The organism is Nocardioides speluncae, from assembly GCF_003121585.1.
GTDB classification, from domain to species: domain Bacteria; phylum Actinomycetota; class Actinomycetes; order Propionibacteriales; family Nocardioidaceae; genus Nocardioides; species Nocardioides speluncae.
In genome coordinates this window covers 53,879-153,805 of sequence record NZ_QEOO01000005.1, presented here as the reverse complement: position 1 = coordinate 153,805, position 99,927 = coordinate 53,879, and the positions used below count along the sequence as shown (strand labels likewise).

Here is a 99,927-nt window from a genome sequence, read left to right as displayed (position 1 = left end):
CGATGGTACTGCAACCGAGAGGCTGTGGGAGAGTAGGACGCCGCCGAACAAACACCCCGTAGAGGCCACCCCACCAGGTGGCCTCTACGCTATTTCTGAGGCACTGCAAGGTCCCGCGCGACACGGTCGTCGGCCCACCAATCGTCCACAGTTTCAAACACGCCGACTTTTCCACAGGCCCATCCACGACCCCTCAGAACTGTCGGCGCCCACCTGGAGCGTTCAGCTCGGAGGTGGTTCAGATGGTCAAGGCGGCCGAGAACAACGAATACAGCGAAGCGCGCTCAGTGAATGAGGTGCGGCTCAGAGGGCGGGTGTCCCGGGTCCCGACGGAGGTGACTCTTCCCAGCGGCGACACGCTGTGGACCTTCCGCCTGATCGTGGACAGGCCGGCGTCGAAGCGAACACGGCGCGGCACTGCGGTCGACGCACTCGAATGCTCAGCGTGGACGGTTCGCGCCCAGCGCGCCGTCTCCCGTTGGATGCCCAGCGACGTGGTCGAGGTCGAGGGCGCTGTGCGGAGGCGCTTCTTCCGGGTTGGGAACGGCGTCAGCTCGCGCGTGGAGATCGAGGTCACCAGCGCCCGCGTCATTCGACGGGCAGGCTCCGCATGAGCACCCCGAGGCTGGGCTTCGGCTGGAACGAGGTGGCCTTCTGGGGGAGCAGCTCGTGGGCGGACGCCGCGTTGACGACCTCGTCGAAGGTCGGCGCCGGCATGAGGACCGCCGACCCTCGGCGTGCCGCCAAGGCCTTGAGCGTCTCGTCGAGGCTGTGGTGATAGCCGATCTCCTGGTCCGGCGCCACGCCCCACGACGGCAGCAGCCGGCGATGAAGGTGCTGGACCGGACTGGGGACCTCGCCGATCCTTACCGTCGCCCACGACGTCCCGTCGGTCAGGACGAGACAGTCGTGTCCGAGCGCCGACAGCGCGGTGGCTTCGTCGGTGAGATCGACGGCCGGACCGTCGGCGTGTGCCGTGGCGAGCCGGATCAGATCGAGCTTGGGGAGCGTGCGATGGATCGCGCCCAACCAGAGCGGTGTGTCGTCCTGGTCGACCAGCATGACCAGGCCGTGGTCCCACGGCGTGCCGGGCATCGAAGCCTGGAGCGCGAGGTAGGCCGCGTAGCGGTGGTGTCCGTCGGCGATCAGGGCGTGGGAGCCGGCGAGGCCGGTCGCGAGCTCTTCGAGCATTTCCGGCTCGCGGATCGCCCACATCCGGTGATACTGGCCGCTGCGATCTTCGAACTTGCGGTCGGGCGGCCGGCTGGCTACCTCGCGGACCGCGGCCCGGACCGAGGGCGGCCCGTGGTGGACGAGCAGGATGGGCGCGGGGTTCAGGCTCATTGCCTCCATCCGGTCGGCCAGATTGGTGACCTGCTCGGGAATCACTCCCTCGTGCGGGAAGATCGCCTGCTCGCCATCGGGACAGGTGACCGACGAGCGAGCGACCGACACCGTCCCGACCAGCCCACGGATCGTCACTCCGGACGCGGTGTACTCGTGCAGGTACAGCGCCGGCTCGTTCTCACGGACCAGCAGGCCCGACGCCTCCCAGCGAGCGAGCCGCCGAGGGACGGCTCGATAGGGTCGAGCCAGGGTCCGCGCCAAGGACGGGTCGCCCACCCGGGTCGGCGACAGAAGCAGTGCCCGGAATGGCTGCAAAGCGAAGGGCTTGACCACGTACGGCGGTGCAACCACGGGACTGGAGTCCATCGGAGCATCGTAGGCGGACCGACCATGACCGACCGACGGGGAGGGGCGCGAGTGCTCCGCGAGTCCACCAAGCCACTGACCGAGGCCTACGACCTCGCCATGCTCGATCTCGACGGTGTCGTCTACATCGGGCAGCACGCCGTACCTAGCGCAGCGCCGGCGATCGACCTCGCGCGGGCGGCCGGTATGCACGTCGCCTTCATCACCAACAACGCGTCACGGACCCCGGTCCAGGTCTCCGACCACCTGCGCAGACTGGGTGTGGACGCCGAGCCCGGCGACGTGGTCACGTCCGCCCAGGCGGCCGCACGCGTTCTCCGCGAGACCCTTCCAGACGGTGCTGGGGTGCTCCTCCTCGGTGGTCGCGGCCTGGAGGAGGCGATCGGTGAGCAGGGGCTCCGAGCCGTAGGCCCGGAGGAGGGTCCTCAGGCAGTGGTGACCGGCTACGGACCGGACGTGCTCTGGCGGGACCTGATGCGGGCCGCCGTACTCATCCGCGACGGACTGTGGTGGGTCGCCAGCAACACCGACCTGACCATCCCGACCGCCTACGGGCTCGGCCCCGGACACGGCGTCCAGGTCCGGATGCTGTCGGAGTTCTCAGGCGTCACTCCCGTGGTCGCCGGCAAGCCGAACCGTCCGCTGCTCGACGAGACGATGAGGCGTGTTGGCGGCGAGCGCCCGCTCATGGTCGGCGACCGCCTCGACACCGACATCGAAGGCGCCTACAACGCCGGCACGGACTCGCTCCTCGTGCTGACCGGCGTGACCGGACTTGCGGAGCTCGCGGCGGCACGACCCGAGGAGCGGCCGACCTACCTGGCAACCGATCTGAACGGCCTGAAGGAGACCCACCCCGAGGTTGGGCTCGACGGCGACCGGCGGGTGCTCGGCGGCTGGCGGGCATGGGTGGCCGACGGGGAGCTGACGGTCGACGGACACGGCGAGACCGAGGACTGGTGGCGGGCCGCCGCGGCGGCGTGCTGGGACCACCTGGACGCCACCGGCTCGCCGGCGGCCCTGTCCACAGCCCAGCCGCCGGTGCGCTCGAGCGATGAGAGCGGGAGGTAGCGTGTCGGCATGCAGATTCCGAGCGAGCACGACGACGGCGCCGAGGTCATCGACGAGCAGGTCGAGTCGACCGACGAGCTTGCTGATGAGGCCGTCGACCGCGCATCGGCCCAGACCGGAGTGGCGTCGGTCGACCAGGTGCTGGACTCGCTCGACGCGCTCGACGAGCAGCCGGTCGAGGAGCATGTGGCCGTCTTCGAGCAGGCCCACGAGCGGCTTCGCGGCGCCTTGGATGCCCCTGCGTCGTCGATCCCGGCAGCGCTTCGCCCGGACGCCTGACTTCGGGCATGCCCTAGTGCCTCCACGACGACTTCGCCTGGACGCCGAGCTGGTCCGCCGTGGCCTGGCTCGGTCTCGGGAGCACGCGAGCGAGCTGATCGCCGCGGGCCGGGTCAAGGTCGCCGGAGCGGTCGCGACCAAGCCGGCGACCGGAGTGACCACTGATGTTGCGCTCGTGGTCCTGGACGACCCCGGCGATCCCGACTATGTCTCGCGAGGTGGCCACAAGCTGGCGGGGGCACTGTCCGCCTTCGGGCCGCTCGGCCTGACGGTGTCCGGTCGCCGCTGCCTCGACGCGGGCGCCTCGACCGGTGGCTTCACCGACGTCCTGCTGCGCAACGACGCCGCGGAGGTGGTCGCGGTCGACGTGGGATACGGCCAGCTGGCCTGGCGGCTGCAGCAGGACGAGCGGGTCCACGTCCACGACCGGATGAACGTGCGCGAGCTCACCACCGAGGCGATCGGCGGTCCGGTCGATGTGGTCGTCGGCGACCTGTCGTTCATCTCACTGGTCCTGGTCCTCGACGCCCTGGTGGGCGTCACCCGCGACGACGGTGACCTGGCGCTCATGGTGAAGCCGCAGTTCGAGGTCGGCAAGGACAGAGTCGGCAAGGGCGGCGTGGTGCGAGACAGCGCGCTCCGCGCCGAAGCCGTCGAAGGCGTGGCCGACGCGGCCGCGGCGCGCGGCTGGGGCGCGCGGGCGGTCACCACCAGCCCGCTACCGGGGCCGTCCGGCAATGTCGAGTACTTCCTCTGGCTGCGCCGTGGCGCGGCCACGATCGGCCGGGCCGAGATCGACACGGAGGTCGCAGGCAGCGCGAATCCCGGTGCCGCTGGTGAGAGGGTGGAGCCGTGACCGCAAGCGATGCCCCGCCGGAGGTCCGCCGGGTGCTGCTGATCGCGCACACCGGGCGTGAGGACGCGCGTGAGGTGGCCCGCGCGTTCTGCAAGGCGCTGACCGGCCACGGCCTCGTGGTCCGCCTGCTGGCCGAGGAGGTCCGCGACCTCGCGGTCGACGTCGCGGCGTACGACCCGGCGATCGAGACGGCCGACAGCCACGACGACGCCCCGGTCGGCTGCGAGATCGTGGTGGTGATCGGCGGTGACGGCACCATCCTGCGCGCCGCCGAGATCACCCACCGCAGCGGTACGCCGCTACTTGGCGTGAACCTCGGTCACGTCGGGTTCCTGGCCGAAGCCGAGTACGACGATGTCGAGTCGACCATCGACGCGATCGTGCACCGTCGCTACACCGCCGAGGAGCGGCTCACTATCGACGTCTCGATCTACCGCGACAAGGAGCTCGTGACCAGCACCTTCGCGCTGAATGAGGCGAGCGTCGAGAAGGCCGCCCGGGAGCGGATGCTCGACGTGGTCGTGGAGGTCGACGGCCGGCCGCTGTCCCGCTGGGGCTGTGACGGCGTGGTGTGTGCGACGCCGACCGGCTCGACGGCGTACAACTTCAGCGCGGGCGGCCCCGTCGTCTGGCCGGGCGTCGAAGCGCTACTGATGGTGCCGATCAGCGCCCACGCTCTGTTCGCGCGGCCGATGGTGGTCGCGCCCTCCTCGGTGCTGGCGGTGGAGGTGCTCGCCGGGACCCAGGGGACCGGCGTGCTGTGGTGCGACGGCCGCCGCACGGTGGACCTGCCGCCGGGGGCGCGGATCGAGGTACGGCGTGGCTCGATGCCGGTGCGCCTGGTCCGGCTGCACCGAGCGCCGTTCACCGACCGGCTGGTGGCCAAGTTCGGGCTCCCGGTCGAGGGCTGGCGCGGCGCCGCCGAGCGCCGCCGCCGCAACAACGGGCAGGACAACGGAGCGGAGGGCACCGATGCTTGAGGAGATCCGGATCAGCTCGCTCGGCGTCATCGACTCATCGACGCTGGAGCTGGGGCCCGGCCTCACCGTGATCACCGGTGAGACCGGAGCCGGCAAGACCATGGTCGTGACCGCACTCGGGCTGCTGCTGGGCGGTCGCGCCGACTCGGGCGCGGTCCGGCTGGGAGCCAAGGCCGCGCGGGTCGAGGGCGTGGTCAACACCGCCTCGCTGCCGGAGTTCGCGGAGGCCGTCGAGGAGGCGGGTGGCGAGGCCGAGGACGGCCGGGTGCTGCTGGCCCGCAACATCTCGAGCGAGGGCCGCTCGCGCGCGTACGCCGGGGGAGCGTCGGTGCCGGCGTCCGCCCTGGCCGACCTGGCGGAGCCCCTGGTCGCCGTACACGGCCAGTCCGACCAGCACCGGCTGCTGCAGGCCCAGGCACAGCGGGACGCGCTCGACCGGTTCGGCGGCACGAAGGTGGACGACGCTGCCACCCGGTACGCCGAGCTGCATCGCGAGCTCGCCGGGATCGAGAAGGAGCTGACCGAGGTCGTGGCGAACGCTCGCGAGCGCGCTCGCGAGGCTGACCTGCTGCGGTTCGGGCTGAGTGAGATCGAGGCGGTGGCGCCGGAGCCGGGCGAGGACGTCTCGCTGGCGGCCGAGGAGACCCGGCTGGGGTTCGCCGACACGCTGCGCACCGCGGCCGAGCAGGCCCGCGAGGCGCTGTCCAGCGACTCGGGTGGACCGGACGCGCTCGCCCTGTCCTCGTCGGCCCGGTCTCTGCTGGACGGCGTCCGCGAGCACGACGCGGCGGCCGGCGAGCTGGCCGACCGGCTGGCCGAGGTGAGCTACCTGCTCAGCGATCTGGCGACCGACGTGTCGTCGTACGCGACCGGGGTCGAGACCGACCCGGCGCGGCTGGCCGCCGTGTCCGAGCGCCGGGCCGCGCTGACCGCGCTGACCCGCAAGTACGGCGAGACGGCCGCCGAGGTCCTGATTTGGGCCGAGGTGTCGAGCGCCCGGCTACTGGAGCTGGACGGCACCGACGAGCGGATCGAGACGCTCCGGGCAGCGCGGGAACGGCTGCGCAAGGAGCTGGCCGACGCAGCGGCGTCGCTGTCGGCAGCAAGGACGGCGGCCGCGGCCGAGCTGGCCGACGTCGTCACCGGCGAGCTGCGACTGCTCGCGATGCCGCACGCCGTACTCACCATCCAGGTCAGCCAGACCGAGGAGGCCGAGCCGGAGGACCCGGAGCGGAGCGGTACGCCGCTCGAGGTGGACGGGCGCTGGCTGCGCTACACCGCGACCGGTGTCGACGAGGTCGAGCTGCTGCTGGCGGCGAACACCGGCTCCGAACCACGCCCGCTGCACAAGGGTGCCTCCGGTGGCGAGCTGTCGCGAGTGATGCTGGCGCTGGAGGTTGCGCTGGCGGGGACCAGCCCGGTCCCCACGTTCGTCTTCGACGAGGTCGACGCCGGCGTCGGCGGCAAGGCCGCGGTCGAGGTCGGCCGGCGGTTGGCGGAGCTGGCCCGGACGGCGCAGGTGCTGGTGGTCACCCACCTGCCCCAGGTGGCGGCGTACGCCGACCGCCACGTCGTGGTCAAGAAGGCCAGCGACGGCACCGTCACCACCTCGGGACTGACCGTCCTGGGCGACAAAGACCGGGTGCGCGAGCTGTCCCGGATGCTCGCCGGCATGGAGGAGTCCTATACCGCGCTGGCCCACGCCCGCGAGCTGCTCGCGAGCGCTAAGGAGGCGCGGGCGGCTCGATGAGGTAGGCGGGTAGCCAGGCGACGCGCGGACGCGCGTGGGATACCGAAATCGGCCGTTCCCAACTGTCACTATGGCCGCGTCATGAAGCTCTCGACTCGCCAGCGTTCAGAGGCGCCGGCGCCGCTTCCCGGGCTGACCGGCCAAGCGCGCGTCGAGCGCCGTACTCACGTTCTCATCGGCCGGCTGCGCCCCGGCGACATCGCGGTCCTCGATCATCTCGACATGGACCAGTCGACCGCGCAGGACCTGGTCGACGCCGGCGTGGCGGCGGTGGTCAACGCGTCGCCGTTCATCTCCGGCCGCTACCCGAACCTGGGACCGGAGGTGCTGTCCGAGGCCGGCGTGGTGCTGGTCGACGGCATCGGTCCGGCAGGCCTGGCAGCGGTGCGCGACGGCGCCAAGGTGCGCGTGCACGAGGGCACGGTCTACGTCGGTGACAGCCCGCTTGCCAGTGGCCGCAGCGTCGACGGTGATGTCGTCCGGGCCGAGATGGGGAGTGCCCGGCTGGGGCTGGCCAGCCAGCTGGAGAGCTTCACCCACAACACCGCCGAGTTCCTGCGCCGCGAGCAGGACGTGCTGCTGCACGGTCAGGGCATCCCGCGTACGGCGACCACGATGGCCTGTCGGCCGGTCGTGGTGGTGGCGCGTGGCCCGGAGGCCGCCGAGCAGCTGAAGACGGCCAAGGCGTTCGCGCGCGAGCAGGGCGCGGTCCTGGTCGGCGTGGACCGTGGCGCCGACGCGCTGCTAGAGCAAGGGCTGAAGCCGGACGTGGTCGTGGTGACGGCGCGCCCGGGCGACCTCGACGAGGCCGACCGGCCAAGCCGCAAGGCGCTCAAGCAGGCCAAGGACGTGGTGGCGGTGGTTCCGCGTGGGTCCGGGCGGGCGGCGACCGAGCCCCTGGAGCGGCTCGGCCTGCGCCCGGTGCGGTTCGAGACCGGCGCCGCCGCCGGCGACGCGGCGCTGATCCTCGCCGACCACGGCGAGGCCTCGGTGATCGTCGGCGTGGGGCTGCGAGCGACGCTGGACGCCTTCTTGGACCGGCAGCGCGATGGCCACGCCTCGACGTACCTCACCCGGCTCAAGGTCGGTCCTCGACTGGTCGACGCGTCCACCGTCCAGGAGCTGTACGCCGGCCGGGTGCGCCCGTGGCACCTGTTCGTGGCCCTGGTCGCGGGACTGCTGGCCGTCGCGGTGGCGGTCGGTGTGACTCCGGTGGGCCAGGAGTGGACCGAGCAGCTCGGCCACGGTGTCCAGGATCTCGTCGACTACCTGCAAGGACTCCTCAAGTGATCTCGTTCCGGCACCACATCGTCACCTTGGTCGCGGTCTTCCTGGCGCTCGCCGCCGGCATCGTCCTCGGCGGCGGCCCGCTGTCCGAGGTCGGCCGCGGCTCCGAGCAGGACCTGAAGGACGCCGAGGCGCGCAACACAGCGCTGGAGGCGCGGTTGGCGACCGGCGACAAGAGCTCTACCTTCCAGGACGCGTTCGCGGGCACGGTCGGGGGACAGGCGCTGTCCGGCGGCCTCGACGATCGTTCGGTGGTGCTGGTGACGCTGCCGGGTGTCGATAACAAGGTGGTCCGCGGACTCACCGCGCAGGTCAAGCAGGCCGGCGGCACGGTCGCCGGGCACTACGGCTTCCAGCCGGCGATGGTCGACCCGTCGGAGAAGTCGCTGGTGGACACGCTCGGCAGCCAGCTGCGGACCCAGCACCCCGACGCCGAGATCCCGGCGGACGCGCCCACCTATGACCGGATGGGCCGCCTGGTCGGCCGCGCCATCGGCACCGGCTTCACGACCGACCAGGAGCTGGACGAGACCGCGAGCTCGATCGTGGAGAGCCTCAAGGGCGCCGAGCTGATGACCACCCAGGTGGAGCCGACGGTGCGCAGCCCGCTCGTGATCGTCGTACTCGGCGACGGGCAGCCGGCGGACGGTGCCGACGCCCTGGTCAGCGGTCTGCTGGCCGGCATGGCCGAGCCGATCAACGCGATGGTGGTCGCTGCTAGCACCGTCTCAGCTGACGGCGGGCTGTTGGCCGGCGTACGCGCGGACGGCAAGGTGGACGCGGCGGCGTCGACGGCGGACTCGGTGCAGACCGGCGCGGGACGGGTGGCGACGGTGCTGGCGCTGATCGACGCCGCCGAAGGCAAGCTTGGCTCCTACGGTGCGTCGGGAGCCGACGGTGCGGCTCCCCTGAGGTAGGCTAGAACCCCGTGAAGAACGGGACGCTAACCAAGCATGTGTTCGTGACTGGAGGCGTCGCCTCGTCACTCGGCAAGGGCCTCACCGCCTCGAGCCTCGGCAGCCTATTGAAGTCGCGTGGGCTCCGGGTGACCATGCAGAAGCTCGACCCGTACCTCAACGTCGACCCGGGGACGATGAACCCGTTCCAGCACGGTGAGGTCTTCGTGACCAACGACGGGGCCGAGACCGACCTCGACATCGGTCACTACGAGCGGTTTCTCGACACCGACCTGAACCAGATCGCCAACGTCACGACCGGCCAGGTCTACTCCAGCGTGATCGCCAAGGAGCGGCGCGGCGACTACCTGGGCGACACCGTCCAGGTGATCCCGCACATCACCAACGAGATCAAGGAACGCATCCGGGCGATGGGCGGTGACGACGTCGACGTCGTGATCACCGAGATCGGCGGCACCGTGGGCGACATCGAGTCGCTGCCGTTCCTGGAGGCCGCCCGCCAGGTCCGACACGACATCGGCCGTGACAACTGCTTCTTCCTGCACGTCTCACTGGTGCCCTACATCGGCCCGTCCGGCGAGCTCAAGACCAAGCCGACCCAGCACTCGGTGGCCGCGCTGCGCTCGATCGGTATCCAGCCGGACGCCGTGGTCTGCCGCGCCGACCGCGACATCCCGCAGTCGATCAAGAAGAAGATCTCGCTGATGTGTGACGTCGACGAGGAGGCCGTGGTGACCGCGGCCGACGCACCGTCGATCTACGACATCCCGAAGGTGCTGCACTCCGAGGGCCTGGACGCCTACGTCGTACGCCGCCTGGACCTGCCGTTCCGCGACGTCGACTGGACCGAGTGGGACGACCTGCTCCGCCGGGTGCATCACCCGAAGGAGGAGCTGACCGTCGCGCTGGTCGGCAAGTACGTCGACCTGCCGGACGCCTACCTGTCGGTGGTGGAGGCACTGCGCTCGGGCGGGTTCGCCCACGAGGCCAAGGTCGAGGTGCGGTGGGTCCCGTCCGACGAGTGCGAGAGCCCGGCCGGTGCGGCCCGGCACCTCGGTGACGTGGACGCGGTGTGCGTCCCCGGCGGCTTCGGGATCCGTGGCATCGAAGGCAAGGTCGGCGCGCTCAACTACGCCCGCAACCACGGCATCCCGGCGCTCGGGCTCTGCCTCGGCCTGCAGTGCATGGTGATCGAGTACGCCCGCAACGTGGCCGGCCTGGAGAAGGCGGGCTCGTCGGAGTTCGACCCCGACTCGCCGGAGCCGGTGATCGCGACCATGGCCGAGCAGAAGAGCTTCGTCGACGGAGCGGGGGATATGGGTGGCACCATGCGGCTCGGTCTCTACCCGGCGGCGCTCAAGGCCGGCAGCGTCGTGCGCAGCGCGTACGGCGCGGCCGAGATCCAGGAGCGGCACCGGCACCGCTACGAGGTCAACAACGGCTACCGCGCCCAGCTGGAGGCCGCCGGCCTGGTGTTCTCCGGGACCTCACCAGACAACAACCTGGTCGAGTTCGTGGAGCTGCCGCGCAACGTGCACCCGTACTACGTGTCCACCCAGGCGCACCCGGAGCTCCGGTCCCGCCCCACCCGGCCGCACCCGCTGTTCGCCGGCCTGATCGGCGCGGCCCTCGACCGGCAGCGCGAGCTGCGGTTCCCGATCGACGAGTCCGGGCTGCACCGCAAGGACGAGGACGACTGAGCGGCTGCCCGACGGCCTGCTGACGGCCCGCTGATGGCATTGCCGGGCGGCGGGCCGCGCGGCAGTATCGGGAGATGACCTCCGACAACCTTCCCGAAGGCGCCGACGACCCGCGGAGCGCCGCCGTCCGCGCGAACCCCGAGAACTACAAGAGGTCCGGCAAGCTGAAGGCCGAGGTCTACGACGCAGAGATGGCTCGGCTGCAGGAGCAGCTGGTGCTGCTCCAGTACTGGATCCAGTCGCAGGGGCTCAAGGTCCTGGTGATCTTCGAGGGTCGCGGCTCGGCCGGCAAGGGCGGGGTGATCAAGACCATTACCGAGCGGACCAGCCCGCGCACGGTCCGCGTGGTGGCGCTGCCGAAGCCGACCGAGCGGCAGCGCACCCAGTGGTACTTCCAGCGGTACGTCGAGCACCTCCCGGCCGCCGGCGAGATGATGCTGTTCGACCGCAGCTGGTACAACCGCTCGAACGTCGAGTGGGTGATGGACTTCTGCACCGAGGCCGAGCACCAGGAGTTCCTGCGCACCTGCCCGGAGTTCGAGCGGATGCTGGTCCGGTCCGGGATCGTGGTGCTGAAGTACTGGTTCTCGGTGAGCTACGAGGAGCAGCGCCGCCGGTTCGAGGCCCGCAACGCCGAGCCGCTGAAGCGCTGGAAGCTGTCCGACATGGACCTCGCCGAGCACGAGCGGTACATCAGGTACTCGATGGCCAAGGACACCACGTTCCAGCACACCGACATCAAGCAGGCCCCGTGGTACGTCGTACCGTCCGACGACAAGAAGGCGGCCCGCCTCAACTGCATCTCGCACCTGCTGGCGCAGTTCGACTACGAGAACGTGGCGCCGGACGTGGTGCGGCTCCCGGTGATGGAGCAGATCCCGTACGTGCGGCCGCCGATGCACGACCAGACCTTCGTTTCGCAGCAGTTCTGAATGCCCTGAAGCAGCCTCGTCGCGGTGTCTGATTTCCGCCAGTACGGGCGGCTCGGCCACGTCATCGTAGAGGCATGAAGACCACGACGATCGACCTCAAGGTCAAGTATTTCGGCACCCCGGTGGTGCTGATCAGCTCGCTCAACCCGGACGGTACGCCGAACCTGGCGCCGATGTCGTCGGCGTGGTGGCTCGGCGACTGCTGCATGCTCGGCCTGGGCAACTCCAGCCAGACGGCGGAGAACATCAGGCGCACCGGCGAGTGCGTGCTGAACCTGGCGTCGGCGGAGCTGGTGGACGTCGTGGACCGGCTGGAGGGGTGATAGCAGGTGTGTGGGCGGCCCGGCGCCCGTCCCGCTGGCGGGCGCTGCGGCGGCGCGTCGTGCGCATAGCCACCCTTTTGGTTGCGCGCCGTTGGCGCACGCCGCGGCCAAGCCGCGTGACGCTGCCCGCCACCGGGACCGGCACCAAACCGCCCACAGACGAGGGTGGGTGCGGGAGCGACCGAAACGCGGCGAGTACGTCGACCCGATCGGCTGGGACCCGCTGATCATGAAGTTCTGCGAGTTCTTCGGTGGTGGCGAGAACGTGTACCCGTCCCGGCTCGCCGAGGGCTGGCAGATGCCGCACGACGGGCGGCGGGCGGTCGCCTGAACCGAGAATGTAGCGTCGGCGACATGCTGCACAGCGAGCCGACCGTGACCGCGCTGGCCGGCGACGAGGCCGTGGCCTGGCCGGTCGAGTCGACCACCGACGTCCATCGCGACCACTGGGTGGTGGCACTGCGCGCGGACATGATCCGGCGCCCGGGCCACCCGGACGAGGAGCCGTTCCGGAGGCTGGTGCTGGAGCACCCGGGCGCTGCGGTGGCGCTGGCGATCGACGACGACGACCGGGTGTTCTGCCTGCGGCAGTACCGGCACCCGGCCCGGCGCCGCTTCGTGGAGCTGCCGGCGGGGATCTGCGACGTCCCCGGCGAGGACCCGCTGGAGGTCGCCAAGCGCGAGCTGCGCGAGGAGGCGGGGCTGCAGGCGAGCCAGTGGCAGCACCTGCTGTCGACGTACTCCTCGCCGGGGCTGAGCGCCGAGCAGATCCACCTGTACGCCGCGCGCGGGCTGGCGCCGGCGGACCGCGGCGACTTCGTGCTGCAGCACGAGGAGGCCGAGATGGAGCTGTTCTGGGTGCCGTTCGACGAGCTGCGGGCCGCCGTTCTCGACGGCCGGGTCACCGATGCGCCGGTCGCCCTCGCGGTGCTGGCGTACGACGCGCTGAAGGGCCGCAGTACGCTCGCGAGGTGACCCCGATCACGACGGAGTGGCGGGGGCGGAGATGAGGAGCGGAACGCGGTGAAGATCGGCGTACCCAAGGAAGTCAAGAACCACGAGTACCGGGTGGCGCTCACGCCAGTCGGGGCCCACGAGCTGACCCAGCACGGGCATGAGGTCTTCGTCGAGAAGAGTGCGGGCGTGGGCTCGCAGATCCCCGACGAGGAGTACGTCGCGGCCGGCGCCACGATGCTGGACAGCGCGGACGACGTGTGGGGGACCGCCGAGATGGTGCTCAAGGTCAAGGAGCCGGTGGCGGAGGAATACCACCGGATGCGCGAGGACCTGACCCTGTTCACCTACCTCCACCTGGCCGCGGACCAGCCGCTGACCCAGGAGCTGGTCAAGCGCCAGGTCACCGCGATCGCGTACGAGACGGTGCAGCTGCCGTCGGGCTCACTGCCGCTGCTCTACCCGATGTCCGAGGTGGCCGGCTGCCTGGCACCGCAGGTGGGCGCCTACTCGCTGATGCGGGCCCGCGGCGGTCGCGGCGTGCTGCTCGGCGGTGTCGGCGGCGTCGCCAACGCCCGTGTGGTCGTGATCGGCGCCGGCGTGGCTGGCCAGAACGCCGCCAACATCGCGCTCGGCATGGGCGCCAACGTCACCCTGCTCGACACCGATCTCGACAAGCTGCGGATGTCGTTCTGGCGCTACAACAACCGGGTGCACGGGCTGGCGTCGTCCGGGCTGGCGATCCGGCAGCAGGTGCTGGAGGCGGACCTGGTGATCGGCGCGGTGCTGATCCCGGGCACGAAGGCTCCGAAGCTGGTCAGCAACGAGCTGGTGTCGCAGATGAAGCCCGGCTCGGTGCTGGTCGACATCGCCGTCGACCAGGGCGGCTGCTTCGAGGACACCCGGCCGACCACCCACGCGGACCCGACGTACGAGGTGCACAACTCGATCTTCTACTGCGTCGCGAACATGCCCGGCGCGGTACCGAACACCTCGACGTACGCGCTCACCAACGCGACGCTGCCGTACGCCGTGGCGCTGGCCAACAAGGGCTGGCAGCAGGCCTGCCGCGACGACCACTCGCTGGCGCTCGGCCTCAACACGCACGCGGGCAACGTGACCTATGCTCCGGTTGCGGAGGCACACGGCCTGGAGTCGGTGTCCCTGGAAGGCGCGCTGAGCTAAGGAATGACGTGGAGGGAGGCCTGGTGACCGAGTCCGAGCCAGGCCGTGCGGTTCGCACGTACCTCGACCACCTCAGCGTCGAGCGCGGGCTGGCCGCCAACACCCTGTCGTCGTACCGGCGCGACCTGCGCAGGTACCTGGAGTACTTGCACGAGGTCGGCGTCGCGGCGCTGGACCAGGTGACCGAGGCGACGGTTGCCTCCTTCCTGGTCCGGCTCCGCGAGGGCGACGGCGAGCACCCGGCACTGAGCTCGTCATCGGCGGCACGGACGGTGGTCGCGGTGCGCGGCTTCCACAAGTTCGCGGTCCGAGACGGGCTGGCCACCCACGACCCGGCCGGCGCCGTGAAGCCGCCGTCGCCGGTGAAGCGGCTGCCGAAGGCGCTGCCGCTGACCGAGGTCGAGGCGATCCTGGATGCCGCCGGCGCGGCCGGTACCACCCTCGCGCTGCGGGACCGGGCGCTGCTGGAGATGCTCTACGGCACCGGCGCCCGGATCTCCGAGGCGGTCGGGCTGGACGTGGACGACCTCGACCTGACCGACGAGAGCCAGGGGACCGTGCTGCTGCGCGGCAAGGGCGGCAAGGAGCGGCTGGTGCCGGTGGGATCGTTCGCACGGGAGGCGGTGTCGGCGTACCTGGTCCGGGGCCGGCCGGCGCTGGCCTCTGTCGGGGTCTCGACAAGCTCGACCGCCAAGAGTATGGGCGGCGCGCTGTTCCTGAACGCGCGCGGCGGCCGGCTGTCGCGGCAGAGCGCGTGGGCGGTGCTGGTGAAGGCCGCGGACCGGGCCGGGATAACCGCCGACGTCTCGCCGCACACGATGCGGCACTCGTTCGCGACCCACCTGCTCGACGGCGGCGCCGACGTGCGCGTCGTACAAGAGCTGCTCGGGCACGCCTCGGTGACCACGACCCAGGTCTACACGCTGGTGACCGTCGACAACCTGCGCGAGGTCTTCGCGACCGCGCACCCGAGGGCGCGCGCGTGAGTCTCGACAAGCTCGACCACCGAGGGCTCACGGCCCGGATCCCCAAGAAAGCCGACGCGGACAGCGTGTACGACGCGTTCACCGGCTGGGTGGACGACGAGGGACTGAGCCTCTACCCGCACCAGGACGAGGCCACGATCGAGCTGCTCAGCGGCCACAACGTCATCCTGGCGACGCCGACCGGGTCGGGGAAGTCGATGGTGGCCACCGCGGCCCACTTCGCGGCGCTGGCCGAGGACCGGGTCAGCTTCTACACCGCGCCGATCAAGGCGCTGGTGAGCGAGAAGTTCTTCGCACTCTGCGAGGTCTTTGGCGCCGACAACGTCGGCATGCTGACCGGCGACGCTGCGGTCAATGCCGACGCCCCGATCATCTGCTGCACCGCTGAGGTGCTGGCCAACATCGCCCTCCGCGAGGGTTCCGAAGCCGACGTCGGCCTGGTGATCATGGACGAGTTCCACTTCTACGCCGAGCCGGACCGCGGCTGGGCCTGGCAGGTGCCGCTGCTGGAGCTGCCGCAGGCGCAGTTCCTGCTGATGTCGGCCACGCTCGGCGACGTGACGTTCTTCGTGGAAGACATCACCCGTCGCAACGGACGCGAGACCGTGGTCGTCGCCGACGCCGAGCGGCCGGTGCCGCTGACCTTCACCTGGGCGCTGGACCCGCTGGCCGAGACGCTCGAAGAGCTGGTCACCACCAACCAGGCCCCGGTGTACGTCGTGCACTTCACCCAGGCCGCGGCGGTCGAGCACGCCACAACGCTGCTCGGCTCGGTGGTCTCGAAGATCCCGGCCGAGCAGAAGGAGGCGATCGCCGCCAAGATCGGCGCGTTCCGGTTCGGCGCCGGCTTCGGGAAGACGCTGAGCAAGCTGCTGCGGAGCGGGATCGGCGTGCACCACGCCGGGATGCTGCCGAAGTACCGGCGGCTGGTCGAGCAGCTCGCGCAGAGCGGGCTGCTGCGGGTGGTCTGCGGGACCGACACCCTGGGCGTCGGCATCAACGTGCCGATCCGGACCGTGCTGTTCACCGGGTTGGCGAAGTTCGACGGGTCGCGGTCCCGGATCCTGCGGACGCGGGAGTTCCTGCAGATCGCGGGCCGCGCCGGTCGTGCCGGCTTCGATGTGGCCGGGTACGTCGTCGTACAGGCGCCCGAGCACGTCATCGAGAACGAGCGGGCCAAGGCGAAGGCCGAGGCGAAGAACGCGGCCAACCCGAAGAAGAAGTCGAAGGCGCAGCTGAAGAAGCCGCCCGAGGGCTCGGTGGTGTGGACCGAGCAGACCTTCGACAAGCTGGTCGCCGGCGTACCGGAGCAGCTGGTGTCGCGGATGAAGGTCGACAACTCGATGCTGCTCAACGTCGTGGCCCGGGAGGAGGACGCGTTCCCGGTGCTGCGCCGGCTGCTCACCGACAACCACGAACTGCCGCGAAACCGGCTGAAGCTCGCCAGGCGGGCGCTCCGGCTCGGCCGCAGCCTGGTCCACTCCGGCGTACTCACCCGGCTGGACGAGCTCGACCGGGACGGCCGGCGGTACGTCCTCACTGTGGACCTGCCCGTGGACTTCGCGCTCAACCAGCCGCTCGCGCACTTCGCGCTGGCGGCCCTGGACGTGCTCGACCGCGAGGAGCCGTCGTACCTGCTCGACGTGATCTCGGTGGTCGAGGCGGTGCTGGAGGCGCCGCGGCAGATCCTGTTCGCCCAGCAGTACGCCGCCCGCGGCGAGGCCGTCAACGAGATGAAGGCCGACGGCGTGGAGTACGACGAGCGGATGGCGCTGCTGGACCAGATCACCTGGCCGCAGCCGCTGGCCGAGCTGCTCGGCGCGCTCTACGAGACCTACCGGCAGAGCCACCCGTGGCTGCCCGAGGACGCGCTGTCGCCGAAGTCGATCGTGCGTGAGATGTACGAGCAGGGGATGACGTTCACCGAGTTCGTCGCCCGCTACCAGCTGGCCCGCTCCGAGGGGCTGGTGCTGCGGTACCTCACCGATGCCTACCGGACGCTGCGGCAGACGGTGCCGGAGACCCACAAGACGCCGGACTTCGAGGACCTGGTCGAGTGGCTGGGGGAGACAGTGCGGCAGACCGACTCCTCGCTGCTGGACGAGTGGGAGGCGCTCACCGACCCCGAGTCGATCCAGCGCGCCGCCGACGCCGACATCGAGCACCGGCCGCCGTCCACACCACGGCCGATCTCGCAGCAGGAGCGACCATTCACGGTGATGATCCGCAACCAGCTGTTCCGGCGCGTCGAGCTCTGCGCCCGCGACGACATCGACGCGCTGGTCAAGCTGGAACGGGCGAACGCGGACCGGGCCGAGCCGCCGCGCGAGGTGCAGATGACCCGGTCCCGCTGGGACGAGGCGCTGGAGGAGTACTACGCCGAGCACGACGAGATCGGCATCGGCGCGGACGCACGCAGTCCGAAACTGCTCGCAGTGACCGCGGAGACCGGCGTACCGCCGGGTGCTGGGGACGATGCGGAGCCCGCACGGCTCTGGACGATCCGGCAGACGCTGGACGACCCCGAGGGCGATCACGACTGGGTAATCGACGCCGTCGTCGACCTCGACGCGTCCGACGAGGCGGGCGAGCCCGTCGTACTCGGCACCGCGCTGCACCGGCTCGGGTGAGCTCAGCCCCGTCCGCGGCACGCGATGCAGTTGCGGTAGATCCGTTCGTAGCACCTTGCCATCTCGTCCAGGCCGAAGGTCGTCTCGGCGTGAGTCCGGCAGGCCAGCGGTTCGATCGTCGCTGCTTGTTGGATCGCCTGGGCCATGCCGCCGGGTGGGGTGAGGAATCCGGTGACATTGTTTCGAATCAGCTCAGGTGCCGCGCCGCGTGGCGTGGCGATGACCGGTGTGCCACACGCCATCGCCTCTGCCACGACCAGGCCGAACGGCTCCTCCCATTGGAAGGGGCAGAGAACCGCGCGGGCGGACGACAGGAGCTTGGTCTTGGCGGCGAAGTCGGCTGGGCCGAACCATTCGGCGTATCGGCCGAGGCGCGGGCGGATCTCGGCATCGAAGTAGGTCTGCTCTCGTGGGTCCTCGCACGGACCAGCGACGACGATCCGTACACGTGCCTCCGCAGCGGCGTCGATCGCCAGGTGGGTTCCCTTCTCCGGCAGGATGCGGCCCAGGAACAGCACATAGTCGGACTTCGCCGGCTGGTAGGGGAATCGGCTGAGATCCAGTCCGTTGAGCACGCATCCGGCCCAGGGCAGGTCTGGGGCCGCGGTGATCTGGGCGCGAGAGATGGCAACCGGGTCGATGGTGCTGCCCAGGGCTCGCAGGTAGTCGCCGAAGCGGCCACGAACCGGATTGTGCACCGTATGGACGGTCGGGACTCGGCGGCCTGGTGCGGAGAGAACTCCCGCCAGCGTGTGATCGTGGATGATGTCGAGTTCGAGGTCCCGCAGGATGGCCTCTGCTCGTGCCGCGTACCCGGTCTCGACCAGGCCGGTCCCGACGGGTTCCTGGGCTGTCTCGGCGAACACCGGAACGTGCCGTTGCGCATCTGTGAGGTCGCGGCCGGCGCTGAGCAGAGTGACGTGGTGGCCGCGCGCGACGAGTTGGTCGACGAGTCCGGCGACGACGTTCTCGATGCCGCCGTAGCCGGCTGGTGGCACCTCGAACCATGGCGGTGTCAGCATGCCGATGCGTAGCGGTCTGTCTTCGGGTGCCGTTGCGATGCGGACAGGCTAGGGCTCGTCATCCCCCGGGAGTAGGGGCAGGTCGCGACTAAAGAAGGATCCGGCCGACCCGGCCGCGGCAATAGCGTCGAGGTCATGACCAGCGCCGCGCACGCACCTCCCGTCACCGGGCCCACAGCGGTCACCGCTCGGGCACTCGGTCCCGATGTCGCCCGCGGTGGTCTGCTGCTGTTCATCGCGCTCGCCAACGCGCACACCTTCCTGCATTGGCCAGGCACGACCACGGTCCGGGCGATGCCGGTCACCGGCGCGTTCGTCGACGGGCTGGTCGCGGTGCTGCTGACGGTGATCGTGGACGGCCGGTCCTACACGATGTTCGCGGCGCTGTTCGGCTACGGCCTGGTCCAGATCACCCGGCGGCAGGAGCGCGCGGGCGCGGCCTGGGACACGACGAAGAAGCTGCTCCGCAAGCGCGGCCGGTGGATGTTCGTGATCGGCTTCCTGCACGCGACCCTGCTCTTCTACGCCGACATCATCACCGCCTACGCGCTGCTCGCGATCGTCCTGGTCTCCTCGGTCCGGGCCCGCTCGCGGCGGCTGTTCTGGTACGCCGGGATCTGGATGTTGCTCGGCTCGGTCGTCTACGCGCTCCTGTCCTGGCCGGCGCCGTCCGACCAGCTGCTCGCGGCCGTATCCGAGGACAACCCGCTGCTCGCCGCGGTGTACCGGGCCGGCGGGATCCTGCTCGCCGCGCCGTTCGCGGCGACCACCGCGGCGGGCGCGTTCATGCTCGGCATCTGGGCGGCTCGGCACCGGCTGCTGGAGGACCCAGGCCCGCACCGGGACGCGCTGACTCGGTTCGCGGTCATCGGCATCACGGTGTCGGTGCTGGGCGGACTCCCTCTCGGGCTGGTGATCGCCGACGTGATCCCGCACGACAACGCGGGGCTGGCGGTCGGGCTCGGCTACCTGCACGCGCTGACCGGGTACGCCGGCGGGCCGGCGTACGCCGTGGCGATCGCGCTGTGGGCCTCGCGCCGCCAGGACGCCCCCGGGCCGGTCGGGCACGCCTTGCAGGCGGTCGGTCAGCGGTCGATGACCTGCTACGTGCTGCAGTCGGTGGTCTGGCTGGTCGCGTTCGCGCCGTACCTCCTGGACCTCGGCACCGAGCTGCGGATCTGGCAGTGCTCGCTGCTGGCGCTGGCGACCTGGCTGGCGACCGTCGGGATCGCGGAGTGGATGCGGCGTCGCGACATCCGTGGGCCGCTGGAGGTCCTGCTGCGCCGGCTGACCTATCGCTGAGCAGTAGGTTGACTGCGTGTCGCTCGCTGTCGCCGGACCCGGACCGCGCTGGCTCGGCAGCGCGGAGCAGCTCGTGCTCGCCGCGGCGATGGCGCTGGTCCTGCTGCCGACGGCCGTGCCGGCGGTCCGGGACGGCGGACTGTCGACGCCGTGGGTGGCGGTGCTGGCCGGCGCACTGCTCGCCGTACATGCCCCGATAGCGACGGCCCGTCGCTGGCCGGTGCCGTCCTTTGCCGTGGGTGCGCTCGCGTGCGCGGCACTCGCGGCCGTGCCAGACCTCGCCGGTGCCACCGCCGTGGTGGACTCCCCGGACTACAGCGCGATCCTGCTGCCGAGCAGCCTGTGCTTCCTGCCGCTGCTGTACGCCGTGAGCACGCACGCCCGGGCTCCGTGGCCGACCGTCGCGCTCGGTGTCGGCCTGGCGGGCTGCTGCGTTGCTCTGGCGCGGCTCTGGGGCTTCACCGGTGCGCCGATCGACGCCTGGGCGTGGTGGCTGCTGCTGGGCGCCACCGCATTCGGCGGGACCGTCGCCGCCTGGGCGCTGGGCCGCTACCGCGCCACGCGGGCGGCCCAGCTCGCCGAGCGGCTGGTCGCCGACGAGCGCCGCCGGATCGCGCGTGAGATGCACGACGTCGTGGCCCACTCGCTGGCCGTGGTGGTCTCGCACGCCGAGGCCGGGCGGCTGGTGGTGCCGAACGCGCCCGAGCGGGCGTCGGAGATCCTCGACACCATCGCCGAGACCGGCCGGGAGGCGCTGATCGAGATGCGCGGGCTGCTCGGAGTGCTGCGCGACGAGCACTCGACCACCGAGGAGCCCCAGCCCGGGCTCGCCGAGCTACCGGCCCTGGTCGACCGGGTACGCGCCGCGGGGATCGAGGTGGAGCTCACTGCAGCCGAGGATCTCCGCGTGTCGCCCGCTGTCGGCCTGACCGTCTACCGGGTCGTCCAGGAGGCGCTCACCAACGTCACCAGGCACGCGGGCGGGCAGCCGACGGCGCGTGTGGCGGTGACGGCTGCGGACGGCGGGCTCGAGGTGCTGGTGACCAACACCGGTACGGCGTCCCCAGCCGCGTCCGGTGCGGGCCGCGGGATCGCCGGCATGCGGGAGCGGGTCCGTGCCGTCGGCGGGACGATCGAGGCCGGACCGGTGGACGGCGGCTGGCGGGTGCGTGCGAGGGTGCCACTGTGAGTGCGATTCGCGTCGTGGTGGTGGACGACCAGGAGCTGATGCGCTCCGCGCTCCGGATGATGGTCGAGAGCCAGCCCGACCTCGAGCTGGTGGGGGAGGCGGCCGACGGCCACGAGGCGGTCGCCCTGGTGCGTGCGCGCCGCGTCGACGTCGTACTCATGGACCTGCGGATGCCGCGCATGGACGGTATCCAGGCCACGGCCGTGGTCACCGCCGAGCAGCCGGGGTGCCGGGTGATCGCGCTGACCACCTTCGACCTCGACGAGTACGCGCTGCCGGCGCTGCGGGCCGGGGCGAGCGGATTCTTGCTGAAGGACGCGCGGAGCGAGCAGATCGTCGACGCCATCCGCACCGTGCACGCGGGCCACGGAGTGGTCGCGCCCTCGACCACCCGCCGGCTGATCGAGCACGTCGCCACCACGCCGTACGCCGACAGCGCGCGGGCCGCGGAGATCCGCGCCGCGCTGACACCGCGCGAGTTCGAGATGCTGCTGGAGCTGGCCACTGGCGACAGCAACCGTGAGATCGCCGGCCGGCTGCACCTGTCGGAGGCCACGGTGAAGACCCACGTCGGGCAGGTGCTGGCCAAGCTCGGGCTGCGCGACCGGGTCCAGGCAGTCGTCCTTGCCTACGAGACCGGACTGGTCGGACCTCATCCTCGAGGATGAGAGGGCCGCGACCTCCGGGTGAGGTACGCCGCCTCCCGGCCGTCGATCGTGGAGGCATGACGAAGCTACCGGCGACCGCGCACACCGAGCAGCCCTGGCGGATCCACGAGATCGTGCCCGACTTCCGGATCGAGGACGTGTGGCGGTACCGCACGCCCGGTGCCGGACCCGACGACTTCCCGGTCATGCTCGACGCGCTGAACAGCCGGGGCGGCCCGGACGAGGCGGGTCCGCTGGTCCGGTTCCTGTTCGCGATCCGCTGGAAGCTCGGCGCCCTGCTCGGCTGGGACAAGGACGGTGAAGCGGCAGCACCCGGCGTCCGACCGCTCAAGGACCGGCTGCCAGCCGACCTGCAGGCGGCTCCGGTCCGCCTGGAGGAGGGGAACACTCCGCTCGAGCCCGTCTACGAGCTGCCCAACGAGTGCGCGCTGGAGCTCATCAACAAGACCGTCCACGGCATCTGCCACCTGGGCTGGGTGCCGATCGACAATGGCGAGTACGAGCTCCGAATGGCGGTGCTGGTCAAGCCCAACGGTCGCCTCGGGAGTCTCTACATGGCCGCGATCGCGCCGTTCCGGTACCTCATCGTGTACCCGGCCCTGACCCGCCAGTGGGAGCGCGCCTGGCGCAACCGGGCGAACGTCGGCCGAGGCGCGGCAGGAGCGTCGTCATGATCAAGTGGGCGGGCTGGATCATCACCCTGTGCGGGATCGGGCACACGACCGGCAGCCTCATCGAGACCGCACCGGACAACGCGAACCGGTGGTTCGACGGGTCGCTGTGGAGCGCCGGCGGGCAGGACTTCGGCGCCTGGAGCGAGCCCGTCGCCACGTTCTGGTACACGCTGTACAGCTTCGGCCCGCCGCTGCTCCTGGTCGGTGTGACCGTGCTGTGGCTGGAACGACGCGGGATCACGCCGCCGCCGTTCATCGCCTGGGCGATCGCGGCCTGGGTGGTCGTCACGTTCGTGGCTTTCGGATGGTCGCCGCTTCCGCTGCTCCTGATCGCATCCGGTCTGCTGCTCGTCGGCCACGGCCGAGCCGGCCGACCGGACCGGGAGCCCGCGCTGACCGCCTGATCCACCCTGTCCGAACCCCCTGTCTGTCCACAGGTCTTGTGCACAGGCGGGGGGTTGCCTGTGCATGGGAGCGGGGGCTCGTGCACAGGTCGTACACAGATTTCGGGTGGAACGGGGGAGAACAGGGGTTGATGTTGTGGGCATCGAAGGGCGGGCCTAGAGTCGCGCGGAGACTTGACGAGGTGACATGGCGTGTTGTCCCCAAGTCGACAATTCGGAGGGCAAGAATGAGGAGCGGCAGATGAGCGTTGGCGGACCGTCGGGTGGACACGGGAGCACCGCACCCGAGATGCCGCCGCGCCGACCACCGACCGGCCCGTCGCGGGCTGGAACTGAGGACCGAATGACCGAGACCATCCCGTTCGAACCGCCGCCCGCGACCGCCAAGAGGAACGTGGCCCGCGGCGCGATCATGTCCGCCACCAACGAGATCGGGCCTACCGGCCGACCGTGGCCGAACATCCCCGAGCCCAAGCCGCTGACCAGTCATGGTCCGGCTCGCGTCGTCTCGATGTGCAACCAGAAGGGCGGGGTCGGCAAGACCACGACCGCGATCAACCTCGGCGCCTCGCTGGCCGAGTTCGGACGCAAGGTACTGCTGGTCGACTTCGACCCGCAGGGCTCGCTGTCGGTCGGGCTCGGTCTGCACCCGCACGAGATGGAGTTCACCATCTACAACCTCCTCCTCGAGCGTGACGTCACCCTTGAGGAGGTCGTGGTGCCGTCCGGCGTACCCGGGATGGACCTGCTGCCCTCCAACATCGACCTGTCGGCCGCTGAGGTGCAGCTGGTGCACGAGGTGGCGCGCGAGCAGACCCTGACCCGGGTGCTGAAGCCGGCGATGGACAAGTACGACGTGATCATCATCGACTGCCAGCCGTCCCTCGGGCTGCTGACCGTCAACGCGCTGACGGCGTCCGACGGCGTGCTGGTGCCGCTGGAGTGCGAGTACTTCGCCCTGCGCGGGGTTGCGCTGCTCAAGACCACGATCGACAAGGTGCAGGAGCGGCTCAACCCGAAGCTCGAGATCGACGGCGTCCTCGGCACCATGTACGACGGCCGCACCCTGCACGGCCGCGAGGTCATGGAGCGGCTGGTGCAGGCATGGGGAGACGTCGTCTTCCACACCGTGATCCGGCGTACCGTGAAGTTCTCCGACTCGACCGTCGCCGGTGAGCCGATCACCACCTACGCCTCCAGCTCAGCCGGTGCCGACTCGTACCGACTACTTGCCAAGGAGGTGCTGGCGCGTTGGCTCGACGGGTGAGCCTGCCGTCGGCAGATGACCTGTTCCGGTCGACCGGCGAGGGTGGCGCCCAGCCGGCGGCCGATCCTGTCGACCTGCACCGGGCCGCGCGCCGCGCACGGCATGTCGCGGCCGTGCCCGATGTCGTACCGGACCCGGAGCCGGTCGATGACGAGCTGCCCGAGCCCACCCCGGTACGCCGCAAGCGCAGGCCCGTCGCCGAGAAGAAGCCGAGCGGCCGGGTCCGCCACGACGAGAAGATGACGGTCTACATCACCAGCGACGAGCTGCTCGACATCGAGCATGCCCGCCTGTTGCTGCGCAGCACGCATGGTCTCGCCGTCGACCGGGGCCGGCTGGTCCGCGAGGCGCTGGCGATCACGCTGGCCGACTTCGAGGCCAACGGCGAGGACAGCGTGCTCGTCCAGCGACTGATCCAACCGTGAACCCAGCCACCACGACGACGGCAGTCGGCCAACCCGCCGACCGGCCGCGGGAGCACCCCGAGCAGACACCGGCCTTCGAGGTCCGCCTCGACAACTTCGAGGGCCCGTTCGACCTGCTGCTCAACCTGATCGCCAAGCACAAGCTCGACATCACCGAGATCGCGCTGTCCAAGGTCACCGACGAGTTCATCGCCCACGTCAAGGACGGCGGCAGCCGCTGGGACCTGGAGCAGACCACGTCGTTCCTGCTGGTCGCGTCCACGCTGCTGGACCTGAAGGCCGCCCGGCTGCTGCCGCAGGGCGACGTCGAGGACGAGGAAGACCTGGCGCTGCTGGAGGCGCGGGACCTGCTGTTCGCCCGGCTGCTGCAGTACAAGGCGTTCAAGCAGGTCGCCGGCGTGCTCGAGCGTCGGCTCGCCGACGAGGCGAAGCGGTTCCCGCGCGCGGTCGGCCTGGAGGAGCGGTTCGCGTCGCTGCTGCCCGAGGTGCTGATCGGGATCGGGCTCGACCAGTTCGCCGGGCTGGCGGCCAAGGCGATGGAGCCGAAGCCGATTCCCGAGGTGTCGCTGCAGCACATCCACGCCCACAAGGTCAGCGTCCGCGAGCAGGCCGCGCTCGTGGTCGACCGGCTGCGGCGCAGCGGCACCATGAGCTTCCGGTCGCTGTGCGGCGACTCGCCCGACCTGATGACCACCGTGGCCCGGTTCCTGTCGCTGCTGGAGCTGTTCCGGGAGGGTGCGGTCGCCTTCGACCAGGTGACCCCGATGGGCGAGCTGAGCATCCGCTGGACCGGTGCCGAGGAGGGCGAGATCGAGATCGACGACGAGTTCGACGGCGAGCCGTCGAACGGCGACGAGTCCGGGCCGGACGACGGGCCGGCGCTGGCCGCCGTACCCGATGAGAACGAGGAGAACGCGTGAGCGACGAGACGCTGGCGGTCGCGGTGACCGAGCTGCGGCCGGCACTGGAGGCGATCTTGATGGTCGCCGACCAACCGCTGGACGGGATGCTGCTCGCGTCCGCCGCAGGCTATCCGGTCGAGGAGGTCGAGACGGCGCTGCGCGAGCTCGCCGCCGAGTACACCGAGCAGGGCCGCGGCTTCGACCTGCGCAACGTTGGCGGCGGCTGGCGGTTCTACACCCGCGAGGAGTACGCCGCGGTCGTCGAGGGCTTCGTGCTGGACGGCCAGCAGGCCCGGCTCACCCAGGCGGCGCTCGAGACCCTGGCCGTGGTGGCCTACAAGCAGCCCGTGTCCCGCGGCCGGGTGTCCGCGATCCGCGGAGTCAACGTCGACGGCGTGATGCGCACGCTGCTGGCGCGCGGCCTGGTCGAGGAGTCCGGCGAGGACCACGAGACCGGCGCCCACCTCTATCGCACCACCGCCTACTTCCTGGAGCGGATCGGGATCAGCTCGCTGGACGAGCTGCCCGAGCTGGCGCCGTACCTCCCGGAGATGGAGGACCTCGAGGAGGACCTGGCCGCGCTGGCCGGCGGCCCCGAGGAGCCGCCACCGACCGAGCCGGCTCCGGAGCCGGCCAGCTCAGACGAGCCCGCGTGATCGACACCGACGACGACGGTCTGGTCAGGCTGCAGAAGCTCCTGGCCCAGTCCGGCGTCGCCAGCCGACGCAAGTGCGAGGAGCTGATGCTCGACGGGCTGGTCGAGGTGGACGGTGAGATCGTGACCCGGCTCGGCACCAAGGTCGACCCACGGACCGCGGTGATCCGCGTCGACGGGAAGCGACTGCCGCCGGTGAGCCCGCACGTCTACCTGGTGCTGAACAAGCCCAGGGGAGTGGTCTCGACTATGTCGGACCCCGAAGGCCGCCGGTCCCTGGGCGACCTGGTCGCGGACCGTCCGGAGCGGCTCTTCCACGTCGGCCGGCTCGACACCGACACCTCCGGGCTGATCCTGCTCACCAACGACGGCGACTTCGCCCAGCGGGTCGCGCACCCGTCGTACGAGCTGGACAAGACCTACGTCGCCGAGGTTGACGGTGAGGTCACCAAGGCGACGCTGGACCGGCTCCGCGAAGGCGTCACTCTGGACGACGGCCCGATCGCGGTGAACAGCGCCCGGCTGGTCTCAGCCGGCGACGGCGGCGCGAAGGGCCGCTCGATCGTCGAGCTGACCATCCACGAGGGCCGCAACCGGATCGTCCGCAGACTGCTCGACCACCTCGGGCATCCGGTACGGCGCCTCACCCGGACCGTGATCGGCCCGGTGAAGCTCGCCGGGCTGAAGACCGGCGAGCTGCGCGAGCTGACCCGCGACGAGCTCGGCGTGCTCCTCGACAGCGCGAAGCTGTGAGCTGAGGACTCGGCATCGCCGCCGACCTGATCTAAGATCTCTCCGGATCTGGGTGCGGGAAGGACGAGGGGCATGCACGACAACGAGGCGGACAGCCCGGTCTTCGTCGACCCGTCAGGCCGGCGGGTCCGCGGAATCCGCGTGGTGATGGCGCTGCTGGCCGTGGCTGTCCTGGGCTGCCTCGGCCTGATCGTCGTCAGCGTCGCCACCGACGTCACGCTGCCCGGCGTCGTCAAGCCGATCACCAAGCCACTCACCGAGCAGTTCGGCAACCCGGCGCCGCGGCCGCGGCCGGTCACCCAGAGCGAGGCGTCGGACGAGCAGCCCGACGGCAGCCCGGGGGAGTCTCCCGACTCCGACGACCCGTCGGATCCCGGTCTGCCCAGCGACAGCGCCTCGCCGTCGAGCCCCGGCAGTTCGCCGACCTCGCCCGGTAACGCACCCACCTCGCCGGGCCAGTCGCCCGCGCCGAGTGAGGCGCCCTCGGCGACGGCGCCGGGTCAGACGCGATCGCCGAACACGCACGCGCCGACCACCGCACCCGGCCAGACCAAGGCGCCCGGCGACAAGCCGACGCCGCCGGGGCAGACCAGGAATCCGTGAGCCGCGCCAGACGTGCGGCGGCCCCTGACAGTAGGCGCCAGCCGCGGTCTCACTGGTTCCTGCTCGGCCAGTTTCTCGCCGTGGTCGCGGTTCTGCTGCTGGTGGCCGCGATCCTCGACGGCCAGGACGGCGAGGGCCCGAAACGGTCGGTGAGCACCGGCGGCAGCGACGAGGTGCCGGCCGCTGTCCTCAGCGGTGGCCCGATCATCGACCTCACCGATCCGGGCGCGCCCGGGCTGCGGGTGCCGCCCAAGACGATCGTGCTGACCTTCGACGACGGCCCCGGACCGGAGACCGGACGGATCCTCGACGTCCTGGACCGCTACCAGGTGCCCGGCACCTTCTTCGTGATCGGGAACGCCGTGGCCGGTCGTAGCGGACTGCTGCGGCGGATGGCCGACGGCGGCCACGAGATCGGCGTACACACCTTCACCCACCCGGACCTGGCCGCCACGCCGGCCTGGCGGACCGAGCTGGAGATCGAGCAGACCCAGCTCGCCATCGCAGCCGCCACGGGCGAGGTCAGCGACCTGATCCGGCCGCCGTTCTCGTCGCACCCGTCGGTGCTGACCGACGACCTCTGGCGGGCGATGACCCGGGTCGGGAACTACCGGCTGGTGCTGACCGACCTGGACACGCGGGACTGGGCGCGCCCAGGACCGAAGGCGATCGCCGCGGCGGCCACTCCGGAAGGCTCCGACGGTGCGGTGGTGATGCTGCACGACGCCGGCGGCGACCGGGACCAGACCGTCGCCGCGCTCGACACTTACATCCCCGACATGCTCGCCCGCGGGTACACCTTCGCGACCGTGTCCGAGGCGATGGACGTCCCGCCGCAGCGGCTCGAGGCGTCGACCGGCCAGCGGTTGCGTGGCCAGGTCACGCTCGCCACCGTGCAACTGTCGGACTGGCTGGTCACCGGGCTGAACGTGCTGTTCATAGCGGCGGGGGCGCTGGCGGTGCTGCGGGTGCTGGTGCTCCTGCTGCTGGCACGGCGCCACGACCGGGGCACCCGCCGCGCCGCGCGCTCCGCCGTACCGCCGGACGACGCGTCGCTGCCCGGGGTGACTGTGGTGGTGCCGGCGTACAACGAGGCCGCCGGCATCGCGGCCTGCGTGCGGTCGCTGGCCGCGTGCGACTACCCGGCCTTCGAGATCGTGGTCGTCGACGACGGCTCGACCGACGACACCGCGGAGATCGCCCGGTCGCTCGGGATCGCCGGGGTCCGGGTGATCACCCAGGTGAACGGCGGCAAGCCCTCGGCCCTCAACACCGGGATCGCCGCGGCCAGCTACGACGTGCTGGTGCTCGTCGACGGCGACACGGTCTTCGAGCGGGACACCTTGCGGGCGCTGGTCTCCGCTCTCGAGGACGAGCGGGTCGGTGCGGTGTCGGGCAACACCAAGGTCGGCAACCGGCGCGGGCTGCTCGGGCGCTGGCAGCACGTCGAGTACGTGATCGGGTTCAACCTGGACCGCCGGATGTTCGACGTGCTGCACTGCATGCCGACGGTCCCGGGCGCGATCGGGGCGTTCCGACGCCGGGCGCTGGCCGACGTCGGCGGCGTCAGCGACGACACCCTCGCCGAGGACACCGACCTGACGATGGCGATCTGCCGGGCCGGCTGGCGGGTGGTGTACGCACCCACGGCGCTGGCCTGGACCGAGGCGCCGGCCACCCTCGGCCAGCTGTGGCGGCAGCGGTACCGCTGGTGCTACGGCACCCTCCAGTCGATGTGGAAGCACCGCGGTGCGGTCCTCTCCCGAGGTGCGGCCGGCAAGCTTGGTCGGCGTGGCCTGAGCTACCTGTTCCTGTTCCAGGTGCTGCTGCCGCTGCTCGCGCCGGTGATCGACGTCGCCGCGGTGTACGGCCTGTTCACCGAGGACTGGCGGGTGATCGGGCTGACCTGGCTGGCGTTCCTGGCCGTGCAGTTCATCGGTGCCGCCTACGCGTTCCGGCTGGACGGCGAGCGGCTGCGGGCGCTGTGGGTGCTGCCGCTGCAGCAGGTGGTCTACCGGCAGGTGATGTATCTCGTGGTGATCGAGTCGGTCGCCAGCGCGTTCTACGGGATCCGGCTGCGCTGGCACAAGCTGCAGCGGGCGGGCGCGGAGAACTGGTGACTCCGGCCGCGGTGTCGGCGCCGCGCCGTACCGTGGAGTCGTGAGCGAGGAGCGCGCGTCGTACCAGTCCTGGCGGCTGGCGCCAGCGCTGCGCCCGTACGTCGAGAGCATGGTCGCCTACGACCTGGTGCAGCCGCCGGGGGTGCATCGCGGCCTGCCGAGTACGGCGCTCGCGTTCGTGCTGCCCGTGGAGGTGCCGCTGGAGGTGGGCTGGGCCGGCCGGGAAGCCACGATGCGGCGTACCTGGTCCTGCGTCTCCGGGCTGCACACCGCGCCCGCCGAGATCCGCGACCACGGCCGCCAGGCCGGCATCCAGCTGGCGCTCACCGCAGCCGGGGTGCGCGCCCTCCTCGGCGCCCCACTCGGGGCGCTCGCGGCCGAGATCGCCGAGCTCGACGCGGTGACCCCGCTGCTCGCGGAGCTGCCCGAACAGCTGCACGACCCGTTGACCTGGCCGGAGCGGCTGCGGCTGGTCGAGGAGCGACTGCTCGCCCTGCTCGCCGCCGGCGAGACGCCGCAGCTGCGGGCGGAGGTCGGCCGGGCACTCGGCCGGCTGACGCGCGGCATCGGCGTGGCCGAGGTGGCCGACGAGGTGGGGTTCAGCCGGCGGCATCTCGGCAGCCTGTTCCGCGCCGAGATCGGCGTGACGCCGAAGGAGTACCACCGGCTGGCCCGCTTCGAGCGCAGCCGGGACCGGCTGCTGCTCCGGCATCGCGCCGGCACCGGGTCGCTGGCCGAGGTCGCCGCCGAGGTCGGGTACGCCGACCAGGCACACCTCAGCCGCGAGTGGTCGGCGCTAGCCGGCTGCACGCCGACGACCTGGCTGCGCACGGAGTTCCCATTCGTTCAAGACGACAGCGCGGCGGCGGACGCAGGCTAGGTGGTGCAAGGACAACACCAACGAGAGGGACTGTCATGACCGTCGGAATCTGGGCCACCTTCGCTTTCAGCGACGTCGACAAGTCGATCGAGTGGCTCAAGACAATCGGCTTCACCGAGCACTCCGTCTACCGCAACGAGGCGGACCCGACGATCGTCGAGCACGCCGAGATGCTGTGGCCGGCCGGGGGCGGCATCATGTTCGGCTCGGTCCGCCACGACACCGACTGGCCGAAGGTGGCGGGCGTCGGCGCGACGTACCTGATCTGCGACGACGTCGACAAGACCTATGACTCGGCGATCGCGGCCGGCGGTGCGTCGATGCGGACGCCGCGCGACGAGGGGTACGGCGGCCGCGGAGCAGCCGTCCGCGACCTTGAGGGGAACGTCTGGTCGTTCGGGACATACCAGCCTGCTTAGCCCTTGGTTTCGAGACGGTTGCTAGCGCAACCTCCTCAACCAGCGGGCGGTGCGCACCTCAACCAGCGGGCGGTGCGCACCTCAACCAGCGGGCGGTGCGCACCTCAACCAGCGGGCAATGCGCTGCCCGGGCGTCTGGGTTGGCTAGCCTGACCGCGGTAAGGACGACGAGCGGACAGGAGTGGCGGTGCCAGTGCGGGCGATCAGGGGGGCGACCCAGCTCGAGGAGGACACACGCGACCACATGCTTGGCCGGGTGGCCGAGATGGTGACCGATGTGATGGCCAGCAACGGGCTCGATGTCGATGACTTCATCTCGGTGATCTTCACCGCGACCTCCGACCTGGTCTCGGAGTTCCCGGCGTACGCCGCGCGGCAGCTGGGCTTCGGCGACGTGCCGCTGATCTGTGCGCGCGAGCTGGAGATCGACGGCTCGATGCCGCGGGTGGTGCGGATGCTCGCCCACGTCGAGACCGACCTGCCGAAGTCCGAGGTCACCCATGTCTACCTGCACGGCGCGGCCGCGCTGCGCAAGGACCTGACCCGAGTCCGCTCGGTGCCGGATGAGTGACCAGGACGAGCTGACCGGGCCGGTGCAGGTGGTCGGCACAGGGCTGCTCGGCACCAGCATCGCGCTGGCCTGCGCGGCCTCCGGGCTCGACGTACTCCTCAGCGACACCTCGGCCGACCATCTGCGGACCGCGTCCGGCCTCGGCGCGGGCAGGCCGTTCGACGGTACGCCGCCGCAGCTGGTCGTCGTATCGGTCCCGCCCGACCACCTCGGCGCGGAGATCGCCGCCGCGCTGGACCGCTCCGACGCGGTGGTGACCGACGTCGGAAGCGTGAAGACCGCGCCGCTGCGGGAGGTCGCCGGGCGCGCCGGCAGCAACCGCTACGTCGGCAGCCACCCGATGGCCGGCAGCGAGCGGTCCGGCCCGCTCGCGGCCAGCTCGGCGCTGTTCGAGGGCCGGCCGTGGGCGATCACTCCACACGTCCTGAGCTCACCGGAGGCAGTGACGCTGGTTGAAGCGCTGGCGCTGCGCTGCGGCGCGGTGCCGGTGCGGATGACGCCGGACGAGCACGATCGGGCGGTGGCCCGGACCTCCCACCTGCCGCACCTGCTGGCCGCGCTGGTCGCCGGCCGCCTCGCCGAAGCCCCGGCCGGACACCTCGCCCTCACGGGCCAAGGGGTCCGCGACGTCACCCGGATCGCCGCCGGCGACCCGCGGCTGTGGCAGCAGATCATCTCGGCCAACTCCGACGCCGTACTCACTCTGTTGTCAGAGGTGCGCGACCGGCTGGAGCTGCTGATCTCGGCTGTCGACGCCGGCGAAGGGGAGTCGGTCACCGCGATCCTGGAGCAGGGCGTCGCCGGCACCAAGGCGATCCCCGGCAAGCACGGCGGCCCGGTCCGGCCCACCCGCTCGGTCTACGTCCAGGTGCCCGACCACCCGGGCGAGCTGGCCCGGCTGTTCGCCGATGCCGGCGCCAGCGACGTCAACATCGAGGACGTGCACATCGACCACGACCCCGGACGCCCGGTCGGCCTGGTCGAGCTGCTGGTCGCCGAGGGGCGCGCCGAGCACCTGCTGTCGTCTCTCGAAGCACGCGGCTGGGTAACCCACCGGTAGGCTGCGGTTTGCCGAACAGGCACCCACTCCACCCGGCAGAAGGCAGGTAGTCCGCACGTGAGCAGCACCCCGGCAACACTGGTCGTGGCCATCGACGGCACCTCTGGTTCCGGCAAGTCGAGTACGTCGCGCGGTGTGGCCACCCGGCTCGGGATCCGCTACCTCGACACCGGTGCGATGTTCCGGGCGATGACCTGGTGGATGCTCGAGCACGGCGTGGACGTCCACGACCCGGCCGCGGTCGCCGCGCGCTGCGGGGAGCCGGTCTTGGAGAGCGGCACCGACCCGCTCAACCCCACCATCACCGTCGACGGCACCGACGTCGCGGTGGCGATCCGCAGCGCCGAGGTCAACGCGGCGGTGAGCCCGGTCAGTGCGGTGCCGGCGGTGCGGACCCGGCTGCTGGAGCTGCAGCGCAGAATCATCGGCGAGGGCGGGATCGTGGTCGAGGGCCGCGACATCGGCTCGGTCGTCGCGCCCGACGCGCCGGTCAAGGTCTACCTCAGCGCGGACCCGTCCGCACGCGCCCACCGCCGGGCCGCCGAGGAGGGCGGCGCCGATCTCGCGGCGACCCAGGAGTCGCTGCTGGCCCGCGACAAGATCGACTCCGGCCGGGCGACCGCGCCGCTCACGATGGCCGCCGACGCCGTCCACATCGACACCACGCCGTACTCGCTCGACGAGGTCATCGGCCAGGTGGTGGCGCTGGCGGAGGCGGTCGAGGCCCGCACGTGAAGCCCGCGGCGAACCACCGTGAGCTGCCGCGGAGCGACCGGATCCGCCGTCCGCGGCGGTGGGCGCTGCGCACGCTCCGGCCGGTCGGCCGGGCTGCGTTCCGGATCCGCTTCGGGGTCCGAGTGCACGGCGCCGAGCAGGCACCGGCCCGTGGGCCGGTGATCTTCGCCAGCAACCACACCGGGGTGATGGACGGGCCGTTCCTGACCGCGTTCACGCCGCGGCCGCCCCACGTGCTGACCAAGATTGAGATGTTCCACGGCCGGGCCAGCTGGCTGTTCCGGCTGGCCGGCCAGGTGCCGCTGGACCGCTTCGTCACCGACCCGCGCGCGATCAAGATCTGCCTGCGGGTGCTCCGGGACGGGGGAGCGGTCGGCGTGTTTCCGGAGGGCCGGCGTGGCGCGGGCGACCTGACCCGCTTCCACCGCGGCGCCGCCTACCTGGCTCTGGTGACCGGGGCACCCGTCGTACCCGTGACGATGGTCGGCACCCGCCCGCCTGGAGGTGGACGCAACGCGCTGCCGCCGCGCGGCGAGCCGATCGACATCGTGTTCGGTGCGCCCTGGCAGGTGCCGGCCGTGCCGTGGCCGCGGACCCGGGAACAAGTCGACCATGCTTCGCTGTTGCTCAGGGAGCACCTGCGAGCCCGCCTGGACGAGGCGCTGGCACTGACCGCACGTGAGCTCCCCGGGCCGCTGCCCGCGGGAGAGGACATCGAGGACGACCCGGGGACCGGGATCGTCGAGCAAGGAGCACCATGAGTGAGTACGACGCGCCCGCCGAGGCAGTTGGCGAGGCGCCCGAGGGCACCGAGGGCATCGACGGCGAGGTCGTCGGCCCGGTTCCCGTGCTTGCCGTGGTCGGCCGCCCCAACGTCGGCAAGTCGACGCTGGTCAACCGGATCATCGGCCGCCGCGAGGCGGTGGTCGAGGACCGGCCGGGCGTGACCCGCGACCGAGTCTCCTACGACGCCAACTGGAACGGCCGGGCCTTCACCGTCGTCGACACCGGCGGCTGGGACCCCGACGCGCGCGGGATGGCCGAGCGGATTCGCGCGCAGGCCGAGATGGCGGTCTCGCTGGCCGACGCCGTGCTGTTCGTGGTCGACGCGACGGTCGGCATCACCGACGCCGACGAGGCGGTCGTGAAGGTGCTGCGGAAGGCGAACAAGCCGGTCGTACTGGCCGCCAACAAGGTCGACGACGAGCGGATCGAGGCGCAGGCGTACGCGCTGTGGAACCTCGGGCTCGGCGAGCCGCACCCGGTCTCCGCCGTACACGGCCGTGGGTCCGGCGACCTGCTGGACGCCGTACTCGAAGCGCTACCGGAGACACCGCCGGAGACCTTCGGCAAGGTCGGCGGCCCGCGCCGGATCGCCATCGTCGGCAAGCCCAACGTAGGCAAGTCGTCGCTGCTGAACAAGCTCGCCCGTGAGGACCGGGTGGTCGTCGACGACGCCTCCGGCACCACCGTCGACCCGGTCGACGAACTGGTCGAGCTCGGCGGCCGCACCTGGCGGTTCATCGACACCGCCGGCATCCGCAAGCGGGTCAAGGAGGCCTCGGGTCACGAGTACTACGCGTCGCTGCGCACCGCCACCGCAATCGAGCGCGCCGAGGTCGCCGTACTCGTCATCGACGGTTCGCAGACCATCTCCGAGCAGGACATCCGGATCCTTCAGACCATCCGCGACGCCGGCCGGGCGCTGGTGATCGCGTTCAACAAGTGGGACCTGGTCGACGACGAGCGGCGCTACTACCTCGACGGCGAGATCGACCGTGAGCTGATCCAGGTGCAGTGGGCGCCGCGGATCAACATCACCGCGCGCACCGGCTGGCACATCGACCGGCTGGTCCCCGCGCTCGACAAGGCGATCGAGGGCTGGGAGACCCGGATCTCGACCGGAACCCTGAACGCGTTCCTGGGCCGGCTGGTCGCCGAGCACCCGCACCCAGTCCGCAGCGGCAAGCAGCCGAAGATCCTGTTCGGCACCCAGGCCCAGACCGCGCCGCCGACGTTCATCCTGTTCACCTCGGGCAAGCTCGACCAGGGCTACGAGCGGTTCATCGAGCGGCGGCTGCGCGAGGAGTTCGGCTTCGTCGGTACGCCGATCGAGCTGCAGGTCCGCGCCCGGGAGAAGCGGAAGCGCTAGCTCGTTGTGAGGTCGCGGTCAGCGGCCCGCAGGATGCCCTCGAAGCTGGTCCGCAGCAGTTTCTCGCTGACCCAGCCGAACGGCTTGCCGCCGGACCACCACGGGTGCCGGTACGTCGTGTCCCAGGTGACGTGTGACCCGCCGTCGGCGGCCGCCACTTTCACAGTGCCGCCGTCGTGCACGAACTTCGGGACCGAGCCGGTGATCAGGTACTCGAAGGAGTGCGGTGCGTCGTACCGGGTGATCTCCTCCTTGAACCACGCGCCCACACCGACGACGTACCGGATCGCGCCGGTGCCGTACGCCGCCTCCTCGCCGTCGCGCCCGCGCTTCTCCCACAGGCACAGCGGTGCCGCGGTGTAGTTGTGGGCGTTCTCCAGCCACGCGAAGACCTGCTCCGGCGCGGCGGCGATCCGGCGTTCGACACGGATGGTCGGCATGCCCGAATCGTCGCACAACGACGCTGCGGTAAGTCGATTCCAGATCCGCCGACCTGCTGCGGTAAGGTTCAACCCGCCCGCTCGGAACGGCCCATGGCCGAGTCCAGGCGGGTGATCGGGCTGTGGCGCAGTTTGGTAGCGCACTACACTGGGGGTGTAGGGGTCGCAGGTTCAAATCCTGTCAGCCCGACCGAAGGCTTGTGGCGCATTCTGGAGCGCGACAAGGTACGTTCGGCTCATGAGGCGCTACTCTGACGCTCAGTTGACCGATGCCATCAAGGCGTCACGCTCGTGGCGCGGTGTTCTCCGAGAGCTGGGCCATTCCGCCACCTCCGCGTCAGCGATGCGCTCGGTCAGGATGCACGCTGATCGGCTGGGGCTCGACTACAGCCACTTCACCGGCCAACGGCGCTGGACCGACCAGCAGTTGATCGCAGCATTGCCCACGGCTACAAGCTGGGCACAGGTTGCCGAGACTCTCGGACTGGCGGGCGGATCGAGCACCTCGACGCTCCGAGGCCACGCCGCGCGTCTCGGCCTCAACACCGCCCACCTCGCCGCGCCGACGATGCCGCAGCCGGCGCTCGTAGAGATGCGTCCACAGCAGGCCAACTTGAGGCGGGCGGGTTCACTGCTTGCGGCGGCGTGGTTCGAGCTCTGCGGTCAGACCGTGTCGTGGCCGCTCGAGCCGTGCCGCTACGACCTGCTCGTGTGGACCGGTGAGAAGGCGGAACGGATCCAGGTCAAGACGACAACGGTACGTACTGGACCGTCGTGGACCGTGTGGCTCTCCACAACGGGCAAGGAGCGCACGCCATACGACCCTGACCAGATCGACCACTTCTTCGTCATCGACGGCGACCTCGACTACTACTTGATCCCTGTTGCCCGCGTGGGCGGTTTGATGGCGATCCAACTGTCCGCTTACCAGGGCTACCGGCTCCCGCCGACTGTGGGCAGGGTGCCCCTCTGACCTGCGGAAACGCGGGTCAGAGGGGCTTTGTCGATTCTCTCGTGAGCCCCGAGGCTACGCGGTGTGCAGTCTGAGGCCGTACGCCTGCAGGATCTCGTTGACGGGCTGGAACCAGGTCTCGCCGCCGCTGCTGCAGTTGCCCCAGCCGCCGGACGTCACGCCCTGTGCCTGGTCACCGGTGATGAACGACCCGCCGGAGTCGCCGCCCTGGGCGCAGACGCTGGTCTTGGTGGCGCCGTAGAACAGCTGGCCGTTGCCGTAGTTCACGGTCTCGTTCTTGGCCAGGATGGTGCCGCAGTGCCAATGCGTCGTCGAACCGCTGCGGCAGACCGACGAGCCGATCGGCGCCTCCCACGACCCGCGGACGAGCCGGTCGCTGGTCTGTCCCCAGCCGAGCACGACCGGCACGGTCCACCAGCCGTAGCCGGTGGCCACCCAGCCGTAGTCGTTGCCGGGGAACGACCAGCCCCGGAACTCGCCCTGGTTGGAGCCGTCCCAGCCGCGCACCATGCCGCCTCGGCCGCAGTGGCCGGCGGTGACGTACCCGCCGTACACGGAGAAGCCGATCGAGCAGCGGATGTTGCTGACGTAGTACGGGTCGCCGCCGACGGTGCCGGCGGCAAAGGTACGTGGCGCCTGAGCCGCCACGTCCTCGACCGACACCGCACCGGCCTTCGCGACCCTCGCCACGAACGCGTCGACGGCCTTGGAGTGCTTGCCCGTCTGGACCTTGATCACGACTTGCCGGTCCGCGGGTCGGCGGCCCAGCCGCTCACCGCGCGCGGGACGGCCTTGCCCGCAAGTTTGTCGACGGCAGCCTTCCGCTGGTTCAGCGCCTTTGCCGAGACGGGTACGGCGGTCACCCGCGCACCCGTGGCGCGGACGGCGTCCGTGCGTGCGGCGCCGACCACTCCGACGACCAGCTTCTGGGTGGCGGCGTCGTACCAGGCCCCGCCGAAGGCGGCGCCGGCCGCCTTCCGAGCCGACGGCAACAACTTGGCGGCGGACGTCTCGGCAGCCAGCCGTGCCTGCATCTGCTGTTCGGTCAGACCGAAGTCGCGCTGCATGGCGGCCGACTGGTCGGCGACGGTCAGAGGATCGGGCGCTGCCAGCGCCTGCACGGGCACAGTCAAGAAGCCCGCCGCGAGTACGGCGGTCAGTAGGGCTTTCATCAGAACTCTCCTCACCTAATGGCGGTCGGTGTGTGAGAGCGCTCTCATCAATGAGAGTGGCCTACGTTGTCAGGCGCGTCTACAAGATGGCACCGAGAGGCCACCGAGGAGCTCTATGTCGCACGATGATGACCTGTCGCCACAGGTGCCCGACGATCTTGCCGCCAAGGCTGCGGCGTTCGATGACGCCGATCCGCTCGCCGGCTACCGCGCCGAGTTCGTGCACAGCGACGGCGTGCTGGCCTACCTCGACGGCAACTCGCTGGGGCGTCCGCTGCGGTCGTCCGGCCGCAGGCTGGCGGAGTTCGTCGAGGGGGAGTGGGGCGAGCGCCTGATCCGGTCCTGGGACGAGCAGTGGATGGACCGTCCGACCGAGCTGGGCGATCTGCTCGGACGGGTTGTGCTCGGCGCCGCCGCCGGACAGACCGTGGTCGCGGACTCCACGACCGTGCTGCTCTACAAGCTGGCGCGGGCGGCGGTTCAGGCCCGCTCCGGCCGCGCCGAGATCGTGGCCGACACCGAGAACTTCCCGACCGACCGGTTCATCCTCGACGCGGTTGCGCGGGAAGCGGGCCTGACCCTCCGCTGGATCACACCGGACCCGGCGACCGGCGTACAGCTGCATGAGGTCCAGCAGCTGCTGTCCGACCGGACCGCGCTGGTCGCGCTCAGCCACGTCGCCTACAAGTCCGCCTACGTCGCCGACCTGCCTGGCATCACGGCCGCCGTCCACGAGGCCGGCGCACTGATGCTGTGGGACCTCTGCCATTCTGCGGGAGCCGTCGAGCTCGGGCTCGACGCCGCCGACGTCGACCTTGCCGTCGGCTGCAGCTACAAGTACCTCAACGGTGGCCCGGGGGCGCCGGCCTTCGCCTACGTGGCCGAGCGTCTCCACGGCGAGCTGGTGCAGCCGATCGCCGGCTGGATGGGGCACGCCGACCCGTTCGCCATGGGTCCGTCGTACCAGCCGGCCGCCGGTATCCGGCGGTTCATCAGCGGTACGCCGCCGATCCTGGCCATGGTGCCGCTCCACGACATGCTGGTCCTGCTCGAGCGAGCAGGGATGCCGCAGGTGCGCGCGAAGTCCGTCCTGCTGACCGAGTTCGCCGTGGAGCTCGCCGACACCATGCTCGCGCCGTACGGCGTCGCGGTCGCCTCGCCGCGCGACCCCGAGCTTCGTGGGGGACACGTCACCCTCGAGCACCCGGCGATGAGCGCCGCAGTCGCGCAGCTGTGGGATCGCGGCGTGATCCCGGACTACCGGCCACCCAGCGGGCTCCGAGCCGGCCTGTCCCCGCTCAGTACCAGCTTCGCCGAGGTCGCCATCGCCTTCGCCCACATCCGCGACCTGCTGAGCAGCGAGTCAGGCTGAGGCTTCCTCAACTACCGAACAGGTAGTCGTTCACACAGTCCGCGAGCCCCTCGAGGTCGAGGGCGCTGACTCCGTCGGCCAGACACCGGAAGACGGCTGCCTCGCGAGACGCCGGCGGGTCAGGCGACGGATGGGCGGTCGGCGTCGGCGTGAGCGACGGTTCGGGTGGGCTCGCGGACGGCGATGACGGGGGTGCTGTGGTCGGGCTGGTTGCGTCGGTCGTGGGTGCGGGCGGCGGCGTCGAGGACGGCGCGCCGCTCGCCGGGGGTGTCGTCGCATCCACTGATGAGGCAGTCGGTGGCGCCGACGGGGGATGTGACCGGGACGGTGCCGGCTCGTCGGCGCCGGGATTCGCGACCACGGCCTCGACCTCGGCCGGGACCGAGGTCGCCGTGCCGATCGCGGTCCTGCGGTCCGGGAGCGCGGCGTCCGGGCCGAACGTGGCGACGGCGACGACCGCGACGGTGGCGAGTGCGGCCACCGGTACGACGACCGCGGCGCCTCGAGGCACACTGGCGATGGCACGCCGGGCGGTGTGACGGCCTTGTCTCACCTGACTCCTTCCACCCCTGTGGGCACAGCACGCTAGCCCCAGGTGTGGTTGCTTGTGACCGGCGGAACCACAAACTTTGCCCACCCTTCGATGGGTGACCCAGCAGGACTACGTCGCAGTCCGAGAAGTGCCGATATGCGAACTTTCGCCTAGTCCAGTCGTCCGGTTTGTCATAGCTCGTACGTGGGCCCCGACGGCCTCGATCGCCTTCGCCGCCTCCGGCAGGAAGGACCAGAACAGGTGGAAGACGTGGGTGTTGGCCGGGTAGAGCTCGAGCGTCGCGGGTACGCCGTGCTCCCGCGCCCGGCCGACCAGCTCCTTGGCGTCGCGGAGCACGAAGTCGCCGGTGCCGACCTGGACGAGCATCGGCGGCAGGCCGGTCAGGTCGGCGTGCAAGGGGTTCACGGCCGGGTCGGCGGGCGACGTCGTACCGAGGTAGGTCGGCACGCACATGTCCACCTGGTCGCGTACGGCGCGGGCCTGCGGGTCGCCCTCCGTCTCGTGGTCGAGGAACAGGCACTCCAGGTCGACCCACGGGCTGAGGAGCACCACCGTGCCGGGCATCGCCGCGCCGGTCGCGCGGAGTCGCTGCAGGAGCGACATCACCAGTCCGGCGCCGGACGAGTCGGCGACCAGGGCCAGGCCAGCGGGATCAGCTGCCCGTCCGGCCAGCCACCCGTAGCTCCGCTCGACGTCGTCGACGGCCGCCGGGTACGGGTGCTCGGGAGCGAGCCGGTAGTCGGGCACCAGCACCGGGCTCGCGCAGGTGACCGACAGGATCCCGGCCAGCGGGCGGGAGCCGAACGCCGACCCGGAGAGGTAGCCGCCGCCGTGGATGTAGATGACCGCGGGATCAGCGGCCGAGTCGGCGGTGGGGTCGGCGGTCGCGGCCTGAGCGGAGGTGTACACGAGCGCGGGCACGCCGCCGGCGTTGACCGGCCGGGTGGCGACTCCGTCCGGGGTCGGGAGCTGCGCGTTCATCGCCTCGAACGCCTGCCGGAACGCGTCCAGCCCGGTGAGCAGCTGGTCGACGATCGGCTGGGTCAGCCGCTCCAGTCGCTGCTGGTTCTCGCCGCCGACCGCGCGCGTGTGCTGTACGGCGTCGTCGAGGTCGGTCAGCAGCGGCCGGACCCGGTTGAGCAGCGCCTGCCCGGCCACCGTCAGCTCCACGTGGTGGGTGGATCGTGAGAGCAGCTCGACGTCGAGAAGGCGTTCGAGGGCGCGGATCTGGCGGGACAGGGCCGGCTGGGTGAGGTAGAGCCGTTCGGCCGCGCGGGTGAAGTTCAGCTCCTCGGCGACCGCGAGGAAGAACCGGAGGTGCCGCAGCTCGATCGCGTCGGGCGCCTTCGGCAGGTCGATCAGCCTCCCGCTCGCGGCCGCGCTGTCGGACGGGTCGGTGTCCATGGGTCCGAGTATCCGCGAGTCGGGCGCGGACGTCCTATGCCGTTGCGGCATGACGGTGGTGCCGCAGCGGCCTTTCCCTTCGGACCCTGCCCGGTGTCAGCGTCGTTGGCATGACACCGACCCGAGGCACGCTTCTCCTCCAGGCGCCGAGCGGCGAGCTCCGCACGACGCTGGTGTGGCCCACCTGCGCGGCGCCCACCGGGCTGCCACCAGTGGTCCTGCTGGTCGCCGACCAGGAACAGCCCGACCTCGCCGAGGACATCGAGTCGGCGGCAGCCGACGCGGGGCTGCTCGTGGTCACCGTCACCGATCCGCTGCCGCCGCCGGCCGACGCGTTCTCGTACGTGCTCGGCTGGCTGGCCGACCACGCGGTCGACCTCGGCTCGGACCGTCCGATTCGGGGCGGCCCGCTGTCGCGGTGGATGCCGCCTCGCCAGTCACCCCACCAATGAAAGGAACGATCACCATGTCCAGCTCACCTACCCACACCTCCACCGTCACCTCCGCCGACGGCACCCGGATCGACTTCGACCGGCAGGGCTCCGGCCCGGTCGTCGTCCTCATCTGCGCCGGCCCCACCGAGCGCAGCTCGCACGCCGAGCTGGCCGCGCTGCTTGCCGACACCCGCACCGTCGTGAACTACGACCGTCGCGGACGAGGGACCAGCGGCGACACCCAGCCCTTCCACGTCGACCGAGAGGTCGAGGACCTGATGGCCGTCGCCGAGGCGGTGACCGCGGGCGACAGCGCAGGGGTCAGCCTGTTCGGCAACTCCGGCGGCGCGTTCATCGCGTTCCGCGCGGCTGCCGCCGGGATGCCGATCCACCGGCTGACTCTGTGGGAGCCGCCGTTCGCCGCCGGCTCCGGTGGGCCGGAGGTGCCCTCCGACTACCAGCTCCGGCAAGCGGCCCTGGCCCAGCACGATCGCAACGGCGACATGGTCGAACTGTTCCTGGGTGCGGCGGTCGGGATGCCGCCCGAGGTGATCGCCGGCCTTCGCCAGAGCCCGTACTGGGGCTTCATCGAGAACGCCGCCAATCCCGCCCTGGTGTACGACGCTGCCCAGGCCGGCGACTTCGACGTCCCCGTCGAGCGCGTCGCCCGGGTCACCTGCCCGACGCTGGTCCTGGACGGCGGCACCACGCCCTGGCTGACTCGCGCTGCGGACCGGGTGGCCGAGCTCATCCCCGGCGGCAGCCGGCGGACGCTGGCCGGCCAGCCGCACAACGTCGACAGCGGCGCGCTGGCGCCGGCGCTCGCCGAGTTCCTCGTCGCACAGAACGGCGCCGGGTCATGACGGGGCCGGCCACCGCGGCGGCGGCGGTTTACCTGACCCTGGCCGGCGGTCAATACCTGTTCCGCGACGGGCTCGAGCCGCACCGGCACATCCTCAGCCTCGCTGAGAACGGCACCCACGGCTGGATCCAGGTCACCAACTTCCTCCTCACCGGGGCGCTGACCGTGCTCGCCGCCGCCGGGATGCGGCGAGCCGCGCCGCCCGGGGACGGCCCCGGCTGGGCGCCGTACCTGATCGGAATCTACGGGCTCGGCCTGGTCGGCGCGGGGATCTTCCGCGCCGATCCGGGTGGCGGCTTCCCACCGGGCACGCCCGACGGCGTACCCGAGGTCACGGTCCAGGGCGCCGCCCACTTCGCGGTGGCGGGCATCGGGTTCGTCGCGGTCATCGCCGCTGCGTTCGTGATGGCCCGCCGGTACCGCAGGGCCGGCCGCCCGGGCCTGCGCGCCTACTCGGTGGCCGCCGGGACGGCGCTCCTCCTGGCCTGGGTCGGCCTGAGCGCCGCGCCGACCCAAGCCACCACGCTGCTCTTCGTCGCGGCCGCGCTGCATGCGTCGGTCTGGACCGCCGTCGTCGTGGCGCGGCCTTCCGGAGAGGTGCGGGCATGAGCACGCTGACCGTCATCGAGTACGTCTCGGTCGACGGCGTCGCCCAGGCACCCGGCCATGCCGGCGAGGACACCGACGGGGGATTCGCGCACGGCGGATGGGCCGGGCCGCAGCTGGCAGACCACCGCGAGTACGGCACGACGCTTTACCAGAACGCCGGCGCCTTCATCTTCGGCCGCCGCACCTACGAGCTCTGGCAGCCGCACTGGTCCGCGGTCACCGACCCTGGCGACCGGATCGCCGCCGCCCTCAACGACCGCCCCAAGCACGTCGTCTCGACCACGCTCACGGAGGTGACCTGAGCGAACACCACGATCTGGAGCGACCGGATCCCGGAGCGGGTCGCGGAGCTCAAGGCGTCCACCGCCGGCGACGTCGTCGTAGCGGGCAGCCTGCAGCTGCTCCAGACGCTGGTCGCGCACCGGCTCGTCGACACCTTCCAGATCTGGGTGCATCCGGTGCTGCTCGGCAGCGGCAAGCGGCTCATCGAGCCGGTCACGCCGGCGCTGCTTGGCCTGCGACCGGTGGCCGCCACCGTCACCCGGAGCGGGCTGGTGGCGCTGACCTACGAGGCGTGAGTGTTTTGCCGCCGAAAGTAAAGGGCATACAACCCTTGTTTGCATTCGCAATGACTTCAGGGGGTCAACCGAGATGATGTCCAAGATGGAAAGGCTGTATCGCGCGGGGCGGGAGGAGATTCCGCAGGAGGCTGAGCACATCCAGACGATCAGCCGCGACCTGTTCGACGTGATCGACATCGTCAACGTCCAGTCGGCGCGGGCGGGGGACCCGGCGATCCTGGTCGACATGCTCACCATCGGCGGCGACCTGTACGACGTGCTCCGGGACGCAGTCACCTCGCTGAACAACTGCGCAGCCGCGGTGATCGCTACCGCCGACGACTTCCGCCGCACCGACGAGGACGCGGCCAGCGACTACGACAAGATGAGCGACTCGCTGAAGGGATCCCAGCCGCTGCCGGTCAGCGCCCCGCCCGAGATCAAGGACCCGGAGGCCGAGGGCGCGACCACCGTGGTCGGCGGCGACGACGGCCACGTGCCGCCGGAGGAGGTCGAGGTCGAGTCCACCCCGGATCCGACGAAGACGCCGGACGAGGACAAGCAGGATCACGAGGACGCCGAGGCGGCTAGCGACTACGACTACCAGCGCGAACAGCGCAGCGGGCGGTGACGAGATGAGCATGTTCGATCGTGGAGAGTTCGTACAGGTCCTTGCCGACATCGAGAAGTACCTCGGCTACCTGCGGGGCAACGAGAACGCCTACCAGTACATGCGCGAGGTCGAGGAGTCGATGTCCGGCGGCGAGGGCACGATCCTCGACGTGATCCCGTGGGAGGGCTACGGCTACCCGTGCCCGGAGGAGCGGTTCAAGGTGAAGCCGGCGCTGCCGCTCAATATCTATGTGGGTCCCGGGTTCAAGCGCGAGGAGTTCATCGCGTCGGTCAAGGAGAGCATGGACGCCGCGTGGCGCAACGGCGAGGCGTGGAGTGCCGGCGTCAAGGACTGGGCCATCTCGGTGTGCGACCAGTTCACCCGGCCGAGCGTCCCGATGCTCACCTCGGCGATGATGTCGATGCAGACCCAGGTCGTGGAGAAGCTGGCGATCGACGTCAACGACGACTGGGCGCAGATCGGCGCCAACCTCCGCACCAACTGGACCGGCGAGGCGGCGACCGACTTCAACGTCTTCTACGACAACTACGACGACGTCCAGCACACCTTCGCCATCTTCAGCGGCTACATCAACTCCGGCGTCGCCTTCACCACCGGCGTCATCGACGCCACCCAGAAGGGCGCGCTGCAGTTCGTCAAGGACATCCGCACCAACCTCGAGAAGCAGCTCGAGGCCTGGGCAAAGGCCGGCTTGAAGCCGTCCAACCCGCCGGAGCCGCTGCCGCCGTGGATCACCGACATCGCCAAGGTCGCCTGGGACATCTTCAAGCTGATCCCGGTCGGCCAGACGGTCGACAAGGCGCGGACGGTCGTCAGCGATGTCGCGACGCTGATCAAGGACGTCGACGCCGCGCAGAAGAAGATCGCCAAGGACCAGCCGGGGAAGGAGAAGCCGATCAAGGTGCAGACGGCCGAGCAGATCTACGACGCGCTGTCCAAGACCCTGTACGACGACTACCTCGGCGAGTGCCAGAAGGCCCTCGCGGGGCTGCACTCCGGTGGCATCAGCGAGTCCGGCGCGCCGCCGGCGCCCGGGGAGATCGCGGACAACGCCTTCACCGGATCGCGGATCCTGGGCCTGATGAAGGACATCCAGGACCGCCGGGACTGGAAGCTCCCCGAGGTGTCCAACGAGAGCATGGTGGGTCCCGGCGACACCTACTAGTGATCCGGACGTGAGCGGTTCCTGAAACCTAGGTAAAACCGCGTGTCGCGGAGCCCGGAGGGCGCCGTGCCAGTCGGACAAAGTGGGACGATCTGGGCATGTCGCACGATCCCGGCCGGCTGGCGGCCCACGTCTTCCTCGACGTCGTCTGCGCGAGCAATCTCGAGTACGCCGACACGCCCACCACCGCGGCCGCACTCGAGCTCGCCTTCGAGCGGATGAACGAGATCGGCGTGGTCGACGCGGCTGTCCGGTCGGACGGCAGCGTCGACGTCGAGATCACCGCCGTGGTAGACGGTGCGGCGCGGATGCTGGGCTGGCTGATCGACGAGCTGGCCGTGCGAGACGGCGTCCGGTGGGACGACGTGGTGCTGACCATTCGCGACGCCCTCGACCGGGAGAACTGAGGCCGTCTTTTGCCGTGCCGTCGTACCAGGCCGCCAATGTCGGCGTCCCCCGGTCCCAGATCAGCGTGCCGGTCGCGGGCTCCGCGCCCGGCTGGGGCAGACTCGGTGTGTGCCAGTAACACCCGATGACATCGCCGCCGCCGCTTCGCGGACGATCGCGGTGCGGACGCCCCTCGAGCGCTCGGAGCGCCTTTCCGGAAAGTACGACGCCGAGGTCCTGCTCAAGCGCGAGGACCTCCAGCTCGGCCGCTCCTACAAGGTGCGCGGTGCGTACCACACGATGTCGCTGCTCGCCGCGGAGCCGTTCTCCAGCGAGGTAGTGACGGCGAGCGCGGGCAACCACGCCCAGGGCATCGCGATCAGCTGCGCGCGGCTCGGGGTGAAGGGCCGGATCTTCGTGCCCACCAACACGCCCCGGCAGAAGCGCGACCGGATCCTCGCCCTCGGTGGTTCGTCGGTCGACCTGACTCTGGTCGGCAAGACGTACGACGAAGCGGCGGCTGCCGCACAGGAGGCGGCCGAGACCTACGGCGCGGCGTACCTGCACCCGTTCGACGACCTGCGCACGATCGCGGGCCAGGGCACGGTGGGCTTCGAGCTCACCCAGCAGACCGAGCCGCTCGACCTGCTGGTCGTGCCGGTCGGCGGCGGGGGACTGCTGGCCGGCGTCGCGACCTGGGTCCGGAGCCAGTGGCCGTCGACCAGGATCGTCGGTGTCGAGCCGGTCGGCGCCGCCAGCATGGGCGCCGCGCTCGCCGCGGGCGGGCCGGTCACCCTCGACACGCTGGACACCTTCGTGGACGGCGCGTCGGTCGGCCGGGCCGGCGACACGACGTACCCGATCGTGCGCGACCTGGTCGACGAGGTGGTCGCAGTCGAGGTCGGCGCGATCTGCGCGGAGATGCTCGACCTGTACCAGACCGACGGGATCATCGCGGAGCCGGCTGGCGCGCTCGCCGCGGCCGGGCTCGGAGCGCTCTCCTCGGTGAGCGGCCGGGTCGGCTGCATCGTCAGCGGTGGCAACAACGACGTCTCCCGGTACGCCGAGGTGATCGAGCGGGCGCTGGTCCACCAGGGTCTGCGGCACTACTTCCTGGTGTCGTTCCCGCAGGAGCCGGGCGCGCTGCGCGGCTTCCTCGACGGTGTGCTCTCCGACGGTGAGGACATCGTCGTCTTCGACTACGTGAAGAAGTCCAACCGCGAGACCGGCCCCGCTGTTATCGGCATCGACCTCGACTCACCGGACGGGCTGCCGGCCCTGCTCGCGCGGATGAAGGCCAGCGGACTGCCGATCGACCCGATTCCCTACGACAGCCCGCTGTTCACATTCCTGCACTGAGCCTGCAGTGTGCCCAGCTGGTCAGGGGTTCATCGAGTAGGCGCCCGACAGCGCCACGATCTCGTCCCAGACCCGGCCGAAGCGCGCCTCGTCGACGACGGGCTTGCGGACCGCCGACAGCGCCCACTCCTGCTGGGCGGGAGTCGAGCTGTCCTTGCCGTGCATCGCGATCGCGGCCTTGGAGAAGTCCTTCACCAGCACGCCGAAGATGGCGTCGATGATGTCGGTGTCGACGTCGAGGAGCTTGGCCTGCTCGAGGATGCCCTGGCCGTAGACGATCAGCGTGAAGATGTCGCCCAGTGCCAGCAGGAAGTCCATGTCCTTCTGCTGTACGTCGTCGGGCGCGGCGGTCAGCAGCAGCTCGGTGAACGCCTCGGCCTGCTCGGTGAAGATCGCGACGTTCGCGATGTCCTTCGCCTCGGCGTACGCCGTCCGCCAGTCGTGGAAGCGGACCTTGCCGAGCCCGCGGGTCGGTCCCTGGCGGAACAGGAAGTCGTCGTCCTTGGCGAGCTGCATGGTCGGGACCTCGGGCTGCTGCTCGGGCATGAACAGGTAGGCCGGCATGAACTTCAGCACCAGGCCCAGGTTGACCGCGACGGTGCCCTCGAGCCGGGGCAGGCAGGTGGTGTCGTACTTCGCGATGGGGATGAAGTTGTCCTTCTCGAAGCCCTTCGCGGCGACGATGTTGCCGAGCTGGATCATCACCTTCTCGCCCTCGTCGGTCACCTTCATCTTCGTGACCGGGACATAGAGCAGGTAGCGCCGGTCCTCCGGGGAGGCCGTGCGGAAGTAGTCGATGGCCCGGCCGCTGAACAGCTTCATCGCGACCAGCCGCGCGAACGAGTCGACGAACGCCTCGCGGATGTGCGGCATCTCTATGACCGGCTTGCCGTAGAGCACCCGGTTGTGGGCGTGGGTGATCGAGCCGTAGAAGCCGTGGGTGGCCAGCCCGATCGCGCCGAAGCCGAGGTTGAACTTGCCGACGTTGACCGTGTTGAGCGCGGCGCTGAAGGCCTCGTCGCCCTGGTGCAGGATGTCCTCGGCCCGGACCGGGTAGTCCTCCAGCCGGAACTCTGAGACGTAGTTCTGGTTCGGCACCACGTTCTGGACCAGGTGGTACGCCGGGTGGTTGCTGTCGGCGTAGAAGAAGACGTACTGGTCCTGCCCCTCGACGCCGTCGATCCGGCCGAACACCGACACGGTCGAGGCGACGTTGCCGTTGCCGATGTAGTACTTGCCGCCGGTGGCCAGATAGCTGCCGTCGGCCTGCGGGGCCAGCACCATGTCGCTGGAGTAGATGTCCGCGCCGTGCTCGCGCTCGGAGAGGCCGAAGGCGCCAACACCGCCGGCATCCAGCGCGGCCGCCGCCCGGGCCCTCGCGGCGTCGTTGTCGCTCTGCCAGACCGGGCCGAGGCCGAGGCAGGTCACCTGCCACGGGTACCAGTAGGACAGTCCGTAGAAGCCGAGCAGCTCCGACATCGCGGCGACCCGTGCGGTGTCCCACCGCTTGTTCGGGTCGCCGGCCGCGTCCCGCGCCGGGGTCATGAAGGTCGCGAAGAGCTTCTCCCGGGCCACGAAGTCGAGGAAGTCGGCGTACCAGACCTTGTCGTGGTAATCCGAGCAGAGCTTGGCCAGGCCCCGGTTCTCGAAGTACTCGACGGTGGCATTCAGGACCCGCTGCGTCTCATCGTCGAAGTGCGCGGGGTCGTACGCGTGCGGGTTGAGCAGCAACGAGGTGGCTGACTGAGGCATGCCCGCTAAGGTAACAGAACGCCGTTCCGTTAGGAGTGCTTCCGATGGCTGAGATCCCGGTGCCGCCGGAGTTCGCGCGCGCCCGGAGGCCCGACCAAAAGCAGGCCCGGCAGGCGCATCTGGTGAGCGTCGCCCGGGCGCTGCTGGCCGACATGACGGCGGCTCGGCTCACCCTGGGCGAGGTCGCGCAGCACGCCGGGCTGGCGAAGTCCGGAGTGCTCCGCCACGTCGGCTCGCTGGAGATGCTGCTGCTGGACTGCATGTACGACGAGCACCTGGACTGGCTGGCCGAGCTGCGCGGAGCCGCCGACGTACCGACCGACGGCGAGAGCCTGGCCCGGCTGCTGGCCGGCTCGCTTGGCCGGCGTCCGGTCCTGTGCGACCTGATCCGCACCGCGCCGACCCTGGTCGGCGAGCTCGGTCAGGAGCAGGCCGAGCGGGCGCGCGGGTACGAGGAGGAGGTCCGCGCCCAGCTCGCCGACGTGGTGTCGGCGTTCCTGACGCTGAGTGCCAAGGAGGCCGGGCTGCTGGTGGTGGCGGTGCACGCCGTCGTCGGCACCTGCTGGGCCTGGACCCGCGCCGGCGACGCCTTCCAGCTGCGGTTCGAGGCGCTGGCGACCGAGCTGCTGAAGGTCTTCCTGAGCGGGCTGGCCGGTGTGCCTTAGGCGGGTGTCGCGCTGACGTGTTGCTGGGCCCAGAAGACCAGCGGGGCGAGGAGGGCGGCGGCTTCGCGGCCGTCGTTGGTGAGGGAGTACTCCACGTGCGGGGGGACGACCGGGTGCGCGTCGCGGCGTACTAGCCCGTCTGCCTCGAGCGTCTGCAGGGTCTGGATCAGCATCTTCTCGCTCACCCCGACGATCGCCCGCTTGAGCTCGCTCCACCGCATCGTCTGATCATCGAGGGTCAGCAGCACCAGCACGCCCCACTTGCTCGTCACGTGCTCGACCAACAACCGGGTGTCCGGGCAGGCCGTGTCGAGCTGGAAGTCGCGCACCGACATGGATTTCATGGTCCCACCTTACCTCTCTGTTAGTACCCCACTTTGAAGTAGGTACTGCCGAACGGGAAGGTGCCTGCCGCGGCATGGGTTGGCACAGGTGTCCGCACCGATCCACTCCTTGGAGGAACCATGTCCATCGTCGTTACCGGAGCCACCGGGCAGCTGGGCCGTCTCGTCGTCGAAGAACTGCTGGAGTGTGGGGTCGACCCCGCCGGCATCGTCGCCACCGGCCGGTCGATCGAGAGGCTCACCGAACTCGCCGAACGAGGCGTTCGCGTTGAGCGGCTCGACTTTTCGGCGGTGCCAGAGGCCGTCGACTGGCTCGGCGACGGCGACGTCCTCCTGCTGGTGTCCGGCAGCGAGCTCGGCAGGCGCGTCGCCCAGCACGCGGCCGTGGTCGACCTCGCCGCGCGCTCCGGCGTACACCGACTGGTCTACACCAGCGCGCCGGCCGCCGACGACACCGCGCTCGTCGTGGCGCCCGAGCATGCGGCGACCGAGCGGCTGATCCGCGACAGCGGCCTGCGGTTCACGTTCCTGCGCAACGGCTGGTACACCGAGAACTACCTGACCGTCTTCGGGCAGGCCCGCGAGACCGGCGTGGTCGCGGACAGTGCCGGCGACGGCCGGGTGGCAAGCGCCCCGCGCGCGGAGTACGCCGCGGCGGCTGCCGCAGTGCTGACCGGCGACGGCCACGAGGGCGCCGTCTACGAGCTGTCCGGCGACGCCGCCTGGAGCTTCGACGAGCTGGCGCAGGAGTTCACCGAGGTGCTCGGTCGCGAGGTGACCCGGAGCCGGTTCACGCCTGAGGCACACCGAGAGGCGCTGGTCTCGCACGGCCTCGACGAGGGCACCGCCGGGTTCCTTGTTGCACTCGACCGCAACATCTCCGACGGCCTGCTCGCGGTGACGTCCGGCGAGCTGGCCAAGCTGATCGGCCGGCCGACGACGGCCTTGGCCGAGACGGTGCGCGGCTGGGCGTAACAGCGGCACCGGCACGCGCAGTACCGTCAGAGGACGACTCCGGGAAAGGAGCAGACGATGGGTCGAGTGACGGTACGCCGGCCGGTGCTGCGGATCCGCGACGGCTCGTCGTCGCAACGCCCGGACACCCTGGCCGCTGAGGAGCCGATGGAGATTCGGGTTGCGGGCCGCCCGCTCACCGTCACCATGCGTACGCCCGGCGCCGACTTCGACCTCGCCGTCGGCTTCCTGGTCAGCGAGGGTGTAGTCCACCACGCGGAGGACGTGACCGCGGTCCGCTACTGCGCGGGCGCCACCGACGATGGCGGCAACACCTACAACGTGGTCGAGGTCGGCCTCGCGCCACACGTGCCGGTGCCGGACGCCTCGCTGGAGCGGAACTTCTATACGACCTCGTCCTGCGGCGTGTGCGGCAAGGCCAGTCTGGACGCCGTCCGCACCTCAGCAGCATGGTCGGTCGCCGACGACCCCTTGCAGGTCGACGCCGAGGTGCTGGCCGCCCTGCCCGACCGGCTTCGCGACGGACAGCGGGTGTTCGACAGCACCGGTGGCCTGCACGCCGCCGCGCTGTTCTCCGCCGACGGTGAGCTGCAGTGCCTGCGTGAGGACGTCGGCCGCCACAATGCCGTCGACAAGGTCATCGGCGACGCGCTGCTGTCCGGGCGGCTGCCGCTGCGCGAGTCGATCCTGATGGTCAGTGGCCGGGCCTCGTTCGAGTTGGTGCAGAAGGCGGTGATGGCCGGCATCCCGATGCTGGCCGCCGTCTCGGCGCCGTCCTCGCTCGCGGCCGACTTGGCCGAGGAACACGGGCTGACGCTGGTCGGCTTCCTGCGCGGCCGCTCGATGAATGTGTACGCCGGCGCCCACCGCCTCCGACTGCCGACCGACCTCCCGGAACCGCACCGCGTCGACGGGTAAAGCAGCGTAACCGTCGACGTGACCGCCTGCGCTCTCCCGCGTACGCCGCTACGCCGACGCGCTCACACCACGCCGCCGGCCTGCGCCGAACTACGTGCGGCGACCGCCTCTCTGGAGCCGATTCTGGCAGCGGCTGATCTCGGAAGAGTCGTGTCCATCGGAGTTCAACCGGGACTCCTTGGAACACGGAGGCCGAAATGTCGATCATCGCCACACCCCGTCCGGAGTCCAGGACGAAGCTCGACCCGCCGGTGCGCGGCGGACCCTTCGACCGCGCCCTTGAGACTGCCGCCGCGTGGCTTGCCGCGCACAGCGTGCTTGCGCTGCGAGTCAGCCTGGGCCTGGTCATCGCCGGGTTCGGCTCGCTCAAGTTCTTCCCAGGCGCGTCGCCTGCCGAGGGGCTGGTCATGCAGACCACCGAGGCGCTGACCTTCGGGATGATCGGGGATACGACCGCGGTCGTGATCACAGCCGTCCTCGAGGTCTTCATCGGGTTCACGCTGATCACCGGTGTCGGCCTGCGGGCTGGGCTGCTGGCGACGGTCGGCTGGCTGGGCGGGATCCTGTCGCCGGTCGTGCTCTTCCCGGGCGAGATGTTCCCCGGTGGACTGCCGACGCTGGCCGCCCAGTACGTCCTCAAGGACATCATCTTGGTGGCAGCGGTCGCGGTCGTCGCGGCACAGGTGCTGGGAGCGCGGCTGGTGCGTTCATGACGCACGGCGGACAACGAAGGCCCGGGTCACTATCGACCCGGGCCTTCGTCATGTGCCCACCCACGGGCGGGCCGTGACCGTCCGTGGTCGGAGGCCGGAGTTCCGTCCGTGGTTCGACGCAGCACACCCTCCGAGCCGCGATACGTTCGTGGACGTGCACCTGGGTTCGTGGGTTCCGGTCGCCGCAGTGCCGCGACTTCTGTGTGCGCTTGCGGCAGGGCTGGCGGCCGCTGTCGCCGGCTGGCTCGCGAGCCCCGCGTACGGCGTACTCTTCGGTATCGCGACGCTGGCCACGGTCTTCGTCGTCCTCGGCTGGCTCGCGCTGTGGCCGATGGACGCGGCGGCGACGCGCGCCAACGTCGGCCGTGAGGACTTCCGGCCGCTGTTCGACGAGCTGGTCGTGGTGGCCGCGGCGCTGGGCGGCCTCGGCGGCATCGTCACCCTGCTGGTCAGCGGGGGAGCCGACGCCGGTGGCGGGCCAGCCGCGATCGCGGTGGTGGGCGTCTTCCTCGCGTGGGCCGCGCTGCACCTGATGTACGCGACCCGGTACGCGTTCGTCTACTACACCGCCGAGCCGGGCGGGATCGACTTCAACTCCGAGGACCCGCCGGCGTTCCGCGACTTCTTCTACTTCAGCTACAACCTCGGCATGACCTACCAGGTGTCGGACACCAACGTGACCAGCGCGGCCGTGCGCGCCGTCGTACTCCGGCACTGCCTGCTGTCCTATGTATTCGGCGCGGCCATCCTCGCCACCACCATCAACCTCGTTGCCGGCATCTTCACCGGCTGAGAACGGAGCGCGCCTTGCTGACCCCCGACCTCGTCGTCGATCTCGTGACCGTGGCGGAGCCCGCGGGGCTGCTTCCGGCACGGCAGCAGATGGCGCTGTCGCTGGGCTGGCACATCATCCTGGCCTGCTTCGGGGTGGCGTTCCCGGCCATGATCTTCGTGGTGCACCGGCGCGGCATCGTGCGCGACGACCCGGTCGCGCTGGAGCTGGCAAAGCGCTGGTCCAAGGTCTCCGCGGTGCTGTTCGCGATCGGTGCGGTCTCCGGGACCGTGCTCAGCTTCGAGATGGGCCTGCTCTGGCCAGGGCTGATGGGCACCTACGGCGACGTGCTCGGCCTGCCGTTCGCCTTCGAGGGGCTGTCGTTCTTCATCGAGGCGATCTTCCTGGGCATCTATCTGTACGGCTGGGGCCGGATGCCACCGCGGCTGCACCTGTTGATGCTGCTGCCGATGGCCGTGGCCGGCGTGGTCGGCACCTTCTGCGTGATCGCGGTCAACGCCTGGATGAACGCCCCCACCGGCTTCCGGCTCACCGAGAGCGGCGAGGTGGTCGACGTCCAGCCGTGGGCGGCGATGTTCAACGACCAGGTCTGGCTGCAGTTCGCGCACATGTGGGTGGGCGCCTATCTGGTGGTCGGGCTGAGCGTTGCCGGCGTGTACGCCGTCGGCATGCTGCGCGGGCGGCGCGACGAGCACCACCGGCTCGGCTTCCTGGTGCCGTTCGTCTTCGCCACGGTGGCCGCGCTCAGCCAGCCGTTCGTCGGCCACCTCCTGGGCCTGGGTCTCGGCGACCGGCAGCCGGCGAAGCTCGCGGCCTTCGAGCTCGCCGAGACCACTGAGAGCCCGTCGCCGCTGCGGATCGGCGGCTGGTACGCCGACGGCGAGGTCCACGGCACCATCGACATCCCGGTCCTCGGTTCGATCCTGGCCCAGAACTCGCTCGACAAGCCGGTGCGCGGGCTGGACACGATCCCGGAGGAGGACCACCCGCCGGTCAACATCGCGCACTGGGCGTTCCAGTCGATGGTCGGGATCGGCACCCTGCTCGCCGGAGCGGTCGCCCTGTTCTGGCTGGCCCGCTGGCGCGGCCACGACCTGCTGCGCAACCGCTGGTTCCTCAGATTCGCGGTCGCCGCCGGGCCACTCGCCGTACTCGCACTGGAGTCAGGCTGGGTGGCCACCGAGGTCGGCCGGCAGCCGTGGGTCGTCTACGGCTACCTGCGCACCGAGGACGCGGCGGGCAGCTACTCCGGCCTGTGGTGGCTGCTCGGGACGACCGTGGTCGTGTACGCCGCGATGACCGCCGGCGCGGTCGTCGTACTCAGATCGATGGCCCGGCGCTGGCGGGCCGGCGAGGCAGATCTGCCGAGCCCCTACGGGCCGGCCGAGCTGGCCAAGTCGGCGAGCACGACCGGAGGCGAACGATGAGCCTGGAGGTGATGGTCGCGGCGGCCCTCTTCGTCGGCGTGATCGCGTACGCCGTGTTCGGCGGCGCCGACTTCGGGTCCGGCTTCTTCGACCTCACCGCCGGTGGCACCCGCCGCGGCGCCGAGCTGCGCACCCTGGTCGACCACAGCATCGGCCCGGTGTGGGAGGCCAACCACGTCTGGCTGATCTATGTGCTGGTGATGTGGTGGACCGGGTTCCCGGAGGCGTTCGCGGCCGCGATGACCACGCTGGTCCTGCCGCTGCTGTTCGCGCTGTTCGGGATCGTGCTCCGTGGGGCGAGCTTCGCGTTCCGCAAGTACGCCGGCACTCTCGGCCAGGCCCGGCTGTTCGGCGTGGTGTTCGCGACGTCGTCGATCCTGACGCCGTTCTTCCTGGGTGCCGCTGCCGGCGCGATCGCGTCCGGCCGGGTGCCCGCGGAGGGGTACGGCGACCTCTGGTCATCCTGGGTCAACCCGACCTCGATCTTCGGCGGCCTGATCGCCGTCGGCACCTGCGCCTTCCTCGCCGGCACCTTCCTCACCGCCGACGCCGAGCGGAGCGGGCAGCACGGCCTCGCCGAGCTGCTGCGGGACAGGTCGCTGGTCGTCGGCGTCGTGACCGGCGTGCTGGTGTTCGCCGCGCTCGTGCCACTGCTCGACGACGCGCCGACCCTGAGCGACGGACTCACCGGCCGCGGCGCCCCGCTGATCGTGATCTCCGGCCTCACCGGAAGCGCCACGCTCGCGCTGCTGTGGCGGCGCACCTACGGTCCGGCCCGCCTCACCGCCGTCGCCGCGGTGGCGTGTGTGGTTGCGGGCTGGGGGATCGGGCAGTACCCGTGGCTGCTCGTGGACGAGCTTCGGATCGTCGACGCCGCCGGCGCCCGCGCCACCCTCCAGGCGCTGCTGATCGTGGTCGGCCTGGCCGGGGTGATCGTGCTGCCACTGCTGGCCTACCTGTACCGGCTCACCCAGTCGGAGAGCTGGTCCCAGCAGCGCTGAGGCTGAGGTCAGAGGGTCGCGATGTCGATCACGAACCGGTAGCGCACGTCCGAGGCCAGCACCCGCTCGTAGGCCTCGTTGATCTGCTCCGCGGCGATCACCTCGATCTCGGCGCCGATGCCGTGCTCGGCGCAGAAGTCGAGCATCTCCTGGGTCTCGCGGATGCCGCCGATCCCGGAGCCGGCGAGGCTGCGGCGCTGCGACAGCAGTGAGAACGCGCTGACCGGCATCGGCTCAACGGTGCCGCCGAGGTGGACCATGGTGCCGTCGGTCGCCAGCAGTCCGAGGTAGGCGTCGAGGTCGAGCGGGGAGCTGACGGTGTTGACGATCAGGTCGAACGTACCCGCCAGCTGCTGGAACGTGTCGGGGTCGCTGGTGGCGCGGTAGTCGCTCGCGCCGAGCCGCAGCCCGTCCTCGCGCTTCTTCAGCGACTGCGAGAGCACGGTGACCTCGGCGCCCATGGCCCGCGCGATCCGGACGCCGACGTGGCCCAGCCCGCCGAGGCCGACGATCCCGACCTTGCGGCCGGCACCGGCGTTCCAATGGCGGAGCGGGGAGTACAAGGTGATCCCGGCGCAGAGCAGCGGGGCGGCGACGTCCAGCTCGAGGCCCTCGGGGATCCGGACCACGAAGTCCTCGGTCACCACGATGTGGGTGGAGTAGCCGCCCTGCGTGGCCTTGCCGTCCTTGCCGATCGAGGCGTAGGTGTACGTCGCACCGGCCAGGCAGTACTGCTCCTCGCCGCGCCGGCAGTTGGCGCACTCGCGGCAGGAGTCGACCATGCAGCCGACACCGACCCGGTCGCCCACGCCGTGTGCCGAGACCGCGCTGCCGACCTCGGTGACGACACCGGCGATCTCGTGGCCGGGTACGACCGGGTAGGGCTGGCGGCCCCAGTCGCCGCGGACGGTGTGGATGTCGGAGTGGCAGATCCCGGCGTACTTGATCTCGGTCAGGACGTCGTGCGGCCCGAGATCCCGGCGCTCGATGGTGAGCGGCGCGAGCGGCTCGGTCGCGCTTTTGGCCCCGTAGGCGGAGACGGTCGGCACTGGTCCTCCTGGTGGTGGGAGCTGTCAGTCACAGCCAACCACGACCGGGAACGTCGGCACCCGGCTAGTCCGCGGCGAGCGCCTCATCCAGGGACCGCTCGTAGCGGCCGAGGTACTTCGGGTCGCTGCCGACCATCACGTCGAAGGACGCCTTGAGCGCCGCCGGCACCTCCCGGATCCGGTACGCGCGGTCCTTGCGGTCGGTGGCCGGCACGCCGACGCCGTACGTCGTGATCCCGGCGTGCTCGCACAGGAACACGGCCCGGGCCAGCGCGAAGTCCTGGGTGATGACGATCGCCTCGTCGACGCCGAAGATCCTGGCCGCCCGGATGCAGGAGTCGTTGGTGTCGAAGCCGGCGTGGTCGCCGACCACCTTGTCGGCCGGTACGCCGCGGTCGGTGAGCCAGCCGGTCATCGCCGCCACCTCGTCGTGCTCGTGAGTGCCGTGGTCGCCCGAGACCAGGATCGCGTCGACCTTGCCGGCGTCGTACAGATCCTTGGCCGCCTCCAGCCGCACCCGCAGGTAGGGCTGCGGCGTGCCGTCCGGGTAGATGCCGGCGCCGAGCACGATCGCGACCGGCGCGCTGGGCACGTCGTCTGTCGTGTGGTCGTCGCCGGCGGCCTGCACCCAGGTGTACGGCGCGATCGTCAGCGCCGTCCCGAGCAGCGCGGCGGCAACCAGGGCGCGCGCCCACCGCGTGCGGGGGAGTCGGATGGCCGGCATGCCGAAAAGCCTGACAGGCAAGGGCAAACGGCCGCCGAGTTCGCGAACGGAAAACTCGGGTGACCGACGCCGTAAGGTCGCCTACCGTTTTCTCGCGTGCTTCCTGAAAGAAGACAACGCTAATAGCCTGCATCCCGTATCCAGACGGAATGCAGGGCTGCGACCCGGCACAATGGTGGATGAGAGGAGGTGTTGATCGTGGCTCCGACGCACGTGACGCTCTACAACGCCTCCTTCGAGCCGCTCGGACGAGTTTCGTTCAAGCACGCGGTCAAGATGCTCTTCCGTGAGGTGGCCGTGGTGCACGAGCAGCTCGGCGACCGGATGATCGGCCCGCACCAGTGGCCGAAGGCCGTGCGCCTGGTTCGCTACATCAAGACCCACTGGATGTACCGCCCGGCGGGCTACTCCCGGGCCGGCGTGCTGCGTCGCGACCGGCACCGCTGCGGCTACTGCGGCAGCCAGGCCAAGACCATCGACCACATCGTGCCGCAGTCCCGCGGCGGCGGCTGGACCTGGCAGAACACCGTCGCGGCGTGTTCGGACTGCAACGGCAAGAAGGGCAATCGGACGCCGGCCGAAGCCGGCATGCGACTGCGCGAGACGCCGTACCAGCCGACGCGCGCGCAGCTCGCGGTCCTGCCCGGTTGATCCCATTTCGCCCGGCGCGCGACCGTTGCCTTCGTGGTCGTCGTTCGTTGCGTCGTTCGTGTCTGCGAGCCTTCCCGACCTCCGACAGTTCCGGCTGCACAAGGTGATCGACGACGTCGACTTCGAGGGCGAGCCCGTGCCCGGACTGCGCGGCACGTTCTACCGTCGAAGCGACGAGTCGGTCGGCGTGTACGCCCTCGCCGGCCGAGAGGTCTTCATGGCGTGGGGGTACGTCGGCGAAGAGCACTGCCGGTTCAATGCAGTACGCCGCGCGGACGGCATCTGGGACCGTCCGCGCCCGGGCTGCCCCGACATTACGGCCCTGCGGACTTCCTAGGCGGTCCGCCTGGCTGCACCCGGCGAGGCGGTCAGGCGGACCGTGAGGATCGCCGCCATCGTCACGAGCAGGGCACCGACCATGGTCGCTGCGTGAGCGGCCGGGTCCGGGAGCGGGTTGAACGCGACGATCGCGACCGGGAGCTGCACCACCGCCATCAGGGCCAGCATCAGCCCGCGGTTCTCACGTCCCCAGAGCAGGACGGTGAACAGCGGCGCGGCGACCACGGCGAGGCTCGCGGCGTCGAGGAGCATATGCAGCCAGGGGTTGCTGACCTTGTCGTGGGCGAACGCGTGAGCGGGGGTCGAGACGAGGAGGAGCAGTGTGGCCAGAGCGAGGGTTACGGCGATGCGACGCATGAGGTGATCCCTTCCGTGGCGAGCTGACTTCCGACACTCACCAGGGTAGAAGCGCAAAGGGACAAATCGGAAGGTTTAGGATGCCCTTAGCCACCCATTGGACATGCCGCGTGGCGGCTGCCAGCTCACCTGCGGCGGGTGAGGAAGACGAACTCCTTGCCCGGCCGGTCCGGAGCGTCTCGCACCTCGACCACGTCAAAGTCGTGGGTGCCTAGGTCGTGCCGCACTTCCATCTCGTCACGGAAGCGCAACGTCGAGATCGACGGCACCACGATGCCACCCAGTGTCGTCGTCGACTCGAACGTCACCAACGGCAAGGCGACCTCGGTGACGGTCCTCGAGACCGTCACGGCCGCGCCGCCCGGCGTGGTGACCACCGTCGGTGCGACGTCCCAGTGCTCCCAGTCTCGTGCCTCGGGGCGGCGGGTCTCGAACACGAACCAGCCACCGGGGCGCAGGCAGTCGCGAACCGCGCTCAGGGTGAGCGTCCAGTCCTCGTCGCTGACGAAGACCTGGGCGACGTTGCCGGTCATGACGGCGAGGTCCGCGCCGAGTCCCAGGGCCACGAGGTCGGTGGCATCACCGTGAACCCACCTCACCCCGTCCGCGTTCGGCTTCGCGCGCGCCACCTCCAGTGAGGCGCCGGCCGGATCTACGCCGACGACGGTCTTGCCCAGTCCGGCGAGACGAACTGCCAGCGAACCGGTCCCGCATCCAACATCGACGACGGTGTCGGCCGCCAGCTCCTCTGCGATCGCCACGTACGCGTCGAGATCGGAGCGGTCGCCGTCGAAGACGTCGTAGAGGACGGCCAGGCGCGGGTCCGCGAAGGCGGGATCGGGTGCACGCATGCTGCTGACGCTAGGGACGACACTGCATCCACGGCACCTCGATTTTTTGGCCGCGCGCTGATGATTGGCCGGATCGTGACCTGATTCAGGCAACCTACTGGGCATCCGCGGCGTCAACTCTGTGTACGCCTCCCAACAGCGGGGAGGGAGGCGGTAGTGTGTAAGTGCACTTGCTTACATATATATCCGAACGGGGGACCTTCACCTTGCGCAGACTCCTGCTGCTCATGGCGGCCGTGCCACTCGCGCTCGTGATCGGACTCGTACTGGTTCCTCGGGACCAGAGTCCGCAGTCAGCCGAGGTGCGGGAGCCGGTAGCGGCACGAGTCCCGCCGCAGATGGACCCGCCGGCGATCGACCGGGGGAGCGAGCCGAAGCGGCGCGGCAAGCCGAACCTCGTGTACGTGATCGCCGACGACATGCGCTGGGACGACCTGCGGTTCGCGCCGAACGTCCGGCGGCTGATCCAGGAGCGCGGCGTCTCGTTCGAGAACTCGTTCGCCAACTATCCGCTGTGCTGCCCGGCGCGCGCGACGTACTTCACGGGGCAGTACGCCCACAACCACAAGGTGCTCACCCACGAGCCGCCGTACGGCTTCGCCTCCTTCGACGACTCCAGCACCCTCGCCGGGTCGCTGGCGCGCGCCGGGTACCGCACCGGCTTCGTCGGGAAGTACCTCAACGGGTACGGCGCCCAGAACTCGCGGGTGACCGGCGAGCCGTCGTACACCTACGTCCCGAACGGCTGGACCGACTGGTACGGCGCGGTCGAGTGGCCGGGTGCGCCGTACCCCGAGGGCGACACCCTACAACTTCTTCAAGACCGCCTACAACATCAACGGCGTGCCGACCGGCGCCCGCTTCCACGGCGAGTACCAGACCGACACCCTCGGCCGGTTCGGCCGCGAGCTGGTCGGCAAGTACGCCGGGCGGAAGCCGTTCTTCCTGTACCTCTCCTTCGTCGCGCCCCACCACGGCGACCCGGACGAGGCCGACGACCCGCACCCGGTCCAGCGGGCCGACGGCAGCTGGCAGGAGTTCCCGACCACCGCTCGCCCGGACTGGGTGAAGGGCCGCTTTGACCACCTCATCCGGCACGCACCGGGCGTCCTGCCGTCCGGCGAGACCGAGGCCGACGCCACCGACAAGCCCGGCTACCTCCAGACCCGGCCGGAGCTCACCGCGGCCGAACGCGCCGCGCTGGTCGAGGTGACCCGTCAGCGGGCCGAGGCGATCTACGTCATGGACCTCCAGATCGGCCGGCTGGTGCAGCGGCTGAAGCAGACGGGGGAGTGGCGCGACACGATCTTGATGTTCACCTCCGACAACGGCTACTTCCTCGGCGAGCACCGGATCCGGCAGGGCAAGACCACGGCTCACGAACCGTCGCTGCGGGTGCCGTTCCTGATGGTCGGGCCGGGCGTCCCGAGCGGGGAGCAGCGGTTCGACCCGATCACCACCGTGGACATCACCGCGACCCTGCTCGACCTTGCCGGTGCGGCAGCCGACCCGCCGGCGGCGCCCGACGGCGTGAGCGTGGTGCCGTCGTTGGACCACGGCGACCAGGGCTGGGACCGGCCGGTGCTGAACGAGGCACTCCTGCGCTTCATGACACCCAGCGAGCCCGGCTTCGACGAGCGCGGCTCGATCGGCATCCGCACCAGCCGCTGGTCGATGATCCGCTACGCCAACGGCGCCGGCGAGCTCTACGACCTGCGCACAGATCCCAGCCAGCTGACCAACCTCTTCCGGGTCAAGCAGTACGCCGACGTGCGGGCCGCGCTGACCAAGGTCTGGTGGCAGGTCAAGGACTGCCAGGGCGCGGCCTGCCGCACGGCCGTACTCCCGCCGTCGCTGCGCGCGACCCCAGAAGAGGCGGCCGACGACTACCGGACCTGGGCCGGCGGCGTGCGTGGGGGCAACTCTCCCGTTGTCACCCGCTAGAGTGAACACGTTCCGCCGCCGATTGAAAGACAACAACCCGCAGCCCCATGGACGGCCCTCAAAGTCCCACGCTCTCTGATGGAGAGCGCCAATGACCGAATGGATCCTTCTCGGGATCTCACTTCTACTTGTGCTCGCATGCGGTCTCTTCGTCGCCGCTGAGTTCGCCTTCGTCACCGTCGACCGCGGTGCCGTCGACCGCGAGGCCGCGCAGGGCGACGCCCGCGCCCGCGGCGTACAGCGTGCCCTGCGCAGCCTCTCGACCCAGCTCTCCGGCGCCCAGGTCGGGATCACGGTCACCAATCTGGCCATCGGCTTCCTGTCCGAGCCGGCGATCGCCCGACTCGTGGACGGTCCGCTCGAGGCGGCAGGCATGCCGTCGAGCGCCGTACATCCGGTGGCGATCGGGATCGCGCTGGCGCTCAGCACGGCGCTGACGATGATCTTCGGGGAGCTCGTCCCCAAGAACCTCGCGATCGCGCGCCCGATGCAGACCGCCAAGGCGACCCAGGGCTTCCAGCGCGGCTTCACGACCGCGAACGCCTGGCCGATCCGGCTTCTCAACGGCTCGGCGAACGCGTTGGTGCGCCGGTTCGGGATCGAGCCTCAGGAGGAGCTGCGGTCGGCCCGCAGCTCGGCCGAGCTGGCGTCGCTGATCCAGCGGTCCGCAGACCAGGGGACGCTGGACCAGGAGACCGCCGAGCTGATGGAGCGGTCGGTGCAGTTCGGCACCCGGACCGCCGGCGAGATCATGACCCCACGGGTGCGCACCCACACGCTGGAGACCAACGACCGGGCCAGCGCGGTCATCGAGCTGGCGCAGGGCACGGGCCACTCCCGCTTCCCGGTGCTGGCCGCCGACGACAGCGTGGTCGGCACCATCCACGTCAAGCACGCGGTCGCGCTGCCTATGCGCGAACGCGCCACCACGAAGGTCAAGCACATCATGGTCGCGCCGATCGAGGTGCCGGACTCGCTGCGGCTGGACCCGCTGCTGGAACTGCTGCGCGACGACGGCTTCCAGATGGCGGTCGTGCTCGACGAGTACGGCGGTCACGCGGGCATCGTGACCCTCGAGGACGTGGTCGAGGAGATCGTCGGCGACATCTCCGACGAGCACGACCCGCTCGGTGCCCGGGCGCGGCACCGGCGCGACGGCAGCTGGTCGCTGTCCGGTCTGCTGCGGCCCGACGAGGTCGAGGACATGACCGAGGTGACGCTGCCCGACCACGAGGACTACGACACCATCGCCGGGCTGGTGGTGCGCGAGCTCGGCCGGATCCCGGTCGCCGGCGACGTCGTCGAGATCCAGCTCCCGCTGACCGTGGACATCGAGGACGACGAGCCGACGCCGCGCACCGCCGTACTCACCGTCGAGCACATGGACGGCCGCCGGGTGGACCGGGTCGGGCTGCAGGTGCGGGTCGACGAGGCGGAGTCATGAGCACTACGACCGCCCTCATCATCGCCGTCACCCTGCTCGTCCTGAACGCGTTCTTCGTCGGCGCCGAGTTCGCGCTGATCTCGGCCCGGCGCAGCCAGATCGAGCCCCGCGCGCAGGCGGGCTCGTCGATGGCCCGCACCACGCTGTGGGCGATGGAGAACGTCTCGCTGGTGATGGCCGGCGCGCAGCTGGGGATCACGATCTGCTCGCTCGGTCTCGGTGCAGTGGGGGAGCCAGCGGTGGCGCACCTGCTCGAGCCGGTCTTCCATGCCGCGCACCTGCCCGACGCGATGCTGCACCCGGTCGCGTTCGTGGTGGCGCTGGCGATCGTGGTGTACCTCCACGTCGTGCTGGGCGAGATGGTGCCGAAGAACATCGCCCTGGCCGGTCCCGAGCGGGCCGCGCTGACCCTCGGCCCGCCGATGGTCGCGATGGTGACGATGCTGCGCCCGCTGGTCGTCGTCCTCAACGCGATCGCGAACGCGACGCTGCGGCTGTTGCGGGTCGAGCCGAAGGACGAGGTGAGCTCGGCGTACACCCGCGAGGAGGTGGCCGCGCTGGTAGAGCAGTCGCGCGGCGAAGGTCTCCTTGCGGCCGACGAGTACTCGCGGCTCGCGGGTGCGCTCGGGTTCACCGAGAAGACGGTCGCGTCGGTGCTGATGCCGCTCGACAGCCTGGCGACGGTACGCCGCGGCTCGAGCGGCGCCGACGTCGAGGAGCTGTGCGCGGCCACGGGCTTCAGCCGGTTCCCGGTCGCCGCCGAGGACGGCGAGCTGCTCGGCTACCTGCACATCAAGGACGTGCTGGAGACCGACGAGGGCCGCCGCAACCGGGTGATCAACGACAAGTGGGTGCGGCCGTTCGCCGGTGTCCGCGCCGGCGACGCGCTGCACGACGCACTCGAGACGCTGCAGCGCCGCGGGGCCCACCTGGCCCGGGTCGTCGACGACGACGGTGATCTCCTCGGGCTCGCCACCCTGGAGGACGTCCTCGAGGAGCTGGTCGGCGAGATCCGCGACGCGGCCCACCCTGGCTAGGTACAGCTGGGTGGTCCATGCCTCTCCCGGGCCGAAGGCCGGTTATCGTGTGCACCACCAAGTAGCTGCCGAACAGCCCCACCGACGACACCGAACAAGCAGGAAGTGACTGTGCCCGACCACTCCGAGCGCACGCAGCGCGTGTGGACGGTGCCGAACCTCATCAGCATGGTGAGGCTTGCTGGTGTGCCCGTGTTCCTGTGGCTGGTGCTGGGGCCGGAGGAGGACGCCTGGGCGCTCGGGCTGCTGATGGTCGCCGGGATCACCGACTTCCTGGACGGCTACCTGGCCCGCAAGCTCGACCAGCGCTCGAACCTCGGGGAGATCCTCGACCCGGTGGCCGACCGGCTGTACATCCTCGCCGTGGTCGTCGGCCTCGCGCTGCGCGACATCATCCCGTGGTGGGTGGCGGTGGTGCTGCCGCTGCGCGACCTCTTCCTATGGGGCTTGGTGCCGTTCCTGCGGATGCGCGGCTACAGCGCTCTCCCGGTGCACTTCCTCGGCAAGGCTGCGACCTTCAACCTCCTCTACGCATTCCCGCTGCTGCTGCTCGGTGACGGCGAGGGCGTGGTCGCGACCCTGGCCAAGGTCTTCGGCTGGGCGTTCGCGTTCTGGGGGATCGGGCTGTACTGGTGGGCAGGACTGCTGTATGCGTGGCAGGTCCGAAAGCTCCTCGCCGACACCGACCGAAGGGCGGCCCACTCATGACGTCTGCCCGTCCCGGCATGGACAGCGACCTGCCCGAGCACGTCACCCGGCCGCTGCTTGAGCGGATCACCGAGGAGTCGCTGGACAAGGACTACCAGCTGGCCGCAGCTCGCAACGGTGGCGGCACCACGGGGTCGGGAAGCACGAAGGTCATGACCGCGATCGTGGCGGCCGTGATCGCGATCTTGGTGATGACCGCCGCCGCCCAGACCTCCCGGCAGGCCGAGGCGACCGCCGACGACCGGGCCAGCCTGATCTCCCAGATCAACGACCGCCGCGACGACCTCGACGTACAGCAGGACAAGCGCGGCGACCTGCTCGACGAGACGACCGCGCTCGAGGAGCGCGCTTCCGATGCCGAGCAGCGCGAGCAGACCGCGTCCGACGAGGTGCTCCGGCTGAAGGCCCTGACCGGGTACGTCGCGGTGCGCGGCCCGGGGGTGCGAGTCGAGGTCGACGACGCACCGAACGGAACCCTTCGGGAGTCGGTGCAGGCCGAGGACCTCGCGATCCTGGTCGACGGGCTGTGGAATGCTGGGGCAGAGGCGATCTCGATCAATGGGGAGCGGCTGACGGTGTTGTCGGCGATCGGCAACTCGTCCCGCGCGATCGTGGTCAACAGCCGGCCGCTGACGCCGCCGTACACAATCCTGGCGATCGGCGACAAGCAGACGATGCAGGCGCGGTTCGCGCAGAGCACGCACGGCCAGCAGTGGAGCGTCTGGGCGGCGCAGCTCGGCTTCGTGTTCAGCATGGAGAACGAGGACGAGTTGCGGGTGCCCGGCGAGTCGTTGACTACGCTGCGTTCAGCCGTGGCTCTCGGGACAGACGGAAACAAGCCACAACAGGAGGTCGCACCGTGATTGCAGCAATCGGGCTGCTGGGGGGAATCATTCTCGGGTTGATCCTTCAGCCTGAGGTGCCACAGGGATTCGAGCCCTACCTTCCCATTGCGGTGGTGGCCGCACTCGACGCGGTCTTCGGCGCGCTGCGCGCCTATCTGGACGGGATCTTCGACGACAAGGTCTTCATGGTGTCGTTCCTCAGCAACGTGATCATCGCGGCCGCCATCGTCTACCTGGGCGACAAGCTCGGCGTCGGTGGGCAGCTGTCGACAGGCGTCATCGTCGTCCTCGGGATCCGGATCTTCAGCAACGTCGCCGCGATTCGCCGGCACCTGTTCAATGCGTAGGTCGAAGCGGGCGTCCAAGGCGACGCCGAAGCCGAAGACCGACGGGGCCGCCGCCTCATCGGACAGCGACGTTGCCTCCGACCTGCCGGTCGAGACAGAGAACGCCGTCGCTCGCTGGTCCCGCCCGACGCCGACCGTTGCTCCGGAGGACGTCGAGTCTGACGAGGCGGAGGACTCGACGACCGAGGTCGAGGTCGTCCCCGGGGAAGCTGTGGAGACCGCCACCGAGCCGGTCAAGGGCGCCAAGCCCGAGCCGGAACCTGAGCCGGAGCCCGAACCGGAGCCCGAGCCGGAGCCGGAGCCCGAGCCGGAGCCCGAACCGGAGCCGGAAGCTGAGCCGGAAGCTGAGCCGGAACCTGAGCCGGAGCCGGAGCCGGAGCCGGAGCCGGAGCCCGAGCCGGAATCTGAGCCCGAGCCGGAGCCGGAGCCGGAACCGGAGCCCGAACCGGAGCCCGAACCGGAGCCCGAGCCCGAACCGGGGCCGGAGCCGGAACCGGAGCCGGAGCCGGAACCGGAGCCCGAGCCGGAACCGGAGCCCGAACCGGAACCGGAGCCCGAACCTGAGCCCGAGCCCGAGCCCGAACCGGAGCCCGAGCCCGAACCGGAACCTGAACCCGAACCGGAGCCCGAGCCCGAACCGGAACCTGAACCCGAGCCCGAACCCGAGCCGGAACCCGAGCCGGAACCCGTTGCTAAGGCATCCGAGGCCGAGGTGCTCGAGGTCGGTGAGGCGCCCGCTACGGCGACGCCGAAGGAGGACGGTCTGACCGGCCGCCGCCGGCTCGTCCAGGCGCTGGTGAAGCCGTCCAGGTCCCAGCTCGGCGTTGGCGTGCTGCTCGCGGTGGTGGGCTTCGCCGCCGTCACCCAGGTGCGGTCCAACGAGCAGGACGACAGCTATGCCGGCGCGCGCGAGCAGGACCTCGTGGACGTGCTGAGCGCGCTGTCCGGCGCGTCGCAGCGGACCCGTTCGGAGATCGAGCGCCTGGAGCAGTCCAAGCGCGAGCTGCAGGCAGACACCTCGAACAGCCGGGCCGCGCTGGAGCAGGCCCAGGAACAGGCCGAGGCACTCCGGATCCTTGCCGGGACGGTGCCGGTCACCGGACCGGGGCTGCGGGTGACGATCACCGACCCGAACGGCGCCGTCGACCTCGACATCCTGCTCGACACGATTCAGGAGCTGCGCACCGCCGGTGCCGAGGCGATGGAGTTCAACGACGAGGTGCGGCTGGTGGCCCAGACCGCGCTTGAGGACGGCATCGGCGGGATCATCGTCGACGGCAAGACGGTCACCGCGCCGTACGTCATCGACGTGATCGGCGAGCCGCACACGCTCGAAGGCGCACTGACCTTCCCCGACGGGCCGAAGGTCTCGGTGCAGGAGGACGGTGGCGAGCTGATCTCCACCGAGCACGAACGGCTCGACATCGAATCCGTCGTCGAGCAACGTGACACCGAGCACGCGGACCCGGACGGGCCGGAGTAGCCTGCATCCGACCACCTGTGAAGCGATGGAGGAAAGCGTGTACCCCGAAGACCTGAAGTACACCAAGGAGCACGAGTGGATCCGGGTTCCTGGCGACAGCGAGGGCTCGATCCGGATCGGGATCACGGACTTCGCGCAGGACGCCCTAGGCGACATCGTGTACGTCGCGCTGCCGGAGGTCGGTGAAGAGGTCGAGGCCAACGCCGCGTGCGGCGAGCTCGAGTCGACCAAGTCGGTCAACGACGTCTACGCGCCCGTCGCCGGCAAGGTGGTCGCCCGCAACGAGGCGCTCGACGCGACGCCCGAGCTGGTCAACCAGGATCCCTACCAAGGCGGCTGGCTGTTCGAGCTGGTCCCGACGACCCCGGCCGACGTGGACGCGCTGCTCGACGCCGCCGCGTACGAAGCCGGCTTGACCTCCTAAGCCCCGATCGGCCTTAACCTCCCGGTTCCTTTCGGTTCCGTCCAGTACTTTCTTGATCCGAGTCACCCTGCTGATAGGTTCGGGCACATCAGTCTCGACCTGTCCTTGAGGGTTAGGTCGCTACCCACGCGAGACTCTGGCGGAGGATGACATGCCGTTCTGCACGAACTGCGGGAAGCAGAATCCCGAGGATGCTCGGTTCTGCTCGCAGTGCGGCCATCGCCTGGTCTCCGAGGGTGCGGCCGAGGGTGAGCCGCTGAACGAGATCACGGCGACGCATTCGTTCGGCGGACCCCCGGAGAAGGCCGAGCCGCTCGACCGGCACCTCAACCCGGCCGACTCCGCGGCCGTCGATGCGCTGCCTGCCGGCCACGCCCTGCTGGTCGTGCAGCGCGGTCCCGGCGCCGGGTCGCGGTTCCTGCTCGACACCGACCTGGTCACCGCGGGCCGGCACCCGGAGAGCGAGATCTTCCTCGACGACGTGACCGTCTCCCGCCGGCACGCCGAGTTCCGGCGTACCGCCACCGGCTTCACGGTCAGCGACGTCGGCAGCCTCAACGGCACCTACGTCAACCGCGACCGGATCGACGAGGTGGCCCTCCAGGAGGGTGACGAGGTGCAGATCGGCAAGTACCGCCTGGTCTTCTTCGCCAGCCACGCGAGCCAGATCGGCTGAGCCGTGCAGCCCGCAGCGTCACCGCGGCCGCGGATGAACATCGGCCAGGTGTTGGATCTGCTGCGCTCGGAGTTTCCCGGTGTGTCGATCCCGAAGATCCGGTTCCTGGAGGACAAGGGGCTGATCTCGCCGGAGCGAACGCCGGCGGGCTACCGGAAGTTCTCGTCCGCCGACATTCAGCGGCTCCGCTACATCCTCACCATGCAGCGCGACCACTACCTGCCGCTGAAGGTGATCGGCCAGCACCTGGACGCGATGGACCGCGGCCTCGAGCCGCCGCCCATCGAGTCGGTGGTGCCGACGGTGCCGAAGGTCGCGCTGGCCAGCGACGGGCTGCCGAGTGCGTCGTCGTTCACCAACCGGTCGGACCTGCGGCTGTCTCGCAAGGAGCTGCTGAAGACCGCCGAGGTGTCCGAGGAGCTGCTGGCGCAGCTGGAGAACTTCGGGCTGGTGCGCAGCAGCCACACCGGCCACTACGACAGCGAGGCGCTAGTGGTCGCGAAGACCGCCTCCGAGCTGGCCGACTTCGGCTTCGAGCCGCGCCACCTGCGCGCCTTCAAGACCGCCGCTGACCGGGAGGTCGGGCTGGTCGAGCAGGTGGTGGCACCCCTGAAGCGAGGGCGGGACACCTCCGCCCAGGCCCGTGCCGAGGACGCGGTGGGGGAGATCGCGGCCCTGTCGGTCCGGTTGCATGCCACCTTGGTGAAGATCGGCTTACGAGGTTCCTGACCGAGGGGCGAGTTGTTCAACTCGACCTGCCACCCCGTGTTCTTGCTCGGAGTAGGGTGAAGAGGTGCGCGAAGTCGACGTCATCGGAGTCCGGGTCGAGATGCCCTCGAACCAGCCGATCGTGCTGCTCCGAGAGGTGTCCGGCGAGCGCTACCTGCCGATCTGGATCGGCGCGGTCGAGGCGACCGCCATCGCGTTCGCCCAGCAGGGCGTCGTACCCCCGCGGCCGCTGACCCACGACCTGATGCGCGACGTGCTCGAGGCCACCGGCAACGAGCTCACCGAGGTCCAGATCACCGACATGAAGGACGGCGTCTTCTACGCCAACCTGGTGTTCGGCTCGGGGGTGGAGGTCAGTGCCCGGCCGTCCGACTCGATCGCGCTGGCGCTGCGGACCGGCACCAAGATCATGTGTGCCGAGGAGGTGCTCGACGAGGCCGGTCTGGCCGTCCCGGCCGAGCAGGAGGACGAGGTCGAGAAGTTCCGCGAGTTCCTCGACCAGGTCACTCCGGAGGACTTCGAGTCGCACTAACCCTCTACTTGAGGTTGATGGTTGCGACACACCAGCGCGGCGCGTGGACATCGTCAAGGGACCGGCCTACCTTGGAGTGTCTCTGTTGTAACTCCAACGTTGTGGTTGCCGTTCGTCGTGTACGCCGGTCGCCCGACACCTTCCCCCTCGGAGTTACGCTGAACGGAGTATCCGACGGAGGGTTCCACGTGGGTGTGAACGAGAACGGTCAGCCGGAGGCCGGCGAAGAGGTCGCCGAGGCCGCGGTGCAGGCTGACGAGCAGGGTCTTCTGTTCACCGACGACGTGTCACCGCTGCCCAGCGACTCCGGCTACCGAGGGCCTACCGCCTGCAACGCTGCCGGCATCACCTACCGCCAGCTCGACTACTGGGCCCGGACCGGCCTGGTCGAGCCGACCGTGCGCGGCGCCTCCGGGTCCGGCTCGCAGCGGCTCTACTCCTTCCGCGACATCCTGATCCTCAAGGTCATCAAGCGCCTGCTGGACGCCGGCATCTCGCTGCAGCAGATCCGCACCGCCGTCCAGCACCTCCGCGACCGCGGCACCGACGACCTGACCCGCGTCACGCTGATGAGCGACGGCGCGTCTGTCTACGAGTGCACCAGCAACGACGAGGTCATCGACCTGCTGCAGGGCGGTCAGGGCGTGTTCGGCATCGCGATCGGCGGCGTCTGGCGCGAGATCGAGGGCACCCTCGCCGAGCTCCCGAGCGAGAAGGCCGACCAGGCGGATGCAGAGCCGGCCGCCGACGAGCTCGCCGCGCGTCGCGCGCGCAAGATCGGGTAACTCCCACCGCCCGTTGTAGAGTTGACCCGCTGACTTATCCCGCACGGGAGAGTCTTCGCTCGGTTCCAGCGCAGCCTGGAGCCGGGATCGGAGCGCCGAAGGGGCAAATCCTCCCCGGAACCTCTCAGGCGCCAGGACCGTGCGGGTCAGGCAACTCTGGAGGCCGTGTCGTGTGACCGGCAGGGCTGACAGAGGGGGAGGCGACCCGAACGACCATTCGAGGAGCCACCCCAGTGACCGATCTTCAGTCTGATCAGCAGAGCCACCCGAGCCTCTCCGAGCTTGACGCCGCACAGCGGTTCGTCGACCGGCACATCGGGCCCAGCGAGACCGACGTGTCCGCGATGCTGAACCACCTCGGCTACGGCACTCTCGACGAGCTGATGTCGGCCGCCGTGCCCGGTGGGATCCGATCGGCCGCCGCGCTCAACCTTCCTGCCGCGGTCAGCGAGGACGCCGCCGCCCGCGAGCTGCGCAAGCTCGCCTCCGCGAACCGGCTGGCCGAGCCGATGATCGGGCTCGGCTACCACGCCACGATCACGCCGCCCGTGATCCGCCGCAACGTGCTCGAGGACCCGAGCTGGTACACCGCGTACACGCCGTACCAGCCGGAGATCTCGCAGGGCCGGCTGGAGGCGCTGCTGAACTTCCAGACCGTGATCGGTGACCTCACCGGGCTGCCGACCGCCAACGCCTCGCTGCTCGACGAGGCCACCGCCGTGGCCGAGGCGATGACCCTGGTACGGCGCGCCAACCGCAAGGCGTCCGGGCCCTTCGTCGTGGACGCCGACGCGCTGCCGCAGACCATCGACGTGGTCCGCACCCGAGCCGCCGCCATGGGCATCGAGGTCGTTGTCGCCGACCTGGCCGACGGCCTGCCGGCCGGCGAGCTGTGCGGCGTGCTGGTGCAGTACCCCGGCGCCTCGGGCCGGATCTTCGACCCGCGTGAGGTGATCGACGCCGCGCACGAGCGGAACGCGCTCGCCGTGGTCGCCGCCGACCTGCTCGCGCTCACCCTGCTGGAGTCGCCCGGCACTCTCGGCGCCGACGTCGCGGTTGGTTCGTCGCAGCGGTTCGGCGTCCCGCTCTTCTACGGCGGCCCGCATGCCGGCTACATGGCCGTCGCCGCCGGCCTCGAGCGGCACCTGCCCGGCCGGCTGGTCGGAGTGTCGGTCGACGCGGAGGGCCGCCCGGCGTACCGGCTCGCGCTGCAGACCCGTGAGCAGCACATCCGCCGCGACAAGGCCACGTCCAACATCTGTACCGCCCAGGTGCTGCTCGCCGTCGTCGCTTCGATGTACGCCGTGTACCACGGCCCGGCGGGCCTGAAGGCGATCGCGCAGCGCACCCACCGGTATGCCGCGGTGCTGGCCAAGGTGCTCGCCGACGCCGGCTTCGGCGTCGAGAACGCCGAGTTCTTCGACACCCTCACCGTCGCGGTGCCGGGCCGGGCGGCCAACGTCGTCGCCCAGGCCCGCAGCCTCGGGCTGCACCTGCGGCTGGTCGACGCGGACCGGGTCGGCGTGTCCACCTCGGAGTGCACCACCCACTCGACGCTGAGCAGCGTGCTCCGCGCGTTCGGCGTGAGCGGGGATATGCACGGCACCGACCGGGCCGCCGCCGACGCGCTCCCGGACGGGCTGCGCCGGACCACGTCGTACCTCACCCACGAGGTGTTCTCGGCCCACCACAGCGAGACCGCGATGCTGCGCTACCTGCGCAAGCTCTCGGCCCGCGACTACGCGCTCGACCGCGGCATGATCCCGCTCGGCTCCTGCACGATGAAGCTCAACGCGACCACCGAGATGGAGCCGGTGAGCCTGCCGGGCTTCGCCGACCTGCACCCGTTCGCGCCGGCCGAGGACGCCACCGGCTACCGCGAGCTGGTCGAGCAGCTCGAGGCCTGGCTGGCCGAGGTGACCGGCTACGACCAGGTCTCGATCCAGCCGAACGCCGGCTCCCAGGGCGAGCTGGCCGGGCTGCTCGCGATCCGCGGCTACCACCGGGCGAACGGCGAGGAGGCGCGCGACGTCTGCTTGATCCCGTCGTCGGCCCACGGCACCAACGCCGCCTCGGCGGTGATGGCCGGCATGCGGGTGGTCGTGGTGAAGGCGGCCGCGGACGGCTCGATCGACCTCGACGACCTGCGCGCGCAGTGCGACGCGCACGCCGACGACCTGGCCGCGATCATGGTGACCTACCCGTCCACGCACGGCGCCTACGAGGACACCATCACCGACCTGTGCAAGATCGTCCATGACCACGGCGGCCAGGTGTACGTCGATGGCGCCAACCTGAACGCGCTGCTCGGCTACGCCAAGCCGGGTGAGTTCGGCGGCGACGTCTCGCACCTCAACCTGCACAAGACGTTCTGCATCCCGCACGGCGGTGGCGGCCCGGGCGTCGGTCCGGTGGCGGTGCGCGCCCACCTGGCGCCGTACCTCCCGTCGCACCCGCTGCACCCGGATGCCGCGAAGCGCGAGGGCATCGGCTCGATCAGCGCCGCGCCGTACGGCTCGGCCGGGATTCTGCCGATCTCCTGGGCCTACATCCGGCTGATGGGTGCCGCGGGCCTTACCAAGGCGACCGCGGTCGCCGTACTGTCGGCCAACTACATCGCGGCCCGGCTCGGCGAGCACTACCCGGTGCTCTACAAGGGACACGGCGGGCTGGTCGCCCACGAGTGCATCCTGGACCTGCGCGGGCTCACCAAGGAGACCGGGGTCAGCGTCGACGACGTCGCGAAGCGGCTGGTCGACTACGGGTTCCACGCGCCGACGATGTCGTTCCCGGTGGCCGGCACCCTGATGGTGGAGCCGACCGAGTCCGAGGACCTCGCGGAGATCGACCGGTTCTGCGACGCGATGATCGCGATCCGCGGGGAGATCGCCAAGGTCGCCGCGGGGGAGTGGACCCCCGAGAACTCGCCGCTGCGCGGCGCGCCGCACACCTCGCGGGCGCTGGTCGGCGAGTGGGACCGCGCGTACTCCCGCGAGGTGGCGGTGTTCCCGACCGGCATCGACCCCGACAAGTACTGGCCGCCGGTGGCCCGGATCGACCAGGCGTACGGCGACCGCAACCTGGTCTGCGCCTGCCCCTCGCCGGAGGCCTTCGAGTAATTTGGCCTCCGCTTCGCTCCGGCGTGTCCGGCGCGCCGCATGGTCCCGGCTTCTCGACTCGCTCGCTGCGCTCGCTTCGCTCGTCAGTCCAGCCGGGACCGCGCGCCGGACGCTTTACTGGAGGGTCATCCTCGGCTCGCCGTTGAGCAGTCCGTCGGCGCCCCGCACGCAGGTACCGGACCTGGGGGCGCCACCACTCCAGGCCTGGCGGACGCAGCTGCGCATGGCCAGCTGACCCCAGTAGTTCGGGTGCAGGGACTCCTGGATGTAGTAGTTGCCCGTCGCGGTCACCGTGCGGATCGTGTTCACCCACTCGGTCTTGTCAACCGCGCCACTGTTGGTCCAGTGCGAGAGGCCCTTCTCCTCGTACAGCCCGACGGTGGTCTCGCAGAGACGACGACCGTTGAACGCGGTGCTCAGGTTGAGGGTCTCGACGTTGGTCAGCCCGGACTCGGTGATCGCCTGGTTCACGGTGGCGTTGATCCGCGGCAGCAGCGCGTTGTTGGCGTAGTCCGCGTCGGCGTTCCAGAAGCCGCAGCCGCCGGTGCTCTGCCGGGTATAGCCGGACTGCGGGTAGCGGAGCCCCGAGCCGTTGGGCAGCGGAGACGCGTAGTTCTGCACCAGCAGCGTCCAGTCGGTGTCGTCGTAGTTGGCGTTGCGCATCGCGGTGCGGATGTTCTTGAACGCGTTGGCGATCCGGGTGCGGTTGGTGTTCTGGGTGCTGGTCGACATCGCGTTGACCACGATCGAGTCGTCCTTGCAGTAGTCCGGCCACCACGACGGCGAGGCCAGGAAGTTGGTCACGCATTGCTGGACGATGCCGGCGAAGTTGAAGTCGTTACCGCCGATGGAGACCACGACCATCTCGACGTTGTGGGTGCTCGCGAAGCTCTGGAGCATCTTCGCCTGGCCCACCTTGCCCGCGCCGTCGTCATAGAAGTCCAGGCCGGGCTTGAAGTTCGAACCACCGGCGTCGGTGGCGGTCTTGGCGCCCGAACAGGCAAGGTTGTGGCCGTTGACCCCGCCTCCGATGTAGACCTCGGCCGACTCCGAGCGGTGACAACGGTTGATCTGCTCGCCGGTGTTGGCTGCGTTGTCCCAGTAGGTGTCGTTGCCGGTGGCATCGTGGATCGACTCACCGTTGTTGGTGTTGCCGGCCCAGCGGCCGGCCTCACCGGAGATGTAGGAGTCGCCGAGGGAGACCACCCACGGCGTACCGACGCCGGGGCCGTCGGCCTGTGCGGGCTGGGCGGTCGCGAGGAGCCCGGCAAGGAGGGCGCCGGCCCCGGCGACGGCGAGGACGAGGTGGCGGGTGCGAGTGAGCGGCATGGCCAGATAGTGACTGCCGTCACGCCCGTTGGGAAGAGGCAACGTGACATTTAACTGGATGTGTCACATCGCGAGTGGCGGGCGCTAGCGTTGGCAGGTGCGCCTTCCACCCGAGCCCGTCGCCCCTGTCACCCGCCGCCGGCTGCTGGCCGCGCTGGCCGAGATCCAGAGCGAGGGCCGGGTTCCGTCGGTGGTCGCCGGCGTGGTGCGCGACGGTGAGCTCGCCTGGTCGGCCGGGTACGGCGACGTGCCCGGCGACCCCGCGGACACCCAGTACAAGATCGGCTCGATCACCAAGACCCTGACCGCGGTGCTGGTCCTGCAGCTGGTGGGCGAGGGCAGGCTGAGCCTGGACGACCAGGCCTCCTCGGTGCTCGGAGAGGTCGGGTACGCCGACCGGACCATCCGCAACCTACTGGCCCACAACGCCGGCCTGCAGGCCGAGCCGAACGGGCCCTGGTGGGAGCGCTCCGACGTGGCCGACGCCAACGCCGACTTCGCCGCGCTGGCCGCGGTCAACGACGGCAGCGAGGCCGCCCACCCGGTGCTGCGCACCTTCCACTACTCCAATCTCGCCTACGGGCTGCTCGGCGAGGTCGTGGCCCGGCTGCGGGGCGAGCCGTGGTGGACCTGCGTGGAGGAGCGGATCCTCGGGCCGCTGGGCATGACCCGGACGTCGTACCAGGCTGAGGGTGTGCACGCCCAGGGCTACAGCGTCCATCCCTACGCGCGCACGCTCGTCGAGGAGCCGCACCCGGACACCGGCGCGATGGCCCCGGCGGGCCAGCTGTGGAGCACGGTCACCGACCTGGCGACGTACACCCGCTTCCTGCTCGACGGCCACCCCGCCGTGCTCAGCAAGGCCGCGCTGGAGGAGGCCTACATCCCGCAGTCCGGTGAGCTGGCGAGCGGCGTCGGCTATGCACACGGCCTCGGCTTCCAGCTGTACGCCGGCGGCTCGGGCACGCTGGTCGGCCACACCGGCTCGATGCCCGGCTTCGTGGCGACCTGCTTCGTCGACCGCAAGCGGAGGACCGGCGTGGTGGCGATGAGCAACGCCACCAGCGGGATGAAGGCGGTGGTGATCGCGACCCGGCTGCTCGACGTGCTCGAGGCGTCGGAGCCGACGGTGGTGGCGCCGTGGACGCCGGTCACGTCGGTGCCAGCGGCCTTCGCCGACCTGCTCGGCGTCTGGCACTGGGGGATGACGCCGTACGTGTTCGAGCTCGACGGCGAGGCGCTCGTGGCTCGCAAGAACGGTGTGGTCGTCTACCGGTTCGCCGACGTCGACGGCCGGGTGGTCGGCACCTCCGGTCATCACCACGGCGAGGAGCTGCGGGTCGTGCGCAACCAGGACGGGTCGGTCAACCACCTGGACCTGCGGACCTTCATCTTCACGAGGTCGCCGTACGATCCGGAGGCGCCGATCCCAGGAGGGCAGCCGCGCCCTTGACGAGCGGCGCTATCTATGGGCGCAATGGAATGTCGGATTTGCGCATAATGCCCTGAAGGGCTGGTCTCGGGATGACCCTGTCCAAGTTCGCTCGATGGCTCGCCGTCGCGTTCACCGTGATCGCGGTGGTGGCCGCGCCCAGTCAGCTCAGCGCCGACGAGCCGGACTCGTCGAGCGCGCGGCCTGCCGGACAGACCGAACTGACGATCTGGACGCCCGCGCCCGGTCGCCGGCTGTCCGATCCGCGCGGCACGGCGCTGGTCCGGAAGGGCCGCGCCGGCACCGCGTGCACGGTCAGCGGCGCGTACGCGCTCTATCGCTACTGCCCACCGAACGTCTACCGCTGGTCGGGTGGACCGAACCCGCGGGTCTACTTCCTGGACCACACGCGCTCCTCGTGGCAGGTCAAGGCCTCGGTCCGGAAGTGGAACGAGTCGAGCTCGGTGGTCGCGGCGTACCGCCGGCACACCGCTGGCTGTCCGGCCGTCAACCGCTGCGTCAACGTGTACGGCGGCAACTACGGCCCCACCGGCTGGGCGGCGCGCACCGACCTCCGCTTCTACGGGTCGTGGATCGTGTCGGCGACCGTCTCGCTCAACGACTACTACGCCACCGACGCGACCGACCGCCGGGCGACCAGCTGCCACGAGACGGGTCACGCCCTCGGCCTGGACCACAACGCCTACCGGAGCAGCTGCATGTTCTGGCAGGTCGACGGGCACGTCACGCCGTACCCGGGCATGGGGGACTGGTCGATGCTGCACCAGATCTACTAACGCGAGCTGCCGACCCGATGTCGCAAGCTGCACGAAAATCTGGCCTCTGACCTGGGCAGACGCGCAGCCTGTGGATGACGGCGGCAAATGTCGCCGGCGGTGTCCAGAGTGTGGCGCATGACGAACCACGACACCCGGCCGCCACTGCGTCGGCCCGAAGAGATGCCACCCGTCCGGAGCCAGGAGGGGCTGTGCCGACAATGGCAGGCCCTGATGGGCGACCTCGGCTTCAGCGGCTACTCGCTGTGGCTGCACCTGATCGAGGCGGACGGCAGACCGACGCCGATCCTGACCCAGATCGAGGGGATGAGCCACCTCCCGGACGAGGACGACGACCGCCTGCGCAACCTCATGTGGCTGTGCTCCCAGCTGACCGATGAGCTCGCTCCGGGCGGGAGACTCGCCTTCCTGCTCAGCCGGCCCGGTCGCGCCGAGATCAGCGAGTGGGACCGGGCCTGGGCGCAGGCGCTGGCCACGTCGTGCCGGAGCCACGGCGTACCCATCCATCCGATCCACCGGGCCAACGACGAGACCGTCGCGGTGATCGCACCCGACGAGCTCGACGAGCTCGCGGTCTCGGCATGAGCCAGCCGCTACCGAGGTCAGAGGGCCTGGGAGACGCTCGACATGTTGAAGTCGGGTACGCGCAGTGCGGGGGTGGCGGTCCGGGAGAAGTAGTCGTCGCCCCACTCGCGGCTGAAGCTCGGCACCGTCGCCGAGGCGTGCGTGAACCGGTTGAGCAGGTCGATCGGGCTCTCGTTGAACCGGAAGTTGTTGACCGCACCCGTGATCTCGCCGTTCTCGACGAGGTAGACGCCGTCGCGGGTGAGCCCGGTCAGCAGCAGCGTCTGCGGGTCCACCTCGCGGATGTACCACAGGCAGGTCAGCAGCAGGCCGCGCTCGGTGCCGGCGACCAGGTCGGCGACGTCGCCGCTGCCGCCGTCCACTTCGAGGACGAGGTTGTCGATGACCGGTGTCACCGGCTGCGAGGTCAGCGCCGCCGAGTGCCGGGTCTGCATCAGCGCGGCCAGCCGGCCGTCGGCGATCCAGTCGGTCGAGGTGAGCGGCAGGCCGTTGTCGAAGACGCTCCGCGAGTTGTTCGACGCGGCGGCCATGGCGAACGGCGCGCAGCCGAGACCGAGGTGCTCGGGGTCGGAGTAGAGGCGGACACCCGCCTTGGCGATCTGCTCGCCAATCCGTGTCCCGCCGCCACGCTTGCTGAAGACCGACTGGCCCTCGTGGGCGACCCGGGCACCTGCCTCCCAGTAGGCGTCGATCAACAGGTCGGCGGTGGCGGCCGGCGGCAGGATCGTGTCGTAGCGGCCGGCTGGGAGGTCGACCCGGCGGCTGGCCCAGCCGAGCCGCTCGGCGAGAGCGGCCTCCATCGCGGTGGCGTCGACGTCGCGGAAGTCGCGGGTCGCGCCACCGACCCAGGCGCTCCGGGTCAGGTCGGCGGACTTTCCCGTGCAGCCATAGTGGCCGGTCGGCTGGACGTGGCGCAGCCGGAGCCCGGTGCTCGAGCCGAGGTAGGTCGTGGTCACCTCGTGGTTGACGAAGCCGTAGAGGATCCGCTCCTGTGAGCCCGCCGTGGCGAAGGCCTTCCCGAGGTCGGGCGCGAACGCTTCGTAGACCCCGATCGAGGTTGCCTCCGGCGCGTCGTCCCAGGTGGGGGAGACGTTGTCGCGGAGCAGCTCCGCCTCGTCCTCGGCCGGCGAGGCGGCCGAGGCGGCTGCGTCCGCCTGCGCCACGATGCCGGAGACCTGCTCACGAGATGCGGCGCTGCTGGTGACCGAGCCGATGCTCACGCCCGACGCCTGCTTGCGGAACGCGATCACGGTGACGGTGACGTCGCGCATCTCACCGTTCGTGGTCAGCGTGTTGTTGGCCCAGCGCAGGTTCGCGCTGGTGCTGTGCCGCACGATCGCGATCGCGTCGTCGGCGGTGCTAACCGACAGCGCGTGCTCGACCAGGTCTTGAGGAGTGGGGGTGGTCATCGGCCTGCCTCGTCGGTGGTGTTGAGGATGCGGACGTTGCGGAACAGCGAGGTCGGGCAGCCGTGGCTGACCGCGGCGACCTGGCCGGGCTGGGCTTTGCCGCAGTTGAAGGCGCCGCCGAGCTCCCAGGTGTCGGGTCCACCGACCGCCTCCAGCGAGTTCCAGAAGTCGGTGGTGGTCGCCTGGTAGGCAGCGTCGCGGACCTGCCCGGCGAGCTTGCCGTTCTCGATCCGGAAGAAGCGCTGTCCGGTGAACTGGAAGTTGAACCGCTGCATGTCGATCGACCACGAGCGGTCGCCGACGACGTACAGGCCGCGCTCGACCCGGCCGATCAGCTCGTCGGTCGACGGCCCATCGGCGGCCGGCTGCAGCGACACGTTGGCCATCCGCTGGATCGGGATGTGGCCAGGAGAGTCGGCGAAGGCGCAGCCGTTGGACCTGCCTCCGCCATCAACCGAGTTGAGCTCCGGCTTGAGGTAGGACATAGCGCGGTCGAGCTGGTAGCCCACCAGGATGCCGTCCTTGACGATGTCCCACGACTGGGTCTGGACGCCTTCGTCGTCGTACCCGATCGTGGACAGGCCGTGCTCGACCGTGCGGTCGCCGGTGACGGTCATGACCGGCGAGCCGTACTGCAGGTTGCCGAGCTTGTCGTACGTCGCGAAGGAGGTGCCGGCGTAGTTGGCCTCGTAGCCGAGGGCCCGGTCGAGCTCGGTCGCGTGTCCGATCGACTCGTGGATGGTCAGCCAGAGGTTGGAGGGGTGGATGACCAGGTCGTAGGTGCCGGCCTCGATGCTCGGTGCGGCCAGCTTCGCGGCGAGCAGCTCGGGCGTCTCGGCAAGCTCGGCGTCCCAGTCCCAGCCGCCCTTCGCCGGGCCGCCGGTGATGAACTCCCAGCCGCGCCCGACCGGGGGTGCGATCGAGCGCATCGAGTCGAAGACGCCGCTGGCCTGGTCGGTGCCCATCGCCTCGAAGCCGGGCTGCACCCGGATCCGCTGCTGAGTGGTCCGGGTGCCGGCGAGGTCGGCGTAGAACTTGTTCTCCTGGACCTGGTCGAGCTCCGCGGTCGCGTGCTCGACGATCGGCGACTTGCGCAGCCGGTCGGTCCACTCGACCAGCAGTGCCGCCTTGTCGGCGGTGGCGATGTCGAACGGGTTCACCTGGTACGACGAGACCCAGGTGGCGTCGGCGTACACCGGCTCGGGCGCCAGCTCGATCGGGCTGCTGATCATCGACGAGGCCACCTGCGCAACGTTGATCGCGGTCTCGGCCACCCGGACCGCCTCGTCGGTGGTGAGCACCACCCCGGAGGCGAAGCCCCACGCACCCTGGTGAACCACCCGCACCGCGAAGCCGATGTCTTCGGCATCGCTCGCACTCTGGATCACCCCGTCGCGGGCGCCGAGGCTCTGCACCCGCACCCGCTCGAACCGGAAGTCGGCGTGAGCGACGCCGAAGTCCCGAGCGCGCTGGAGGGCAGCGTCGGCGAGCTTGAGGTACGGAAGGTCGAGGAAGGTGGGATCGATCCCGGGAGCGGACTGGCTCATGCCCGTGAACCTACTCGACACCGGCAACCGAGGTCGCGCCGATATCCGGTTGGTCGTGGCGAGCCTCAGCCCGGGCTCAGGCGGACGCGTGGTGGAGCGACAGGGTGGACCCGGTACGCCGCTTGTCGACGTGGAGCTGGGTGGTGATCCGGGTGCGCAGCTCCGGCACGTGGCTCACCAGCCCGACGACGCGGCCGCCCTCGCGCAGCGAGTCCAGGGTGTCCATCACGTCGTCCAGGGTGTCGGCGTCCAGCGAGCCGAACCCTTCGTCGACGAAGAGCGTGTCGATGTCGGCGCCGCCGGCCTCCTGGGTGACCACGTCGGCCAGTCCGAGCGCCAGCGCGAGCGACACTACGAAGGTCTCGCCACCCGACAGCGTGACCGGGTCGCGTGCCTCGCCGGACCACTCGTCGCGCACCAGCAGGCTGAGGCCGCCGCGGCTCTCACCGACGCCGCGCTGAGCGGTGTGCTCGAGCCGGTATCGCTGGTCGCTCATCCGGGCGAGCCGGTGGTTGGCGGCGTCGACGACCTGGCCCAGCCGGTAGCCGAGGACGTACGCCGACAGCCGCATCCGCAGTGCGTTGTCGGGGGAGCGGCCCTCGGCGAAGGTGGCCACCCGGTCCGCGACGGCGTAGGCCGCCCGGGTGGGCGCCCAGGCCGCGAGCGCCCCGGCGAGCGACCTCTCCAGGCCGGTCAGCCGGGCGGCACGCTGCTGGTGGACGGCGACCTCGGCGCGGGTCGCGGTGTGGTGATGGGCCGCCGCCTGGTGCTGGGCCGCGGCCTGGTCGGTGTCAGGCGCGGGGAGGTCGGCGGCGGCCGCGAGCTCGGGGTCGGCCAGCGCCGCGGCCGCGGCGGCGCGCCGTTCCTCGTACTCGCGCACACCGCGGTCGAGCAGGCCGAGCTGGTCCGGCGGCAGCAGCGCCCGCTGCACTTCGGGCAGGCTCGCGAACCCGGCGTCCTCGACGGCCTGCTCCAGCCCCCGCCTGGTCGAGGCGAGCGTGTCGTACGCGCGCGCCGAGGCGGCGAGTGCGGTGGCTGCTTCGACGATCTCGCGCTCGGTCTCGGCGAGGCTCGCGACCAGCCGGCCGACGGTTGCGTGCCCGCTGCTGCCGAGCGCCTCGCCGACCGCCAGCCGGGCGCGGTCCGCCTCTGCACCGAGCAGCTCCAGCTCGGCCTCGAGGCGTGCCGTCTCGACCTCGGCGGCGGCGCGCTGGTCCAGTACCCCGGCCAGCGACGTCTCGGCGGCCGCCTGGTCGTGCTGACGCTCCGCAAGCGTGGCGGCCAGTGCGGTCAGCCGGTCGCGCTCAGCCAGCGCGTCCTGCGTCTCTGCTGCCCGGCCCGCGTCGTCGCCCTCACCCGCCGCCTCCCGGGCCAGCGCCAGCTGGGTGGCCAGATCTCGGACGCGGGTCTCGTGCGCGTGCCGCGCGGCCTCGGCGTCGTCGACGACCCGTCGCGCGGCTCGCTCGGCGGCCGCGTCCGGCGCGTCCGCAGCGGCGACGGCCAGATGTGGGTGCTCGGCGGAGCCGCACACGGGGCAGTCCTGGCCGACGGCGAGAGCGCCGGCGATCTCCGCGGCCATGCCGTTCAGTCGTGCCTCCCGGACCGCCAGCCAGGCCTCCTTGGCGTCCTGGCCGGCCGCGACCACGGTGACCAGCACCGTCTCCGCACCGGCCAGCTCGGCGGCGAGCGTGGCCGCACGCTCGGCCGCGTCCTGCTGGGCGCGAGTCTCCCGGAGCCGCTGCTCGGCACCGGTGAGAGCCTGGCCCGCGGCGGCGGCCTCGGCCACCGCGTCCCGCGCTCGCGCCGCCTCGGCCGGCAGCTCCTCGATCCGGGTAGCCAGCTCGTCGAGCTGCTGCCGCTGACCGGCCAGCCGAGCCTCCCCAGCGGCCACGCGAGCCTCGATGCCGGCGAGCGAGCGCTCCTCGTCGGCCGCTCGCCGGGCCCGGTCGAGCCGCGTGCGCAGGGTGGTCAGCTCAGCGTCTAGAAGGTCGGTGTCGACGTGGAGTACGCCGAGGCGCTCGGCCAGGGGCTGGGTGGTGCGCGCGGTCCGCTCCGCGGCGCGGGCGGCCGCGGCGTCGGCGTCCTCGGCGAGCCGGAGGACGGACCGAACCGGCGCGGCGGCTCGCGCGGCGTCCAGCCGGCCCCGGTCGCGGCGTACCGACTCGGCCTCTGCCTCCAGGCCTGCCAGCTCCGCGGCGGCCTGGGCGTACCGAGCCTGGCGGTCGGCGAGCCGCACGGCCTTGTCGAGCGTGGTCCGGGCCAGCAGCTCCGCGGTCGCGGCCTCGTCGGCCGCCCGCTCCCGGGCGAACGCGAGCTCGGAGGCCGCGGTGGCCAGGCCGGCGGCCCAGGTGGCGACCGCGCCGGACTCCGCCGGCAGGGTCAGGTCGGCCAGCTGCCACTGGTCGGGCAGCTCCTCGCCGGCCGCCTCGCTGACCCGGCTGACCTGGTCGGCGACCGACTTGTGCAGCCGCTCGGACTCGCGGCGGGTGGTGCTCCGGTGGTCGCGCAGCCAGCGCTCGATGTCCTCGAACCGCCCGGTCCTGAAGAGCTTCTGCAGCAGTCGCTGCCGGTCCTCGGACCGGGCGCGCAGGAACTCGTGGAACCTTCCCTGCGGCAGCATCGCCACCTGGCAGAACTGCGACATGTTCATGCCGAGCAGCTCCGAGACCAGATGCCCGGCCTCGTCGATCCGGCTGGTGAGGTGGGTCCAGCCGTCGTCGGCCCGCTCCTGCAGGAGTACGCCGGCCGGCTGGGTGGTGGTGCCGGTCCCGCGGCGCTTGGGTCGGTCCCAGGCGGGGGAGCGGGTCAGCCGGAACGTCCGGCCGGCCATGCTCACGTCGAGGGTCACCTCGGTCGCGACTGCGGGGTCGGCGGTGTCGCAGCGCAGCCGGCGCCCCTGCCCGCGGTCGCCGGGTACTTCGCCGTACAGCGCGAAGCAGATCGCGTCGAGCACGCTGGTCTTGCCCGCGCCGGTCGGCCCGCACAGCAGGAACAGCCCGGCGTCCGAGAGCGCCTCGAAGTCGACCTCGACGGTGCCGGCGAACGGCCCGAAGCCGGTGACGCGGAGCTGGTGGAGCCGCATCAGGAAGCGCCGATCACGTCGAGGTCGCGGTCGCCGCAGCAGGCCTCGGAGGCGAGCTGCAGCAGCGCCGACTCGTCGGCGTCCGCGGCGCGGCCACGCATCGCCTCCACGAAGTCGAGCGCGATCTGGTGGTCGCTGCGCCCCGGCTCCGGTGTGTGGACCGGCGTCGGCCGGACGCCTCCGGCGGGCTCGAACGACAGCTGCAGTGCGTGCGGGAACCGCGAGCGCAGACGTTCCATCGGCTGCTCGGGTCGGACGTCGTCGGTCAGCGTCGCCTGCACCCAGGCGCCCTCGTGACGGGCCAGCGCAGGGTCGCTGAGCAGGGTGTCGAGCTCCCCGCGCAGCCGAGCCAGCGGCCGGGGGACCGGCGCATCCACGAACTCGGCGCCGGTCAGCCCACCGGCGCCGAGCTCGACCAGCCAGCTGCCCTTGCGGTGGCCGGCCTCGGAGAACGAATAGGCCAGCGGCGAACCGCTGTAGCGGATGGTGTCGGTCAGGGTGTGCTGTCCGTGCAGGTGGCCGAGCGCGGCGTAGTCGACGCCGTCGAAGACGGTGGTCGGGACTAGCGAGACGCCACCGACGCTGATGTCGCGCTCGCTGTCGCTCGGCTGGGCGCCGGCGACGAAGGCATGGGCGAGTACGACGGAGCGGGTGCCGCCCGCCCGCCCGTCGAGGTCGGCGCGGACCCGCCGCATCGCCTCGGTGAGTGCCACCTCGTGGGACCGGCCGGGCAGCGCCCAGCCGTCGCGCAGCGCGTCCGGGTCGAGGTACGGCAGGCCATAGACCGCGACCGGGCCGTGCGCGTCGTCCAGCAGCACCGGCGTGCCGACGGTGGCCGGGTCGGTGCGGATGAACACCCCGGCCGCGTCGATCAGCCGGGACCCGAACCCCAGCCGCCGCACGGAGTCGTGGTTGCCGCTGGTGACCACGACCTGGGCGCGCGAGGCCGCGAGCCGGGCGAAGGTCTCGTCGGCCAGTTGGACCGCGTCCACCGGCGGCAGCGCCCGGTCGTAGATGTCGCCGGCGACCACGACCAGGTCGACGTTCTCCTCGGCGACCACGTCGAGCAGGTGGTCGACGTACGCGGCCTGGTGCCCGAGCATCCCCTCGCGGTGGAACGACCGGCCGAGGTGCCAGTCAGAGGTGTGGAGGATGCGCACACCACGAACCTAGGAAATGCCGCCGACAGTACGGCGCTCCCACGCCGCTCAGGACGCCGCGGAGCCGTACTTCCTGCGGATCGCGAGCCGCCTCGACATCTGGTCGACCATGTCGGCGACCCGGCGCCGCTGGGACAGGTCGAGGTCGGGACGGGCGGCCAGCTCCTCGGCCCGCGCCAGCGTCCGGTCGTCGAGAGAGGTGGCCGGGAAGTACCACTGCGCGACGTCGGCCAGCACCCAGCCGGAGAACTTCTCGGCCGTGCCCGGCAGCTCCGCGAAGTACCGGTCGACGTACGGCGCCGTCAGCTCCTCCTGGCCGCGCCGCCACATCCCGCCGGCGCTCGCCTGCAGCTCGTAGTTGGGCACCTCGACCTCGCCGGTGAACCGAGCCCACGCCCATTCCTTGGCGTCCGCGGTCGGCCGGGACGCCACCGCGCGGGCGTGGGCGACCCGGGCCCGCGCGGTCGCTGCGGCCGCCAGCGCGGCGTCCAGCCCGGCCCGGTCGATCTCGCCGAGCGCGGCCAGCCGGCCGAAGATCCGCCAGCTGAGGTCCTCGTCGAGGTCCAGCCCGTCGGGCATCTCCCGGCCGTCGCGCCAGGCGCCGAGCAGGGTCGGGTCGGAGGCGGACGCGACCAGCCCCTGGAACGCGGCCAGCTGCACCGTCGAACCGGCCGCCGCCGTGTCGGTCCGGCGACGGCACGCCTCGTGCATGCGCGCCCGGGCATGGTCGTGGTCGTCGACCACGGCGAGTACGTCGTTCAGTGCCCAGGCGAGCACGGTCTCGATGCCGTCGTCGTCGGTCTCGTGCGGGATGCCGGCCTCGATCAGCCGGATGACGTCGTCCGGGTCGGCGGCGGCGTTGTGGAAGGCGGTGCGGACGCCGTTCCAGATGCCCGCGCGGAGCCGGCTGTCGTTGGTCTCCGGCAGCAGGTCGACCAGGGCGTCCAGGGTCGGCTGGTCCGGCCCGGTCAGCGCCCAGGAGTCCTCGTAGGGGTCCAGGACGACGGCGGCGTCGCCCTGCGGCCGCCACGGCGTCGCCTCGCCGTCGAGAGTGACCGCCTCCACGGTCCAGCTTGCGGCGCCACGTGGGGCCGAGGCCACCCGAACGGTGTGGGTGCGGTTGGCGGCGGCTCCGTCCGGCTGGGTACGACGCAGCACGCCGGCGTCGCGGTCCCAGCTGATCGCGTCGACCCCGGCGGTACGCAGCCAGCTGTCGGTGAAGCCACCGAGGTCACCGGCCCCGGCCTGCTCCCAGCTGGCCAGCAGGTCGTGCATGGTGGCGTTGCCGAACCGGTGCCGGGTGAGGTGGTCGACCACCCCGGCCATGAACACGTCGTCGCCGATGGTCGCGTTGAGCTGCTTGAGCACCGAGGAGCCCTTGGCATAGGAGATGCCGTCGAAGTCCTGGAGGGCGGCGGAGGCGTCCAGCGCGCCGTTGCCGGCGATCGGGTGCGTGGTCGGGCGCTGGTCGGCGATCAGCCCCCACTGCCGGCGTACGAACGCCTGATGGGTCCAGGCCTCGCTGAACTCGGTCACGTCGGCGGTGACCCGGAAGCCCATGTACTCGGCGAACGACTCGTTGAGCCACAGGTCGTCCCACCACTTCGGGGTGGTGATGTTGCCGAACCACTGGTGCGCCATCTCGTGCGCCACGACAACCGCTCGGTAGATGTGCGCACCGCGTGGCACCCGCGAGGTGAAGATGAGAGGGTCGCGGAACGTCACGCAGCCGGGGTTCTCCATCGCACCGGCGTTGAACTCCGGCACGAACGCCTGGTGGTAGTTGCCGAACGGGTAGCGGATCCCGAACAGCCGGTGGAACTCGTCGAAGCACTGCCGGGTCACCGTCAGCAGCTCGCCGGCCTGGTCGTCGAGCTGCGCCGCCAGGCTGCGCCGCGCGCTCAGCCCGAGCGGGATCCCGTCGTGCTTGTCGCTGACCACGTGCCACGGCCCGGCCACCAGCGTGACGAAGTACGTCGAGAGCGGCGGCGTCTGCTCGAACTCCCACTTGCCCGGCTCGACCTCCTTGCCGGGGGCGTTGCCGACGACGGTCCACCGGACCGGCGCGGTCACGTGCAGCGTGTACGGCGCCTTCAGGTCGGGCTGGTCGAAGCACGCGAAGATGCTCGGCGCGGCGTCCATGAACGACATCCCGTACACATAGGCAAGCCCGTCCGCGGGGTCGATGCTGCGGTGCAGCCCTTCGCCGTCGTGGCGGAACCTCATCACCGCGTCCACCACGAGCTCGTGCTCGCCGGGAGCCACGCTGATCGGCAGCCGGCCGCGGTCGAGGCTGGCCACGTCCAGCGGCCGCCCGTCCAGCCTGGCCTCGGTCAGCCGGACCGGCTTGAGGTCGACGAACGTGTCGCCACCGCTGCTCTCGAAGCGGATCGTGGTGACCGACCGGAAGGTCGCGTCATCGGCGGCGAGGTCGAGGCGCACGTCGTACGCCGTGACCTGCAGCTGGTCGAAGCGGGCCTCCGCCTCGACCCGCTGCAGGCTGCTGTGCGGGTTGCTCATCAGGTCACTGTAATGACCAGGTCAGACAGTTCCCCGACAGACCGCTGTCAGGATCCGGCTCGGCAGGAACGTGACAGCCGGCGTCTCAGTCAGTCCGTCAGGCGAGCGGCTGCTGAAGCTCGGTCACCCAGCCGTCGGGATCGTCCTCCGGCGTCTCCAGGTAGACCTCGCGGCTGGGGAGCTGCGGCTGCTGGCCGCGCGCCTCGACCTGTTGGGCGAGTGCCTGCCAGGTGTCGCCGATCGTCTCCATGCTGCCCCGGTGTACGACGGTCAGCGCGCGCTCGACCGCACCCAGCTCGCCGATCTCGACTCCGTCCGCCGTCGCCTTCTCGGCGCTCGTAGGAAACGCGGCCGCGAGCCGGACCCGCTCACCGTCGGCCCCGTACCAGGCGACGGCCGGCCCGGCCATCGACATGCCGGCCGCGGCCAGCGACCCGACCAGCCGCTCGAACATCGGACCGACCGTCGGGCCGATCTCCGCCTGGGTGTCGACCGTGGCGGTGATCTGGGCCAGGCGGACCGCCGGCAGCGACTTCTCGACGTACTCCAACTCGGACATGGTGCCCTCACTTTCGATGGTTCGGAGACGGTGCCCGACCGCGGCCAGCCGGACTCGGTCCGCGTCGATCTGGGCCGCCAGCTCCGCCTCGCGCAGCCGCAGCATGCCGCGGAGCTCCTCGGCGCTCAGCTCCTCCGAGAGGATCCGGCCGACCTGGTCGAGGGTGAAGCCGAGGTTCTTCAGGGCGACGATGCGGTTGATGCGTGGCAGCTGGCTGGCGGCGTAGGACCGGTAGCCGGTTGCCGGGTCGACCGACGCCGGGACCAGCAGTCCCAGGGCGTCGTAGTGACGCAGCATCCGGACGCTGACCTGCGCGTGCCGGGCGAAGTCTCCGATGCTCAACATGACGGCTCCGGTCTACGGGCTGACAGTGTGTGAGAGTCAACCGCAGGGTGGGGGAGATCACCACGGAAGTGGAGCGGCGAGCATTAATTGTCAGGATAGAATGTAAGAGGCGCATACGGAGCGTCGTCCATTACATTCAGACTCGCCCGTAAGGGCGTGGAAGGAAAGCAACTGATGAGCACCGTCTCGCTGTACACGGCCCTCTCGCTCACCGACGAGCCGACGCGAGCCCACCGCGACGCGGCGCAGCTGAACGAGGTCCGGGCGGCGCGCCGGGAGCAGCGCACGCACGCTGGCGTGCTCAGTCGCCTGCTTGATCGCTGAGACTTCGCCCACGCGGGTTCACCCGGGCCCCGGTGACCAGTTAGCCTACTGAGGCTAGGCAACCCTTACTCCGCCTGGCATTGAGCGAAGTGAGGTCAGGGGCCTGATGAGTGTTGCCAAGAAACTGCTGGTCGGAGCGACCGCGCTGGTCGCGATCGCTCCCGGGCTCACCGCGTGCAGCGGCGACGAGGACGCGCTCGTCATCTACAACGCCCAGCACGAAGAGCTGATCGAGGCGGTCGCCAAGGCCTTCGAGGAGAAGACCGACATCAACGTCGAGCTCCGCAACGGCAAGGACCTCGAGCTCGCCAACCAGCTGGTCCAGGAGGGGAGTGCGTCGCCGGCCGACGTGTTCCTCACCGAGAACTCCCCGGGCATGACCCTGGTCGCCGAGGACGGGCTCTTCAAGCCGCTGCCGCAGAAGATACTCGACCAGATCCCGGCCGGCTTCCGTCCCGCGGACGGCTCGTGGACCGGCTTTGCCGCCCGCTCGACGGTCTTCGTCTACAACACCGAGCAGCTGACCGAGGCCGAGCTGCCCGCCTCGATCATGGACCTGGCCGATCCAGAGTGGCAGGGCCGGATCTCCTTCTCACCGACCGGCGCCGACTTCCAGGCGATCGTCAGCGCCGTCCTGGCCACGGAGGGGGAGGAGGCCACCCAGGAGTGGCTGGCCGGCCTGAAGGCCAACGGCACCGTCCTGGACGGCAACAACGTCGTACTCCAGCAGGTCGACGACGGTGAGATCGAGGGCGGCATCATCTACCACTACTACTGGTACCGCGACCAGGAGGAGAACGGCGAGAACAGCGACGACTCGCAGCTCCACTACTTCGGCAACCAGGACCCCGGCGCCTTCGTGAGCGTGTCCGGCGCCGGCATCCTCAAGGGCGGCAAGCACGACGCCGACGCGGAGAAGTTCATGGAGTTCCTGGTCAGCCCCGAGGGCCAGCAGGTGATCGCCGACTCCTACGCGCTGGAGTACACCCTCAACCCCGAGGTCGACCTTGGCCGCGACGTGAAGCCGCTGTCCGAGCTGCAGCCGCCCACGGTCGACATCGCCACGCTCAACAGCCCCCAGGTCGTCGAGCTGATGCAGGAAGCCGGGTTCCTCTGAGCACGCCGGTAGCCCTGCGCCGCGGATGGTCGCTCGCGAGGCGGCCTGGCCACCCGCCGGTGCTGCTCGTCCTGGCCGGGCTGCTGGTCGCCGCGCTGGCACTCCTTCCTTTCGGGTACGTCGTGGTGTACGCCGCCACGCTCAGCCCGCAGGACGCCTGGGACCTCGTGGTCCGTCCGCGGGTCGGCGAGCTGGCGACGAACACGCTGGCGCTGATGGGCGGCGTGCTCGCGGTCACCGGGCTGCTCGGCCTCGGCTGCGCCTGGCTGGTCGAGCGCACCGACCTGCCGCTGCGGACGCTGTGGCACGTGCTGCTGGCCGCGCCGCTCGCCGTACCCGCGTTCGTCAACTCCTACGGCTGGGTGTCGCTGACCCACGACGTCCAGAGCTACCGCGGCGCGGTGCTGATCGTGTCGATGTCGTACTTCCCGCTCGTGTACCTGCCGATCGTGGCCGCGCTGCGGATGCTGGACCCCGCCCACGAGGAGGTGGCGCGCTCGCTCGGCTACGGCTCGGCGGCCACCTTCCGGAGGGTGCTCCTCCCGGGCGTGCGTCCGGCGCTGCTCGGCGGGGCGCTGCTGGTGGCGCTGCACTGCCTGGCCGAGTTCGGTGCGCTGCAGATGCTGGCGTACCCGACCTTCACCACCGCGATCTTCGACCAGTACGCCTCGGCCTTCAGCTCGGCCGGCGCCAACGTGCTGGCCTGCCTGCTCGGCCTCGCCTGCCTGCTGCTGGTGCTGCTGGAGCTGCGGCTGCGGGGTGGCCGGGCGCTGGCCCGGGTCGGCGAGGGCGCCCGGCGCCCGGTCGAGCGGGTCCGGCTCGGGCTGTGGCGGCTGCCGGCGCTCGCGGCGCTGACCGGTCTGATCACGCTGGCGCTCGGCGTACCGATCGGCAGCCTGGTGCACTGGCTGGTCGTCGGTTCCTCGACCGAGTTCCCGGTCGGTGACCTGGTCTCGGCAGCGGTATCGACGGTCAGCCTGGCCGCGGCCGCGGCGGGGGTCGCCACCGCGATGGCGCTCCCGGTCGCCTGGCTGGCGGTGCGCTACCGGGGAGCGGCCAGCAACGTCGTCGAGCGGACCACGTTCATGGCCCATGCGCTGCCTGGCATCGTGGTCGGGCTGGCGCTGGTGACGATCTCGATCCGGTACGCCCAGCCGATCTACCAGACCGTCCCGGTGCTGCTGGCGGCGTACGCGATCCTGTTCCTGCCACGCAGCGTCGTGAGCATCCGGGCCAGCCTCGAGCACGCGCCGCCGGTGCTGGACGAGGTGGCGCGCAGCCTCGGCCTCGGCCGGCTCAAGGCCGCCTGGCGGGTGACCGTGCCGCTGATCCAGCCCGGCCTGGGCGCGGGGGCCGCACTCGTCTTCCTCTCGGTCTCGACCGAGCTCACCGCGACCCTGATGCTGGCGCCGCTCGGAACCAACACCCTGGCCATGGAGTTCTGGTCGAACTCGTCCTCGGTCAAGTACGGCGCGGCCGCGCCGTACGCGCTGCTGCTGGTCCTGCTGTCGCTGCCGGCCACCTGGCTGCTCGCGACCCGTGCCACCGGAGGCGGCTCGCGATGGCTGCAGTGACGATGACCGGCATCACCAAGTCGTACGGCGCGCAGCGGGTGCTCACCGGCATCGACCTGACCGTCGCCGACGGCGAGCTGGTGGCGCTGCTCGGCCCGTCCGGCTGTGGCAAGACCACGCTGCTGCGGATCATCGCCGGCTTCGCCGCCCCCGACGAGGGCACGCTCACCGTCGGCGACGACGAGCTGGTCGGGGCCCGCGGGTCGGTGCCGGCCGAGCGGCGCCGGATCGGCTACGTGCCGCAGGAGGGCGCGCTCTTCCCGCATCTGCCGGTGCGCGGCAACATCCTGTTCGGGCTGCCGCGCCGCGAGCGCACCGCTGACCGGCTCGCCGAGATGATGGAGCTGGCCGAGCTGCCCGCGCACCTCGCCGCGTCGTACCCCCATCAGCTGTCGGGCGGCCAGCAGCACCGGGTCGCGCTCGCGCGAGCGCTCGCGCCGCGGCCGCGGGTGATCCTGCTCGACGAGCCGTTCGCCGCGCTCGACGCTGCCCTGCGCGAGAGCGCCGGCCGGGAGGTGACTCGGCTGCTGCGCGCGGCCGGGACCACCGCCGTACTCGTCACCCACGACCAGTCCGAGGCGCTCTCGCTGGCCGACCGGGTGGCGGTGCTGCGCCACGGCCGGCTGGCCCAGGTGGCCGACCCGGTCGGGCTGTACACCGCGCCCGCCGACGTCGACATCGCCAGCTTCGTCGGCGGCGCGAGCGTGCTACCGGCATCGCTGCAGAACGGCTCGGCCCAGTGCGTGCTGGGCGATCTCCGCGTCGAGAACCCCGGCCCCACAGGGGAGGGCCGGGTGCTCGTCCGTCCGGAGCAGGTACACCTCCGGCCGGCCGCAGCCGGTGCGAAGGATGCCGTCGGCGTGGTCACCGAGGTGCGCTACTTCGGCCACGGCGCCCAGGTCCGGGTCGAGCTGCCGGGCACGACGCCGCTGCTGGTCGCTCGGGTCGCCGGCGCCGAGCTGCCCGCGGTCGGCGACAAGGTGTACGTCGAGGTGCAGGGACCGGTGCGCGCCTATCCCGGGGAGGCGCCGGCATGACCGCCGTACTCACCGAGTCCTCGCTCGACCCGATCGCACTCTGGCGGCGGCGCCGGTCGGCGACCGCGCTGGTCACCCCGGACGCCCAGGTCTCGTTCGCCGAGCTGGCCGACCGGGTCGAGGCCCGCCTCGCCGAGCTGGGCGGCACCCGTCGGCTGGTCCTGGTCGGCGGCGCGAACGAGGTCGAGCCGCTGGTTACCTACCTGGCCGCGATCGCGGGCCGTCACCCGGTGCTGCTGACCGCCGGTGACGCGCCGGAGACCACGGCGGCACTGGTCGAGCGCTACCGGCCCGACGTGGTGCACCGCGGTGACGCGGGGGAGTGGCGGCTCGAGGAGCACGCCGACGGCACCACCCACGACCTGCACCCCGACCTCGCGGTGCTGCTGAGCACCTCGGGCAGCACCGGCTCGCCGAAGCTGGTCCGGCTGTCCCACGAGAACGTGCACAGCAACGCGGCCGCGATCGCGGCGTACCTCAGGATCGGCGAGGACGACCGCGCCGCCACCACGCTGCCGATGCACTACTGCTACGGGCTGTCGGTCGTGAACAGCCACCTGCTCACCGGCGCCGGCCTGATGCTGACCGAGCGGTCGGTGGTGGAGGAGGAGTTCTGGGCCGAGTTCGCCGCCGCGGGCGCCACCTCGTTCGCCGGCGTTCCGTACACCTTCGACCTGCTCGACGCGTCCGGCTTCGCCGACCGCGAGCTGCCGACGCTGCGCACGGTCACCCAGGCCGGCGGCCGGCTGGCACCGGACCGGGTCCGCCGCTATGCCGAGCTGGGGGAGCGGCGCGACTTCGAGCTCGTGGTGATGTACGGCGCCACGGAGGCGACCGCGCGGATGGCCTACCTGCCACCCGAGCTGGCCCGCACCCGGCCGGAGTGCATCGGGGTCGCGATCCCCGGCGGCGAGCTGCGCATCGACCCCGCCGGTGAGCTGGTCTACGCCGGCCCCAACGTGATGCTCGGGTATGCCGCCGCGCCGGCCGACCTGGCGCGCGGCCGCGAGGTCATCGAGCTGCGCACCGGCGACCTTGCCCGGCAGCACGACGACGGGCTGTTCGAGATCGTCGGCCGGAGCTCGCGGTTCGCGAAGGTATTCGGGCTCCGGCTCGACCTGGACCGCACCGAGCAGCTGCTGGCCGAGCGGGGCATCACCGCGCGGGCGGTCTGCCACGACGACAACCTGTTCGTGTTCTGCCGCAACGGACGTCACCAGGCGAAGGCGCGGGAGGCCGCAGCCCGGGTCTGCGGCATCCCCGCCCATGCCGTGCGCACCGCGGTCGTCGCCGAGTTCCCGGTGACGCCGACCGGCAAGCCCGACCACGCGGCCCTGGTCCGGCACGCCACCGAGCTGGACCGTCCGACGGTGCTCAACCGCGAGGACCTCACGCCCGACGACGTCCGGCTGCTGTACGCGCGGCTGCTCGGCCGCCCCGACGCCACCGCCGAGGACTCCTTCGCGTCCCTCGGCGGCGACTCGCTGTCGTTCGTTGAGGTCTCGCTGCAGCTCGGCGACGCGCTCGGCACCCTGCCACCCGACTGGCCGCACCTGTCGGCGACCGCACTCGCCGGCCGGGCCCGCCCCTCGGCGCGGGGCCGTGCCTCGGGGATGGTCAGCCGGCTGCTCGGGAGGCTGGTCGCGGTCGAGACGGCGGCGGTGCTGCGGACGGTCGCGATCGTGCTGATCGTCGCCTCGCACGTCGACCTGATCAACGTGATGGGCGGCGCCCACGTGCTGCTCGGCATCGCTGGCTACAACCTCGCCCGGTTCCAGCTCGGCGGTCAGGACCGCCGGGAGCGGGTCGCCGGGCTGCTCCGCTCCGCGCGCGAGCTGGTGGTCCCGACCGTCGTCTGGGTCGCCGGCGTGGCGATCGTGACCGGGAAGTACCACCTCGGCACGGTGCTGCTCGTCAACAACCTCGTCGGCGCCCGGCACTGGAACACCCAGTGGCACTTCTGGTTCCTCGAGGCGCTGCTGTGGACCAGCCTCGCGCTGGCCGCGGCGGTCGCCGTACCCGCCGTACACAGGGTCGAACAGCGGCATCCGTTCGGCTTCGCGCTCGGACTGCTGGCCCTGCTGTCGCTGCCGCGGTTCGCGCTCGCCGGCATCACGGCGGGCCCGGTCGAGCGGTACGCCGTCCTCGGCGCGGCCTGGGTGCTCGCGCTCGGCTGGCTGATCGCGCGCGCCAGCACCACCTCGCAGCGGGTGGTCGCGTCGGTAGCGGTGGTGGTGCTGTTCGCCGGCTTCTTCGGCGACCTTCAGCGCGAGGCGCTGGTGATGGCAGGCCTGATGGCGCTGGTCTGGATCGGGCAGGTCCGGCTGCCCTGGTCGGTCGCGCAGGTGGTGGCCGTGGTCGGCGGCGCCACGCTGTTCGTCTACCTCACCCACTGGGTGGTCTATCCGCCGCTGGAGAACCGCGGCCATCCGGTGCTCGCGATCGTCGCGTCGTTCGCGGTCGGCATCGCGGCGTGCCGTGCGTACTCGACCCTCCGTCGCCGGGTCCACGGTCGGCAGTCCTCCTTCGCGTCATGACTGGGCGACGATGAGACACTCGTTGTTCCGCGGGAGTTTCTCGTGGTGTCGACATCCAGTAGGGAACCGTGACCGAAGTAGCGTTATCGAGCCAGGCAACGCCGGCCGGCGTCAAGACCGCCAACATCACGGCCAAGGCGGGGCTAGTTGTTCTCCTCGCCTTCGCGCTCCTCTTCCCTGACCTCGGGCACATGCGAGACAAGGCCGCGGGGCTGCGGGCAGTCGGCTATCCACTGGCATCCTTCGCCGTACCTGTCCTGTGGTGGATGTACTGGAAAGACCGCATCAGCTACCCGTCGATCCCGGACTTGCTGGTGACGATCACCTGTTTCACCGACGTCCTGGGCAATCGGATGAACCTCTACGACACGGTCGAGTGGTTCGACGACTGGATGCACTTCATGAACACCGGCTTCCTCGCAGCCGCAGTCGTCCTGCTCACGCTGCCTCGAACCAGCACGCGTCCCCGCGTCATTGAGCGCTCTCTGGCTTTTGGTGCCACTGCCGCGATCGCATGGGAGATCGCGGAGTACTACGCCTTCATCGCAGGTTCTACCGAACGCCAGTTCGCATATACCGACACGCTCAGTGACCTCGCTCTAGGAACACTTGGCGCTCTCGTCGCCGCGTGCGTCGTTCACCGGCTGTGGCATCAGGGCGAGTCGCCCAATCGCGCACCGCTGTCACTCAACTCATCGACCTGAGCCCCACTGCCTCAACGGACGAATGGCGGCGACCGAGCCGGTCGCCGCCACCCTGCCTTTGTCTTCTACGGTCAGGGTTGGGTGAGCAGCGAGAACTGCACCTTCCCGCCCTGGTCGAGCGTGGCGTCGAGGACCTTGTCGTCGAGCTGGCCGGCGGCGACGCCGTCGAGATAGACGGTCGCGCCGTCCTGTTCCACCACCTGGTCGCCCGGTTCGGGCTGCTCGGCGGTGACCACGGAGAACGCCGGTTCGGGCGCTCCCTCACTGGTGATCCGCAGTCCTGCGGTCTCGATCGCGCTGCGGGTCGCGATGTCCTTGACGATCGTGCTGGCGTTCTCGGTGAGGGTGAGCACAAGCTCTCCTTCCGATTGCGGGCATGACCATTTCACCCTTGCTCGGTAGGCCCGACTTCTCAACCGGGCGCCGATCCCGGGCGTGTCGGCATCTGGCAGGGTTGCCCTCATGAGCGACGACACCCTGCGAAGCATCGAGCTGTCTCGGATGGGCGAGGGCCGCTACAAGGCCGTCAACCGGCGCGGCGGCGTACTCCCGATCGGCAGCGGCGACGACCCGGACTTCACCCCGGTCGAACTGCTCCTCGCGGCGATCGCCGGCTGCAGCGCGATCGACGTGGACCTGATCACCGGGAAGCGGGCGCAGCCGGAGTCGTTCGACGTCCGGGCCGAGGGCGACAAGATCCGCGACGAGCAGGGCAACCACATGGCCAACCTCAAGATCACCTTCGACGTGGTCTTCCCCGAGGGCGAGGCGGGCGACGCCGCTCGCGGCGTGCTGCCGCGCTCCATCGAGCAGTCCCGCGACCGGCTCTGCACGGTCAGCCGGACGGTGGCGATCGGCGTACCCATCGAGTACGTGCAGGTTGCCCGTACCACTCCCTGAGTACGCCGACCGCGGCAGCTCAGTTGGACGAGTCGTAGACCACTTCGCAGCCGTAGAGCGTGTCGGCCGGGTCGGGTGCGCCAGGGTAGAAGACCGCGTCCGGGCCGGCACCGCAGAAGAACGTGTCGGGGCCGTCGTTCGACGCGGCGAAGATCTCGTCCTTGTCCGGTCCGGCGAAGACCAGGTCGCGACCGGCGCCCGGTTCGAAGGTGTTCTTGCCGGGGCCGCCTCGGAGCTCGTCGTTGCCGGGTCCGCCGTACAGGAAGTCATGGTCGGCACCGCCGAGGAGACGGTCGTTCCCCTGCCCACCGTAGATAGTGTCCTTGCCCCCACGGCCCTCGAGGACGTCGTTTCCGCGGCCGCCCTGCAAGGTGTCCCAGCCAGTCAGCCCGACGAGCCTGTCGTGGCCGGCAAGACCCTTGATCAGGTCGTTGCTCGTCGTGCCGATCAGCGTGTCGTTGTGGGGCGTGCCGGTGATCCGGACGGGATCCTCCTCGGCGAACGCCGGCGCGGCCACGCCGACTGCCAGGACTGCGACTCCGGCCATGATCAGCTTCTTCATCTGGTTCCCCCTTGGTCGAGCGACCACGGCCCGTTGCCGTGGTTCGCTCGTTCAGATGCGGGGACTCGCGAAGAAGTTCTGACTACTTCACCGAGGTGATGGCGACCTTCTCCTTGGGCGCGCCGTCGGGCCCGCCGGTGTCGGTGCCCTTGGCGGCGATCGCCTGCACGATCCTGATGCTGGCGGTGTCGACCTTGCCGAACACGGCGTACGCCGGCGGCAGGCCGCTGTCCTTGTAGACGATGAAGAACTGCGAGCCGTTGGTGTCGGGGCCGGCGTTCGCCATCGCGAGGGTGCCGGCCGGGTAGGTCTCCTTGCCGGTCAGCTCGTCGGCGAAGGAGTAGCCGGGGCCACCGGTGCCGGTCGCCGTCGGGTCGCCGCACTGCAGCACCGAGAGCCCACCGCTGGTCAGTCGGTGGCACTCGGTGTCATCGAAGTAGCCCTGCTCCGCAAGCGACACGAAGCTGTTGACCGTGCACGGGGTGGCGCCTGCGTCCAGGACCGCCTTGATGTCGCCCGCGCTGGTCGAGATGGTGAGGTTCTTCTTGCCGGTGACGGCCGGGTCGGCCGGGGGAGGAGTCGCCTCCTTGGCCGGCTCGGAGCCGTCCACGACGTACTCGCAGGCACCAGCGGGCTCAATGTCCTCCGGGCTCTCGCCGGAGCCGGGGACGGTGTCGCTGGTCTCCTCCTCCTTGGCGGTGCGGTCGTCGCCGTCGTCGCTGCAGGAGACGAGCATGGTCAGGGCCAGCAGCGCCGCCAGGACGCCGAGAAGTCGCTTGAGCATGGCGTTGATGGTAGGGCAGGGGTCCAGCGGCTACTGCGCCGCCTGCGAAGTCGCGTCTCGCGGGGCCGGCTGCTGTCGCCGGGTCCACGGCCAGGTCATCAGCGCCCAGACCGCCGCGCAGAGAAGGATCTCCACGCCGAGGTAGACCGGCCAGGGCCCGAAGTAGTCCAGGATCGACGGGTTGCTGGGCTTGCGGTTGACGAAGCCATAGTTGGTGTCGATGGCGAGGTTGATCAGGAACACCGTGACCATCCAGCCGGCAGTGACCGCGACCGTGCTCCGGAAGCCGGCCCAGGTGGGGTGGATGCCGAGTCCCCAGGTCAGGTAGATCGCGGCGTACACGATGAGGAAGTGCATCGCCCAGAAGCCGAAGAACTCCGGCGACGGGAAGCCGTGGGACAGCGCGGGCGTGGCGAGAGCCTGGGTGGTGAGCAGCAGGCCCCAGAAGTACGAGATCGCGCACAGCGTCCGGTTGCGGGTCCACAGTGTGGGGATCGCCAGTATCCAGGCCCAGTCACACAGCTGGAGGGGGAGCGAGCCGCCGAGGTCGAACTGGCCCGGTGACATCTCCGCCAGGTGGAACGGGACCATGATTGCTGCGATCAGCAGCGCGAACCCCTTGGAGACGGTCGGCTCGAGGTCGGTGCCGCGAACCCGTCGACCGATCATCACGACCGGCACCAGGAGCGCGAAGAAGACCACGAGCGTGAGCTGGTGAGACGTGCCGAACGGCTCGAAGTCGGCGGCGAAAACGGTCATGACTCCAGCCTGATGTCACGGAGGTACGGCGGCAACAGGTCGACGTACTCAGTTGTCGGTGGTGCCCAGTAGCGTGCGAGATGTGGACGACAAGAGGTTCGACCAGAGGTTCGACCAGAGGTTCGACCAGAGGTTCGACCAGAGGTTCGACCAGAGGTTCGACCAGAGGGTTCGACTTGGTGGTCCGGCGCGATGACTGGGCCGAGTGCGAGACGCGGGCGGGGGAGCCGGGCGGTGAGCTCGCGCCCGGCGAGGCGCGGTTCCGCATCGAGCGGCTCGCGCTGACCTCCAACAACGTGACGTATGCGCTGATCGGCGAGCAGATCGGCTACTGGCGGTTCTTCCCGGCGGCCGATGGCTGGGGGCGGGTGCCGGCGTGGGGCTACGCCGAGGTCGTCGACTCGGCCGCCGACGCCGTCGAGGTGGGCGAGCGGTTCTACGGCTTCTGGCCGATGTCGAGCGAGGTGACCCTGGAGCCGGTCGCTCGCGGGCGGACCGTCGTCGACAGCGCCGCGCATCGACGCGAGCTGCCCGGCCTCTACAACACCTACCTGCCGGCTGCCGCCCCCGACACCGAGACCGAGGAGCTGTTGTCCCTGGTCCGACCGCTGTTCACCACGGCCTGGCTGCTCGACGACTACCTCGCGCTCGAGGGATTCCGCGGCGCCGCGACCGTCCTGGTGTCGAGCGCGTCCAGCAAGACCGCCGCCGCGATGGCGTGGTGCCTGGCGCAGCGCTCGGAGCGGCCGCACGTGGTCGGCCTGACCTCGGCCGGCAACAAGGAGTACGTCGCCGGGCTCGGGACCTACGACGAGGCCGTCGCCTACGACGACATCGCCTCCGCCGACGTCGCCGGTCCGGTCGTGCTGGTCGACTTCGCGGGCCGGCCCGGTCTGCGGACCGCGATCGGCGACCGCTTCGGACCGGAGTTTCGCTGGCTGATC

Annotated in this window: 103 protein-coding genes, 1 tRNA gene, 1 pseudogene and 1 riboswitch (1 of these 106 running past the window's edge); of the genes and pseudogenes, 82 read left to right on the top strand and 23 right to left on the bottom strand. The window is 70.7% G+C overall.

The window, feature by feature from the left end; all coding sequences use genetic code 11:
- Window positions 1-242: 242 nt before the first annotated feature.
- Window positions 243-614 carry a single-stranded DNA-binding protein gene (locus tag DDV73_RS03160; protein WP_109505800.1) on the top strand — a complete coding sequence of 124 codons (372 nt, stop codon included), beginning with the start codon at window positions 243-245 and terminating at the stop codon, window positions 612-614.
- Here DDV73_RS03160 and DDV73_RS03155 read toward each other — a convergent pair.
- Complete coding sequence (locus tag DDV73_RS03155) at window positions 589-1,713, bottom strand: DUF1015 family protein (RefSeq protein ID WP_109505778.1); 1,125 nt, start codon at window positions 1,711-1,713, stop codon at window positions 589-591. The genes DDV73_RS03160 and DDV73_RS03155 overlap by 26 nt on opposite strands.
- Before the next feature lie 24 nt (window positions 1,714-1,737).
- Between DDV73_RS03155 and DDV73_RS03150 the strand changes: the two genes are divergently transcribed.
- The 15 genes from DDV73_RS03150 to DDV73_RS03085 all read left to right on the top strand — a co-directional run bounded on the left by DDV73_RS03150 (window position 1,738) and on the right by DDV73_RS03085 (window position 17,563).
- The gene (locus DDV73_RS03150; RefSeq protein WP_240617078.1) at window positions 1,738-2,784 is read left to right on the top strand and encodes an HAD-IIA family hydrolase; all 1,047 of its coding nucleotides are present in this window, start codon (window positions 1,738-1,740) and stop codon (window positions 2,782-2,784) included.
- Between the two features lie 9 nt (window positions 2,785-2,793).
- Window positions 2,794-3,063 carry a hypothetical protein gene (locus tag DDV73_RS03145; RefSeq protein ID WP_109505777.1) on the top strand — a complete coding sequence of 90 codons (270 nt, stop codon included), beginning with the start codon at window positions 2,794-2,796 and terminating at the stop codon, window positions 3,061-3,063.
- A 16-nt stretch (window positions 3,064-3,079) separates the two neighbouring features.
- Window positions 3,080-3,919: a TlyA family RNA methyltransferase gene (locus DDV73_RS03140; RefSeq protein WP_240617077.1), complete on the top strand. Its 840-nt coding sequence runs from the start codon at window positions 3,080-3,082 to the stop codon at window positions 3,917-3,919.
- On the top strand, window positions 3,916-4,899 hold the full coding sequence (locus DDV73_RS03135) for an NAD kinase (protein ID WP_206050676.1): 984 nt from the start codon (window positions 3,916-3,918) through the stop codon (window positions 4,897-4,899). The genes DDV73_RS03140 and DDV73_RS03135 overlap by 4 nt, the downstream gene beginning before the upstream one ends.
- Window positions 4,892-6,649 (top strand): DNA repair protein RecN, encoded by a 1,758-nt coding sequence (gene recN, locus DDV73_RS03130; RefSeq protein WP_109505775.1) that lies wholly within the window; start codon window positions 4,892-4,894, stop codon window positions 6,647-6,649. The genes DDV73_RS03135 and recN overlap by 8 nt, the downstream gene beginning before the upstream one ends.
- Window positions 6,650-6,730: 81 nt before the next feature.
- Complete coding sequence (gene steA / locus DDV73_RS03125; RefSeq protein ID WP_109505774.1) at window positions 6,731-7,939, top strand: putative cytokinetic ring protein SteA; 1,209 nt, start codon at window positions 6,731-6,733, stop codon at window positions 7,937-7,939.
- A complete protein-coding gene (locus tag DDV73_RS03120; protein ID WP_161962271.1) occupies window positions 7,936-8,853 on the top strand; it encodes a copper transporter in 918 nt (305 codons plus the stop codon). Before steA ends, DDV73_RS03120 begins: the two co-directional genes overlap by 4 nt.
- Window positions 8,854-8,864: 11 nt before the next feature.
- Window positions 8,865-10,553, top strand: a complete 1,689-nt coding sequence (locus DDV73_RS03115; protein WP_109505772.1) for a CTP synthase — start codon at window positions 8,865-8,867, stop codon at window positions 10,551-10,553.
- Window positions 10,554-10,627: 74 nt separating this feature from the next.
- Window positions 10,628-11,485: a polyphosphate kinase 2 gene (gene ppk2, locus DDV73_RS03110; protein WP_109505771.1), complete on the top strand. Its 858-nt coding sequence runs from the start codon at window positions 10,628-10,630 to the stop codon at window positions 11,483-11,485.
- 74 nt (window positions 11,486-11,559) lie between these two features.
- Entirely contained in the window at window positions 11,560-11,808 is a 249-nt protein-coding gene (locus tag DDV73_RS28610) for a flavin reductase family protein (protein ID WP_206050675.1), read from the top strand.
- 169 nt (window positions 11,809-11,977) lie between these two features.
- Window positions 11,978-12,139 (top strand): hypothetical protein, encoded by a 162-nt coding sequence (locus DDV73_RS28605; protein ID WP_206050674.1) that lies wholly within the window; start codon window positions 11,978-11,980, stop codon window positions 12,137-12,139.
- 23 nt (window positions 12,140-12,162) lie between these two features.
- The gene (locus DDV73_RS03100; RefSeq protein ID WP_109505770.1) at window positions 12,163-12,783 is read left to right on the top strand and encodes an NUDIX domain-containing protein; all 621 of its coding nucleotides are present in this window, start codon (window positions 12,163-12,165) and stop codon (window positions 12,781-12,783) included.
- A 48-nt stretch (window positions 12,784-12,831) separates the two neighbouring features.
- Window positions 12,832-13,947 (top strand): alanine dehydrogenase, encoded by a 1,116-nt coding sequence (ald, locus tag DDV73_RS03095; RefSeq protein ID WP_109505769.1) that lies wholly within the window; start codon window positions 12,832-12,834, stop codon window positions 13,945-13,947.
- Window positions 13,948-13,970: 23 nt separating this feature from the next.
- Window positions 13,971-14,933 carry a site-specific tyrosine recombinase XerD gene (xerD, locus tag DDV73_RS03090; protein WP_206050673.1) on the top strand — a complete coding sequence of 321 codons (963 nt, stop codon included), beginning with the start codon at window positions 13,971-13,973 and terminating at the stop codon, window positions 14,931-14,933.
- Entirely contained in the window at window positions 14,930-17,563 is a 2,634-nt protein-coding gene (locus tag DDV73_RS03085; protein ID WP_109505767.1) for a DEAD/DEAH box helicase, read from the top strand. The genes xerD and DDV73_RS03085 overlap by 4 nt, the downstream gene beginning before the upstream one ends.
- Window positions 17,564-17,565: 2 nt before the next feature.
- Here the strand turns inward: DDV73_RS03085 and DDV73_RS03080 are convergent, their stop codons facing one another.
- Window positions 17,566-18,585 (bottom strand): glycosyltransferase family 4 protein, encoded by a 1,020-nt coding sequence (locus tag DDV73_RS03080; protein WP_109505766.1) that lies wholly within the window; start codon window positions 18,583-18,585, stop codon window positions 17,566-17,568.
- 135 nt (window positions 18,586-18,720) lie between these two features.
- Between DDV73_RS03080 and DDV73_RS03075 the strand changes: the two genes are divergently transcribed.
- The 19 genes from DDV73_RS03075 (at window position 18,721) to der (ending at window position 35,364) form a co-directional block, all read left to right on the top strand.
- A complete protein-coding gene (locus DDV73_RS03075) occupies window positions 18,721-19,887 on the top strand; it encodes a DUF418 domain-containing protein (protein ID WP_109505765.1) in 1,167 nt (388 codons plus the stop codon).
- Between the two features lie 16 nt (window positions 19,888-19,903).
- Window positions 19,904-21,076, top strand: coding sequence for a sensor histidine kinase (locus tag DDV73_RS03070; protein WP_240617076.1), 1,173 nt, complete (start codon window positions 19,904-19,906; stop codon window positions 21,074-21,076).
- Window positions 21,073-21,744, top strand: coding sequence for a response regulator transcription factor (locus DDV73_RS03065; RefSeq protein WP_276310079.1), 672 nt, complete (start codon window positions 21,073-21,075; stop codon window positions 21,742-21,744). Before DDV73_RS03070 ends, DDV73_RS03065 begins: the two co-directional genes overlap by 4 nt.
- 56 nt (window positions 21,745-21,800) lie before the next feature.
- Window positions 21,801-22,418, top strand: a complete 618-nt coding sequence (locus tag DDV73_RS03060) for a DUF2867 domain-containing protein (protein ID WP_109505764.1) — start codon at window positions 21,801-21,803, stop codon at window positions 22,416-22,418.
- A complete protein-coding gene (locus DDV73_RS03055; protein WP_109505763.1) occupies window positions 22,415-22,822 on the top strand; it encodes a DUF6463 family protein in 408 nt (135 codons plus the stop codon). The genes DDV73_RS03060 and DDV73_RS03055 overlap by 4 nt, the downstream gene beginning before the upstream one ends.
- Window positions 22,823-23,165: 343 nt before the next feature.
- Window positions 23,166-24,089 (top strand): ParA family protein, encoded by a 924-nt coding sequence (locus DDV73_RS03050; protein WP_420818465.1) that lies wholly within the window; start codon window positions 23,166-23,168, stop codon window positions 24,087-24,089.
- A complete protein-coding gene (locus tag DDV73_RS03045) occupies window positions 24,074-24,514 on the top strand; it encodes a hypothetical protein (RefSeq protein ID WP_109505762.1) in 441 nt (146 codons plus the stop codon). Before DDV73_RS03050 ends, DDV73_RS03045 begins: the two co-directional genes overlap by 16 nt.
- Entirely contained in the window at window positions 24,511-25,434 is a 924-nt protein-coding gene (locus DDV73_RS03040) for a segregation and condensation protein A (protein WP_109505761.1), read from the top strand. The genes DDV73_RS03045 and DDV73_RS03040 overlap by 4 nt, the downstream gene beginning before the upstream one ends.
- A complete protein-coding gene (scpB, locus tag DDV73_RS03035) occupies window positions 25,431-26,072 on the top strand; it encodes an SMC-Scp complex subunit ScpB (RefSeq protein WP_276310078.1) in 642 nt (213 codons plus the stop codon). Before DDV73_RS03040 ends, scpB begins: the two co-directional genes overlap by 4 nt.
- Window positions 26,069-26,824, top strand: a complete 756-nt coding sequence (locus tag DDV73_RS03030; RefSeq protein ID WP_109505760.1) for a pseudouridine synthase — start codon at window positions 26,069-26,071, stop codon at window positions 26,822-26,824. Before scpB ends, DDV73_RS03030 begins: the two co-directional genes overlap by 4 nt.
- Window positions 26,825-26,896: 72 nt before the next feature.
- Window positions 26,897-27,427, top strand: a complete 531-nt coding sequence (locus DDV73_RS03025; protein ID WP_109505759.1) for a hypothetical protein — start codon at window positions 26,897-26,899, stop codon at window positions 27,425-27,427.
- An 80-nt stretch (window positions 27,428-27,507) separates the two neighbouring features.
- Window positions 27,508-29,547 (top strand): bifunctional polysaccharide deacetylase/glycosyltransferase family 2 protein, encoded by a 2,040-nt coding sequence (locus DDV73_RS03020; RefSeq protein ID WP_240617075.1) that lies wholly within the window; start codon window positions 27,508-27,510, stop codon window positions 29,545-29,547.
- Window positions 29,548-29,587: 40 nt separating this feature from the next.
- Window positions 29,588-30,427, top strand: a complete 840-nt coding sequence (locus DDV73_RS03015; protein ID WP_240617074.1) for a helix-turn-helix domain-containing protein — start codon at window positions 29,588-29,590, stop codon at window positions 30,425-30,427.
- Between the two features lie 35 nt (window positions 30,428-30,462).
- A complete protein-coding gene (locus DDV73_RS03010; RefSeq protein WP_109505757.1) occupies window positions 30,463-30,846 on the top strand; it encodes a VOC family protein in 384 nt (127 codons plus the stop codon).
- A 193-nt stretch (window positions 30,847-31,039) separates the two neighbouring features.
- Complete coding sequence (gene aroH, locus DDV73_RS03005) at window positions 31,040-31,417, top strand: chorismate mutase (RefSeq protein WP_240617073.1); 378 nt, start codon at window positions 31,040-31,042, stop codon at window positions 31,415-31,417.
- Window positions 31,410-32,477: a prephenate dehydrogenase gene (locus tag DDV73_RS03000; RefSeq protein ID WP_109505756.1), complete on the top strand. Its 1,068-nt coding sequence runs from the start codon at window positions 31,410-31,412 to the stop codon at window positions 32,475-32,477. The genes aroH and DDV73_RS03000 overlap by 8 nt, the downstream gene beginning before the upstream one ends.
- Before the next feature lie 57 nt (window positions 32,478-32,534).
- Window positions 32,535-33,212 (top strand): (d)CMP kinase, encoded by a 678-nt coding sequence (gene cmk / locus DDV73_RS02995; RefSeq protein ID WP_109505755.1) that lies wholly within the window; start codon window positions 32,535-32,537, stop codon window positions 33,210-33,212.
- Window positions 33,209-33,973, top strand: coding sequence for a lysophospholipid acyltransferase family protein (locus tag DDV73_RS02990; protein WP_109505754.1), 765 nt, complete (start codon window positions 33,209-33,211; stop codon window positions 33,971-33,973). Before cmk ends, DDV73_RS02990 begins: the two co-directional genes overlap by 4 nt.
- Window positions 33,970-35,364 (top strand): ribosome biogenesis GTPase Der, encoded by a 1,395-nt coding sequence (der, locus tag DDV73_RS02985; protein WP_109505753.1) that lies wholly within the window; start codon window positions 33,970-33,972, stop codon window positions 35,362-35,364. The genes DDV73_RS02990 and der overlap by 4 nt, the downstream gene beginning before the upstream one ends.
- On the opposite strand, the gene DDV73_RS02980 is transcribed toward der, so the two are convergent.
- Complete coding sequence (locus DDV73_RS02980) at window positions 35,361-35,804, bottom strand: SRPBCC family protein (protein WP_109505752.1); 444 nt, start codon at window positions 35,802-35,804, stop codon at window positions 35,361-35,363. The genes der and DDV73_RS02980 overlap by 4 nt on opposite strands.
- A 116-nt stretch (window positions 35,805-35,920) precedes the next feature.
- On the opposite strand from DDV73_RS02980, the gene DDV73_RS02975 reads away from it, so the two are divergent.
- Together DDV73_RS02975 and DDV73_RS02970 are read left to right on the top strand one after the other, a co-directional pair.
- Window positions 35,921-35,994 (top strand) — tRNA-Pro (locus DDV73_RS02975).
- Between the two features lie 72 nt (window positions 35,995-36,066).
- The gene (locus tag DDV73_RS02970) at window positions 36,067-36,777 is read left to right on the top strand and encodes a group I intron-associated PD-(D/E)XK endonuclease (RefSeq protein WP_154402586.1); all 711 of its coding nucleotides are present in this window, start codon (window positions 36,067-36,069) and stop codon (window positions 36,775-36,777) included.
- A gap of 54 nt (window positions 36,778-36,831) precedes the next feature.
- Here DDV73_RS02970 and DDV73_RS29005 read toward each other — a convergent pair whose 3' ends face one another.
- Window positions 36,832-37,515, bottom strand: a complete 684-nt coding sequence (locus tag DDV73_RS29005; RefSeq protein ID WP_240617072.1) for a S1 family peptidase — start codon at window positions 37,513-37,515, stop codon at window positions 36,832-36,834.
- Window positions 37,512-37,949 (bottom strand): hypothetical protein, encoded by a 438-nt coding sequence (locus DDV73_RS29000; protein ID WP_240617071.1) that lies wholly within the window; start codon window positions 37,947-37,949, stop codon window positions 37,512-37,514. The genes DDV73_RS29005 and DDV73_RS29000 overlap by 4 nt, the downstream gene beginning before the upstream one ends.
- A gap of 115 nt (window positions 37,950-38,064) precedes the next feature.
- Here DDV73_RS29000 and DDV73_RS02960 point away from each other — a divergent pair, with 115 nt between their 5' ends.
- Window positions 38,065-39,321, top strand: coding sequence for a kynureninase (locus DDV73_RS02960; protein ID WP_109505750.1), 1,257 nt, complete (start codon window positions 38,065-38,067; stop codon window positions 39,319-39,321).
- A 149-nt stretch (window positions 39,322-39,470) separates the two neighbouring features.
- A complete protein-coding gene (locus tag DDV73_RS02955) occupies window positions 39,471-39,860 on the top strand; it encodes a hypothetical protein (RefSeq protein ID WP_154402585.1) in 390 nt (129 codons plus the stop codon).
- A 122-nt stretch (window positions 39,861-39,982) separates the two neighbouring features.
- Here DDV73_RS02955 and DDV73_RS02950 read toward each other — a convergent pair whose 3' ends face one another.
- On the bottom strand, window positions 39,983-41,278 hold the full coding sequence (locus DDV73_RS02950; RefSeq protein WP_109505748.1) for an alpha/beta hydrolase fold domain-containing protein: 1,296 nt from the start codon (window positions 41,276-41,278) through the stop codon (window positions 39,983-39,985).
- Window positions 41,279-41,388: 110 nt separating this feature from the next.
- Here DDV73_RS02950 and DDV73_RS28175 point away from each other — a divergent pair, with 110 nt between their 5' ends.
- The 9 genes from DDV73_RS28175 to ilvA all read left to right on the top strand — a co-directional run bounded on the left by DDV73_RS28175 (window position 41,389) and on the right by ilvA (window position 47,288).
- Window positions 41,389-41,730 carry a hypothetical protein gene (locus tag DDV73_RS28175; RefSeq protein WP_161962270.1) on the top strand — a complete coding sequence of 114 codons (342 nt, stop codon included), beginning with the start codon at window positions 41,389-41,391 and terminating at the stop codon, window positions 41,728-41,730.
- Window positions 41,731-41,744: 14 nt separating this feature from the next.
- Window positions 41,745-42,575, top strand: a complete 831-nt coding sequence (locus DDV73_RS28170; protein ID WP_161962269.1) for an alpha/beta fold hydrolase — start codon at window positions 41,745-41,747, stop codon at window positions 42,573-42,575.
- The gene (locus DDV73_RS02940; RefSeq protein WP_109505746.1) at window positions 42,572-43,183 is read left to right on the top strand and encodes a DUF998 domain-containing protein; all 612 of its coding nucleotides are present in this window, start codon (window positions 42,572-42,574) and stop codon (window positions 43,181-43,183) included. Before DDV73_RS28170 ends, DDV73_RS02940 begins: the two co-directional genes overlap by 4 nt.
- Window positions 43,180-43,485 (top strand): dihydrofolate reductase family protein, encoded by a 306-nt coding sequence (locus DDV73_RS02935; RefSeq protein ID WP_109505745.1) that lies wholly within the window; start codon window positions 43,180-43,182, stop codon window positions 43,483-43,485. The genes DDV73_RS02940 and DDV73_RS02935 overlap by 4 nt, the downstream gene beginning before the upstream one ends.
- Window positions 43,486-43,497: 12 nt before the next feature.
- Window positions 43,498-43,761 carry a dihydrofolate reductase family protein gene (locus tag DDV73_RS02930; protein ID WP_109505744.1) on the top strand — a complete coding sequence of 88 codons (264 nt, stop codon included), beginning with the start codon at window positions 43,498-43,500 and terminating at the stop codon, window positions 43,759-43,761.
- Between the two features lie 85 nt (window positions 43,762-43,846).
- Window positions 43,847-44,374 carry a hypothetical protein gene (locus DDV73_RS02925; RefSeq protein ID WP_154402584.1) on the top strand — a complete coding sequence of 176 codons (528 nt, stop codon included), beginning with the start codon at window positions 43,847-43,849 and terminating at the stop codon, window positions 44,372-44,374.
- A 10-nt stretch (window positions 44,375-44,384) separates the two neighbouring features.
- Window positions 44,385-45,542: a hypothetical protein gene (locus DDV73_RS02920; RefSeq protein WP_109505742.1), complete on the top strand. Its 1,158-nt coding sequence runs from the start codon at window positions 44,385-44,387 to the stop codon at window positions 45,540-45,542.
- Between the two features lie 98 nt (window positions 45,543-45,640).
- The gene (locus tag DDV73_RS02915) at window positions 45,641-45,949 is read left to right on the top strand and encodes a hypothetical protein (protein ID WP_109505741.1); all 309 of its coding nucleotides are present in this window, start codon (window positions 45,641-45,643) and stop codon (window positions 45,947-45,949) included.
- A 109-nt stretch (window positions 45,950-46,058) separates the two neighbouring features.
- Entirely contained in the window at window positions 46,059-47,288 is a 1,230-nt protein-coding gene (gene ilvA / locus DDV73_RS02910) for a threonine ammonia-lyase IlvA (protein WP_206050672.1), read from the top strand.
- Window positions 47,289-47,309: 21 nt separating this feature from the next.
- Here ilvA and DDV73_RS02905 read toward each other — a convergent pair whose 3' ends face one another.
- Window positions 47,310-49,040 (bottom strand): acyl-CoA dehydrogenase family protein, encoded by a 1,731-nt coding sequence (locus DDV73_RS02905; protein ID WP_109505739.1) that lies wholly within the window; start codon window positions 49,038-49,040, stop codon window positions 47,310-47,312.
- Between the two features lie 44 nt (window positions 49,041-49,084).
- On the opposite strand from DDV73_RS02905, the gene DDV73_RS02900 reads away from it, so the two are divergent.
- Window positions 49,085-49,705 (top strand): TetR/AcrR family transcriptional regulator, encoded by a 621-nt coding sequence (locus DDV73_RS02900; protein ID WP_109505738.1) that lies wholly within the window; start codon window positions 49,085-49,087, stop codon window positions 49,703-49,705.
- Here the strand turns inward: DDV73_RS02900 and DDV73_RS02895 are convergent.
- On the bottom strand, window positions 49,702-50,049 hold the full coding sequence (locus DDV73_RS02895) for a winged helix-turn-helix transcriptional regulator (RefSeq protein ID WP_170126003.1): 348 nt from the start codon (window positions 50,047-50,049) through the stop codon (window positions 49,702-49,704). The genes DDV73_RS02900 and DDV73_RS02895 overlap by 4 nt on opposite strands.
- Window positions 50,050-50,169: 120 nt before the next feature.
- On the opposite strand from DDV73_RS02895, the gene DDV73_RS02890 reads away from it, so the two are divergent.
- The 6 genes from DDV73_RS02890 to DDV73_RS02865 all read left to right on the top strand — a co-directional run bounded on the left by DDV73_RS02890 (window position 50,170) and on the right by DDV73_RS02865 (window position 55,876).
- A complete protein-coding gene (locus DDV73_RS02890) occupies window positions 50,170-51,024 on the top strand; it encodes an SDR family oxidoreductase (protein ID WP_109505736.1) in 855 nt (284 codons plus the stop codon).
- A 57-nt stretch (window positions 51,025-51,081) separates the two neighbouring features.
- Window positions 51,082-51,942 (top strand): formate dehydrogenase accessory sulfurtransferase FdhD, encoded by an 861-nt coding sequence (gene fdhD / locus DDV73_RS02885; RefSeq protein WP_109505735.1) that lies wholly within the window; start codon window positions 51,082-51,084, stop codon window positions 51,940-51,942.
- A gap of 197 nt (window positions 51,943-52,139) precedes the next feature.
- Window positions 52,140-52,655 carry a DoxX family protein gene (locus DDV73_RS02880; protein ID WP_240617070.1) on the top strand — a complete coding sequence of 172 codons (516 nt, stop codon included), beginning with the start codon at window positions 52,140-52,142 and terminating at the stop codon, window positions 52,653-52,655.
- A 154-nt stretch (window positions 52,656-52,809) separates the two neighbouring features.
- Window positions 52,810-53,448, top strand: coding sequence for a DUF1345 domain-containing protein (locus DDV73_RS02875; protein ID WP_109505790.1), 639 nt, complete (start codon window positions 52,810-52,812; stop codon window positions 53,446-53,448).
- Window positions 53,449-53,462: 14 nt separating this feature from the next.
- Window positions 53,463-54,875 carry a cytochrome ubiquinol oxidase subunit I gene (locus DDV73_RS02870; RefSeq protein WP_206050671.1) on the top strand — a complete coding sequence of 471 codons (1,413 nt, stop codon included), beginning with the start codon at window positions 53,463-53,465 and terminating at the stop codon, window positions 54,873-54,875.
- The gene (locus tag DDV73_RS02865) at window positions 54,872-55,876 is read left to right on the top strand and encodes a cytochrome d ubiquinol oxidase subunit II (protein ID WP_109505734.1); all 1,005 of its coding nucleotides are present in this window, start codon (window positions 54,872-54,874) and stop codon (window positions 55,874-55,876) included. Before DDV73_RS02870 ends, DDV73_RS02865 begins: the two co-directional genes overlap by 4 nt.
- A gap of 8 nt (window positions 55,877-55,884) precedes the next feature.
- Here the strand turns inward: DDV73_RS02865 and DDV73_RS02860 are convergent, their stop codons facing one another.
- Entirely contained in the window at window positions 55,885-56,925 is a 1,041-nt protein-coding gene (locus DDV73_RS02860) for an NAD(P)-dependent alcohol dehydrogenase (RefSeq protein WP_109505733.1), read from the bottom strand.
- A 64-nt stretch (window positions 56,926-56,989) separates the two neighbouring features.
- Window positions 56,990-57,649 (bottom strand): SanA/YdcF family protein, encoded by a 660-nt coding sequence (locus tag DDV73_RS02855; RefSeq protein ID WP_109505732.1) that lies wholly within the window; start codon window positions 57,647-57,649, stop codon window positions 56,990-56,992.
- Between the two features lie 198 nt (window positions 57,650-57,847).
- Between DDV73_RS02855 and DDV73_RS02850 the strand changes: the two genes are divergently transcribed.
- Window positions 57,848-58,300 (top strand): HNH endonuclease, encoded by a 453-nt coding sequence (locus DDV73_RS02850; protein ID WP_206050670.1) that lies wholly within the window; start codon window positions 57,848-57,850, stop codon window positions 58,298-58,300.
- A 58-nt stretch (window positions 58,301-58,358) separates the two neighbouring features.
- Window positions 58,359-58,637, top strand: coding sequence for a hypothetical protein (locus DDV73_RS02845; RefSeq protein ID WP_154402583.1), 279 nt, complete (start codon window positions 58,359-58,361; stop codon window positions 58,635-58,637).
- On the opposite strand, the gene DDV73_RS02840 is transcribed toward DDV73_RS02845, so the two are convergent.
- The gene (locus DDV73_RS02840; RefSeq protein WP_109505730.1) at window positions 58,634-58,996 is read right to left on the bottom strand and encodes a hypothetical protein; all 363 of its coding nucleotides are present in this window, start codon (window positions 58,994-58,996) and stop codon (window positions 58,634-58,636) included. The two genes, DDV73_RS02845 and DDV73_RS02840, sit on opposite strands and share 4 nt — an antisense overlap.
- Before the next feature lie 125 nt (window positions 58,997-59,121).
- A complete protein-coding gene (locus tag DDV73_RS02835; protein ID WP_109505729.1) occupies window positions 59,122-59,847 on the bottom strand; it encodes a class I SAM-dependent DNA methyltransferase in 726 nt (241 codons plus the stop codon).
- Window positions 59,848-60,074: 227 nt separating this feature from the next.
- On the opposite strand from DDV73_RS02835, the pseudogene DDV73_RS29660 reads away from it, so the two are divergent.
- The 14 genes and pseudogenes from DDV73_RS29660 to gcvP form a co-directional block, all read left to right on the top strand.
- Window positions 60,075-60,500 (top strand): annotated as a pseudogene (locus DDV73_RS29660) (sulfatase-like hydrolase/transferase); the annotation flags it as partial.
- Window positions 60,501-60,627: 127 nt separating this feature from the next.
- Window positions 60,628-61,791 (top strand): sulfatase family protein, encoded by a 1,164-nt coding sequence (locus DDV73_RS29435; RefSeq protein ID WP_109505727.1) that lies wholly within the window; start codon window positions 60,628-60,630, stop codon window positions 61,789-61,791.
- 91 nt (window positions 61,792-61,882) lie between these two features.
- On the top strand, window positions 61,883-63,235 hold the full coding sequence (locus DDV73_RS02820; protein ID WP_109505726.1) for a hemolysin family protein: 1,353 nt from the start codon (window positions 61,883-61,885) through the stop codon (window positions 63,233-63,235).
- A complete protein-coding gene (locus DDV73_RS02815) occupies window positions 63,232-64,272 on the top strand; it encodes a hemolysin family protein (protein WP_109505725.1) in 1,041 nt (346 codons plus the stop codon). The genes DDV73_RS02820 and DDV73_RS02815 overlap by 4 nt, the downstream gene beginning before the upstream one ends.
- A 111-nt stretch (window positions 64,273-64,383) precedes the next feature.
- A complete protein-coding gene (gene clsA / locus DDV73_RS02810; protein ID WP_109505724.1) occupies window positions 64,384-64,980 on the top strand; it encodes a cardiolipin synthase ClsA in 597 nt (198 codons plus the stop codon).
- A complete protein-coding gene (locus DDV73_RS02805; RefSeq protein ID WP_109505723.1) occupies window positions 64,977-65,843 on the top strand; it encodes a DUF881 domain-containing protein in 867 nt (288 codons plus the stop codon). The genes clsA and DDV73_RS02805 overlap by 4 nt, the downstream gene beginning before the upstream one ends.
- Window positions 65,840-66,172 carry a small basic family protein gene (locus DDV73_RS02800; RefSeq protein ID WP_109505722.1) on the top strand — a complete coding sequence of 111 codons (333 nt, stop codon included), beginning with the start codon at window positions 65,840-65,842 and terminating at the stop codon, window positions 66,170-66,172. Before DDV73_RS02805 ends, DDV73_RS02800 begins: the two co-directional genes overlap by 4 nt.
- On the top strand, window positions 66,165-67,655 hold the full coding sequence (locus tag DDV73_RS28600; protein WP_206050669.1) for a DUF881 domain-containing protein: 1,491 nt from the start codon (window positions 66,165-66,167) through the stop codon (window positions 67,653-67,655). The genes DDV73_RS02800 and DDV73_RS28600 overlap by 8 nt, the downstream gene beginning before the upstream one ends.
- 37 nt (window positions 67,656-67,692) lie before the next feature.
- Window positions 67,693-68,079: a glycine cleavage system protein GcvH gene (gene gcvH, locus DDV73_RS02785; protein ID WP_338066375.1), complete on the top strand. Its 387-nt coding sequence runs from the start codon at window positions 67,693-67,695 to the stop codon at window positions 68,077-68,079.
- Window positions 68,080-68,230: 151 nt separating this feature from the next.
- Window positions 68,231-68,755, top strand: a complete 525-nt coding sequence (locus tag DDV73_RS02780) for an FHA domain-containing protein (protein ID WP_109505720.1) — start codon at window positions 68,231-68,233, stop codon at window positions 68,753-68,755.
- A gap of 3 nt (window positions 68,756-68,758) precedes the next feature.
- Window positions 68,759-69,484, top strand: coding sequence for a transcriptional regulator FtsR (gene ftsR / locus DDV73_RS02775; protein WP_338066374.1), 726 nt, complete (start codon window positions 68,759-68,761; stop codon window positions 69,482-69,484).
- A 64-nt stretch (window positions 69,485-69,548) separates the two neighbouring features.
- The gene (locus tag DDV73_RS02770; RefSeq protein ID WP_109505718.1) at window positions 69,549-70,016 is read left to right on the top strand and encodes a bifunctional nuclease family protein; all 468 of its coding nucleotides are present in this window, start codon (window positions 69,549-69,551) and stop codon (window positions 70,014-70,016) included.
- A gap of 245 nt (window positions 70,017-70,261) precedes the next feature.
- The gene (locus tag DDV73_RS02765) at window positions 70,262-70,801 is read left to right on the top strand and encodes a MerR family transcriptional regulator (RefSeq protein WP_476703539.1); all 540 of its coding nucleotides are present in this window, start codon (window positions 70,262-70,264) and stop codon (window positions 70,799-70,801) included.
- A gap of 34 nt (window positions 70,802-70,835) precedes the next feature.
- Window positions 70,836-70,951, top strand: a riboswitch (glycine riboswitch).
- Between the two features lie 83 nt (window positions 70,952-71,034).
- The gene (gcvP, locus tag DDV73_RS02760) at window positions 71,035-73,920 is read left to right on the top strand and encodes an aminomethyl-transferring glycine dehydrogenase (RefSeq protein WP_109505716.1); all 2,886 of its coding nucleotides are present in this window, start codon (window positions 71,035-71,037) and stop codon (window positions 73,918-73,920) included.
- 114 nt (window positions 73,921-74,034) lie between these two features.
- Here gcvP and DDV73_RS02755 read toward each other — a convergent pair whose 3' ends face one another.
- Window positions 74,035-75,249 carry an SGNH/GDSL hydrolase family protein gene (locus DDV73_RS02755; protein WP_109505715.1) on the bottom strand — a complete coding sequence of 405 codons (1,215 nt, stop codon included), beginning with the start codon at window positions 75,247-75,249 and terminating at the stop codon, window positions 74,035-74,037.
- Window positions 75,250-75,346: 97 nt separating this feature from the next.
- Between DDV73_RS02755 and DDV73_RS02750 the strand changes: the two genes are divergently transcribed.
- From DDV73_RS02750 to DDV73_RS02740, 3 genes are all read left to right on the top strand, one after another.
- Window positions 75,347-76,702 (top strand): serine hydrolase domain-containing protein, encoded by a 1,356-nt coding sequence (locus DDV73_RS02750; protein WP_109505714.1) that lies wholly within the window; start codon window positions 75,347-75,349, stop codon window positions 76,700-76,702.
- Window positions 76,703-76,773: 71 nt separating this feature from the next.
- Window positions 76,774-77,478, top strand: a complete 705-nt coding sequence (locus DDV73_RS02745) for a matrixin family metalloprotease (protein WP_109505713.1) — start codon at window positions 76,774-76,776, stop codon at window positions 77,476-77,478.
- A gap of 117 nt (window positions 77,479-77,595) precedes the next feature.
- Window positions 77,596-78,063 carry a hypothetical protein gene (locus DDV73_RS02740; protein ID WP_154402582.1) on the top strand — a complete coding sequence of 156 codons (468 nt, stop codon included), beginning with the start codon at window positions 77,596-77,598 and terminating at the stop codon, window positions 78,061-78,063.
- A 17-nt stretch (window positions 78,064-78,080) separates the two neighbouring features.
- Here DDV73_RS02740 and DDV73_RS02735 read toward each other — a convergent pair whose 3' ends face one another.
- The 6 genes from DDV73_RS02735 to DDV73_RS02710 form a co-directional block, all read right to left on the bottom strand.
- Window positions 78,081-79,472 carry a metallopeptidase TldD-related protein gene (locus tag DDV73_RS02735; protein WP_109505711.1) on the bottom strand — a complete coding sequence of 464 codons (1,392 nt, stop codon included), beginning with the start codon at window positions 79,470-79,472 and terminating at the stop codon, window positions 78,081-78,083.
- Entirely contained in the window at window positions 79,469-81,019 is a 1,551-nt protein-coding gene (locus DDV73_RS02730; protein ID WP_109505710.1) for a TldD/PmbA family protein, read from the bottom strand. The genes DDV73_RS02735 and DDV73_RS02730 overlap by 4 nt, the downstream gene beginning before the upstream one ends.
- A 76-nt stretch (window positions 81,020-81,095) precedes the next feature.
- Window positions 81,096-84,101 carry an AAA family ATPase gene (locus tag DDV73_RS02725; RefSeq protein ID WP_109505709.1) on the bottom strand — a complete coding sequence of 1,002 codons (3,006 nt, stop codon included), beginning with the start codon at window positions 84,099-84,101 and terminating at the stop codon, window positions 81,096-81,098.
- The gene (locus DDV73_RS02720) at window positions 84,101-85,261 is read right to left on the bottom strand and encodes an exonuclease SbcCD subunit D (protein WP_109505708.1); all 1,161 of its coding nucleotides are present in this window, start codon (window positions 85,259-85,261) and stop codon (window positions 84,101-84,103) included. Before DDV73_RS02720 ends, DDV73_RS02725 begins: the two co-directional genes overlap by 1 nt.
- Window positions 85,262-85,309: 48 nt before the next feature.
- Window positions 85,310-87,781: an aminopeptidase N gene (pepN, locus tag DDV73_RS02715; protein WP_109505707.1), complete on the bottom strand. Its 2,472-nt coding sequence runs from the start codon at window positions 87,779-87,781 to the stop codon at window positions 85,310-85,312.
- A 97-nt stretch (window positions 87,782-87,878) separates the two neighbouring features.
- The gene (locus tag DDV73_RS02710) at window positions 87,879-88,685 is read right to left on the bottom strand and encodes a MerR family transcriptional regulator (protein ID WP_109505706.1); all 807 of its coding nucleotides are present in this window, start codon (window positions 88,683-88,685) and stop codon (window positions 87,879-87,881) included.
- A gap of 174 nt (window positions 88,686-88,859) precedes the next feature.
- Here DDV73_RS02710 and DDV73_RS27685 point away from each other — a divergent pair, with 174 nt between their 5' ends.
- From DDV73_RS27685 to DDV73_RS02685, 6 genes are all read left to right on the top strand, one after another.
- Window positions 88,860-89,009, top strand: a complete 150-nt coding sequence (locus DDV73_RS27685; protein ID WP_154402581.1) for a hypothetical protein — start codon at window positions 88,860-88,862, stop codon at window positions 89,007-89,009.
- Between the two features lie 106 nt (window positions 89,010-89,115).
- The gene (locus tag DDV73_RS02705; protein ID WP_109505705.1) at window positions 89,116-90,126 is read left to right on the top strand and encodes an iron ABC transporter substrate-binding protein; all 1,011 of its coding nucleotides are present in this window, start codon (window positions 89,116-89,118) and stop codon (window positions 90,124-90,126) included.
- 59 nt (window positions 90,127-90,185) lie between these two features.
- Complete coding sequence (locus tag DDV73_RS02700) at window positions 90,186-91,700, top strand: ABC transporter permease (RefSeq protein WP_240617069.1); 1,515 nt, start codon at window positions 90,186-90,188, stop codon at window positions 91,698-91,700.
- The gene (locus DDV73_RS02695; protein ID WP_109505703.1) at window positions 91,688-92,737 is read left to right on the top strand and encodes an ABC transporter ATP-binding protein; all 1,050 of its coding nucleotides are present in this window, start codon (window positions 91,688-91,690) and stop codon (window positions 92,735-92,737) included. The genes DDV73_RS02700 and DDV73_RS02695 overlap by 13 nt, the downstream gene beginning before the upstream one ends.
- Complete coding sequence (locus tag DDV73_RS02690) at window positions 92,734-95,274, top strand: AMP-binding protein (protein ID WP_109505702.1); 2,541 nt, start codon at window positions 92,734-92,736, stop codon at window positions 95,272-95,274. The genes DDV73_RS02695 and DDV73_RS02690 overlap by 4 nt, the downstream gene beginning before the upstream one ends.
- A gap of 68 nt (window positions 95,275-95,342) precedes the next feature.
- Window positions 95,343-95,978: a DUF2238 domain-containing protein gene (locus tag DDV73_RS02685; protein WP_109505701.1), complete on the top strand. Its 636-nt coding sequence runs from the start codon at window positions 95,343-95,345 to the stop codon at window positions 95,976-95,978.
- A gap of 71 nt (window positions 95,979-96,049) precedes the next feature.
- Here DDV73_RS02685 and DDV73_RS02680 read toward each other — a convergent pair whose 3' ends face one another.
- Entirely contained in the window at window positions 96,050-96,331 is a 282-nt protein-coding gene (locus DDV73_RS02680) for a Fe-S cluster assembly protein HesB (protein WP_109505700.1), read from the bottom strand.
- A gap of 109 nt (window positions 96,332-96,440) precedes the next feature.
- On the opposite strand from DDV73_RS02680, the gene DDV73_RS02675 reads away from it, so the two are divergent.
- Window positions 96,441-96,878, top strand: coding sequence for an OsmC family protein (locus DDV73_RS02675; protein ID WP_109505699.1), 438 nt, complete (start codon window positions 96,441-96,443; stop codon window positions 96,876-96,878).
- A gap of 19 nt (window positions 96,879-96,897) precedes the next feature.
- Here the strand turns inward: DDV73_RS02675 and DDV73_RS02670 are convergent, their stop codons facing one another.
- From DDV73_RS02670 to DDV73_RS02660, 3 genes are all read right to left on the bottom strand, one after another.
- Window positions 96,898-97,440, bottom strand: a complete 543-nt coding sequence (locus DDV73_RS02670; RefSeq protein ID WP_109505698.1) for a calcium-binding protein — start codon at window positions 97,438-97,440, stop codon at window positions 96,898-96,900.
- Between the two features lie 82 nt (window positions 97,441-97,522).
- Window positions 97,523-98,224, bottom strand: coding sequence for a peptidylprolyl isomerase (locus tag DDV73_RS02665; protein WP_109505697.1), 702 nt, complete (start codon window positions 98,222-98,224; stop codon window positions 97,523-97,525).
- A gap of 30 nt (window positions 98,225-98,254) precedes the next feature.
- Entirely contained in the window at window positions 98,255-98,983 is a 729-nt protein-coding gene (locus DDV73_RS02660; protein ID WP_109505696.1) for a YwaF family protein, read from the bottom strand.
- A 179-nt stretch (window positions 98,984-99,162) separates the two neighbouring features.
- Between DDV73_RS02660 and DDV73_RS02655 the strand changes: the two genes are divergently transcribed.
- Window positions 99,163-99,927, top strand: the 5' portion of a protein-coding gene (locus DDV73_RS02655) for a DUF2855 family protein (RefSeq protein WP_161962267.1). Its footprint extends 303 nt past the window's final position; 765 of the gene's 1,068 nt are visible here — the first part of the coding sequence; the start codon lies at window positions 99,163-99,165; its stop codon lies beyond the right edge, outside the window.

Bases quoted from the DNA above. Each gene is read 5' to 3' on its own strand.
- steA (WP_109505774.1), top strand. From the start codon at position 6,731: ATGAAGCTCTCGACTCGCCAGCGTTCAGAGGCGCCGGCGCCGCTTCCC.
- DDV73_RS02915 (WP_109505741.1), top strand. From the start codon at position 45,641: ATGTCGCACGATCCCGGCCGGCTGGCGGCCCACGTCTTCCTCGACGTC.
- DDV73_RS02895 (WP_170126003.1), bottom strand. From the start codon at position 50,049: ATGAAATCCATGTCGGTGCGCGACTTCCAGCTCGACACGGCCTGCCCG.
- DDV73_RS29000 (WP_240617071.1), bottom strand. From the start codon at position 37,949: ATGAAAGCCCTACTGACCGCCGTACTCGCGGCGGGCTTCTTGACTGTG.
- DDV73_RS03060 (WP_109505764.1), top strand. From the start codon at position 21,801: ATGACGAAGCTACCGGCGACCGCGCACACCGAGCAGCCCTGGCGGATC.
- DDV73_RS03025 (WP_109505759.1), top strand. From the start codon at position 26,897: ATGCACGACAACGAGGCGGACAGCCCGGTCTTCGTCGACCCGTCAGGC.
- DDV73_RS28600 (WP_206050669.1), top strand. From the start codon at position 66,165: ATGCGTAGGTCGAAGCGGGCGTCCAAGGCGACGCCGAAGCCGAAGACC.
- DDV73_RS02980 (WP_109505752.1), bottom strand. From the start codon at position 35,804: ATGCCGACCATCCGTGTCGAACGCCGGATCGCCGCCGCGCCGGAGCAG.
- DDV73_RS02865 (WP_109505734.1), top strand. From the start codon at position 54,872: ATGAGCCTGGAGGTGATGGTCGCGGCGGCCCTCTTCGTCGGCGTGATC.
- DDV73_RS02710 (WP_109505706.1), bottom strand. From the start codon at position 88,685: ATGTTGAGCATCGGAGACTTCGCCCGGCACGCGCAGGTCAGCGTCCGG.
- DDV73_RS03075 (WP_109505765.1), top strand. From the start codon at position 18,721: ATGACCAGCGCCGCGCACGCACCTCCCGTCACCGGGCCCACAGCGGTC.
- DDV73_RS02755 (WP_109505715.1), bottom strand. From the start codon at position 75,249: ATGCCGCTCACTCGCACCCGCCACCTCGTCCTCGCCGTCGCCGGGGCC.
- DDV73_RS02670 (WP_109505698.1), bottom strand. From the start codon at position 97,440: ATGAAGAAGCTGATCATGGCCGGAGTCGCAGTCCTGGCAGTCGGCGTG.
- DDV73_RS02745 (WP_109505713.1), top strand. From the start codon at position 76,774: ATGACCCTGTCCAAGTTCGCTCGATGGCTCGCCGTCGCGTTCACCGTG.
- DDV73_RS03155 (WP_109505778.1), bottom strand. From the start codon at position 1,713: ATGGACTCCAGTCCCGTGGTTGCACCGCCGTACGTGGTCAAGCCCTTC.
- DDV73_RS02840 (WP_109505730.1), bottom strand. From the start codon at position 58,996: ATGCGTCGCATCGCCGTAACCCTCGCTCTGGCCACACTGCTCCTCCTC.
- DDV73_RS28610 (WP_206050675.1), top strand. From the start codon at position 11,560: ATGAAGACCACGACGATCGACCTCAAGGTCAAGTATTTCGGCACCCCG.
- DDV73_RS02880 (WP_240617070.1), top strand. From the start codon at position 52,140: ATGTCGATCATCGCCACACCCCGTCCGGAGTCCAGGACGAAGCTCGAC.
- DDV73_RS02730 (WP_109505710.1), bottom strand. From the start codon at position 81,019: ATGAGCCAGTCCGCTCCCGGGATCGATCCCACCTTCCTCGACCTTCCG.
- DDV73_RS02725 (WP_109505709.1), bottom strand. From the start codon at position 84,101: ATGCGGCTCCACCAGCTCCGCGTCACCGGCTTCGGGCCGTTCGCCGGC.
- DDV73_RS02935 (WP_109505745.1), top strand. From the start codon at position 43,180: ATGAGCACGCTGACCGTCATCGAGTACGTCTCGGTCGACGGCGTCGCC.
- DDV73_RS03055 (WP_109505763.1), top strand. From the start codon at position 22,415: ATGATCAAGTGGGCGGGCTGGATCATCACCCTGTGCGGGATCGGGCAC.
- DDV73_RS02705 (WP_109505705.1), top strand. From the start codon at position 89,116: ATGAGTGTTGCCAAGAAACTGCTGGTCGGAGCGACCGCGCTGGTCGCG.
- DDV73_RS03080 (WP_109505766.1), bottom strand. From the start codon at position 18,585: ATGCTGACACCGCCATGGTTCGAGGTGCCACCAGCCGGCTACGGCGGC.
- DDV73_RS02905 (WP_109505739.1), bottom strand. From the start codon at position 49,040: ATGCCTCAGTCAGCCACCTCGTTGCTGCTCAACCCGCACGCGTACGAC.
- DDV73_RS02925 (WP_154402584.1), top strand. From the start codon at position 43,847: ATGGAAAGGCTGTATCGCGCGGGGCGGGAGGAGATTCCGCAGGAGGCT.
- DDV73_RS02695 (WP_109505703.1), top strand. From the start codon at position 91,688: ATGGCTGCAGTGACGATGACCGGCATCACCAAGTCGTACGGCGCGCAG.
- ppk2 (WP_109505771.1), top strand. From the start codon at position 10,628: ATGACCTCCGACAACCTTCCCGAAGGCGCCGACGACCCGCGGAGCGCC.
- DDV73_RS02835 (WP_109505729.1), bottom strand. From the start codon at position 59,847: ATGCGTGCACCCGATCCCGCCTTCGCGGACCCGCGCCTGGCCGTCCTC.
- DDV73_RS02960 (WP_109505750.1), top strand. From the start codon at position 38,065: ATGTCGCACGATGATGACCTGTCGCCACAGGTGCCCGACGATCTTGCC.
- DDV73_RS02740 (WP_154402582.1), top strand. From the start codon at position 77,596: ATGACGAACCACGACACCCGGCCGCCACTGCGTCGGCCCGAAGAGATG.
- recN (WP_109505775.1), top strand. From the start codon at position 4,892: ATGCTTGAGGAGATCCGGATCAGCTCGCTCGGCGTCATCGACTCATCG.
- DDV73_RS02780 (WP_109505720.1), top strand. From the start codon at position 68,231: ATGCCGTTCTGCACGAACTGCGGGAAGCAGAATCCCGAGGATGCTCGG.
- DDV73_RS02900 (WP_109505738.1), top strand. From the start codon at position 49,085: ATGGCTGAGATCCCGGTGCCGCCGGAGTTCGCGCGCGCCCGGAGGCCC.
- DDV73_RS03000 (WP_109505756.1), top strand. From the start codon at position 31,410: ATGAGTGACCAGGACGAGCTGACCGGGCCGGTGCAGGTGGTCGGCACA.
- DDV73_RS27685 (WP_154402581.1), top strand. From the start codon at position 88,860: ATGAGCACCGTCTCGCTGTACACGGCCCTCTCGCTCACCGACGAGCCG.
- DDV73_RS02690 (WP_109505702.1), top strand. From the start codon at position 92,734: ATGACCGCCGTACTCACCGAGTCCTCGCTCGACCCGATCGCACTCTGG.
- DDV73_RS02855 (WP_109505732.1), bottom strand. From the start codon at position 57,649: ATGCCGGCCATCCGACTCCCCCGCACGCGGTGGGCGCGCGCCCTGGTT.
- DDV73_RS03160 (WP_109505800.1), top strand. From the start codon at position 243: ATGGTCAAGGCGGCCGAGAACAACGAATACAGCGAAGCGCGCTCAGTG.
- DDV73_RS02920 (WP_109505742.1), top strand. From the start codon at position 44,385: ATGTTCGATCGTGGAGAGTTCGTACAGGTCCTTGCCGACATCGAGAAG.
- DDV73_RS02735 (WP_109505711.1), bottom strand. From the start codon at position 79,472: ATGACCACCCCCACTCCTCAAGACCTGGTCGAGCACGCGCTGTCGGTT.
- DDV73_RS02815 (WP_109505725.1), top strand. From the start codon at position 63,232: ATGAGCACTACGACCGCCCTCATCATCGCCGTCACCCTGCTCGTCCTG.
- DDV73_RS02950 (WP_109505748.1), bottom strand. From the start codon at position 41,278: ATGGACACCGACCCGTCCGACAGCGCGGCCGCGAGCGGGAGGCTGATC.
- DDV73_RS02890 (WP_109505736.1), top strand. From the start codon at position 50,170: ATGTCCATCGTCGTTACCGGAGCCACCGGGCAGCTGGGCCGTCTCGTC.
- DDV73_RS02820 (WP_109505726.1), top strand. From the start codon at position 61,883: ATGACCGAATGGATCCTTCTCGGGATCTCACTTCTACTTGTGCTCGCA.
- DDV73_RS02660 (WP_109505696.1), bottom strand. From the start codon at position 98,983: ATGACCGTTTTCGCCGCCGACTTCGAGCCGTTCGGCACGTCTCACCAG.
- DDV73_RS03050 (WP_420818465.1), top strand. From the start codon at position 23,166: ATGACCGAGACCATCCCGTTCGAACCGCCGCCCGCGACCGCCAAGAGG.
- pepN (WP_109505707.1), bottom strand. From the start codon at position 87,781: ATGAGCAACCCGCACAGCAGCCTGCAGCGGGTCGAGGCGGAGGCCCGC.
- DDV73_RS03010 (WP_109505757.1), top strand. From the start codon at position 30,463: ATGACCGTCGGAATCTGGGCCACCTTCGCTTTCAGCGACGTCGACAAG.
- fdhD (WP_109505735.1), top strand. From the start codon at position 51,082: ATGGGTCGAGTGACGGTACGCCGGCCGGTGCTGCGGATCCGCGACGGC.
- DDV73_RS03145 (WP_109505777.1), top strand. From the start codon at position 2,794: ATGCAGATTCCGAGCGAGCACGACGACGGCGCCGAGGTCATCGACGAG.
- DDV73_RS02805 (WP_109505723.1), top strand. From the start codon at position 64,977: ATGACGTCTGCCCGTCCCGGCATGGACAGCGACCTGCCCGAGCACGTC.
- DDV73_RS28175 (WP_161962270.1), top strand. From the start codon at position 41,389: ATGACACCGACCCGAGGCACGCTTCTCCTCCAGGCGCCGAGCGGCGAG.
- DDV73_RS02665 (WP_109505697.1), bottom strand. From the start codon at position 98,224: ATGCTCAAGCGACTTCTCGGCGTCCTGGCGGCGCTGCTGGCCCTGACC.
- DDV73_RS02675 (WP_109505699.1), top strand. From the start codon at position 96,441: ATGAGCGACGACACCCTGCGAAGCATCGAGCTGTCTCGGATGGGCGAG.
- DDV73_RS03100 (WP_109505770.1), top strand. From the start codon at position 12,163: ATGCTGCACAGCGAGCCGACCGTGACCGCGCTGGCCGGCGACGAGGCC.
- DDV73_RS02940 (WP_109505746.1), top strand. From the start codon at position 42,572: ATGACGGGGCCGGCCACCGCGGCGGCGGCGGTTTACCTGACCCTGGCC.
- der (WP_109505753.1), top strand. From the start codon at position 33,970: ATGAGTGAGTACGACGCGCCCGCCGAGGCAGTTGGCGAGGCGCCCGAG.
- DDV73_RS28170 (WP_161962269.1), top strand. From the start codon at position 41,745: ATGTCCAGCTCACCTACCCACACCTCCACCGTCACCTCCGCCGACGGC.
- DDV73_RS03150 (WP_240617078.1), top strand. From the start codon at position 1,738: ATGACCGACCGACGGGGAGGGGCGCGAGTGCTCCGCGAGTCCACCAAG.